Annotated in this window: 106 protein-coding genes and 1 pseudogene (1 of these 107 cut by a window edge); 46 read left to right on the top strand and 61 right to left on the bottom strand. The window is 66.5% G+C overall.

Annotation, left to right across the window (positions count from 1 at the left end; all coding sequences use genetic code 11):
* Nucleotides 1-202, top strand: partial view of a DNA mismatch repair protein MutS gene (gene mutS / locus AC1DEL_RS09985; RefSeq protein WP_092293299.1) — the 3' end only. The gene continues 2414 nt to the left of window position 1, outside the view; only the last 202 of its 2616 coding nucleotides appear in the window; its start codon lies beyond the left edge, outside the window; it ends in the stop codon at nt 200-202.
* On the top strand, nt 199-1245 hold the full coding sequence (locus AC1DEL_RS09980) for a hypothetical protein (RefSeq protein WP_369823388.1): 1047 nt from the start codon (nt 199-201) through the stop codon (nt 1243-1245). Before mutS ends, AC1DEL_RS09980 begins: the two co-directional genes overlap by 4 nt.
* 155 nt (nt 1246-1400) lie before the next feature.
* On the opposite strand, the gene AC1DEL_RS09975 is transcribed toward AC1DEL_RS09980, so the two are convergent.
* Nucleotides 1401-1931 carry an FKBP-type peptidyl-prolyl cis-trans isomerase gene (locus AC1DEL_RS09975; RefSeq protein ID WP_092292663.1) on the bottom strand — a complete coding sequence of 177 codons (531 nt, stop codon included), beginning with the start codon at nt 1929-1931 and terminating at the stop codon, nt 1401-1403.
* Between the two features lie 11 nt (nt 1932-1942).
* On the opposite strand from AC1DEL_RS09975, the gene AC1DEL_RS09970 reads away from it, so the two are divergent.
* Together AC1DEL_RS09970 and AC1DEL_RS09965 are read left to right on the top strand one after the other, a co-directional pair.
* Entirely contained in the window at nt 1943-3151 is a 1209-nt protein-coding gene (locus tag AC1DEL_RS09970) for a ribosomal protein uL16 3-hydroxylase (protein WP_177219877.1), read from the top strand.
* Between the two features lie 198 nt (nt 3152-3349).
* On the top strand, nt 3350-3592 hold the full coding sequence (locus tag AC1DEL_RS09965) for a hypothetical protein (RefSeq protein ID WP_092292661.1): 243 nt from the start codon (nt 3350-3352) through the stop codon (nt 3590-3592).
* Between the two features lie 131 nt (nt 3593-3723).
* Here the strand turns inward: AC1DEL_RS09965 and AC1DEL_RS09960 are convergent, their stop codons facing one another.
* The 7 genes and pseudogenes from AC1DEL_RS09960 to AC1DEL_RS09930 all read right to left on the bottom strand — a co-directional run bounded on the left by AC1DEL_RS09960 (nt 3724) and on the right by AC1DEL_RS09930 (nt 9465).
* Nucleotides 3724-4515 (bottom strand): MBL fold metallo-hydrolase, encoded by a 792-nt coding sequence (locus AC1DEL_RS09960; RefSeq protein ID WP_092292659.1) that lies wholly within the window; start codon nt 4513-4515, stop codon nt 3724-3726.
* Between the two features lie 70 nt (nt 4516-4585).
* Nucleotides 4586-5854: an outer membrane protein assembly factor BamC gene (gene bamC, locus AC1DEL_RS09955; RefSeq protein WP_092292657.1), complete on the bottom strand. Its 1269-nt coding sequence runs from the start codon at nt 5852-5854 to the stop codon at nt 4586-4588.
* Nucleotides 5855-5917: 63 nt separating this feature from the next.
* Entirely contained in the window at nt 5918-6802 is an 885-nt protein-coding gene (gene dapA, locus AC1DEL_RS09950; RefSeq protein WP_477125563.1) for a 4-hydroxy-tetrahydrodipicolinate synthase, read from the bottom strand.
* Nucleotides 6803-6957: 155 nt separating this feature from the next.
* A pseudogene (locus AC1DEL_RS09945) lies at nt 6958-7281 on the bottom strand (SAM-dependent methyltransferase); the annotation flags it as partial.
* Nucleotides 7262-7876, bottom strand: a complete 615-nt coding sequence (locus AC1DEL_RS09940) for a site-2 protease family protein (protein ID WP_477125564.1) — start codon at nt 7874-7876, stop codon at nt 7262-7264. The pseudogene AC1DEL_RS09945 and the gene AC1DEL_RS09940, both read right to left, overlap by 20 nt.
* A 67-nt stretch (nt 7877-7943) precedes the next feature.
* Nucleotides 7944-8579: an L-threonylcarbamoyladenylate synthase gene (locus AC1DEL_RS09935; protein WP_441592081.1), complete on the bottom strand. Its 636-nt coding sequence runs from the start codon at nt 8577-8579 to the stop codon at nt 7944-7946.
* Nucleotides 8580-8619: 40 nt separating this feature from the next.
* Nucleotides 8620-9465: a 3',5'-nucleoside bisphosphate phosphatase gene (locus AC1DEL_RS09930; protein ID WP_092293295.1), complete on the bottom strand. Its 846-nt coding sequence runs from the start codon at nt 9463-9465 to the stop codon at nt 8620-8622.
* 151 nt (nt 9466-9616) lie between these two features.
* Here AC1DEL_RS09930 and AC1DEL_RS09925 point away from each other — a divergent pair, with 151 nt between their 5' ends.
* Nucleotides 9617-10684 (top strand): NAD(P)/FAD-dependent oxidoreductase, encoded by a 1068-nt coding sequence (locus tag AC1DEL_RS09925; RefSeq protein WP_441643823.1) that lies wholly within the window; start codon nt 9617-9619, stop codon nt 10682-10684.
* A gap of 20 nt (nt 10685-10704) precedes the next feature.
* On the opposite strand, the gene AC1DEL_RS09920 is transcribed toward AC1DEL_RS09925, so the two are convergent.
* A complete protein-coding gene (locus AC1DEL_RS09920; RefSeq protein WP_092292645.1) occupies nt 10705-11598 on the bottom strand; it encodes an alpha/beta fold hydrolase in 894 nt (297 codons plus the stop codon).
* A gap of 159 nt (nt 11599-11757) precedes the next feature.
* Between AC1DEL_RS09920 and AC1DEL_RS09915 the strand changes: the two genes are divergently transcribed.
* On the top strand, nt 11758-13509 hold the full coding sequence (locus tag AC1DEL_RS09915) for an acetate--CoA ligase (RefSeq protein WP_441592077.1): 1752 nt from the start codon (nt 11758-11760) through the stop codon (nt 13507-13509).
* Here the strand turns inward: AC1DEL_RS09915 and AC1DEL_RS09910 are convergent.
* A complete protein-coding gene (locus AC1DEL_RS09910; protein WP_441592075.1) occupies nt 13498-14364 on the bottom strand; it encodes a ferritin-like domain-containing protein in 867 nt (288 codons plus the stop codon). The genes AC1DEL_RS09915 and AC1DEL_RS09910 overlap by 12 nt on opposite strands.
* Nucleotides 14365-14533: 169 nt before the next feature.
* On the opposite strand from AC1DEL_RS09910, the gene AC1DEL_RS09905 reads away from it, so the two are divergent.
* From AC1DEL_RS09905 to AC1DEL_RS09895, 3 genes are all read left to right on the top strand, one after another.
* Nucleotides 14534-15058, top strand: coding sequence for a gamma carbonic anhydrase family protein (locus AC1DEL_RS09905; RefSeq protein WP_092292639.1), 525 nt, complete (start codon nt 14534-14536; stop codon nt 15056-15058).
* Between the two features lie 60 nt (nt 15059-15118).
* Nucleotides 15119-16126 (top strand): Hsp33 family molecular chaperone HslO, encoded by a 1008-nt coding sequence (gene hslO, locus AC1DEL_RS09900; RefSeq protein WP_177219876.1) that lies wholly within the window; start codon nt 15119-15121, stop codon nt 16124-16126.
* 103 nt (nt 16127-16229) lie between these two features.
* On the top strand, nt 16230-16571 hold the full coding sequence (locus AC1DEL_RS09895; protein WP_369823395.1) for a hypothetical protein: 342 nt from the start codon (nt 16230-16232) through the stop codon (nt 16569-16571).
* Nucleotides 16572-16595: 24 nt separating this feature from the next.
* Here the strand turns inward: AC1DEL_RS09895 and ftsB are convergent, their stop codons facing one another.
* The 12 genes from ftsB to edd all read right to left on the bottom strand — a co-directional run bounded on the left by ftsB (nt 16596) and on the right by edd (nt 29796).
* Nucleotides 16596-16937, bottom strand: coding sequence for a cell division protein FtsB (gene ftsB / locus AC1DEL_RS09890; protein ID WP_092292635.1), 342 nt, complete (start codon nt 16935-16937; stop codon nt 16596-16598).
* Between the two features lie 165 nt (nt 16938-17102).
* Complete coding sequence (eno, locus tag AC1DEL_RS09885; protein ID WP_092292633.1) at nt 17103-18392, bottom strand: phosphopyruvate hydratase; 1290 nt, start codon at nt 18390-18392, stop codon at nt 17103-17105.
* A gap of 76 nt (nt 18393-18468) precedes the next feature.
* A complete protein-coding gene (locus tag AC1DEL_RS09880; RefSeq protein WP_092292631.1) occupies nt 18469-18759 on the bottom strand; it encodes a DUF1330 domain-containing protein in 291 nt (96 codons plus the stop codon).
* 125 nt (nt 18760-18884) lie between these two features.
* Nucleotides 18885-19754: a 3-deoxy-8-phosphooctulonate synthase gene (gene kdsA, locus AC1DEL_RS09875; protein WP_092292629.1), complete on the bottom strand. Its 870-nt coding sequence runs from the start codon at nt 19752-19754 to the stop codon at nt 18885-18887.
* A 23-nt stretch (nt 19755-19777) separates the two neighbouring features.
* The gene (locus tag AC1DEL_RS09870) at nt 19778-21436 is read right to left on the bottom strand and encodes a CTP synthase (RefSeq protein ID WP_092292627.1); all 1659 of its coding nucleotides are present in this window, start codon (nt 21434-21436) and stop codon (nt 19778-19780) included.
* Between the two features lie 175 nt (nt 21437-21611).
* Complete coding sequence (locus AC1DEL_RS09865) at nt 21612-22430, bottom strand: alpha/beta fold hydrolase (protein WP_477125565.1); 819 nt, start codon at nt 22428-22430, stop codon at nt 21612-21614.
* Between the two features lie 39 nt (nt 22431-22469).
* Entirely contained in the window at nt 22470-23273 is an 804-nt protein-coding gene (locus AC1DEL_RS09860; RefSeq protein WP_177219875.1) for a proteasome-type protease, read from the bottom strand.
* Between the two features lie 153 nt (nt 23274-23426).
* Nucleotides 23427-24293, bottom strand: a complete 867-nt coding sequence (locus AC1DEL_RS09855; protein WP_092292621.1) for a transglutaminase family protein — start codon at nt 24291-24293, stop codon at nt 23427-23429.
* 81 nt (nt 24294-24374) lie between these two features.
* Nucleotides 24375-25448 carry an alpha-E domain-containing protein gene (locus AC1DEL_RS09850; protein ID WP_092292619.1) on the bottom strand — a complete coding sequence of 358 codons (1074 nt, stop codon included), beginning with the start codon at nt 25446-25448 and terminating at the stop codon, nt 24375-24377.
* A gap of 35 nt (nt 25449-25483) precedes the next feature.
* Nucleotides 25484-26959, bottom strand: a complete 1476-nt coding sequence (locus tag AC1DEL_RS09845; protein WP_441643825.1) for a circularly permuted type 2 ATP-grasp protein — start codon at nt 26957-26959, stop codon at nt 25484-25486.
* Nucleotides 26960-27202: 243 nt separating this feature from the next.
* Nucleotides 27203-27721, bottom strand: coding sequence for a gluconokinase (locus AC1DEL_RS09840; RefSeq protein ID WP_092292614.1), 519 nt, complete (start codon nt 27719-27721; stop codon nt 27203-27205).
* Nucleotides 27722-27909: 188 nt separating this feature from the next.
* Nucleotides 27910-29796 carry a phosphogluconate dehydratase gene (edd, locus tag AC1DEL_RS09835; protein ID WP_477125566.1) on the bottom strand — a complete coding sequence of 629 codons (1887 nt, stop codon included), beginning with the start codon at nt 29794-29796 and terminating at the stop codon, nt 27910-27912.
* A 259-nt stretch (nt 29797-30055) separates the two neighbouring features.
* Between edd and AC1DEL_RS09830 the strand changes: the two genes are divergently transcribed.
* Nucleotides 30056-31012 carry a MurR/RpiR family transcriptional regulator gene (locus AC1DEL_RS09830; RefSeq protein WP_441643826.1) on the top strand — a complete coding sequence of 319 codons (957 nt, stop codon included), beginning with the start codon at nt 30056-30058 and terminating at the stop codon, nt 31010-31012.
* Nucleotides 31013-31054: 42 nt separating this feature from the next.
* Here the strand turns inward: AC1DEL_RS09830 and AC1DEL_RS09825 are convergent, their stop codons facing one another.
* From AC1DEL_RS09825 to AC1DEL_RS09810, 4 genes are all read right to left on the bottom strand, one after another.
* Nucleotides 31055-33610 (bottom strand): DNA internalization-related competence protein ComEC/Rec2, encoded by a 2556-nt coding sequence (locus AC1DEL_RS09825; RefSeq protein ID WP_477125567.1) that lies wholly within the window; start codon nt 33608-33610, stop codon nt 31055-31057.
* A 124-nt stretch (nt 33611-33734) separates the two neighbouring features.
* A complete protein-coding gene (locus tag AC1DEL_RS09820; RefSeq protein WP_092292608.1) occupies nt 33735-34577 on the bottom strand; it encodes a TatD family hydrolase in 843 nt (280 codons plus the stop codon).
* A gap of 49 nt (nt 34578-34626) precedes the next feature.
* Nucleotides 34627-35376 carry a lipoprotein-releasing ABC transporter ATP-binding protein LolD gene (gene lolD, locus AC1DEL_RS09815; RefSeq protein ID WP_092292606.1) on the bottom strand — a complete coding sequence of 250 codons (750 nt, stop codon included), beginning with the start codon at nt 35374-35376 and terminating at the stop codon, nt 34627-34629.
* Complete coding sequence (locus AC1DEL_RS09810; RefSeq protein WP_092292604.1) at nt 35369-36619, bottom strand: lipoprotein-releasing ABC transporter permease subunit; 1251 nt, start codon at nt 36617-36619, stop codon at nt 35369-35371. The genes lolD and AC1DEL_RS09810 overlap by 8 nt, the downstream gene beginning before the upstream one ends.
* Before the next feature lie 102 nt (nt 36620-36721).
* Here AC1DEL_RS09810 and AC1DEL_RS09805 point away from each other — a divergent pair, with 102 nt between their 5' ends.
* From AC1DEL_RS09805 to AC1DEL_RS09790, 4 genes are all read left to right on the top strand, one after another.
* Nucleotides 36722-37882, top strand: a complete 1161-nt coding sequence (locus AC1DEL_RS09805) for a hypothetical protein (protein ID WP_477106807.1) — start codon at nt 36722-36724, stop codon at nt 37880-37882.
* Between the two features lie 46 nt (nt 37883-37928).
* Nucleotides 37929-39629, top strand: coding sequence for a single-stranded-DNA-specific exonuclease RecJ (gene recJ, locus AC1DEL_RS09800; RefSeq protein WP_441592054.1), 1701 nt, complete (start codon nt 37929-37931; stop codon nt 39627-39629).
* 117 nt (nt 39630-39746) lie between these two features.
* Nucleotides 39747-40625: a hypothetical protein gene (locus AC1DEL_RS09795; RefSeq protein WP_477125568.1), complete on the top strand. Its 879-nt coding sequence runs from the start codon at nt 39747-39749 to the stop codon at nt 40623-40625.
* A complete protein-coding gene (locus AC1DEL_RS09790; RefSeq protein WP_255370742.1) occupies nt 40622-41131 on the top strand; it encodes a hypothetical protein in 510 nt (169 codons plus the stop codon). Before AC1DEL_RS09795 ends, AC1DEL_RS09790 begins: the two co-directional genes overlap by 4 nt.
* A 19-nt stretch (nt 41132-41150) precedes the next feature.
* Here the strand turns inward: AC1DEL_RS09790 and AC1DEL_RS09785 are convergent, their stop codons facing one another.
* Nucleotides 41151-41897, bottom strand: coding sequence for a M23 family metallopeptidase (locus tag AC1DEL_RS09785; RefSeq protein WP_092292596.1), 747 nt, complete (start codon nt 41895-41897; stop codon nt 41151-41153).
* Between the two features lie 176 nt (nt 41898-42073).
* On the opposite strand from AC1DEL_RS09785, the gene prfB reads away from it, so the two are divergent.
* The 5 genes from prfB to AC1DEL_RS09760 all read left to right on the top strand — a co-directional run bounded on the left by prfB (nt 42074) and on the right by AC1DEL_RS09760 (nt 47769).
* Nucleotides 42074-43178 (top strand): peptide chain release factor 2 gene (gene prfB / locus AC1DEL_RS09780; protein WP_143093866.1). Its coding sequence is split into 2 segments (ribosomal slippage): nt 42074-42154 and nt 42156-43178, totalling 1104 coding nucleotides; the frame shifts between segments, so codons are not numbered across the junction.
* A gap of 109 nt (nt 43179-43287) precedes the next feature.
* Entirely contained in the window at nt 43288-44046 is a 759-nt protein-coding gene (locus AC1DEL_RS09775; RefSeq protein WP_477125569.1) for an SDR family oxidoreductase, read from the top strand.
* Between the two features lie 55 nt (nt 44047-44101).
* On the top strand, nt 44102-45634 hold the full coding sequence (gene lysS, locus AC1DEL_RS09770) for a lysine--tRNA ligase (RefSeq protein WP_477125570.1): 1533 nt from the start codon (nt 44102-44104) through the stop codon (nt 45632-45634).
* Nucleotides 45635-45855: 221 nt separating this feature from the next.
* Nucleotides 45856-46446, top strand: coding sequence for a peptidoglycan recognition protein family protein (locus tag AC1DEL_RS09765; protein ID WP_477125571.1), 591 nt, complete (start codon nt 45856-45858; stop codon nt 46444-46446).
* Nucleotides 46447-47073: 627 nt separating this feature from the next.
* A complete protein-coding gene (locus tag AC1DEL_RS09760) occupies nt 47074-47769 on the top strand; it encodes a glycine zipper 2TM domain-containing protein (protein WP_477125572.1) in 696 nt (231 codons plus the stop codon).
* A gap of 92 nt (nt 47770-47861) precedes the next feature.
* Here AC1DEL_RS09760 and iscX read toward each other — a convergent pair whose 3' ends face one another.
* The 13 genes from iscX to uvrB form a co-directional block, all read right to left on the bottom strand.
* A complete protein-coding gene (gene iscX / locus AC1DEL_RS09755) occupies nt 47862-48056 on the bottom strand; it encodes a Fe-S cluster assembly protein IscX (RefSeq protein WP_092292583.1) in 195 nt (64 codons plus the stop codon).
* A 1-nt stretch (nt 48057) separates the two neighbouring features.
* Entirely contained in the window at nt 48058-48396 is a 339-nt protein-coding gene (gene fdx / locus AC1DEL_RS09750) for an ISC system 2Fe-2S type ferredoxin (RefSeq protein ID WP_092292581.1), read from the bottom strand.
* Between the two features lie 37 nt (nt 48397-48433).
* Nucleotides 48434-50299, bottom strand: coding sequence for a Fe-S protein assembly chaperone HscA (gene hscA, locus AC1DEL_RS09745; protein ID WP_092292579.1), 1866 nt, complete (start codon nt 50297-50299; stop codon nt 48434-48436).
* A gap of 78 nt (nt 50300-50377) precedes the next feature.
* Nucleotides 50378-50896, bottom strand: a complete 519-nt coding sequence (hscB, locus tag AC1DEL_RS09740) for a Fe-S protein assembly co-chaperone HscB (RefSeq protein WP_477105044.1) — start codon at nt 50894-50896, stop codon at nt 50378-50380.
* 86 nt (nt 50897-50982) lie between these two features.
* On the bottom strand, nt 50983-51303 hold the full coding sequence (iscA, locus tag AC1DEL_RS09735) for an iron-sulfur cluster assembly protein IscA (RefSeq protein WP_092292575.1): 321 nt from the start codon (nt 51301-51303) through the stop codon (nt 50983-50985).
* 78 nt (nt 51304-51381) lie between these two features.
* The gene (iscU, locus tag AC1DEL_RS09730; protein WP_092292573.1) at nt 51382-51786 is read right to left on the bottom strand and encodes a Fe-S cluster assembly scaffold IscU; all 405 of its coding nucleotides are present in this window, start codon (nt 51784-51786) and stop codon (nt 51382-51384) included.
* Nucleotides 51787-51840: 54 nt separating this feature from the next.
* Nucleotides 51841-53064: an IscS subfamily cysteine desulfurase gene (locus tag AC1DEL_RS09725; protein ID WP_304441456.1), complete on the bottom strand. Its 1224-nt coding sequence runs from the start codon at nt 53062-53064 to the stop codon at nt 51841-51843.
* A gap of 69 nt (nt 53065-53133) precedes the next feature.
* A complete protein-coding gene (gene iscR, locus AC1DEL_RS09720; RefSeq protein WP_144196102.1) occupies nt 53134-53685 on the bottom strand; it encodes a Fe-S cluster assembly transcriptional regulator IscR in 552 nt (183 codons plus the stop codon).
* A gap of 109 nt (nt 53686-53794) precedes the next feature.
* Complete coding sequence (locus AC1DEL_RS09715) at nt 53795-55891, bottom strand: site-specific recombinase (RefSeq protein ID WP_477125573.1); 2097 nt, start codon at nt 55889-55891, stop codon at nt 53795-53797.
* A gap of 59 nt (nt 55892-55950) precedes the next feature.
* Nucleotides 55951-56439 (bottom strand): low molecular weight protein-tyrosine-phosphatase, encoded by a 489-nt coding sequence (locus AC1DEL_RS09710; RefSeq protein ID WP_092293287.1) that lies wholly within the window; start codon nt 56437-56439, stop codon nt 55951-55953.
* 33 nt (nt 56440-56472) lie between these two features.
* The gene (locus tag AC1DEL_RS09705; protein ID WP_092292567.1) at nt 56473-56715 is read right to left on the bottom strand and encodes a hypothetical protein; all 243 of its coding nucleotides are present in this window, start codon (nt 56713-56715) and stop codon (nt 56473-56475) included.
* Nucleotides 56716-56753: 38 nt separating this feature from the next.
* Entirely contained in the window at nt 56754-56975 is a 222-nt protein-coding gene (locus tag AC1DEL_RS09700; RefSeq protein ID WP_092292565.1) for a hypothetical protein, read from the bottom strand.
* 61 nt (nt 56976-57036) lie between these two features.
* Nucleotides 57037-59112, bottom strand: coding sequence for an excinuclease ABC subunit UvrB (gene uvrB, locus AC1DEL_RS09695; protein WP_092292563.1), 2076 nt, complete (start codon nt 59110-59112; stop codon nt 57037-57039).
* Between the two features lie 191 nt (nt 59113-59303).
* Between uvrB and AC1DEL_RS09690 the strand changes: the two genes are divergently transcribed.
* The gene (locus AC1DEL_RS09690; RefSeq protein WP_092292561.1) at nt 59304-60500 is read left to right on the top strand and encodes an amino acid aminotransferase; all 1197 of its coding nucleotides are present in this window, start codon (nt 59304-59306) and stop codon (nt 60498-60500) included.
* A 276-nt stretch (nt 60501-60776) separates the two neighbouring features.
* Nucleotides 60777-62018: a polyhydroxyalkanoate depolymerase gene (locus tag AC1DEL_RS09685; protein ID WP_092292559.1), complete on the top strand. Its 1242-nt coding sequence runs from the start codon at nt 60777-60779 to the stop codon at nt 62016-62018.
* Between the two features lie 77 nt (nt 62019-62095).
* Here the strand turns inward: AC1DEL_RS09685 and AC1DEL_RS09680 are convergent, their stop codons facing one another.
* Nucleotides 62096-62731, bottom strand: a complete 636-nt coding sequence (locus AC1DEL_RS09680; protein ID WP_092292557.1) for a TetR/AcrR family transcriptional regulator — start codon at nt 62729-62731, stop codon at nt 62096-62098.
* Nucleotides 62732-62962: 231 nt separating this feature from the next.
* Here AC1DEL_RS09680 and rsxB point away from each other — a divergent pair, with 231 nt between their 5' ends.
* Both rsxB and nth read left to right on the top strand, forming a co-directional pair.
* Nucleotides 62963-63772 (top strand): electron transport complex subunit RsxB, encoded by an 810-nt coding sequence (rsxB, locus tag AC1DEL_RS09675; RefSeq protein ID WP_092292555.1) that lies wholly within the window; start codon nt 62963-62965, stop codon nt 63770-63772.
* A complete protein-coding gene (gene nth / locus AC1DEL_RS09670; protein WP_441592040.1) occupies nt 63769-64413 on the top strand; it encodes an endonuclease III in 645 nt (214 codons plus the stop codon). Before rsxB ends, nth begins: the two co-directional genes overlap by 4 nt.
* 19 nt (nt 64414-64432) lie before the next feature.
* On the opposite strand, the gene AC1DEL_RS09665 is transcribed toward nth, so the two are convergent.
* Together AC1DEL_RS09665 and AC1DEL_RS09660 are read right to left on the bottom strand one after the other, a co-directional pair.
* Nucleotides 64433-65020, bottom strand: coding sequence for a malonic semialdehyde reductase (locus AC1DEL_RS09665; protein ID WP_092292551.1), 588 nt, complete (start codon nt 65018-65020; stop codon nt 64433-64435).
* An 88-nt stretch (nt 65021-65108) separates the two neighbouring features.
* Entirely contained in the window at nt 65109-66044 is a 936-nt protein-coding gene (locus AC1DEL_RS09660) for a DMT family transporter (protein ID WP_092292549.1), read from the bottom strand.
* A 106-nt stretch (nt 66045-66150) separates the two neighbouring features.
* Between AC1DEL_RS09660 and AC1DEL_RS09655 the strand changes: the two genes are divergently transcribed.
* Both AC1DEL_RS09655 and AC1DEL_RS09650 read left to right on the top strand, forming a co-directional pair.
* Nucleotides 66151-66582: a DUF1841 family protein gene (locus AC1DEL_RS09655; protein ID WP_092292547.1), complete on the top strand. Its 432-nt coding sequence runs from the start codon at nt 66151-66153 to the stop codon at nt 66580-66582.
* Between the two features lie 128 nt (nt 66583-66710).
* Entirely contained in the window at nt 66711-68021 is a 1311-nt protein-coding gene (locus AC1DEL_RS09650; protein ID WP_477125574.1) for a phospholipase A, read from the top strand.
* Here AC1DEL_RS09650 and AC1DEL_RS09645 read toward each other — a convergent pair whose 3' ends face one another.
* On the bottom strand, nt 68022-68438 hold the full coding sequence (locus AC1DEL_RS09645) for a thioredoxin family protein (RefSeq protein ID WP_441592037.1): 417 nt from the start codon (nt 68436-68438) through the stop codon (nt 68022-68024).
* An 85-nt stretch (nt 68439-68523) separates the two neighbouring features.
* Nucleotides 68524-69096 (bottom strand): nucleotide exchange factor GrpE, encoded by a 573-nt coding sequence (gene grpE / locus AC1DEL_RS09640; protein ID WP_477125575.1) that lies wholly within the window; start codon nt 69094-69096, stop codon nt 68524-68526.
* 281 nt (nt 69097-69377) lie between these two features.
* Between grpE and AC1DEL_RS09635 the strand changes: the two genes are divergently transcribed.
* Complete coding sequence (locus AC1DEL_RS09635; protein WP_177219874.1) at nt 69378-69542, top strand: hypothetical protein; 165 nt, start codon at nt 69378-69380, stop codon at nt 69540-69542.
* A 4-nt stretch (nt 69543-69546) separates the two neighbouring features.
* Here the strand turns inward: AC1DEL_RS09635 and AC1DEL_RS09630 are convergent, their stop codons facing one another.
* From AC1DEL_RS09630 to hrcA, 3 genes are all read right to left on the bottom strand, one after another.
* On the bottom strand, nt 69547-69942 hold the full coding sequence (locus tag AC1DEL_RS09630) for an RNA-binding S4 domain-containing protein (protein ID WP_092292539.1): 396 nt from the start codon (nt 69940-69942) through the stop codon (nt 69547-69549).
* A 19-nt stretch (nt 69943-69961) separates the two neighbouring features.
* Nucleotides 69962-71077 (bottom strand): ferrochelatase, encoded by a 1116-nt coding sequence (gene hemH / locus AC1DEL_RS09625; RefSeq protein WP_477105091.1) that lies wholly within the window; start codon nt 71075-71077, stop codon nt 69962-69964.
* A 63-nt stretch (nt 71078-71140) separates the two neighbouring features.
* On the bottom strand, nt 71141-72190 hold the full coding sequence (gene hrcA, locus AC1DEL_RS09620; protein ID WP_092292535.1) for a heat-inducible transcriptional repressor HrcA: 1050 nt from the start codon (nt 72188-72190) through the stop codon (nt 71141-71143).
* A gap of 101 nt (nt 72191-72291) precedes the next feature.
* On the opposite strand from hrcA, the gene AC1DEL_RS09615 reads away from it, so the two are divergent.
* The 4 genes from AC1DEL_RS09615 (at nt 72292) to mprA (ending at nt 77263) form a co-directional block, all read left to right on the top strand.
* Entirely contained in the window at nt 72292-73224 is a 933-nt protein-coding gene (locus tag AC1DEL_RS09615; protein ID WP_092292533.1) for an NAD kinase, read from the top strand.
* A 28-nt stretch (nt 73225-73252) separates the two neighbouring features.
* Nucleotides 73253-75043 carry a DNA repair protein RecN gene (gene recN, locus AC1DEL_RS09610; RefSeq protein WP_092292531.1) on the top strand — a complete coding sequence of 597 codons (1791 nt, stop codon included), beginning with the start codon at nt 73253-73255 and terminating at the stop codon, nt 75041-75043.
* 66 nt (nt 75044-75109) lie between these two features.
* Nucleotides 75110-75550 (top strand): hypothetical protein, encoded by a 441-nt coding sequence (locus AC1DEL_RS09605; RefSeq protein WP_477105048.1) that lies wholly within the window; start codon nt 75110-75112, stop codon nt 75548-75550.
* 78 nt (nt 75551-75628) lie between these two features.
* Nucleotides 75629-77263 (top strand): MprA protease, GlyGly-CTERM protein-sorting domain-containing form, encoded by a 1635-nt coding sequence (mprA, locus tag AC1DEL_RS09600; RefSeq protein ID WP_092292527.1) that lies wholly within the window; start codon nt 75629-75631, stop codon nt 77261-77263.
* Here the strand turns inward: mprA and rrtA are convergent.
* Both rrtA and glnE read right to left on the bottom strand, forming a co-directional pair.
* Nucleotides 77260-77841: a rhombosortase gene (gene rrtA / locus AC1DEL_RS09595; protein WP_092292525.1), complete on the bottom strand. Its 582-nt coding sequence runs from the start codon at nt 77839-77841 to the stop codon at nt 77260-77262. The two genes, mprA and rrtA, sit on opposite strands and share 4 nt — an antisense overlap.
* Nucleotides 77842-77878: 37 nt before the next feature.
* Complete coding sequence (gene glnE, locus AC1DEL_RS09590; protein ID WP_477125612.1) at nt 77879-80746, bottom strand: bifunctional [glutamate--ammonia ligase]-adenylyl-L-tyrosine phosphorylase/[glutamate--ammonia-ligase] adenylyltransferase; 2868 nt, start codon at nt 80744-80746, stop codon at nt 77879-77881.
* Nucleotides 80747-80954: 208 nt separating this feature from the next.
* Here glnE and AC1DEL_RS09585 point away from each other — a divergent pair, with 208 nt between their 5' ends.
* From AC1DEL_RS09585 to aroG, 4 genes are all read left to right on the top strand, one after another.
* Complete coding sequence (locus AC1DEL_RS09585) at nt 80955-85337, top strand: YhdP family protein (RefSeq protein ID WP_477125576.1); 4383 nt, start codon at nt 80955-80957, stop codon at nt 85335-85337.
* Between the two features lie 36 nt (nt 85338-85373).
* On the top strand, nt 85374-86231 hold the full coding sequence (locus tag AC1DEL_RS09580) for a carbon-nitrogen hydrolase family protein (RefSeq protein ID WP_441592029.1): 858 nt from the start codon (nt 85374-85376) through the stop codon (nt 86229-86231).
* A 68-nt stretch (nt 86232-86299) separates the two neighbouring features.
* The gene (tldD, locus tag AC1DEL_RS09575) at nt 86300-87760 is read left to right on the top strand and encodes a metalloprotease TldD (RefSeq protein ID WP_092292517.1); all 1461 of its coding nucleotides are present in this window, start codon (nt 86300-86302) and stop codon (nt 87758-87760) included.
* Nucleotides 87761-88196: 436 nt separating this feature from the next.
* Nucleotides 88197-89276: a 3-deoxy-7-phosphoheptulonate synthase AroG gene (gene aroG / locus AC1DEL_RS09570; RefSeq protein ID WP_177219872.1), complete on the top strand. Its 1080-nt coding sequence runs from the start codon at nt 88197-88199 to the stop codon at nt 89274-89276.
* Between the two features lie 89 nt (nt 89277-89365).
* Here aroG and AC1DEL_RS09565 read toward each other — a convergent pair whose 3' ends face one another.
* Nucleotides 89366-89764: a c-type cytochrome gene (locus AC1DEL_RS09565; RefSeq protein WP_369823396.1), complete on the bottom strand. Its 399-nt coding sequence runs from the start codon at nt 89762-89764 to the stop codon at nt 89366-89368.
* 22 nt (nt 89765-89786) lie between these two features.
* The gene (locus AC1DEL_RS09560) at nt 89787-90134 is read right to left on the bottom strand and encodes a c-type cytochrome (protein ID WP_477125577.1); all 348 of its coding nucleotides are present in this window, start codon (nt 90132-90134) and stop codon (nt 89787-89789) included.
* Between the two features lie 352 nt (nt 90135-90486).
* Here AC1DEL_RS09560 and AC1DEL_RS09555 point away from each other — a divergent pair, with 352 nt between their 5' ends.
* From AC1DEL_RS09555 to AC1DEL_RS09545, 3 genes are read left to right on the top strand one after another with little or no spacing between them, the layout of a single operon-like run.
* Nucleotides 90487-91365, top strand: coding sequence for an AAA family ATPase (locus AC1DEL_RS09555; RefSeq protein WP_092292509.1), 879 nt, complete (start codon nt 90487-90489; stop codon nt 91363-91365).
* Between the two features lie 5 nt (nt 91366-91370).
* The gene (locus tag AC1DEL_RS09550; protein ID WP_092292507.1) at nt 91371-91961 is read left to right on the top strand and encodes a GNAT family N-acetyltransferase; all 591 of its coding nucleotides are present in this window, start codon (nt 91371-91373) and stop codon (nt 91959-91961) included.
* Between the two features lie 27 nt (nt 91962-91988).
* Nucleotides 91989-93164 (top strand): vWA domain-containing protein, encoded by a 1176-nt coding sequence (locus AC1DEL_RS09545; protein ID WP_441592025.1) that lies wholly within the window; start codon nt 91989-91991, stop codon nt 93162-93164.
* A 19-nt stretch (nt 93165-93183) separates the two neighbouring features.
* Here the strand turns inward: AC1DEL_RS09545 and AC1DEL_RS09540 are convergent, their stop codons facing one another.
* Complete coding sequence (locus AC1DEL_RS09540) at nt 93184-94086, bottom strand: LysR family transcriptional regulator (protein WP_092292503.1); 903 nt, start codon at nt 94084-94086, stop codon at nt 93184-93186.
* Nucleotides 94087-94246: 160 nt separating this feature from the next.
* Between AC1DEL_RS09540 and AC1DEL_RS09535 the strand changes: the two genes are divergently transcribed.
* The 3 genes from AC1DEL_RS09535 to AC1DEL_RS09525 all read left to right on the top strand — a co-directional run bounded on the left by AC1DEL_RS09535 (nt 94247) and on the right by AC1DEL_RS09525 (nt 97170).
* Nucleotides 94247-95233, top strand: coding sequence for a Bug family tripartite tricarboxylate transporter substrate binding protein (locus tag AC1DEL_RS09535; RefSeq protein ID WP_092292501.1), 987 nt, complete (start codon nt 94247-94249; stop codon nt 95231-95233).
* A gap of 25 nt (nt 95234-95258) precedes the next feature.
* Nucleotides 95259-96131 (top strand): N-formylglutamate amidohydrolase, encoded by an 873-nt coding sequence (locus tag AC1DEL_RS09530; RefSeq protein ID WP_092292499.1) that lies wholly within the window; start codon nt 95259-95261, stop codon nt 96129-96131.
* A 286-nt stretch (nt 96132-96417) separates the two neighbouring features.
* A complete protein-coding gene (locus tag AC1DEL_RS09525; RefSeq protein ID WP_369823390.1) occupies nt 96418-97170 on the top strand; it encodes a BspC domain-containing protein in 753 nt (250 codons plus the stop codon).
* A gap of 55 nt (nt 97171-97225) precedes the next feature.
* Here the strand turns inward: AC1DEL_RS09525 and AC1DEL_RS09520 are convergent, their stop codons facing one another.
* Both AC1DEL_RS09520 and yaaA read right to left on the bottom strand, forming a co-directional pair.
* Nucleotides 97226-98368 carry a M14 family metallopeptidase gene (locus AC1DEL_RS09520; protein WP_092292495.1) on the bottom strand — a complete coding sequence of 381 codons (1143 nt, stop codon included), beginning with the start codon at nt 98366-98368 and terminating at the stop codon, nt 97226-97228.
* 36 nt (nt 98369-98404) lie between these two features.
* On the bottom strand, nt 98405-99190 hold the full coding sequence (gene yaaA / locus AC1DEL_RS09515; protein WP_092292493.1) for a peroxide stress protein YaaA: 786 nt from the start codon (nt 99188-99190) through the stop codon (nt 98405-98407).
* 40 nt (nt 99191-99230) lie between these two features.
* On the opposite strand from yaaA, the gene AC1DEL_RS09510 reads away from it, so the two are divergent.
* Both AC1DEL_RS09510 and AC1DEL_RS09505 read left to right on the top strand, forming a co-directional pair.
* Complete coding sequence (locus AC1DEL_RS09510) at nt 99231-99758, top strand: putative toxin-antitoxin system toxin component, PIN family (protein ID WP_092292491.1); 528 nt, start codon at nt 99231-99233, stop codon at nt 99756-99758.
* 52 nt (nt 99759-99810) lie between these two features.
* On the top strand, nt 99811-100983 hold the full coding sequence (locus tag AC1DEL_RS09505) for a pyridoxal phosphate-dependent aminotransferase (RefSeq protein ID WP_092292489.1): 1173 nt from the start codon (nt 99811-99813) through the stop codon (nt 100981-100983).
* A gap of 763 nt (nt 100984-101746) precedes the next feature.
* Here AC1DEL_RS09505 and AC1DEL_RS09500 read toward each other — a convergent pair.
* The 3 genes from AC1DEL_RS09500 to AC1DEL_RS09490 form a co-directional block, all read right to left on the bottom strand.
* Nucleotides 101747-102358, bottom strand: a complete 612-nt coding sequence (locus tag AC1DEL_RS09500; RefSeq protein ID WP_092292485.1) for a hypothetical protein — start codon at nt 102356-102358, stop codon at nt 101747-101749.
* 3 nt (nt 102359-102361) lie between these two features.
* Nucleotides 102362-102862: a PAAR domain-containing protein gene (locus AC1DEL_RS09495; protein ID WP_477125578.1), complete on the bottom strand. Its 501-nt coding sequence runs from the start codon at nt 102860-102862 to the stop codon at nt 102362-102364.
* 208 nt (nt 102863-103070) lie between these two features.
* Nucleotides 103071-103712 carry a glutathione S-transferase gene (locus tag AC1DEL_RS09490; protein ID WP_092292481.1) on the bottom strand — a complete coding sequence of 214 codons (642 nt, stop codon included), beginning with the start codon at nt 103710-103712 and terminating at the stop codon, nt 103071-103073.
* 178 nt (nt 103713-103890) lie between these two features.
* Here AC1DEL_RS09490 and AC1DEL_RS09485 point away from each other — a divergent pair, with 178 nt between their 5' ends.
* The 4 genes from AC1DEL_RS09485 to AC1DEL_RS09470 all read left to right on the top strand — a co-directional run bounded on the left by AC1DEL_RS09485 (nt 103891) and on the right by AC1DEL_RS09470 (nt 108598).
* Nucleotides 103891-105414 (top strand): 3-hydroxyacyl-CoA dehydrogenase, encoded by a 1524-nt coding sequence (locus tag AC1DEL_RS09485; RefSeq protein ID WP_441592012.1) that lies wholly within the window; start codon nt 103891-103893, stop codon nt 105412-105414.
* Between the two features lie 67 nt (nt 105415-105481).
* Complete coding sequence (locus AC1DEL_RS09480; RefSeq protein ID WP_441592011.1) at nt 105482-106261, top strand: oxepin-CoA hydrolase, alternative type; 780 nt, start codon at nt 105482-105484, stop codon at nt 106259-106261.
* A 61-nt stretch (nt 106262-106322) separates the two neighbouring features.
* A complete protein-coding gene (locus AC1DEL_RS09475) occupies nt 106323-107399 on the top strand; it encodes a phosphotransferase (protein ID WP_477125579.1) in 1077 nt (358 codons plus the stop codon).
* Nucleotides 107400-107596: 197 nt separating this feature from the next.
* On the top strand, nt 107597-108598 hold the full coding sequence (locus tag AC1DEL_RS09470; protein WP_092292473.1) for a Bug family tripartite tricarboxylate transporter substrate binding protein: 1002 nt from the start codon (nt 107597-107599) through the stop codon (nt 108596-108598).
* 76 nt (nt 108599-108674) lie between these two features.
* Here AC1DEL_RS09470 and ggt read toward each other — a convergent pair whose 3' ends face one another.
* The 3 genes from ggt to AC1DEL_RS09455 form a co-directional block, all read right to left on the bottom strand.
* Complete coding sequence (gene ggt / locus AC1DEL_RS09465; RefSeq protein ID WP_477125580.1) at nt 108675-110591, bottom strand: gamma-glutamyltransferase; 1917 nt, start codon at nt 110589-110591, stop codon at nt 108675-108677.
* A 154-nt stretch (nt 110592-110745) separates the two neighbouring features.
* On the bottom strand, nt 110746-111912 hold the full coding sequence (locus AC1DEL_RS09460; RefSeq protein WP_477144971.1) for a CAP domain-containing protein: 1167 nt from the start codon (nt 111910-111912) through the stop codon (nt 110746-110748).
* Between the two features lie 230 nt (nt 111913-112142).
* A complete protein-coding gene (locus AC1DEL_RS09455) occupies nt 112143-113084 on the bottom strand; it encodes a LysR family transcriptional regulator (RefSeq protein ID WP_477125582.1) in 942 nt (313 codons plus the stop codon).
* Between the last annotated feature and the right edge of the window lie 42 nt (nt 113085-113126).

Here is a 113126-nt window from a genome sequence, read left to right as displayed (position 1 = left end):
GTTCGCCGCGCCCGCTGCGCCGCCGGACGAAGATGAGGAGGCGGACGGGGAAGGCGGGGCCGCAGCGTTGCCGGTCGATGCGGCCGCCCTGGAGGCGCTCGACGCGCTGGCTGACATCGACCCCGACAGCCTGACGCCGCGCGACGCGCTCGATGCGCTGTACCGGCTCAAGGCGCTGGCGGAGAGCAAGCCCTCCGTATGACGGCACATCGGCGGGTCTGGCGGCACATGGCGGTGGCCGCGGTTTGCTGGACGGCATGTGCCGGGCCCGGGCTCGCCCACGCGGCCCGGACCGGGCGCGTCGCGCCACCCCCGCCGGCAGCGGTGCAGCCCGTGCGCATTGCGCTGATCGCCGATGTGCCGCAATGGCCGGCGGCCGAGGCCGACACGGCCGCACTATTCGATCTGATGTCGACCCAGCAGGTGGCGCTGATCGTCCATGCCGGCGGCATCAAGGGCGATACCGAGTCGTGTGGCGATGCCGTGCTGAACGTGCGCCAGCGCGTGCTCGACGACGCGCCACTACCGCTGCTCTATGTGCCGGGCGAGAACGACTGGGCCGAATGCCAGAAGCCGGTGAACGGCGAGTTCGACGCGGTGGAACGGTTGAACCGGCTGCGCGAACTGTACTTCCCGGTGGACGCCACGCTGGGGCGCCGTACGCTGCCGGTTACGCGCCAGTCGGACCAGGCCACGTTCCGCAGCTACCGGGAAAACGCCCGCATGGTACTGGGCAACGTGCTGATCGTCGGCATGAACCTGCCGGGCGACAACAACCACTATCGTACCGAGGGCGGCCGCAACGGCGAGTTCGAGGACCGGCGCGAGGCCAATCGGCAGTGGCTCTCCCGCGCGTTCTCGGTGGCCGAGCAGCGTGACCTCGACGGCGTGGTGGTGGTCGGCCATGCCGATCCAATGTTCGGCAATGGCTGGGAGAAGCGTGGCAAGCCGACCCTGTTCGATGGCTTCCTGCGACGCGGCGCGCGTGATGGCTATCTGGAGTTCAAGCGCCAGTTGCGCGAACTGGCCGGCAAGTACAAGGGCCAGGTCCTACTCGTCCATGCGAGCGACAGCGGTTTCAGCGTGGACAAGCCGCTGCGGGACGCGGCGGGCAAGTCCATAGCCAATGTCACGCGCGTGGCCCTGCCGGTGGGATCGCCCTCCCGCTGGACCGAGTTGACGGTGTCGCCGGGCTCGCGGGCGGTGTTCCAGGTGAAGCTGCGCGACGGGGTGAAGGGCAACTAGCCGGAAACGGCGGGGAATTAAAGGAACTGCGAGCCCGAAAACCCAAAGAAAAAGCCGGCAATTGCCGGCTTCTTCGTTGTCCTGCGACGACCCCATCGCAGCACTGCGGCCCGCCTTGCGGACGGGCTCACGCATCGCTCAATTGTTTGGGAAGATCAGTGGAGCGTGCGAGGGCTGTCGTCGCCGTCCTCGTCCTCATCCACCACTTCGATGCCCGAGGCACCGTGGGCGTGGCCGTGCTCGACTTCATCGCTGGTCGCCTCGCGCACTTCCGACACTTTCAGCCAGAAACGCAGCGCCATGCCGGCGAGCGGATGGTTGCCGTCCAGCACCACCTTGTCTTCGGCCACGTCAGTGATCGTGTAGATGATGGAGTCTTCGTCGTCGCCGTCCTCGGGCACGCCCTCGAACTGCATGCCGACTTCCAGCGGCTCCGGAAAGCGATTGCGCGGCTCCACCTTCACGAGGTCGGCATCGTAGTCGCCGAAGGCCTCATCGGGTTCCAGCTGCAGCTGGGTCTCAAAGCCGGCGTCGTGGCCGTCCAGCGCTTCCTCGATCTTCGGGAACGTGCCATCATACCCGCCGTGCAAATAGACCATGGGCTCATCCGACTCTTCGATCAGATTGCCCTGCGTGTCCGACAGCTTGTACACCACGGACACCACCGTGTTCTTAGCGATTTTCAATTCTTGACTCCATGAGCGATTCCGCATTATACGCGCAGGCCTTGCCTGCGGGCCCCATCGATCCCGACGCGCCGCTCACGCTGCTTGGGGGCATGACACCCGCCGTGTTCATGCGCGAGATCTGGCACCGCAAACCTTTGCTGATTCGACAGGCAGTGCCCGGAATCGTGCCGCCTGTGTCGCGTGAAGCGCTTTTTGACCTGGCCGACCGCGAGGACGTGGAGTCGCGCCTGGTGTCGTACTTTCGCAACCGTTGGAAGCTCGAGCACGGCCCGTTTGCCGAGGACAACCTCCCTTCGCGCAAGGCCACCAAGTGGACGCTGCTGGTGCAGGGCGTCAACCTGCACGACCAGGCCGCGGCCGACCTGATGAGCCAGTTCCGCTTCGTGCCCGACGCGCGGCTCGACGATGTGATGATCAGCTACGCCACGGATGGCGGCGGCGTGGGTCCGCACTTCGATTCCTATGATGTCTTCCTGTTGCAAGTATCGGGCCGACGCCGCTGGCGCATTTCGTCACAAACCAAGCTCGACCTGATTCCCGACATGCCGCTGAAGATCCTGTCGGACTTCACGGCCGAGGAGGAGTGGGTGCTGGAACCCGGCGACATGCTGTACCTGCCGCCGCAGTACGCGCACGACGGGGTGGCCGAGGGCGAGTGCATGACCGCTTCTATCGGCTTCCGCGCCCCTGCCTACCGGGAGCTGGCCGGCCATTTCCTCGCGTGGCTATCGGAAACGGTGGAAGGCAACGAGGGCCTCGACGGCCGCTACGCCGACGCCGACGAGACCGCGACGGCGCATCCCGCGCAGATGCCGGCCGGGCTGGGCCGCGCAGTGGCCGAGCGGCTCCAGGCGATGAAATGGAACGGCGCGATGGTGTCCGAATTCCTCGGCTCGCACCTCTCCGAACCGAAGCAATCGGTGATGTTCGCCGAGGTCGAGGAGATTCCGCTGCGCAAGTACACGAAGCTGGCCCAGGCGCATGGCGTAGTCCTTGCTCCTGGTTCCATTGCGCTCTATGACCGTACGCATTTCTTCCTCAACGGCGAGGCCTACGAACCGCCAGCATCGCTGGCGAAATGGCTGCGTCGGCTGGCGGACCACCGTCATCTGACCGCTGCGGAGGTCACTGCGTGCGCCGCGCTGCCCGACTTGATGGATACCTTCCACGACTGGACGCTGGAAGGCTGGTTGCAGATTGCGCCTGTACGCGTGTAATAATGCGTAACAAAGAGAACCAGCAAATTTCGACTGTACACAAGCAGGGGAAACGCGGATATAATCGCCCGCTGGCTAGTACTGTGTACCACTGCATTGTCGGCACCCGGGAGAGCCTCAAATTTGCAGTTCAAGAGCGATAATTACCGGTAATTATTCATCGCCTGTTTTCAGTAATTAAAAGTTAAAGGACGAAAAATGAAGAAGTCTCTCCTGATCGCATCCCTGCTGGCAGCTGTTGCCCTGGCCGCTTGCGGCAAGAAGGAAGAAGCTGCCGCTCCGGCCGCTGACACGGCTGCTCCGGCTGCCACGGCTCCCGCCGCTGACGCATCGGCTCCGGCCGCTGCTCCGGCTGCTGACGCATCGGCTCCGGCCGCTGCCCCGGCTGCTGACGCATCGGCTCCGGCCGCTGACGCTTCGGCCCCGGCTGCCAAGCAGTAATCGGATTACTCCGATAAAAAAGCCGACCTTCGGGTCGGCTTTTTTATTGCCCGCGATTTACTCGCGGCGCGCCCGGTAGTCCGGCGCATCATCTCGACTTCAGCACCGTTCCGGCCTCAGATAATCTTGAATCACATGCCGCGGACCGGTTGCCATCCCAGCCCCTCCTCCTGATCTGCAATCAGGATCTCCTCCGGCGCCACCCCCAGCACGGCCGCAAGTGCCCCCGAGGCCAGCGCGCGCGTGTTGTTCTGTTGACTCAAATGAGCGGCCACCACGCGTGACAGCCCGCCATGCGCCACCCGCGACAGGATCGCCGCCGCCACTTCATTGGCCAGGTGCCCGAAATCCCCGCCGATACGCCGTTTCAACGAATACGGATAAGCCGAATTCCGCAGCATCTCGCGGTCATGGTTGCACTCCAGAACCAGCGCATCCACGCCAGCGAGCCGCGCTGTGACGTAGGGCGTCTCCATGCCGGCATCGGTTAGCACGCCAAGCCGCGCGTTGCCATCGGTCAGCACGAACTGAAGCGGCTCGCGGGCATCGTGCGGAACCGTGTACGGCAGAATCTGCAAGCCGCCCACCGAGAACGCGTGGTCGGCGCAGCACACGCGCACATCGGCCACATCGGCGCCGCGCATGTGCGCGGTGGCGAGCCAGGTGCCGTGACTGGTATGAACCGGAAGCTTGTGGCGCGCGGCGAACGCGTAGGCCGAACCCACGTGGTCGCCATGCTCATGCGTGACCAGTACCGCGTCGAGCTGGCCCGGCGTGACGCCGAGCCGCTCGAGCCGGCGCGCGGTCTCACGGATGCCGAACCCGCAGTCGAGCAGCACACGGGTCACCGTGGTGCCATCGACGGCCTCGATCAGCAGCGAGTTGCCTTCGCTGCCACTGCCCAAAAAAGCAAAGCGCATCATCGATGCGCTCGCTCGGGATGGCTCCCGACGGCAGGAGCCGTCGGGACCGTCTGACTGCGACAAAGACCCATCAGTGCAGTTGCTCGTCCAGCAGCGACAGGATCTTCTTGCCGATTTCGGTGTTCTCCGGCTGGCCGGCCTCGTTCAGCACGGTGACCGTGGTGCCCGTGCCGTTGCCCTTGAGCGCCACGCGGTACTTCTTGGCCGTCTTGCCGTCGTTCGCCTTCGTGAACAGCTTCGAGAAGAAGCCGCGATCGTCCACGCTGGTACGCGGATCCACATAGCGCACGTAGTACAGGCCCTGGGCACGGTCACGATCTTCCACCGTGAAGTTCACGCGATCCAGCGACAGGCCGACCGAGCGCCAGGCGCGATCGAACGGCTCCGGCAATTGCAGCGCCGGCGTGCCATTGACTTGCGACATAAACGACTTGCTGCCGTCGGCCGACGGTGCGCCGGTGGCTGCAGCGGCGCCGATGCCAGTGGCGGCGGCGGTGCCCACCGCTGGCGTGGCGGCATTGGCGGCCGCGTCATTCGTGCCGATGCCGGCCGGCGTCGGGTTCTTGGCCATGCGGTCGGCCTGCTCCTTCTGCACGCCCAGGCGCTGGGCCAGGCGGGACAGGAATTCGGCTTCCAGCTCAGGATCGGCCGGGCGCGGCGTCCAGACCGTGCTGGTCTTGTCCACACCGGTCAGCTGTTCCTGCGCACCGCGATGGCTGATGAACACCTCGAGCTGGCCGTTCTGCGACCGCTCCACGCGCGTGCGGAACTTGTCGCGCTCGGACGTCGAGTACAGGCCGTCGAACACCTTGCCAATGGTGTTGCGGATGATGTCCTGCGGGATCTTGGCGCGGTTCTCAGCCCAGTCCGTTTCCATGATGCCGGTCTCGGGCGAGTCCTGCACCAACAGGAAGCCGCTCTCCTGCCAGAAGCCGCGCAGGGTCTGCCAGAGCTGGTCGGCACGCATGCCGTTGCTGATCACGAGCCAGCGCTGGTTGCCGTCGCGTTCCATGCGCACGCCCTGGGCGCCCGGCAGCACGTTGTCGGTCGGGCTGGCCTCGCGGGCACGCCCGGCGTTGGCCTGGGTGTAGTTCGAGAGCGTGGACGTGCCAGAGGCATCGGGCACCGTGTAGCGGCGCTCGCCGTCGAGCTTGGTCAGGTCCGGCGGAATGTCCAGCGATGCCGTCTTCTTGCCCTGGGACTTGTAGTCGATCTTGTCCGGCTGCATGGCCTCATTGATGCTGCTGCAGCCGGCGATCAGGGTCAGGGCCAGCACGGGCGCGACCATGGCGGCACGGCGGACTTGCGTCGCGCCGCGACGGTTAAGCTTCTGTTTCATTGACACGTAATCCTGGTTTCAAGAAGGCGGCGATACGCCAAGGTTCAGCCGGTAAGGTTAAGGTCAGGCGAGCAGGCCGGCGTTGGCCAGCGCGCGGCGCACGGTCTCGTGCTGCGCTTCGGCCAGCGGGGTCAGCGGCAGGCGGATGCCGCCGGCCATCTTGCCCATCTGTTGCAGCGCCCACTTGACGGGAATCGGGTTGGCCTCGACGAACATCGCGCGGTTCAGCTCGATCATTTCCATATGCAGCCGGCGTGCGGTCACCACATCGCCGTTACGCGCCGCCACGCACATCTCGTGCATCTTGCGCGGCGCCACGTTGGCCGTCACGGAGATATTGCCGTGGCCGCCCAGCAGGATCAGCGCCACCGCGGTGGGGTCGTCGCCGCTGTAGATCGCGAAGTGTTCCGGCGCATCCTTGATCAGCTGCGCGGCCCGGTCGATGTTGCCCGTGGCCTCCTTCACGCCGACGATGCCCGGCACCTGCGCCAGGCGCAGGATGGTGTCGTTGGTCATATCGGCCACGGTACGGCCCGGCACGTTATACAGCAGCACCGGCAGCTCCACCGCTTCCGCGATCGTGCGGAAATGGCGGTAGATGCCTTCCTGCGTCGGCTTGTTGTAGTACGGCACCACCTGGAGCGACGCATCGGCGCCGACCTTCTTGGCGAAGGCGGTCAGCTCGATGGCTTCCTTGGTGGAATTGCCGCCCGTACCGGCGATGATCGGGACGCGCCTGTTGGACTGCTCCACGGCCACGCGGATCAGTTCGCAATGCTCTTCCACGTTGACGGTCGGAGACTCGCCCGTGGTGCCCACAATCACGATGCCATCGGTGCCTTCTGCCGCATGCCAGTCGATGAGGGCGCGCAGCGCGGGGTAATCCAGGCTGCCATCCTCATGCATCGGGGTGACGATGGCCACGATGCTGCCGGTAATCTGTGTCATAGCTTAAGGAAACTCGGGAAATCGAATATTCGGGATTGTACCGGAACCGTCAGCCGCTCCGGACTCCCCCGGGGTGAGGGGAAACATCAGGATTTTCAACGTGTGAAGCGCCCTGCGCGCTGACACGGGCCGGGCGCACCGCCCGACCGGCCAGCCTAGGGCCGCGCCGGCAGCCCGTAGCGCGGTGGCGCGGTGCCCGGCGCGCCGCCCGTGGACTCGCGCACGGCACAAATCCGCTGGACGAACGCCGTTTTCGGCACTTCTACCACCCCGTCCTCGTACCCCACCACGCGCAGGGTTCCGCGCGCCATGTCGAGCAATTCGCCCGATTTCAGCAGGAAGTCGGGCCGGGACGGCTTGCCGACGGTTTCGTTACCAATTGCAAATGTTTCATAGATCAGCACCCCGGCAGGCGCCAGCGCCGCCAGCAGGTGCGGCCAGAGGGGGCGGTGCAGGTAGTTAGTGACCACGATGGCGTCCAGCGGCGCCCCGTCCGCCCCGTCCCGCCGCCACCAGCGCCAGCACCACGAAGATGCCATACGGCTCGATGCGGCTGACGGCGGCCGCCACGCGCTGCGGCAGAAAGGCGGTCAGCACGCGTCCCCCGTCCAGCGGCGGGATCGGAAACAGGTTGAAGGCGGCCACGACCACGTTGACGATTACCCCGGCGCGCGCCATCTGGCCCCAGAACGGCTCCTGGACCTGCGCCCAGGCCAGCCCGATCACCACCAGCGCCCAGATGAACGCCTGCACGAGATTGCTGGCCGGGCCGGCCAGGGCCACCCACATGCCATGCCAGCGCGGGTTGCGCAGGTGGCCGAACACTACCGGAACCGGCTTGGCGAAGCCGAACACGAACTGCCCGGCGGTCAGGAAATACAGCAGCAGCGGCACCGCCACCGTGCCGATCGGGTCGATATGCCGGATCGGGTTCAGGCTGACGCGGCCGAGCCGGTAGGCCGTGTCGTCGCCGAAAAAGCGCGCCACATAGCCGTGGGCGGCCTCATGCAGCGTGATGGCGAACAAGACTGGCAGGGCGTAGACCGCAACGGTCTGGATGAGCGAGGAATCCATGTGCCCTATTCTATCCGTGCAATGGCGCCCGCAGGCTGTCCGGTTTGTGTCAAAGCGTGGCCGATTTTCAAAGCGTGGCGGACAGCCCGAAGCGTTCCACATCGCCCCGGCCCAGCCGCACCAGTTCCGGCTCGCCGCCGCTCAGGTCGATCACGGTGGTCGGCTGCGCCGGCGCCGGGCCGCCGTCCACCACCAGGTCGAGCTGTTTCTCCAGCCGGGCGCGGATTTCGGCCGGATCGTTCATGGGTTCGTCATCGCCGGGCATCTGGAGCGTGGCCGAGATCATCGGCTGGCCCAGTTCGGCCAGCAGCGCCAGCGGCACAGCATGGTCGGGCACGCGCACGCCGATGGTCTTGCGGGCCGGGTGCGACAGCCGGCGCGGCACTTCCTTGGTCGCCTCGAGGATGAACACGTACGGCCCCGGCGTGGCGCCCTTGATCCAGCGGTACTGGCGGTTATCCACGCGCGCGAAGTTGCCCAACTCGGACAGGTCGCTGCACATCAGGGTCAGATGGTGCTTGTCGTCGATGCCGCGCAGCCGGCGCAGGCGCTCCACGGCCGTCTTGTCGTCGAGCGGGCAGGCCAGCGCGTAGCTGGAGTCCGTCGGCAGCGCAATCAGCCCGCCCTGGCGCAGGATCTGCGCGGCTTGCTTGATCAGGCGCAGCTGCGGGTTGACCGGGTGAATCTCGAAGTACTGGGACATTCAGGGATCGTCGGGGGCGGAAGGCGGGGCGGGCGGACGGCTACCAGTCGTGCCAGACCGGGGTAACGTCCGATGGCAGCGGCGGCAGCGTGCCGATATCGACCCGGCCCTCGCCGGGGCCATGGAAATCCGACCCGCGCGAGGCCATCAGGCCGTAGTGGCGCGCCACATCGGCATAGCGGCGGAACTGGTCGGGCGTGTGGCTGCCGGTCACGACCTCCACGGCGCGGCCCCCCAGTTGGGTGAATTCGTCGAACAGCGCGTCGTGCTGGGTGGCCGTGTAGTTGTAGCGGCCCGGGTGGGCCATCACAGCGACGCCGCCGGCGTCACGGATCCAGCCGATCGCCTCGGACAGCTTCGACCAGCGGTGCGGCACGAAGCCGGGGCGGCCATCGGACAGATATTCGCTAAATACGTCGCTGATGGTCGCGCAATAGCCTTCATCCACCAGCCAACGCGCGAAATGGGTGCGCGAGATCAGGTCAGGATTGCCGACATGGCGCAGCGCGCCGGCGTAGGCATCGTGGATGCCGACCTTGGCCAGCGCTTCGCCGATATCCTGGGCGCGCCGGGCGCGGCCGTCGCGGGTTCGGGCCAGGCCGTCGATCAGGCCCGGATGGAAGGGATCGATCTGCAGGCCCACGATGTGCACGGTCTGGCCGGCCCAGGTGACCGAAATCTCCACGCCAGGCACATAGCGCATGCCGAGTGCCTCGGCGGCGTCGCGCGCCTCGCGCTGGCCGCCCACCTCGTCGTGGTCCGTCAACGCCCAGAAAGCCACGCCACCGGCATGGGCGCGCGCGGCCACGTCACGTGGCGCGAGCATCCCGTCGGACACGGTGGAGTGGCAGTGCAGATCGGCGTTGATGGCGTGCGGGTTTTGCATGGTTTTCATTCTACTCCTGGCAGGGTCTTTTAGCCCTGCCGCCAACGGTGGCGTGCCCGGATTCCCAAGGCACGCAAGGTATGATGGGGCCTTGTTCCGCTCCCCCATGCGCCGCGCGCCACCTGGCGCCCGCCGCGCACCTGCCTCGATCATGTCTTCCACGCCCTCCCCGCTCGCTCCCCAAGAAACCACGCAGACCGATGTGCTGATCGTCGGCGCCGGGCCGGTCGGCCTGTTCGCCGCGTTCCAGGCGGGCGTGCTGGGGCTCAAATGCGAGCTGATCGACGTGCTCGACCGGGCCGGCGGCCAGTGCACCGAGCTCTACCCCGAGAAGCCGATCTACGACATTCCGGCCGTGCCGGGCTGCCTGGCGCAGGACCTCGTGGACCGGCTGATGGAGCAATGCGCGCCGTTCGCGTTCCCGATGCACTTCAGCCAGCGCGCCGACAGCGTCAGCGAGCACGCCAGCGCCGACGGCCATCCGCGCCTGCTGGTGACCACCGACGCCGGCAAGCGTTTCGACGTGGCGGCAGTGCTGGTCTGCGCCGGCGCCGGGGCCTTCGCGCCGCAGCGCGTGGCGCTGCCCGAGGCCGCCGCGCTCGAGGACCGGCACCTGCACTACGCCGTGCGCGACACCTCGCGCTTTGCCGGCCGCCGTGTGATCGTGGCCGGAGGCGGCGATTCGGCGCTCGACTGGGCGCTCGCGCTGCGCAAGGTGGCCGGGCGCGTGACGCTGCTGCACCGGCGCGAGGGCTTCCGCGCCGCCGACCACACCGTGGCGTCGATGCGCGCGGCAGTGGCGGCCGGCGAGATGGACTTCGTCGTCGGTATGCTCGGCGGCCTGCAGACCGATGACGCCGACCGGCTGACCGCCGCGACGATCAAGACCCGCGACGGCGAGCAGACGCTGCCCGCCGACGAACTCGTGGCGCTGTACGGACTGGTGTCCGAGCCGGGGCCGATTGCCCAGTGGGACATGGACATGCGCGCGGGCCGCATCATGGTGGACACCACCACCTATGAAAGCTCGCGCCGCGGCATCTTCGCGGCCGGCGACATCTGCTTCTATCCGAACAAGCAAAAGCTGATCCTCTCCGGCTTCCATGAGGCCGCGCTCGCGCTGCGCAAGGCGTACCACTACGCCTTCCCGGAGAAGTCGCTGGTGCACGTGCACACCAGCAACAACGCCGCGCTCAAGGAGAAGCTCAAGCACGCGTGAGGCTTCATCCCGACTCGTCATCAAGCGAGAAATTCCTCGATCAGCTGCGCCACCACCTGCGGCTGGTCGTGGTGGAGCATGTGCCCGGCGTCATCCACCGTGACTTCGCGGAAGTCCGGGAAGGCGCGGAAGCGCTCTCGGAATTCGTCCAGCGGCTGCTTGTGGGCGATGTGCTGGAGCGTGGCGGAGTCCCGCGCCTCCACGTGTAGCACCGGGGCTTCCACCTTGGCCCAGATCGCCATGATTTCGTCGATCCGATACAGCATGGGATTGGTCATCTTGTGGGCCGCGTCGCCCAGGATCTCCCACCGGCCCTCGGCGTTGCGGCGCGACCAGTGCGCGGCCAGGAAGGCGGCGCGATCGTCGGGCAGGCGCGGATTGGTCTTCTGCAGGCGCGCCGCCACGGCGGCCTCGCTCTCGTAGGTGCGCAGCTCCGGCTGCGCGCGCAGTTCGTCCAGCCAGCGCACCAGCCGGCCCGGCGCCTGGTCCGGTCGGGTGCGGGTCAGGCCGAAGCCCTCCAGATCCACCACGCGCCGCACGCGCTGCGGACGCACTCCCGCATAGATACAGACCACGTTGGCGCCCATGCTGTGGCCCACCAGATCCACCTGCCCTTCGGGCTGGTAGTGATCGAGCAGCGCCTCGAGGTCGGCCACGTAGTCCGGGAACCAGTAGGACGTGGTGCCCGGGTAGCGCGTCGGCAGGTCGGTCTCGCCGAAGCCGCGCCAGTCCATGGCGATCACGTGCCAGTCGCGCGCCAGCGCATCGACGAGGAACTGGAACGAGGCGGCCACATCCATCCAGCCGTGCAGCATGAACAGCTTGGGCGCGCCGGGCGTGCCCCAGTGGCGAACGTGCGTGCGCAGGCCGCGCAGCGTGATAAATTCGGAACGCGAGGTTTCCGTGATGGTCATGGTGTCTCTACCCTTCTGTCTCTGTATTGCCAGGTCTTCTCGGGCGCGCGGCGGATGGGGGGCCGCGCGGCAGCCTGGATAAAAATAGAACGATCGTTCGCCTGGCCGATTATAGCGATCCGCCCGGCCTGACGCCGCAAAAACATCGGAGACAACCGGATGACCGCCTTGCCGGCTACGCGCCGCGATGACTATCGCGCGCTTCATGACGCGTTCCGCTGGAACGTGCCCGAGCACTTCAACCTGGCCGATGTCTGCTGCGGCCGCTGGGCCCGAGACCCGGCCACCATGGACCGCGTGGCGGTCTACACCGAGCACGAGGATGGGCGACGCGACGCCTACACCTACGCCCATATCCAGGCCGAGGCCAACCGGCTCTCCCGCGCGCTGCGCGCGCTGGGCGTGGGCCGGGGCGACCGCGTGGCCATCGTCATGCCCCAGCGCATCGAGACTGTGATCGCCGGCATGGCGGTCTACCAGCTGGGTGCCGTGGCCATGCCGCTGTCGATGCTGTTCGGCCCGGAGGCCCTCTCGTACCGCATCGACCACAGCGAAACCCGCGTGGCGATTGCCGACGAGACCGCCATCGACAACCTGCTCGCCGCCCGCCCGGACTGCCCCACCCTGCGCACCGTGATTGGCGCCGGCGCCGCCACGGGCCGGGGCGACCTGGACTGGGACGCCCTGCTGGCCGCCCAACTGCCTACCTTCACGGCCGAGCAGACCAAGGCCGACGAAGCCGCCGTGCTGATCTACACCAGCGGCACCACCGGGCCGCCCAAAGGCGCGCTGCTGCCACACCGGGCGCTGATCGGCAACCTGACCGGCTTCGTCTGCTCGCAGAACTGGTATCCGCAGGACGACGACGTGTTCTGGAGCCCGGCCGACTGGGCCTGGACCGGCGGCCTGTGGGATGCGCTGATGCCGGCGCTGTACTTCGGCAAGCCCATCGTCGGCTATCAGGGCCGGTTCTCCGCCGAACGTGCCTTCGAATTGCTCGAACGCTATGGCGTGACCAACACCTTCCTGTTCCCCACTGCGCTCAAGCAGATGATGAAGGCGTGCCCGGACCCGTCCACGCGCTACCGGCTGAAGCTGCGCGCGGTCATGAGTGCCGGCGAGGCCGTGGGCGAGACCGTGTTCTCGTGGTGCCGCGACGCCCTCGGGGTCATCGTCAACGAGATGTTCGGCCAGACCGAGATCAACTACATCGTCGGCAACTGCACCGCGCAGTATGACGACGACCGCCTCGGCTGGCCGGCGCGGCCGGGCTCGATGGGCCGCCCCTACCCGGGCCACCGCGTGGCCGTGATCGACGACGAGGGCCGCCCCTGCGCGCCGGACGAGGACGGCGAGGTGGCGGTCTGCGCTACCGACATCCACGGGCATCCGGACCCGGTCTTCTTCCTCGGTTACTGGAAGAACGAGGCCGCCACGGCGGGCAAGTACACCGAGCTGGACGGCCTGCGCTGGTGCCGCACAGGCGACCTTGCCCGCATGGATGCGGACGGTTATCTCTGGTATCAGGGCCGGGCGGACGACGTGTTCAAGTCGTCGGGCTATCGGATCGGGCCGAGCGAGATCGAAAACTGCCTGCTCAAGCACCCGGCGGTGTCGAACTGTGCGGTGGTGCCGTCGCCGGACCCCGAGCGCGGGGCCATCGTCAAGGCGTTCATCGTACTGACCCCGGCCGTGGCGCGCTCGTTCGACAACGACGCCGCGCTGATCGCCGAATTGCAGCAGCATGTTCGGGGACAGCTAGCCCCCTATGAGTATCCCAAGGCGATTGAATTCATCGATCAACTGCCGATGACGACCACCGGCAAGATCCAGCGGCGGGTGTTGCGACTGCAGGAGCAGGAGAAAGCGAAAGCAGCCGGGGGGGCGCCGGCGCCCACCTCAGCCGGCTGAGGCTTCCAGCCAGGCCAGTTCGTCCTCGTCGAAGCCCGCCGCGCGGCGGGCTTCGAGGTTGAACGGGCCGCGCAGCCGGGGCGCGCGGTACTGCTCGGACAGCACCGCGTAGGTCGGCACGGGGTCCAGCCCGCGCTGCGCGCACAGCCACCGATACCAGTGGTTGCCGATGGCCACGTGCCCCACTTCATCGCGCAGAATGATGTCGATGATGGCGGCGGCGGCCTCGTCGCCGGCCTCGGCCAGCTTCGCCCGCACCGGCGGCGAGGCGTCCAGCCCGCGTGCCTCGAGCGTGCGCGGCACCAGCGCCATGCGCGCCAGCACGTCGTCGGCGGTCTTGTCGCACATCTCCCACAAGCTGTTATGCGCCGGGAAGTCGCCATATTCGGCGCCCAGCGTGCTCAGATGGTCGGCCAGCAGCGTGAAATGCAGGGCCTCCTCGCTCGCCACCTGGAGCCAGTCGCGATAGAAACGCGGCGGCATGCCGGCAAAACGCCACGCGGCATCCAGCGCGAGGTTGATCGCGTTGAATTCGATATGGCACAGGGCATGAATCATCGCCGCCCGCCCCGCCGGGGTGCGCAGCGAGCGGCGGCGCTCCACCTTCTGGGGCGGCACCAGTTCCGGGCGCGCGGGCCGGCCCGGCAAGGCCAGGCCGGCAGCGGGAGCGAGTGCCGTATCCGTATCGCCGATGCCCTGCCCGGCCGTTTCTGCGGCCACCACGGCCTCGAACAGCGCCCGCGCCGCATCGGCCTTCGCCCTGGCATCGGTCATGCATAGCACTTCCAGCGCGCGGTGGCGTAGCAGGCGGGCATGCGGCAAATCGAGACCGGCGGCGGGTGCGGTGACTGGCATAGGCGTAAAATTCCGGGGAGTCGCCATTGTAGAGCGTCGCAGCGTGTCACCACGCCGGTTCGCCGGAGTGCGCGCGCCCTTCGGTGCTCTTTTAATCGCGGCGGCCATCCCCAATTACCTCAGATCGCATCATCAGCCCCACTGCCTCAGGCAGGACCCAGGAGACCCCATGGCGCTTTACCAGATCGGCGACCTCGCCCCGACCATCCACAGCGATGCCTACGTGGCCGTCGAAGCCACCATCATCGGCAACGTGACGCTCAAGGCGCGCGCAAGCGCCTGGCCCGGCGTGGTGATCCGTGGCGACAACGAACCGATCGTGGTGGGCGAAGACACCAACATCCAGGAAGGCTCCGTGCTCCATACCGATCCGGGCGCGCCGCTGACGCTGGGCGACAAGGTGTCCGTCGGCCATCAGGCCATGCTGCACGGCTGCACCGTGGGCGAAGGGTCGCTGATCGGCATCCAGGCCGTGGTACTGAACCGCGCCGTGATCGGCAAGGAATGCCTGGTTGGCGCCGGCGCCGTGGTGACCGAGGGCAAGGTGTTCCCGGACCGCTCGCTGATCCTGGGCGCGCCGGCCAAGGTCGTGCGCGAGCTGACCGATGCCGACGTGGCCAACCTCTACCGCAACGCCGAGACCTACGCGAAGCGCCAGGCGATGTACAAGACCGACCTGAAGCGCATCGACTGATGACATACCAGCGCGCGGCCCCGCCCGCGCGCCCGCAACCCGCGCCTTACCGCTAGATAGATGACGAACGTGACCGCAACCTCGAATCCCGACACCCTTCAGAAATTCCTGTTCGACGCCGCCCCGGTGCGCGGCGAACTGGTCCGCATGGAGGCCACCTGGCAAGAGGTGCTCAACCGCCATGCCTATCCGGCGCCGGTGCGGCGCCTGCTGGGCGAGATGATGGCGGCGGCGGCGCTGCTGTCAGCCAATCTCAAGTTCAACGGGGCACTCGTCATGCAGCTGCATGGCGACGGCCCGGTGCGGATGCTGGTGGTGGAATGCCTGTCGGACCTCTCGATGCGCGCCACGGCCAAGATCGCCGAAGACGTCGAGATCGCCGACGACGCCACGCTCAGGCAGATGGTGAACGTGCACGGCCAGGGCCGCTTTGCGATCACGCTCGACCCGCAGGACAAGCTGCCGGGCCAGCAGGCCTATCAGGGCATCGTCCCGCTGTCGGACGAGCACGGCCCGCTGTCGTCGATCGGCGCGGTGCTGGAGCATTACATGCAGGCGTCCGAGCAGCTCGACACGCGCCTGTGGCTCGCCTCGAACGACCAGGTGGCGGCCGGCATGCTACTGCAGAAGTTGCCGTCGTACGGCGGCACGATGGAAGTGGGCGAGACCGGCGCGGCACTTGACGAGGCTGGCCGCGCGCAGGACCTCGACACCTGGGACCGCGCCTGCCAGCTCGGCGCCACGCTCAAGGAGGAGGAGTTGCTGGTGGAGTCGCCGGACACGCTGCTGCGCCGCCTGTTCTGGGAAGACCTGCAGGCCACCGGGCTGCGCGTCTTCGAGCCGATGACGCCGCATTTCCAGTGCTCGTGTTCGCGCGCCAAGGTGGCGGGCATGCTCCAGTCGCTGGGCCAGGCCGAGGTGGAGAGCATCATCGCCGAGCGCGGCCACGTGGAGATCCACTGCGACTTCTGCGGCCAGCGCTATGAGTTCGACCCCGTGGACAGCGCCCAACTGTTCACCGCGCCCGTGGCCACCGGTGCCGGCGACGGCGCGCACCAGCAACACTGAGCCGCCCCCGCCCGGAATCCATGATTTGAGGACAACCGCCATGCAAGCCGACCATCGCCCCCGCTCCTCCTGTTCCCGCCTCGGGCCGGCGGGCGCTGTGGCGATGCTGGCCATGGCGCTGCTGGCAGGCTGCGCGTCTCCCGTGCCGCGCGATATCAACGGCTCGCCGGCCACGGCCCGGCTGATGCCCAACGGCGTGCCGCCAGCACCGATCACGCCCGAGGAAAGCCAGTCGCTGACGCAACTGAACCAGCAGATCCTGCGCGACCAGGAAGCGGCCATCGCCCGGCAGCAGCAGGCCGAGGCATGGGCGTACGCCTATCCGAACACGAACTGGAGTCTGTACTACGGTGGGTGGGGTGGCGGCCGCTGGGGCGGCGGCGTGGGCGTGAGCAGCCCGGGATACTGGGGTGGCGGCTGGGGTGGCTACCCGTATGGGTGGTAGGCCGATAAACGCGTCGAAGCCGACTCAGTGACCGCCCTTGCCGGCAACGGAATTCGGCGGCGGCGGTAGCGGCGGCGTGGCGCTGACCTTCGGGGCCGGGGCCACGAACTGCACGAACACCTCGCTCTCCTTCACCATGCCCAGCTCGTAGCGGGCACGTTCCTCGATCGCACCGGTGCCGTCCTGGAGGTCGCTGACTTCCCCTTCCAGCTTGGCATTGCGAAGCTTGAGCGCCTGATTGTGGGTGGTCTGTTCCTGCACCTGGCGGTTCAGGTCCCATACGCGCAGCCAGCCGCCCTTCCCCAGCCAGAGCGGATACTGGATGGCGAGCAGCAGCACGAACAGCAGCAGGGAAATCAGACGCATTGGGGCAAATTGGATATCGTCAGATTGACGACCGCCACAATGATCCCTTATGCGGCCGAAGAATGCAAAATTATCGGCCTGAAAAAACGCAACACTCTGCAACACGAACGTGTGGCGGCGGGGGAGATCTCCCCGCTCCCGGGGCGGGAGGGGGAGATTCGGGACTTAGCGCAGGTTGTAGAACGCGCTCTTGCCCGGGTACGTAGCGATGTCACCGAGGTCTTCCTCGATGCGCAGCAGTTGGTTGTACTTCGAGATACGGTCCGAACGCGACAGCGAGCCGGTCTTGATCTGGCCAGCGTTGGTGCCCACGGCGATGTCGGCAATCGTGCTGTCCTCGGTCTCGCCCGAGCGGTGCGAGATCACGGCCGTGTAACCGGCGCGCTTGGCCATCTCGATGGCGGCGAAGGTCTCGGTCAGCGTGCCGATCTGGTTGATCTTGATCAGGATCGAGTTGCCGATGCCCTTGTCGATGCCTTCCTTCAGGATCTTCGTGTTGGTCACGAACAGGTCGTCACCCACCAGCTGGATGCGCTCGCCCAGCTTCTCGGTCAGCGTCTTCCAGCCTTCCCAGTCGCCCTCGGCCATGCCGTCCTCGATCGAGACGATCGGGAACTTGTCGCACAGGTTGGCCAGGTAGTCGGCGAATTGCGTCGACGACAGCTTCAGGCCTTCGCCTTCCAGCTGGTAGACGTCCTCGGCCTCGTGGTAGAACTCGGTGGCGGCGCAGTCCAGCGCCAGCAGCACGTCTTCGCCGGCCTTGTAGCCAGCCTTCTCGATGGCCTGCACCACCGTGTTCAGGCATTCCTCGTTCGACGAGAAATTCGGCGCGAAGCCGCCTTCGTCGCCCACGGCCGTGGACATGCCTTTGTCGGCCAGGATCTTCTTGAGCGCGTGGAAGACTTCGGCGCCGCAGCGCAGGGCTTCACGGAAGCTGGTCTGCGAGACCGGCATGATCATGAATTCCTGGATATCCAGGCTGTTGTTGGCGTGCGCGCCACCGTTGACGATGTTCATCATCGGCACCGGCATCTGCATCGCGCCCGAACCGCCGAAGTAGCGGTACAGCGGCAGGCCGGCTTCCTCGGCAGCGGCCTTGGCCACGGCCATCGACACGGCCAGCATGGCGTTGGCGCCCAGGCGGCCCTTGTTCTCGGTGCCGTCCAGCTCGATCAGCGTGCGGTCCAGGAACGCCTGCTCGGAGGCGTCCAGGCCCATGATGGCTTCGGAGATCTCGGTGTTGATGTGCTCGACGGCCTTCAGCACGCCCTTGCCCAGGTAGCGCGACTTGTCGCCGTCACGCAGTTCGATGGCCTCCCGCGAGCCCGTGGACGCGCCCGACGGCACGGCCGCACGGCCCATCACGCCGGATTCCAGCAGCACGTCGCACTCGACCGTGGGGTTGCCACGCGAGTCGAGAACTTCGCGACCGATGATATCTACGATTGCACTCATATTTCCTCTCTGGACTGTTGAATCTGGTGACTGCGCAAGAATGCCCGCCAACCGTGACAAATCATGCCGACGATGGTCAGGCGCCCTCGACAACGATCATGTTCATCTTCGCCGCGTGCGCGCGCGACTCCCGCGCGGCCAGGTACTCCTCGCTCGCGTAGAAGGTCTTGGCGGCCTCATAGCTCGGGAATTTCAGCAGCACGACGCGCGTGGGCGCCCATTCCCCCTCGAGCGGCTCGGTCTTGCCGCCGCGCACGAGCACCTCGGCGCCGTGCGCCTGCATGGCGCGCGTGGAAAGCACCTTGTACTGCTCGTATTGCTGGGGGTCTGTCACGTCGACGTACGCGATGATAAAGCCGGCGGCCATGGGCGATCTCCGAATCTTTTGTATTGTCTTTCGATACGGCGCGTCACGGTCGGTGCAGGATGGACCATGCGGGCCGGAAACGATTCCGCCCGCGACAGGCGCGGGCGGTCATTGCCAACACTGGCTCAGGCGCAGGCCGGCCAACTGAAGTTGTCTTCGAGGAAGCCGGCGCGCTTGGTCAGCGCATCGAGATCCTTGAGGACCGACAGCAATTCCTTCATCCGCGACAGCGGCACGGCGTTAGGGCCGTCCGACATCGCCTTGCTCGGGTCCGGGTGCGTTTCCATGAACAGGCCGGCCACGCCGGTCGCCACGGCGGCACGCGACAGCACCGGCACGAACTCGCGCTGGCCGCCCGAACTCGTGCCCTGCCCGCCCGGCAACTGCACCGAGTGCGTGGCGTCGAACACCACCGGGGCGGCGGTCTCGCGCATGATCGCCAGCGAGCGCATGTCCGAGACCAGATTGTTGTAGCCGAAGGAGACACCACGCTCGCAGGCCATGAACACGTCGTCGGGCAGACCGGCCTCGCGAGCCGCCTCACGCGCCTTATCGATCACATTTTTCATGTCGTGCGGCGCCAGGAACTGGCCCTTCTTGATGTTCACCGGCTTGCCGCTCTGCGCGCAGGCACGGATGAAATCAGTCTGGCGGCACAGGAAGGCCGGCGTCTGGAGCACGTCCACCACGGCAGCGACGGGCTTGATCTCGTCGATCTCGTGGATGTCCGTGAGCACCGGCACGCCGATCTCGCGCTTCACGGTGGCCAGGATCTCCAGACCCTTTTCCATGCCGAGACCGCGGAACGACTTGCCCGACGACCGGTTGGCCTTGTCGAACGACGACTTGTAGATGAACGGAATGCCCAGCGCCGACGTGATTTCCTTGAGCTGGCCGGCCGTGTCCAGCGCCATCTGCTCGGACTCGATCACGCACGGCCCGGAAATCAGGAAGAACGGCTGGTCGAGGCCGACATCGAATCCACACAGTTTCATGGCTGCTCCTTCTCTAGGCGCGCTCAGGCGGACTTGCCCTTGCGCTGCTGGCTGGCCAGCGCGCCTTCCACGTAGGCCTTGAACAGCGGATGGCCGTCACGCGGCGTGGACGTGAATTCCGGGTGGAACTGCACGCCGACGAACCACGGGTGGAGGCTCTCGGGCAGCTCCATCATCTCCGGCAGGTTTTCCGTCGGGGTACGGGCCGAAATGACCATGCCCGCGCCCTCAAGCTGCGGCACGTAGTGATTGTTGACTTCGTAACGATGGCGATGGCGCTCGTTCACTTCTTCGCCATAGATCTGGGCGGCCTTGGTGCCGGGCTTCACCGGTACGCGCTGGGCGCCCAGGCGCATCGTGCCGCCGAGGTCGGAATCGGCCGAGCGCTGCTCGACCTTGCCTTCGCGGTCCAGCCATTCGGTGATCAGCGCGACCACCGGATGCTCGGTCTCGAGGTTGAACTCGGTCGAGTTGGCATCGGGCATGTTCGCCACGTGGCGGGCAAACTCGATCACGGCCAGCTGCATGCCCAGGCAGATGCCCAGGTACGGCACCTTGTTCTCGCGGGCGTACTGGATCGCGCGGATCTTGCCTTCCGTGCCGCGCTTGCCGAAGCCGCCCGGCACCAGGATGGCGTCCAGCGGCTGGAGCACTTCCAGATGGCCGGATTCCAGTTCCTCGGAATCGATGTACTCGATGTTCACACGCGTGGCGGTATGCATGCCGGCGTGGCGCAGTGCCTCGATCAGCGACTTGTACGACTCGGTCAGGTCGACGTACTTGCCGACCATGCCGATCGTGATTTCGTGCTCGGGGTTTTCTTGCGCGTTGACCAGCTTCTGCCACATCGACAGGTCGGCCGGCTTCGGATCCAGGCGCAGTTCCTCGCAGATCAGGCGGTCCAGGCCCTGCTCGTTGAGCATCTGCGGGATCTTGTAGATGCTGTCGGCATCCCAGACCGAGATCACGGCTTCCTGCGGAATGTTGGCGAACAGCGAGATCTTGGCGCGCTCGTCGTCCGGAATCGGGCGGTCGGCGCGGCACAGCAGCGCCGTCGGCGAAATGCCGATTTCGCGCAGCTTTTGCACCGAGTGCTGGGTCGGCTTGGTCTTCAGCTCGCCAGCGCTGGCGATGAACGGCACCAGCGTCAGGTGCACGAAGGCGCAGTGGTTGCGGCCCATGCGCAGGCTCATCTGGCGTGCGGCCTCGAGGAACGGCAGGGATTCGATATCCCCCACCGTGCCGCCGATTTCCACCAGCGCCACGTCAGCCTTGCCCTCGTGCGAGGCGGCCGCGCCGCGCTCCACGAATGCCTGGATTTCGTTGGTGATATGGGGGATGACCTGCACGGTCTTGCCGAGATACTCGCCCCGGCGTTCCTTGCGGATCACCGATTCGTAGATCTGACCAGTCGTGAAGTTGTTCGATTTCCGCATCTTGGCGGAAACGAAGCGCTCATAGTGGCCCAGGTCGAGGTCGGTTTCCGCGCCATCTTCGGTCACGAACACCTCGCCGTGCTGGAAGGGGCTCATCGTGCCGGGATCGACGTTGATGTAGGGATCGAGCTTGAGGAGGGTGACTTTGAGGCCGCGCGACTCGAGAATGGCCGCGAGCGAAGCAGCAGCGATGCCCTTGCCGAGAGAAGAGACGACGCCACCGGTGACGAAGACGAATTTGGTCATAAACCGAGCTTGCCGGGGAAATCGGGATTATACATGAGCGGCCGTCCCGCGCGGCCCCGGAAATTGTGACAGCCGGGGTGAAACCCCGCGGGGTGCTACCCGGTTGCGCCGCATTGCACCTCCTTGCGCCCAATGCGCCGCACGGGCGCCGCCCTGCCCGCCTGCTAACCGGCGTCTACTGCGATTCCTGCCGGATCTTGCCGATCAGGTCACGCACCAGCGCGGCGGTTTCGAGCGGCTTTTCCATCGGATAAAGATGGCCGCCCTCGATGAACCGCAGGTGCTCGCCCACCAGCCGGCGCGTGGCGCCCAGGCCGCACTGACGCACCTCGCGCGAGCGCGTGCCGGCGACGAAGCCCACCGGCACCGGCGCGCCCTGCGACACCTTGCGCCCCAGGCTGGTCGGCAGGGTCCGGTAGATCTTGTATTCCACCTCGCGGTCGAAGCGCAGCCGCCGCTCGCCAGCGTGGCCGGTCGGCTCGGTGCCATGCTCGGCGTAGTCGCTCAGGACCTCCGGATCCCATATCGCGAAATTCTTCTTGGAGAGGAAGTGATGACGCACTGCCTCGGCGTCTGGCCAATGGGTGCGGCGGTTCTTCGTCACGGCCGCCGGACCAGGCTTTTCGTCGAGGCCGAATATCTGCGAGAAACGCAGCAGCCCGGCGCGCCAGCCGGCAATCACCGGCGAGTCGAGCATGACCACCCCGCGCACCCGCGCGGGCCGGCGCAGCGCGGCCATCAGGGACAAGAAGCCGCCCAGCGAATGGCCGACCAGCCACACCGGGCGCTCGGTGCCATCACGCGTGGCGCGGTCCAGCTCGTCTAGCAATTCCTCCACGAGATGCGGCCACTCGCGCGTGACCGGGTACTTCGGGTCATGGCCGTAGCGCTCCACGGCGCGGATATCGAAATCGTCTTCCAGTGCACCGAACAGCTTCCGATACGTGCGCACCGGGAAGCCGTTGGCGTGCGAAAACAGCAGGATGTCGCGCATGCGGCGTCTTGGGAGGGTGGAATGCCGGGGAAGCGGCGATCAGTGTTCGCGGCGGGCCCGGACCGGCTGGCCCCAGCGGTCGGCGTCATCGCGCGCGAGCGGGAATTCCGCCGGCTCCGCCGCATCCCACTCGGGGTTGCAGATCTCGCCGAACACCTGGCGCAGGCGGTGGCCCCACGTGTCGCGAATCATGCGGAAGTAGGCGTTGCGTTCGTCGATACTGACGAAGCGAGTCACGCGCAGCGCGTCGGCCTCATAGACCAGCAGGTCCAGCGGCAGGCCCACGGAGATATTCGATTTCAGCGTCGAGTCCATCGAGATCAGCGCGCACTTGGCGGCCTCGCCCAGCGGCAGCGACGGCGACACCACGCGGTCGATGATCGGCTTGCCGTACTTGGCCTCGCCAATCTGGAAATAGCAATTTTCCGGTGTCGATTCGACGAAGTTGCCGGCCGCATAGATATTGAACAGGCGCGGCCGCTCGCCGCGAATCTGACCGCCGAAGACCAGACTCACGTTGAATTCGATGCCGGCATCGCGCAGCGCATGGGCATCGCGCTTGTGCACGGCGCGCACGGCGTCGCCGACGATGGTAGCGGCCTCGAACATGTCCCGCGCGGTCCACAGCGAGCGCTTCTCGTCGCGGCCCTCTGCCAGGCATTGGCGCACCGACTGACTGATCGCGAGGTTGCCGGCGGTCATCATCACCATCACGCGGTCGCCCGGCTCTTCGAACACGGTCATCTTGCGGGCCGTGGAAATGGCGTCCACGCCGGCGTTGGTGCGGGAATCTGACAGGAATACCAGGCCGGCATCCAGCCGCATGGCTACACAGTACGTCATGGGAATCTTGTTGGTTTTTGGCCGCGCGCCGGCTCGGCGGCGCGCTCAGGGGCAAGCTTGCATTCTAGCGCCCTAGCGCGGCGCGAGCCGCCTCGGCGGCATCGGTCGCTTCGAACGGCCGTCTGATGGAAAGGATTGCTGCCCGGGGTGGGGTCAGTCAGCGACCGGTACCGCTGGCATCGGCGGAATCGGGGTGATGGCGATCTCGACTTCCATCGTCTCGCCCGTCCCGCCCTCCAGAATGCCCCGAATTGGTGCAGCCGAGGCGTAGTCACGCCCCACGGCAAGGCGAACGTGGCGGCCATCGGTCAGGCAACGGTGCGTCACGTCGATGCTGCACCAGAGCGCGCTGGCGGCGTCCAGGCAGACATCCGCCCAGGCGTGGCTGGCCATCGACGTGGCGGCCGGGTCATAGAAGTAACCACTGACATAGCGCGCCGGAATGCCGAAGGCGCGGCACGCGGCCACCATCACCTGCGCCTGGTCCTGGCAGACGCCGCTGCCGAGCGCGAAGGCATCGGCGGCGCTGGTACCGACGTGGGTTGTGTTGGCGCTGTAGCGCACGCGGTCCGCGATGCCATCGGCCAGCGCCAGCAACGCCGGCACGTCGTGGCCGGCGGCCAGGAACGGCGCGGCGAACGCGCGCAGCGCGGCCGGGGCCTGCGTGAGCGGCGTGGCGGCGGCAAAGTACAGGGGCGACACGCGCGACTCGCCGGCGTCCGGCTGGTCGTGGAAGCCATGGTGGCCGGGCGCCCCCGCTTCTTTTAGCGGCGCAATCATCACTTCCACTTCGCCAGTCGCCGTGATCGAAATCGTCTGGGCGGGGCCGGACAGCGTGAAGTTATGGACGATGTTGCCAAAGCCGTCGCGGGCCTCGGACAGGTTGCCGGGTGCGGTCAGCGTCCAGCCCTGCACGGACTGAAGCGGCCCCGAACGCGGCGCGAGCCGCAGTTCGTGCACGCTGCGGCGCACTGGCTCGGTGTAACGGTAGACCGTCTTGTGGTGGATCTTGTATTTCACGATAAGGCACGCGCCGCGGCGACCGGTGCCCGGCCCGCCACCCGCCCGATCCGGCAACGGTGTGGCGTGCCCGGCACCTCGTCAGGCAGCCAGCGGGACGAGGAAGTCCCGGCTGATGCCGTTGCCGAGATCGCCAATGCGCTCCAGGAAGCTGGTCAGGTAGGCGTGCAGGCCAACGGCGAAGATGTCGTCGATGCGCGCGTATTTCAGGTCGGCGTGGAGTTTACCAGCCTGGCGCTCCGTCTCCGACGACTGCTGGTTGGCCACCAGCGCGAGAATGGCGACTACCTCGTCCATGCTCGACACCAGCGAGCGCGGCATGTCCGGCCGCAGGATCAACAGCTCCGCCACACGTTGCGGTGTGATCACGGCGCGATAGATCTTGCGATACACCTCGAAGCCGGACACCGAGCGCAACACGGCTGCCCAGTGATAGAAGTCGTTCTGCTCGCGGTTCAGGTCATCGTTCTGCAACTGGCTCTGGGACTGCCCGCTACCGTCCTGGGACTGGGATTGGGACTGACTCCGGAATCCCCCGCCCTGGCTCTGGCTCTGCGATTGGCCGCCCTGGAAAGCGAGATCGTCCTCGTCGCGCCGGCCGGAGGCCTGGAACTTGACATCGAGGATCCGCGCAGTGTTGTCCGCCCGCTCCAGGAAGGTGCCGAGCCGCATGAAGTGGAAGGCGTCGTCCTTGAGCATGGTGCCGAACTGCACGCCACGCGCCAGATGCGAGCGGAACTTGACCCATTCGAAGAAGCGGGACGGGTCGTCGCGCAGCTCACCCTCGGCAATGATGCGCTGCACATCCAGCCAGGTGGTGTTCAGCGTCTCCCAGACCTCGGTGGTCAGCGAGCCGCGCACCGCGCGGGCGTTCTCGCGCGCCGCGCGCAGGCAGCTCATGATCGACGACGGATTGGTCATGTCGCGAACCATGAAGTCGATCACGTCGTCGCGGTGCAGCAGCCCGTACTTGTGGTCGAAGGCGTGGGTCAGCTCGGAAATATCGAGCATCGCCCACCAGCCCTGCTCGGCCACTTCGGCGGACTGCGGCAGCAGCGAGGTCTGGTAATTGACATCGAGCATGCGCGCGGTGTTCTCGGCGCGCTCGGTATAGCGGGACATCCAGAACAGATGGTCGGCGGTGCGGCTCAACATGATGGGTTCTCCCGGCGATCGGCGTGTTCCATGGCTCAGCGCTCCAGCACCCAGGTGTCCTTGGTGCCGCCCCCCTGCGAGGAGTTGACCACCAATGACCCTTCGCGCAGCGCCACGCGGGTCAGCCCGCCCGGCACCATGCGCACCTCCTTGCCCGACAGCACGAACGGCCGCAGGTCGATATGGCGCGGCGCGATGCCCGACTCCACATAGGTCGGGCAGGTGGACAGCGCCAGCGTCGGTTGGGCGATGTACTGCTCGGGGCGCGATTTCACCACCTCGCGGAACTGGTCGATCTCGGCGCGCGTGGCCGCCGGTCCGACTAGCATGCCGTAGCCGCCCGCGCCGTGGGTTTCCTTGACCACGAGGTCGGCCATATGGTCGAGCACGAACTGGAGATCGTCCGGGCGCCGGCACATATAGGTCGGCACGTTGTTGAGGATGGCCTCCTCGCCCAGATAGAAGCGGATCATGTCCGGCACGTAGGGGTAAATCGACTTGTCGTCGGCCACGCCCGTGCCGATGGCGTTGCTGATCGTCACATTGCCGGCCCGGTAGACCGACAGCAGCCCGGCCGCACCGAGCGCCGAATCTGGACGAAATGCGAGGGGATCAAGGAAGTCGTCATCCACGCGCCGGTAGATCACGTCGATGCGCTGCGGCCCCTGCGTGGTCCGCATATATAGGTGCTCGTCCTCGACGAACAGGTCGCTGCCCTCCACCAGTTCCACGCCCATCTGTTGAGCCAGGAATGCATGCTCGAAGTACGCCGAGTTGTACATGCCCGGCGTGAGCACGACCACGGTGGGATCGGCGATGTTCTGGGGCGAGACACTGCGCAGCATGTCCAGCAGCAGGTCGGGATAGTGCGCCACCGGCGCCACCCGGTTGCGCGCGAACAGCTCCGGGAACAACCGCATCATCATCTTGCGGTTTTCCAGCATGTACGAAACGCCGGACGGCACCCGGAGGTTGTCCTCGAGCACGTAGAACTCGCCCTCGCCGGCCCGCACCACGTCGATGCCGGCCACATGGGCATAAATGTCGCGCGGCACATCCACGCCGAGCATCTCCGGCCGGTATTGGGCGTTGTTGTAGATCTGGTCGGGCGGAATCACGCCGGCGCGGATGATGTCCTGGCCGTGGTAGATATCGTGGATGAACCGGTTCAGCGCCGCCACGCGCTGCCGCAGGCCGCGCTCGAGCGTGGCCCACTCGCTGGCCGGGAAGATGCGCGGAATCACATCGAACGGAATCGTGCGCTCGGTGCCGCTGTTCGACTCGTCCTTGTCGCCGTAGACGGCAAAGGTAATGCCCACGCGCCGGAAGATAAGGTCCGCCTCGGCGCGTTTGTTGTCCATCGTCGAACCGGACTGCCGCCCGATCCAGTCCGCAAAATTGCGGTAGTGGGCCCTGACCGCCCCTGACGGCAGCGTCTGTCCGGCCTCGATGGCCGCCACTGCTCCGTCCTCCCGCCCTTCCAGCATCTCGTCGAAAAACCGCGCCGCCATGATGGCCGCTCCTTCGTGAAATGGGCGCCCGCGCCGGCCTCGTACTGACCGTGCCGTGCCGTCTCCCCGGTCGCCCGTTTGTCGATGCCTTGTCGAGTTGGCTCTTTCAGCATATCCGCACCGGCAAAACCCGCAAGGGTCACGCGCGCCGGCACGCGAATCGGTTTAGCAAGATGCTTGCCAGCCAGGCGCCGCCGAAGGCACGGCGCCAAGGGCTGGCTGGCGGCTTCAGGTCAGCTCAGATCAGGCGGCGGGCTTGCCGGAGCAGGCGGCCGACTCGGGCGGGCACTTGTCCAGGATGTCCTGGACCAGCGCCTCGGGCGTGCGGCGGATGTCCAGCACCAGCGCATCGCGTGGCTCCTCGAGGGTGTCGAACTGGCTTTGCAGCAGCGCCGGGTTGAAGAAATGGTCCGTGCGCGCCGACAGCCGGCTGCCGATGGTGCCGGCGTCGCCCTTCATGAAGACGAAGGTCACACCGCCGTCGGGCGGGGTCAGGCGGTCGCGGTAGGTCTGGCGCAGCGCCGAGCAGGTGAAAACGTGGGTGCGGCCCTCGGCCCGGGCGGTGTCGATGGCGGCGCGCATCGCGGCCAGCCAGGGCCAGCGGTCCTCATCGGTCAGCGGAATGCCGTTGTGCATCTTGGCCTTGTTGGCCTCGCTGTGGAAGGCGTCGGCATCGTGGAAGCCGCAATGCAGCTGGCTGGCCAGCAACTGGCCGACCGTGGTTTTCCCGCTGCCGGAAACGCCCATCAGGATATAGATCATGTCTGCTCCGTCGATCATGGTCGGATGGTCGGGCCATCCTTGTCGGTAGCCTTCGGGCGCGAAAGACGTGGCGCGAAGGTGCACCGCGGCATGGAGATACCTGGCCGCGGCGATTGCTGAAAATCGTAAAACGACTAAACGATGACTAAACGACGACTAAGTGCGTGCAGGGCAAGTTGGGCGCCCGCCTATTGTGCGACCACGCCGGCCGTTTGGACAGCGGGCGCGGCGTCGGCCTCGGACAAGTCCAGGGCGCTGCCGCCTTCTTCGGCGATCCGGGCATGGCGCCGGAACAGTCCGAACAGGCCGCGCCCCATGCTGAAGCGCGCAAAATCGTCGTCCGGCGCGGTCGCCGGGATGCGCGCGGCGAATTCGGCGTGCGCGGCGGCATCGCCGACCAGGGTCAATGTGCCGACTACGGCATCCACACGAATCCAGTCGCCATCGCGCACCCGCGCCAACGGGCCGCCTACAAGCGCCTCCGGACCCACATGAATCACCGCCGGTACCTTGCCGGACGCGCCCGACATGCGGCCATCGGTCACCAGCGCCACCTTGTGGCCAGCATCCTGCAGTGCGCCGAGTGCCGGCGTGAGGCGGTGCAACTCGGGCATGCCGTTGGCGTTCGGCCCCTGGAAGCGGACCACCGCCACCACGTCGCGATTCAGTTCGTCGGCCTCGAAGGCGGCTTGCAGCGCCTCCTGGGAGTCGAACACGCGGGCCGGGGCCTCCACGATCCGGTGCTCGTCGGCCACGGCCGACACCTTGATCACGCCCCGGCCGAGGTTGCCGGCCATCAGGCGCAGCCCGCCCTCCTTCGAGAACGGCGCCGACGCCGGTGCCAGCACGGCGGCATCGCCACTCGTGGTCGGACCGTCGCGCCAGCGCAGCGCGCCGTCGGTCATCACCGGCTCCTCGGTGTAGCGCGCCAGCCCTTGCCCCATCACGGTCTGGACGTCCTCGTGCAGCAACCCGGCTTCGAGCAGTTGGCCAATCACATAGGCCACGCCGCCGGCGGCGTGGAAGTGGTTCACATCGGCCGAGCCGTTCGGATAGACGCGCGCCAGCAGCGGCGTGACCGCCGACAGGCGGTCGAAGTCATTCCAGTCGATGACGATGCCGGCGGCACGCGCCATGGCGACAAGGTGGATGGTATGGTTCGTGGAACCGCCCGTGGCCAGCAGGCCGACCATGGCGTTGACGATGGCCCGCTCGTCCACGATCTGGGCGAGCGGCGTGTACGCGTTGCCGCGCGCGATCAGCGCCAGCGCGCGCTGTGCCGCGGCCGCCGTCAGCGCGTCGCGCAGTCCGCTGTCCGGGTGCACGAAGGCCGAGCCCGGCATGTGCAAGCCCATGATTTCCATCAGGAACTGGTTGCTGTTGGCCGTGCCGTAGAAGGTGCAGGTGCCGGCGCCGTGGTAGGCGGCGCATTCGGCCTCAAGCAAGACATCGCGACCAACCTGACCCGTGGCGTAGAGCTGGCGCACGCGCGCCTTTTCCTTGTTCGAGAGACCGGTCGCCATCGGCCCAGCGGGCACGAAGACGATGGGCAGGTGGCCGAACTGGAGCGCCCCCATCAGCAGGCCCGGCACGATCTTGTCGCACACGCCGAGCATCAGCGCGGCATCGAAGGTGTTGTGCGAGAGCGCGACCGCCGTACCCATGGCAATGGCGTCGCGCGAGAACAGCGACAGCTCCATGCCAGCGTTGCCTTGCGTGATGCCATCGCACATCGCCGGCACGCCGCCCGCCACCTGGGCCACGCCACCCACCGCTCGCGCCGCCTCGCGAATCACGTTCGGATACCGCTCGTACGGCTGGTGGGCCGACAGCATGTCGTTGTACGCGGTCACGATGCCGAGGTTCGGGGCGTGCTCGACGCGAAGCTTGAGCTTGTCGTCGGCCGGCAGCGCGGCGTAACCGTGCGCCAGATTCGCGCACGACATGCCGCGCAGCGGGCCGAGTTCCCGCTGTGCCCGCTCGCAGCGCGCCAGATAGGCGGCGCGGCTCGCGCGGCTGCGCTCGACAACGCGTTGCGTAACGGCCGACACCTTGGCGTGAACGGATTGGGTCATGGCGACAATGTTCCTCGTGGGGAGCGCCGGGCAAAGAACCGCCCGTCGATATGTAGATTTTCTACATTATAGCCTTGGCCTCCCGCCTGCCGGAAGCCGCTTTCTCGCGAAAATATGATGCTGTCGACGCAAATACGGGAAAGCCCTAAGGGGGCATGCCCACGATTACCGATCGATCCCCATGTCATTCTGTGTAGAATCTCTACATCTTCAATCCCCAGAATGGCCACGCCGATGGCCAACCGAGACCCGCACCGCCATGCGCGACCGAATCCTTGCCGTCTACGACACGCTCCGTCCGTCAGAACGCCGTCTGGCTGACTACGTCACCCGCCACGGCGCCAGCGTGATTCGCCTGTCGATGCCCGAACTGGCCGAACGCGCCGGCGTCTCGCAGCCGACCATCGCCCGCTTCTGCGCCGCGCTGGGCTACGACGGCTTCAAGGAGTTCAAACTCCAGTTCGCCCAGAACCTGGGCGGCGGCACGCCGTTCGTCCACCAGGACGTGGAGGCCGACGACCGCCCGGCCGACATCGCCGGCAAGGTCTTCGACCGCACCATCGCCACACTGATGGCGGTCCGCAACGCGCTGTCGGCCGACCAGATCGAGCACGGCATCCGCCTGCTGGCCAGCGCGCGCCGCATCGAGTTTTATGGCTGCGGCAACTCCGGCATCGTCGCGCTCGATATCCAGCACAAATTCTTCCGCCTAGGCATTCCCACCACGGCCTACTCGGACCCGCATGTCTTCAGCATGTCCGCCGCGTTGCTGCGCCCTGGCGACGTGGCGGTGCTGGTCTCCAACAGCGGCCGCACCTGGGACATGCTGACCGCCGCCACGCTCGCCCGCGCCAGCGGCGCAAGCGTGCTGGCGCTGACCCACAGCGGCTCGCCGCTGGCCCGGCTGGCCGACGTCTGCGTGTTCTCCGACGTCGAGGAAGACAGCGAGGTCTACACGCCAATGACCTCCCGCATCAGCCACCTCGTACTCGGCGACGTGCTCGCTGCCGGCGTGGCGCTGGAGCGCGCTGACACCGTCGCGGCCGGCCTGCAACGTGCCAAGGCGCACCTGCGCGAGCGCCGCATCGGCGGCGCCGCGCCTGAGGCGCCGGCGTCCCGCGAAGCGGTGGCGGCTGCCACCGGCGGCACCGGCGGCACGGCCAAAACCCCGGCGACCAAGACGCCGAAGACCGCGCGCGCTGGTTCGCGCAGCTGACGCCTCCCGCCCTCCCGAGACAACCCGGGCTGGCGCCGACGCCTAACGCGGCGCCGCCGGTGCATCGCGCCAGTACCGCCGCTCCCGCTGCCGGAATGACGAAATCGCCAGTCGCGGCCCCGCCGTGACGATCGACACCGCGCCCGTTTCATCCGTCCGATACCGCGCGATGCCTTGGCGCCCATACCGCCGCCAGACATCGTCGCGCGGATGCCGGTAGCGGTTGCCATATCCGAGCTGAAACACCGCCGCCTCTGGCTGCACCGCACGCAGGAACGCCGCGCCCGACGACGTGCCGCTGCCATGGTGCGGCACCAGCAGGACATCGGCACGCAGATCCTCCGGCGGCACCGCGGCAATCAACCCCTGTTCCTCGCGCACGCCAATGTCGCCAGTCAGCAGCAAGCTGCGGTGCGCCGTGGCCACGCGCAACACGCAACTGCGTGCATTGCTCGCCAGCCGCGCGCTGCCGAGGTCCGACACTGACGGATGCAGGATGACGAAGCGCACGCCATTCCACGTCCATGCCGCGCCAGCCTCGCATGGCTGCCATGGCGCAGCATTGCTCGCCACGCCGCCTTTTGTCGGCGCCGATCCGATCAGGAGCCCGTGATCGAGCGGCGCCCCCGTCAGCCGCCGCCCCACCGGCACCGCGGCCAGCACCTCGCGCACGCCGCCGGCATGGTCCGCATCTTCGTGACTGACCATCAGCGCATCGAGCCGCCGCACGCCCATCGCCCGCAGCCACGGCACGATAACTTGCCCGCCGGCACTGGCCCCTGACGGGTATCCCGGCCCCGTGTCATAGAGCAGCGCATGCGCCTTGGTTTCGACCAGCACCGCCGTGCCCTGCCCGACATCGAGCGCCGTGACACGGACCTCCCCTTCCGGTACGGGCGTCCGGCCCGCCAGTAGCATCGGCATCATCAGCAACGCCCCACACCAGCGTGGCGGTGCGCGCACCGCCGGACACGTACGCCGTGCGGGCCGAGCAGGCCGCGCGCCGCGCAAAGGCGTTGCCGCCCCAACATCCGGCGCCCGCTCGCGAGGCATCAACACGAACACCACCCCGGCAGACGCCAACGCCATCCAGACGGGTCCCGCCTGCGCCGCTTCCCAAACGGCCCACGCTGGCGCCGCAAGCCAGGCGAGCGCATCGGACAACCACGTCATCGTCGTATGGGCGACCGCCAGCAGCGGCCTGGCCACAATCACCGGCAGCACAGCACCCGCCAGCGCCAACGGCGTGACGAGCAAGCTCACCACCGGAATGGCGACAGCATTGGCAAGACAGGACACCACCGACACCTGCCCGAACAGCAGCAGCGTCAGCGGCACGAGCCCGACTGTCACCGCCCACTGCGTGCGTGCGGCGCCCGTCAGCGTTGCCCCCACAGCCGCCCTCGCCCTGTGCCACCGCCCCTCTGCCCTAGCCCGCTGCGGCGGTTCCCGCGTGGCAAGAAAGATCGCCGCCACCGCACCGAATGACAGCCAGAAACCGGGCGACATCACGGCCCATGGGTCAATCGCCACCGCCACGCCCGCCGCCCACGCGAGCACGACCGATGCCGGGGGCGCCCGGCCACTCCACAATGCCAGCGCCGCCACGGCGAGCATGCACACGGTTCGCATCGCCGGCACCTGCATCCCGGCGATCAGTCCATAACCCAAGGCGGTCAGTATCGCCACCACGAGCGCCGCCTGCTGCGCCGGCCAGATCAGCGGCAAGGGCCGGCGCAGCCGCCGCCCCAGCCCGAACGACCTCCGCCACAACCCCAGGGCCAAAGCGCCAGCTGCGCCCGAGATCATCGTGATGTGCAAACCGGAAATGCTGACCAGATGGGAGATGCCGGTCCGTCGAAACACCTCCCAGTCCTCGGTGGCGATACCGCGCTGGTCGCCGATCACCAGCGCCACGAGCACGGCCCCGAAGCGCGCATCCGGCGGCAGCGCCGCACGAAGCCGGTCCCGCAAGCCTGCCCGCCACGCCTGCACGTGAATCGCCCATGGCAACGGCCCCGCCTCCGCCTGCGGCTCGCCGTCCCGCACATAGCCCGTCGCACCGATGCCCTCGCCCAACAGCCAGTACGCGTAGTCGAAGCCATATGGATTGGCCAGCCCGCGTGGCCGCCGCAGCCTGACCGTCAGCCGATAGCGCTGCCCCGGCTGCAACGCCTCCGGCGGATCGCGCCAGGTGAGCAAAACCCGTGGCGGCAGGCGCGCCTCATGCGACCCGCTTACCGCGAACAGGAAGCGCGTGCCCTGGCTTGCCGCATCGGGCAGCCCGGCAACCATGCCCTGCAGCGCGATGTCACGCCCCGCCAGCGCGGGGTCCAGCCAGTCCACCATCCTGCTGTCGGCGCGCCATGCCGCCCACCCGAACCCCGCCGCGCACGCGAGCGCCACCACCGCCGCGCGCCACATCCACCGCCTGACAACAGGCGTATCCCCATGACGACAACGCACGACGTACGTCAGCGCCGCCACGCCGATGGCCCCCGTCAGCGCCTGCCACCACCACCGCCACGCCGACGGCAATACGGCCTGCTGCTGGAGCCACCAGCAACCAGCGACGAACGCCATCAGCACAGCTCGCATCACACCTCCAGGACAACGCTTTCCGATGGCGTATTTGTACTGTGCGCGATGGCGCCAAAACGTTAACGAATGATGTGTTTTTGTGGAAGTTTGTTAAAACGGCGGCCGGCGTCTTGCCACGCGTTCAGCGCGGCGCCATGATGTCTGCAAACGCCGCCAGACGCGGCAGCGCCGCCACCGAGTTGCGCCACATGGCCTGCGCCAGCTCAGCTTCCGGCACGCCACGCAGTTCGCCGAGTACTCGCGCCACGCCCACCACCTCGCCCGGTGTGTTGCGCGCTTTGTGCTGCTCGCCGAACTGGTCGTCGGAGAGCCAGGCCGGCGCGATGTCGGGCGCGTCGGTCTCGAGCACGATGGCCTCGAGCGGTAATTCCGCCGCAAGCCGGCGGATCTGTTTGGCGCGAGAGAAGGTCAGGTTGCCGCCGAAGCCGAGCTTCATGCCGTGCTCGACATAGCGGCGCGCCTGTTCGTGGCTGCCGTTGAAGGCGTGTGCAATGCCCTGCCGCACGCCCACGCGGCGCAGTTGCGCATAGACTTGGTCCTGCGACTTGCGCACGTGCAGCAGCACGGGAAGATCGAAGTCGCGCGCGATCTTCACCTGCTCGGTGTAGAGCCACGTCTGATGGGCGACGTCCAGACCCGGGACGAAGAAGTCGAGGCCGATTTCGCCGATGGCGACGAAGCGCGGATCGTCCATCGACGCGGCTACCTGGCGTCGCAATTCGTCCAGATCCTGCTGCCCGGCGCCAGGTGTGCAGAGGGGATGGATGCCGAGCGCGTAGACACAGGGGGCGCCGTCCGCCTCGGTGCCGGCATGGGCCAGCGCGCGCACGGCATCGAAGTTGGACACCGCCACGGCAGGCAGCACAATGCCCGAGACGCCAGCCTCGGCCGCCGCGCGCGTGACGCCCGCGCGGTCGCTATCGAACTCGCTGGCGTCGAGGTGGCAGTGGGTATCGATCCACATGGTGGGGGCGCGGGGCGGTGGGTCGGTTGGGGTGAGGACCGATGTCCGGTCAGCGTTCGCGGTGCAGGTGCCCGTCGCGCAGGCGCAACACGCGGTCGCAGCGGCCAGCGAGGTCCGTGTCGTGGGTGACGATGACGAAGCTCGTGCCGAGCGTACGCGACAGTTCGAGCATCAGGTCGTACACGCCGCCGGCCGTGTGGTCGTCGAGGTTGCCGGTGGGCTCGTCGGCCAGCACGCAGGCCGGCTGGCCGACCAGCGCGCGGGCGACGGCCACGCGCTGGCGCTCGCCGCCGGACAGCTCGCCGGGACGGTGCTTTGCCCGCCCGCCCAGGCCCACGCGCTCGAGCATGGCTTGCGCGGCGGCGCGCGCCTCGCGTTCCTTGAGGCCACGGATGCGCATCGGCATGGCGACGTTGTCCAGCGCGGTGAATTCGGGCAGCAGGTGGTGGAATTGGTAGACGAAGCCGAGCGCGCGGTTGCGGACGGTATTCCGCTCGCTCTCGCGCAGCGAGGTGAACGGCTTGCCGAGCAGTGCAACGCGGCCGGCGTCGGGGTTGTCCAGCCCTCCCAGCACGTGCAGCAGCGTGGACTTGCCGGAGCCGGACGCGCCGACGATGGCAACCTTCTCGCCAGCGTCAACGCGCACGTCTACGCCGCGCAGGACGTCCACGTCGAGGCCGCCCTGGCGGAAACGCTTGGACAGGCCCTCGGCCACAAGCACCGGCGTGCCGGACTGCACGGCGAGGCCGGGCACTGCCGGGAGGGTGGCGGCTTCCTGGAGCAGGGAGGTGTCACTCATAGCGCAGCGCCTCCGCCGGGTTCACGCGCGCGGCGCGCCAGCTGGGGTAGATCGTGGCCAGGGTGGCCAGCACGAAGGAGATGATGCCGATGGTGGCGATGTCGTTCACGCGAGGGTCCGAAGGCAGTTCGCTAATGAAATAGATGTCACGTGGCAGGAACTGCACATGCAGCACCCGTTCGATAAAGGGCACGATCACGTCGATATTGGTCGCGATCAGCGTGCCGCCGAGCACGCCGAGGACGGTGCCGATGAAGCCGATCGCCACGCCCTGGACGATGAAGATCTTCATGATCGAGCGCGGCTGGGCGCCCATTGTGCGCAGGATGGCGATGTCGGCCTGCTTGTCGGTCACGGTCATGACCAGCGTGGAGACGAGGTTGAACGCCGCCACGGCGATGATCAGCGTCAGGATGATGAACATCATGCGCTTCTCGGTCTGAACGGCGGCGAACCAGTTGCGGTTCTGCTTGGACCAGTCGCGCAGGTACAGCTCGCCGCTCATCGTGCCGGCCAGCTCCTGGGCCACCTGGGGGGCCCGCTGCATGTCGGACAGCTTGAGCCGCACACCGGTGGGGCCGGACTGGCGGAACAGTGTTTCGGCGTCCTCGATGTCGATCAGGGCCAGGGCGCTGTCGAACTCGTAGTGGCCGGACGAAAACACGCCAACTACGGTGAACTGCTTGAGCCGCGGCAGTACGCCGGCCGGCGTGATGGTGCCCTGCGGCGCCACCAGCGTCACCTTGTCGCCGACGCGCACGCCCATGGCGTTGGCCAGTTCATTGCCGAGCGCGATGCCAAAGCCGCCCGGCACCAGCGCGTTCATGCTGCCGGCGCGGAACTGGTTGCCCACGTCGGAGACCTTCGGCTCCTCGGCAGGATCCACACCACGCAGCAGCACGCCGCGCACCGCGTCTTCGCGGGTGAGCATGGCCTGGGCGGCCACGTAGGGCGCCGCCCCCACCACTTCCTTGTTCCGCATGGCCTCGGCGGCGGTCTTGTGCCAGTCGGGCAACGGTCCTGGGGCGATGACCTCGATATGGGCGAGGACCGACAGCATGCGGTCCCGCACTTCCTTCTGGAAGCCGTTCATGACCGACAGCACGACAATCAGCGCCGCCACACCGAGGGCGATGCCAAACATCGAGATCATGGAAATGAACGAAATGAACGTATTGCGGCTGGCGCGCTTGCTTGCGCGGGTGTATCGCCAGCCGATCTGCCACTCGTAGGGAAAGTTCAAGAGGAATCCTGTTGTTCGGAAGTCGCGCCGGCGGGCCATCCGCCCCCCTTGGGTGACGGAAAACTGGCGCCGGCCAGCCGGAAGTTTACAATCTCGGCAACCATGATGACGCACCTGACCCTGATTGTGCCCTTTTCCGTCCCGCCTGGCGCCGGCAACGACGCCGCGGACGACGTCGTCTCCAGCGCGCTGCTGCGGCAGTTGGAGTTGCCGGCGCTCGGAAAGTTGCTCACCCGCGCCGCCCCGGGCCCGCGCGAGACCCACGACGATCCGTTCCTGCGCACCCTGCCGCAGGAGCGCTGGCTGGCCGGCCGGGCCGGCCTGGACACCCGGCAGGTGCCGACTGCGCCTTTTATGCGCCTGGCCGACCTGCGGCAACGTGCCGCGGACCGCCTGCCGGACCCCGCCCAGGCGCCGCCTGCCGCCGCCCTGATCCGGGAAGAGAACGGCGATCAGGGCTGGGCCTGCCTCCAGCCGGTTCATATCCACGCGGCGCGGGATCACCTTGTGTTGATGCATCCGGACCAGCTTGAGATCCGCCCCGACGAGGCCGCTGCGCTGCGCGCCGCCATCGACGACCTGCTCCGTGAGTCCGGCATTGCGCTGGACGCGCCCCACCCCGCCCGCTGGTATGTGGCCGACGATGTATTCGGCGAGCTGGAAGCCACCACGCCGGTGCGCGCCACGGGCCGCAATATCGACATCTGGCTGCAAGCCGGCGCGCGGGCGCGCGACTGGCGACGCCTCCAGAACGAGATCCAGATGACCTGGCACGACCATCCGGTCAACCAGGCGCGCGAGGCCGAGGGCCGCCTGACCATCAATTCAGTGTGGCTCCACGGCGGGGGCAAGCTGAGCCTCGTCAACCGGCTGGCCGACGCCGTGCTGACGGACGACCCGTTCCTGGCTGGCCTGGCCCTCGCCAGCGATAGCCTGCTTGACCCGCAGCCAGCCAAATTCGAGGAAATTGCGAAAGCCGACGGCCATGTCATGGCGATGCTCGACACCGCCACCGAGGCCCATATCGCCCAGGACTGGGGCCTCTGGCTTGAGCGCATGCACGCACTCGACGCCGAGTGGTTCACCCCGGTACTGGCGGCCTTGGCCGATGGCCGCATCATGGGCGTCACCCTCGTGCTGGGCGGCGACAACCACTACGCCGAGTTCACCGTGCGGCGTGCCGACCTGCGCAAGTTCTGGCGTGGCATGGGCGCGCGCGGCGACTGGCGCGCCCTGCTTTCCGACTTGGCCATGGTGGCCTGATCCGCGCGTTTTCCGCTTTCGCGCCCGCTTTTCTGGACGAACGACCATGACCCGGATCGCCATCCGCTCTTATTCCGAACCCCACGCCGATGTGCTGGCCAAGTCGGGCCTGCACCCCACGCTGGCCCGCATCCTGTCGGCGCGCGGCGTGCTGCATCCGTCCGAACTGGCCACCGAACTGCCGGAACTGACACCGCCCACGACGATGAAGGGCATCGGCCACGCGGCCGAGTATCTGGCCGATGCCATCGCCGCCAACCGCAAGCTGCTGATCGTGGCCGACTACGACTGCGACGGCGCCACGGCCTGCGCCGTGGGCGTGCGCGGGCTGCGGATGCTCGGCGCGCGCGTGGATTTCATCGTACCAAACCGCTTCGAGTACGGCTACGGGCTGACGCCCGAGATCGTGGCGCTGGCCGCCCAGCAGCAGCCGGACGTCATCGTCACCGTCGACAACGGCATTGCATCGGTCGACGGCGTGGCGGCGGCCAATGCGCTCGGCATCGACGTGGTGGTGACCGACCACCACCTCCCCGGCGCGGAGCTGCCGGAGGCGGCGGTCATCGTCAACCCAAACCAGCCCGGCTGCGAGTTCCCGAGCAAGAACCTGGCGGGCGTGGGCGTGATGTTCTACGTGCTGCTGGCCCTGCGTGCGGAGCTGCGCCGGCGCGGCGCGTTCACCCAGGCGACCCAGCCGCCGCTGCAAACCCTGCTTGACCTCGTCGCGCTCGGTACCGTCGCGGACGTTGTGAAGCTGGACACCAACAACCGCATCCTCGTGGCCCAGGGGCTGCGCCGGATGCGCGCCGGGCGCATGCATCCGGGCGTGGCGGCGCTGTTCCGCGCGGCTGGGCGTGAGGCCACGCGGGCGAACACGTTCGACCTTGGTTTCGGCCTGGGTCCCCGGCTCAATGCGGCGGGACGGCTCGCCGACATGTCGCTCGGCATCGAATGCCTGCTGACCGACGACCCGAACCGCGCGTGGGAAATCGCCCAAGAACTGGACGGCATGAACCGCGAGCGGCGCGATATTGAGGCCGGCATGCAGCAGGAGGCCCTGCAGATCCTGGAACAGCCGCTGGCGGGACTGGATCCGGCATCGCGCTACACGCTCAGCGTGTTCAACGACACCTGGCACCAGGGGGTCATCGGCATCGTGGCGTCGCGGCTCAAGGAGAAATTCCACCGCCCGACCATCACTTTCGCACCGGGCGACGAGGAACACATCAAGGGCTCGGGCCGCTCGATCCCCGGGTTCCACCTGCGCGATGCGCTCGATCTGGTGTCGAAGCGGCACCCCGGCCTGCTCGTGAAATTTGGCGGACATGCGATGGCGGCTGGCCTGACCGTACGCTCGGCCGACTTCGACACCTTCATGTCGGCGTTCGAAGCCGTTGGCCGCGAATGGCTGACGGACGACCAGCTGGCGCGCGTGATCGAGACCGATGGCGACATCGAGGAATCGTGCTTCAGCCCGGAATTCGTCGCATTGCTAGAAGGTCAGGTCTGGGGCCAGGGCTTCCCGCCCCCCACGTTCTGCGGGGAATTCGATGTCCTGCGCCAGACCGTGCTCAAGGGCAAGCATCTGAAGCTGCAACTGGGGCGCGGCAGCCAACGCTTCGACGCGATCTGGTTCAACCACGCCGACGCCCTCGACGGCGCCAGCGCGACGGTGGCCTACCGGCTGGACAACAACACCTTCAACGGGGTCACGCGCGTGCAACTGGTGATCGAACACGCGCAGTAAATCGGCAGACGCTGGCGGGACTGCGGAAAACTGGTACACATTTCCGCTGTTCTACGATTTACGCGCGCAGTCGCGGGCCTGAACAATGGCCGCTTCCTCCCTCATGGTTGAAGCAATATGGCCAAACTCCTGCGCAGCAACGGCGCGCCACTCGGCGCGCAAATCACCCTCTTTCCGGGGAATCGACTCCAGTTCAAGGTTTCCGGACTCGGTCCAAATAGGAAACACCTCGTTCTCCGGAGTACTGACAGCGTCCTAAGCGTCGTGCCGCTAAGGGTCGATGACAGAAGAGCCGAGCAGGTGCTCCGACTGGAAGTGCAGGATCACAGCATCGTCAGCCGACGCGTCGTCCATCTGGACGCTTACGTAACAGACGCACAGGGGCGACTGCAACATAAGGACAGCAATACGGCACGGCTGACCGTGGAGCTTGAGCCGCGACTCAAGCTCCCGGAAGCGGATACCGAGGCAGGGATTCTCGCGCGGATGTTGATTGTCGAGAACGCCGCCCCGAGCCATCCCAAGTTTGTGAGCCTGGATGAGTCGCTGGAGAGCATGCAGTGGATGGTGCACGTACTTCGGAACCGTCTGAAGTTGGGGCCGCAACACTTCTCCGCTCGGGGCGCCTCCACTTTGACCACGCTGATCAAGGCTCAACGACAGGTCGAAGGCTTTGAGCAATATCCACAACTGCCTCCAGCGCAGAACGTCACACTGAACGCCATACTCAATCTGGCGCACGATGGTGCAGACAATCGTTACAGATCTCATCAGATCTTTGTGGAACATGCTATCGCCGTCTCCAAGGGCACGAAGGCCGGCGCCGACCCTTGCCCCAAGAAGCTATACGCATGGAAAACTGAAGGCTCGGATAGCCCAGGGCACAACTTCGTCAAGTTTCGCGCCAAGGGCGGCCAGGACTTCTATACCCTGACCGACGCATTCCTGGCTCAATTGACGCCGAACACCAGCGGAGCACTGGAGGCAAGGCGATGAAGCAACGATTCATCTTGCCCGTGATACTGGCCTTTGCCTGCCTCAGCACCCAGGCAGCAGGCCCGCTGCCGCCTGGCATTGCCGAAGTGGCGAGCAGCCGAATTAAGGTATCAACGAATCCCTATTATCGACAGCCACTCCACGCCATGAAGCATGTTCTATTGAGCTCCGGAAAGAATGGTCGAACCAATCGCTTCTGCGCCGTTGGCTACAAATGGCCAGACGGCACGTCCCAGGCTTGGGTGCTATGGGACGAGGAGCAAACCCTCATGCTATGGCGGGGAAATCTGTATCGGGATATGCGTGACATCGGGTTGACGGCTGCGAATCGCACCTTGAAATTGGGCCGGGACACCGTCCCTACCCCCGACGACATCAACGGCAGCACCTACCTCGTCACCGAAGCCTGGTGGCGCGCCGTCGCCAATGACTGCCGCAAGCATGGCGAGAAATACGTGATCAAGCCATTCAAGGCGCCCAAACCGAAAGATCCAGGCGCCCAATAGCCTGCCGCAGGCAATCTCCCTACCCGCGCGCCGGCAGGTAGGTGGCTGGATTCACCGGCTTGCCGTTGCCGCGCACCTCGAAGTGCAGCTCGGCCGCGCCGGCCATGCTGCCGATTTCCTGCCCCGTGGTGATGCGGGCGCCTTCCTTGACCAGCGGTTTGTCGAGGTTGCCGTACACGGTCAGCCAGTCGTCGCTGTGCTTCACGATCACCAGCATGCCGTAGCCGCGCAGGGTGCCGACGTGTATGGCCCAGCCGCTGGCGGCAGCGCGGACCTTGCCGTTGGCCGGCACCTCGATCCGCAGGCCCTTCTCGGCCGGCAGGGCGAAGCGGCCCGTCACGCGGCCGTCGGCCGGCCATTGCAGCTTGATGGCGTTGGCCGGCGGGCGCGACGGCGCGGTATCAGCCTGTTTGGCCGAATTTTCAGATTTTTCTGATGATTTGGACGGTGCCGATGCCGACGCTGCCGCCGCCGCGGCTGGCGGCCGCACCCGGATCAGTTGCCCGACCTCGATCTGGTTGGTGTCCGTCAGGTCGTTCCAGCGGGCCAGTTCGGCCACGGAGCGCCGGTTGCGCCGGGCGATCGAGTACATGGTGTCGCCGCGTTCCACGCGGTAGAAGCCGTCCGGCGCCGGTTCTGTCGGGGTCGTGCCACAGGCGGCGAGCAGCGTGGCCGTGAGCGTGGCCATCGTTGCCGCGCCAAGGCGGCCCAGCGCGCGGCGGCGGGCCGCGGACACGTCTGGTCTGGCGAAGTTGCTTGCTGTCATGCGTCCGAATTCACTCCTGTTATTCACCGATATTGTCGCCGAAGTGTTGCCAAGTGGCGCCGCGATCCCCTGGTAGACCGTTCGCATCGCGAACGGTTCGCCACACGCGACGATCCCTCCCGGGATTTACGGCGCCAATCCGCTATAATTCAAGGTTTTGGAAGCGCAGGAACATCATGGAAGCAGAACGCCTCAACGCCATCTCCGGTGCCATCTCCGATCTCCGTTCCCGGACGGAAGATCTACGGGGGTATCTTTGACTACGATGTCAAAGTAGGACGCCTGGACGAAGTCAACGGCGAGCTGGAAGACCCCGAGGTCTGGAACAACCCCAAGCGGGCCCAGGACCTGGGTAAGGAAAAGAAAGCGCTCGAGGCCGTGGTACAGGTCCTCGGCAAGCTGACGGACGACCTGACTGGCGCCGACGAGCTGTTCGAGCTCGCGCGCGAGGAAGGCGACGATGAAACGCTCGAATCCATCGAAACCGACGTCAAGGGCTTCGAGGAGATCGTGGCCGGCATGGAATTCCGCCGCATGTTCTCGGGCGAGATGGACCAGGCCAACGCCTTCATCGACATCCAGGCCGGCGCCGGCGGCACGGAAGCGTGCGACTGGGCGTCGATGCTGCTGCGCCAGTACCTGAAGTACTGCGAGCGCAAGGGCTTCAAGGCCGAGGTGCTCGAAGAGTCCGAGGGCGACGTGGCCGGCATCAAGAGCGCCACCATCAAGATCGAGGGCGACTACGCGTTCGGCTACCTGCGTACCGAGACCGGCGTGCACCGCCTGGTGCGCAAGTCGCCGTTCGATTCGTCGGGCGGCCGCCATACGTCGTTCTCGTCGGTGTTCGTTTACCCCGAGGTGGACGATTCGTTCGAGGTGGAAGTCAATCCGGCCGACCTGCGCGTGGATACCTACCGCGCATCGGGCGCGGGCGGGCAGCACATCAACAAGACCGATTCGGCGGTGCGGATTACCCACATCCCCACCGGCATCGTCGTGCAGTGCCAGAACGACCGTTCGCAGCACCGTAACCGTGCCGAGGCCATGTCGATGCTGAAGTCGCGCCTGTACGAGCATGAGATGCGCAAGCGTCAGGCCGAGGCCGACAAGCTCGAAGCCGGCAAGACCGATGTGGGCTGGGGCCACCAGATCCGCTCGTATGTGCTGGACCAGAGCCGGATCAAGGACCTGCGCACCAATGTGGAAATGTCCAACACCCAGAAGGTGCTGGACGGCGACCTCGATCCGTTCATCGAGGCCAGCCTGAAACAGGGCCTGTAAGCAGACCAGCGCGCCGCCCCCGGGGTGGCGCGCCGGTTTCCGCCGGCCAACTTCGACGCATTCCGCTTCAACTTCGAACCACCAAGACCACCAGGACATCCGGGGCACCATGAGCGCAGGTATCCATCTCTATATCGTCACGGGCGCATCGCGCGGCCTGGGCGCGGCACTGACCCGCGCGTTGCTGAAACCGGGCAACCGGGTGATCTGCGTGGCGCGCAGCCGCAGCCCCGAACTGGAGGCGGATATCGCCGCCAGCGGCGTGCCGGTGGCCTGGCACCTGCAGGACCTGTCCCAGCCCAGCGCGGCCGCCGGCTGGCTGGGCAGCGTGCTTGATGCCGTGGACGATACCCCGGCCAGCGTGACGCTGATCCTCAATGCCGGCGTGGTAGAGCCGATTGGCCCGATCACGGCGCTGCACGAGACCACGCTCATCCCCCATCTGCTGACCAACCTGGCCACGCCGATGACCATGACAGGCGCGTTCATCGAGCACACTGCCCGCTTTGACTGCGCGCGCAAGGTGCTGGCGATCTCGTCGGGCGCCGCGCGCAACCCGGTGCCGGGCTGGAGCGCCTATTGCGCCGGCAAGGCCGCGCTCGACATGTTCATCCGCTCGGTTAACGCCGAGTACGCGAGCGTGCCGGAGCCGCGCGCGGTGCGCGCCGTGGCGCTGGCGCCGGGCGTGGTCGATACCGACATGCAGGAAACCATCCGCGGTGCGGACTTCGCGGCCGTGCAGCGCTTCCGCGATCTCAAGGCCAACGACCAGCTCGCCTCGCCCGAAGACACGGCGCGGCGCATCGTGGCTTACCTGGAGCGTCCCGACTTCGGCAAGACCGAACTCGACGACATCCGCAATTACTGAACCGAACTGAACCGAACCGCGCCGGCGCCAAGCCGGAGCGATCCACCGACACATCATGAACGAACCGACCCGCGCCCCAGCCGCCGATACGCCTGCCGCCGACGAGAACAAGATCATCGCGGAGCGGCGCGAGAAACTGCAGGCCCTGCGCCAGCAAGGCGTGGCCTTCCCCAACGACTTCCGCCCGACGCATCAGGCCGCCGCGCTCCACGCCGAGCACGGCGAGACCGACCAGGCCACGCTGGAAGCGCAGCCCGTGGAAGTGGCCATCGCCGGCCGGATGATGCTCAAGCGCGTGATGGGCAAGGCCAGCTTTGCGACCGTGCAGGACGGCAGCGGCCAGATCCAGTTCTACGTCACGCGTGACAAGGTGGGCGAAGACGTCTACGCCGCGTTCAAGCACTGGGACCTGGGCGACATCATCAGCGCGCGCGGCGAGCTGTTCCGCACCAATAAGGGTGAGCTGTCGGTGCAGGTGCGCGAACTACGCCTGCTGTCGAAGTCGCTGCGCCCGCTGCCGGACAAGTTCCACGGCCTGGCCGACCAGGAGACCAAGTACCGCCAGCGCTATGTGGACCTGATCGTCTCGCCCGAGACACGCGCCACGTTCCGGGCTCGTACAAATGCCATTTCGTCGCTGCGCCGCCATATGGCCGACGCCGGCTTCATGGAAGTGGAAACGCCGATGCTGCACCCGATTCCGGGCGGTGCGGCGGCCAAGCCTTTCATTACGCACCACAACGCGCTGGACATGCAGATGTTCCTGCGCATCGCGCCCGAGCTGTATCTGAAGCGCCTGGTCGTCGGCGGCTTCGAGCGCGTGTTCGAAATCAATCGTAATTTCCGTAACGAAGGGGTGAGCCCGCGCCACAACCCCGAGTTCACGATGATGGAGTTCTACGCGGCCTACACGGACTACCGCTGGCTGATGGACTTCACCGAGAACCTGATCCGCCAGGCGGCCATCGATGCGCGCGGCAGCGCCACGGTGACCTACCAGGGCCGCGAGTTGGATCTCGCCAAGCCGTTCCATCGCCTGACGATCTGCCAGGCGATCCAGAAGTTCGCGCCCGAGTACACCGACGCGCAACTGACCGATGCCGATTTCCTGCGCACCGAACTGAAGAAATTTGGCGTGAATACGAGCGCGCCGCAGTTCCTGAACGCCGGCCTCGGCACGCTGCAGCTGGTGCTGTTTGAGGAAACGGCCGAGAGCCAACTGTGGGAGCCGACCTTTATCGTCGATTACCCCGTCGAAGTGTCACCGCTGGCGCGCGCCTCGGACACGTTGCCGGGCATCACCGAGCGTTTCGAGCTGTTCATCACGGGCCGCGAGATCGCTAACGGCTTCTCGGAATTGAACGATGCCGAGGATCAGGCTGACCGCTTCCGCAAGCAGGTGGAGCAGAAGGACGCCGGCGACGAGGAAGCGATGTACTTCGACGCCGACTACATCCGCGCGCTCGAGTACGGCATGCCTCCGACGGGTGGCTGCGGCATCGGCATCGACCGTCTGGTGATGCTGCTGACCGACAGCCCGAACATCCGCGACGTCATCCTGTTCCCGCACCTGCGCCGCGAGGACTGAACCGCAGGTACGCACCCAGACAACCCACCGCATGCGTGGCAGGTGGCAGACCACTGACAAACCCCACACTTTTTCGAGTGTGGGGTTTTTCTTTGTGGCGACCGAAATGCGAACGTCTCTGTACCCGCGGTTTAAGGAATCAGCGATTGTTTCCCTGTGTTCGCTCCTGCTAGGTTGATGGCCGCCCCCAGTTGATAAGGGCGACCTAACCAGGAGCGAGGATGCTATTTATTACGAAGCAAGGGCATGTCGACGCGGAGCGAGTGAGGGTGAAGATTTTCCCGAAGATCGAGCGCGGACCGATGGATACCGTAAATGGGATCGTTGTACACCAGACAAGCGCCCCGGAGTCGTCCCATACATTTAACAGCTATGGCGATGTTGCGGCCAATGGCGCTCACTTCTTGATAGACAAGGACGGCATCATCTATCAAACCGCATCCTTGCGGAGAGTGACGAATCACGTCGGACGACTCCGGTCGCGCTGCATTTTGACCAAACAGTGCTCTCCCATCGAGCTAGACAAGATATCCAAGCTCGGAACTGGTGCGCTACATCGACACGAAGTAAAGAAAAAATGGCCCAACCGATTTCCATCCAATCATGACTCGATAGGCATAGAGCTGGTAGGCATGGCCATCGGACCCAAGAACAAGGAAGTTTACGAGGATGGAACTGCCGCTCAAAACTCTTCATTGGACTGGCTGATCTCAGAGCTCATGGACACCTTTGCGGTGGCGGCGCGGGAAGTCTATCGGCACCCCGATATTTCCTACAAGAACCTGACCGAAGCGAGGACCGCAAAATGGTGAGATCAAGAACTCTTCCCCTCTTGAGATCCGCTGCCTTTGTTTTGCTGTGCATGACGGCCGCGCTTTGCTCAGCCAGAGATGTCAGAAAAGTGGTGATTGAAGAAGTCGGCCAATCGCTACCAGATGGAGATCCGCGGACAGCCGAGCTATGCAAGAGATTCCGGCCAACGGTGACGCAGGTAAAGAACTTCTTTTCCAAGATATACCCTGTCCAGGCGCGCATGGTGCTCCACGACTACTACTCCCCATGTTATGCCACGGGCACCGTCGTGTTCGGGGACAGCAGTACCGGGGCGTGGAGCCTATATTCCGGCGGGACGGCAACACTGGTATGGACGCACGGAGGCGATAAGGTCTACGTCTACTATGGAAAGAACAAATGGTACGACCCCTTCGCATGTACTTACGGGCTTGAGGATGAGGGAAAATGTTAGAGGGAGCGCCCGCTTCCATGAGCCAAATTTGTTACTGGAGCGCCTGTAGGACGCACTCCGATAGCGCGACAAACCCATGATTGACAAGGGTTTTCCGCGCTACGAATGCTTACAAAATCGAACGGCAATCGGGGCGCGATTCGGCCACACTTGGGGTATCGACCGGCAAGTCCGGTCACCCGGAGAACAACAAATGCAGCACCCCACTCCCGCTACCGCCCATCCGTCGAATTCGCCCACCCCGCCGCTGCCGCCCCAGCGCCGCCTGCACCCGCTGGTCGGCGCCGCGGCAGTCGCCGTAGTGGTGGCCAGCCTGACCGCGGTGGCGGCCGTGACCGGCGTGTTGCCGCTCACGAAGGCGAACCAGGGGCCAGCCGACTACCCGGCCCCGGTCGCCACCCAGCCCATTACCCCCCCGCCGGGTTCGACCACCCGCCCGCCGGCTTATGACGCCCAACAGGCTCAACAGGCCCAGCAATCCCAACAATCCCAGCAGGCGCGTAACGAGCCGCCCGCGCAGCAGGCTCAGGCCGAGGAGCGTCCCGCCACCCGGCCCAGCCATACGGCTGGCCGCGTCACGGCCGTGAGCGTCGTGGAATCGGAGAAGCCCACCAGCGGCGTGGGCGCGGTCGGCGGCGCCGTGGTGGGCGGCCTGCTCGGCAACCAGATCGGCAGCGGCAACGGCCGGATTCTCGGCACCGTAGCCGGTGCGGCGGCGGGCGGTTACGCCGGCAACGTGGTCGAGAAGCACGTGAACAAGGACAAGGCCTACCGCGTCAGCGTGCAGATGGACGATGGCACGCGCCGCACCTTCACCTACAAGAACCCGCCGGGGGTAGATGTGGGCCAGCGTGTCCACATGGAACGTGGCGTGCTGGTAACGGGGTAAGCGGGGGTAAGCGCTTCCCCTGGGAAAGCGAAACGGCCGCGCTGGTGGATGCCAGCGCGGCCGTTTTTCATCGATCTACGATAGGTGCAGCTTTACGCCGCTTCCTCGATCCACGCAGCCTGGATCGCCTCGAGAATCTTCTCACCCGAGCGCTCGGGCAGGTCGTCGAAGCCGTCCAGTTCAAGGACCCACTGGCGCAGTTGCGTGAAGCGGACCGTCACTGGGTCCACCTCGGGGTACTTGTCGTAGAGCGCCGCGGCGATGTCGAAGGTGTCAGTCCATTTCATCTCAGTGGCCTTCCTTGGCGTGGTTGATCGTGTATTTTGGAATTTCTACGGTCAGATCCGCGTCCGCCACCAGCGCCTGGCAAGACAGGCGCGAGTTCGGCTCCAGGCCCCAGGCCTTGTCGAGCAGGTCTTCTTCCTTTTCCTCGGCGTCTTCCAGCGAATTGAAGCCTTCGCGCACTACCACGTGGCACGTGGTGCAGGCGCAAGACTTCTCGCAGGCGTGCTCGATGTTGATGCCCTGGCTCAGCAGCGCGTCGCAAATGCTGGTGCCCTGGGGTGCCTCGAACACGGCCCCCTCGGGGCACAGTTCCACGTGAGGCAATACGATGATTTGTGCCATGTCTGTCCTGGTATGACTATTCTCAATTCGGTGCGGCTCAGCCGAGCTCCTGCACCTTGCGCCCCGCCAGCGCGCTCTTGATCGAGCGGTCCATGCGGCGTGCGGCAAATTCGTCCGTGCCATGCGACAACCGCTCCACGGCGGTCTTGATCGCGTGGTGGTCGTCGCCTGTTGCAATCTGTCGCACATTGGCCATCAGCACTTCCACGCTCGCGCGCTCCTCGGCGGTCAGCAGGTCGCCGTCCACCTCGAGCGCGCGCGTGGTGGCTTCCACCAGCCGTTCGGCTTCCACGCGCTCCTCGGCCAGCGCGCGGGTCTTCATGTCGTGCTCGGCCTCGCGGAAGCTGTCCTGCAGCATGCGCGCGATGTCGTCGTCAGCCAGGCCGTAGGACGGCTTGACCGAGACTGACGCCTCCACGCCCGAGTGCATCTCGCGCGCGGCCACCGACAGCAGGCCGTCGGCATCCACCTGATAGGTCACGCGGATCCGCGCGGCACCGGCCACCATCGGCGGAATGCCGCGCAGCTCGAAGCGCGCCAGCGAGCGGCAATCGCTCGCCAGTTCGCGCTCGCCCTGAAGCACGTGGATCGCGATCGCGGTCTGGCCGTCCTTGAACGTCGTGAATTCCTGGGCGCGTGCCACGGGAATCGTGCTGTTGCGCGGGATGATCTTCTCGACCAGTCCGCCCATCGTTTCCACGCCCAGCGAGAGCGGAATCACGTCGAGCAGCAGCCAGTCCTCGCCGGGCGCGTGGTTGCCGGCCAGCAGGTTGGCCTGCATGGCGGCGCCGAGGGCCACGACCTTGTCCGGATCGAGGTTGGTCAGCGGCGTCTGGCCGAAGTAGTCGCCCACAGCCTTGCGGATCGACGGCATGCGCGTGGCACCGCCCACCAGCACGACGCCCTTCACGTCCTGCGTCTCGACGCCGGCATCGCGCAGCGCCTTCCGCGCCGGCGCCAGCGTTTTCTGCACCAGATGCTTCGTAATATCGTTGAAAACCGAGGCGGACAGCGGCAGGTGAACGATCTCGCCACTGGCCAGCACCGCGTCGATCACCGTGCTGTCGCTCTCGGACAAGGCTTCCTTGGCGGCACGGGCGCGCACCATCAGCAGCCGGGTGTCTTCGGCGGACAGCGGCTGCAGGCCGGCCTGTTCCACGATCCAGCACAGCAGGCGCTGATCGAAATCGTCACCACCAAGCGCGGAGTCACCGCCGGTGGACATCACTTCGAACACGCCCTTGGTCAGCTTGAGCACGGAGATGTCGAAGGTGCCGCCGCCGAGATCGTAAACCGCGTAAATCCCTTCGGCCGCGTTGTCGAGGCCGTAGGCAATGGCCGCCGCGGTCGGCTCGTTGAGCAGGCGCAGCACCTCCAGGCCGGCCAGTTGGGCCGCGTCCTTGGTGGCCTGGCGCTGGGCGTCATCGAAATAGGCCGGCACCGTGATCACGGCGCCGACGAGATCGTCGCCAAGCGAATCCTCGGCGCGCTGACGCAGCGTCGCCAGGATCTCGGCCGACACCTCCACCGGGCTCTTCACCCCGGCGGCAGTCTTGATCTGCACCATGCCCGGCGCATCGACGAAGTCGTACGGGCTGTGCTCGATATTGGCCACGTCGCGCAGGCCACGGCCCATGAAACGCTTGACGGAGACGATGGTGTTCTTGGGATCGCGCACGGCTTCGTCCTGCGCGCGATAGCCGATGTGGGCCGTACGGTCCGGCAGGTAGCGCACGACCGAGGGCAGCAGCGGACGGCCGCGCTCGTCGGACAACACTTCGGGAATGCTGTTGCGCACGGCAGCCACCAGCGAGTTGGTGGTGCCAAGGTCGATACCGACTGCCAGGCGCCGCTGGTGCGGGGCCGGCGACATGCCGGGTTCGGAAATCTGGAGCAGTGCCATGATGATTCTTCGCGTGTTCTTGTGGGGCGATGTCCGGACTTCGCCGGGGAGGACCGTGCCGGGAGACTGGCGATTCGCCTAGTTTTCCAGCCGGTCGATCGCCTCGCTGGCGTCGTGTTCGATCTTCTCGATAAACATCAATTGCCGCGCCGCAGCGCCGGCTGCCTCATTGCTGCCGGCATCGAGCAGCGCGCCGAGCGCCTCCAGGCGCTCGCGCCGTTCCTGGCGCAGGTCGCGCAGCAGGCCGTCGAGCCGGTCCGTTGCGCGGTCTTCCACCGCTTCCTGCAGCGCCTCGCGCCATTCCATCTGCTGCATCAGGAAGGCCGGGGCCATGGCGGTATTGTTCTCCGCCTGGATGTCCACGCCGCGCAGCGTGAGCAGGTAGATGGCGCGCTTCAGCGGCTGGCGCAGCGTGCGATAGGCTTCGTTGGCGTGCGCGGCCCATTGCATCGCCACGCGCCGCTCGGCGTCGCCGGCGTTGGCAAAGCGGTCCGGATGGGCCTGAGACTGCACGGTGCGGTAGGCTTCATCGAGTGATGCCTGATCCACACCGAAGCGCACCGGCAAGCCGAACAGCGAGAAAAAATCGTCTTTCAAAACCTTCCCCAACAAAAAGGAGCGGCCACGCCGCCCCCCTTTCGCACTTCATTGCACTTCAGCGCACTTCAGCACGTCGCCGGATATCAGACCCGGAACGACTCGCCGCAGCCGCACTCGTCCTTGACGTTCGGGTTGTTGAAGCGGAAACCCTCGTTCAACCCTTCGCGTGCGAAGTCCAGTTCAGTGCCGTCGATGTACGGCAGACTTTTCGGGTCGACGATCACCTTGAGGCCCCGCGTCTCGAAGACCTGGTCCTCGGGTAGCACTTCGTCCACGTATTCAAGCTTGTAAGCCAGGCCGGAGCAGCCGGTGGTCTTCACACCCACGCGCAGGCCCACGCCCTTGCCGCGGCGTTCCAGGTAGCGGGCGACGTGCTTCGCCGCCTTTTCGGTCATTGTGATCATCGTTGCCTTGCTGTCAGACACCGCGTCCGGCCAATGCGCCGGGCGCGGCAGTTTCCAACGAAAAAGCCAGTCCGCCGATCAGGCAGCCTGCTGCGCGGCGGGAACGCCGTGCTTCTTCTTGTAGTCGTCGACCGCCGCCTTGATGGCGTCCTCGGCCAGGATCGAGCAGTGGATCTTCACCGGCGGCAGCGCCAGTTCCTCGGCGATGTGCGTGTTCTTGATCTCAAGGGCCTGGTCGACGGTCTTGCCCTTGACCCATTCGGTCACCAGCGACGACGACGCGATGGCCGAGCCGCAACCGTAGGTCTTGAACTTGGCGTCTTCGATCACGCCCGCCTCATTCACCTTGATCTGCAACTTCATCACGTCGCCGCAGGCCGGAGCGCCGACCATGCCGGTGCCCACCGCGTCGTCGTTCTTGTCGAACGAACCGACGTTGCGCGGATTTTCATAGTGGTCGAGAACCTTGTTGCTGTAAGACATTTTGGCTACCTCTGACGAATCTTGAATGGGGGTCGTTATTGTTTTGGGCGCTGCTCAGTGGGCGGCCCACTGGATCGAGTTCAGGTCGACACCGTCCTTGAACATTTCCCACAGCGGCGACAGGTCGCGCAGCTTGCCGATCTTGTTCTTCAGCAGTTCGATCGTGTAGTCGATCTCCTGCTCGGTGGTGAAGCGGCCCACCGTGAAACGGATGGAGCTGTGCGCCAGTTCGTCGTTGCGGCCCAGGGCGCGCAGTACGTACGACGGCTCCAGCGAGGCCGACGTGCAGGCCGAGCCCGACGACACGGCCACGTCCTTGATCGCCATGATCAGGGACTCGCCTTCCACGAAGTTGAAGCTCACGTTCAGGTTGTGCGGCACGCGGTGTTCCAGCGAGCCGTTCAGGTACACCTCTTCCATGCCCGACAGGCCGCGCCACAGGCGGTCACGCAGCATGCGGATCCGTTCGTTCTCGGTGGCCATTTCCTCGCGGGCCAGGCGGAACGCTTCGCCCATGCCGACGATCTGGTGCGTGGCCAGCGTGCCCGAACGCATGCCGCGCTCGTGACCACCGCCGTGCATTTGCGCCTCAATCCGCACACGCGGCTTGCGACGTACATACAGCGCGCCCACGCCCTTCGGGCCGTAGGTCTTGTGGGCCGAGAACGACATCAGGTCGCACTTCAGCGTGTTCAGGTCGATGGTGACCTTGCCGGTGGCCTGGGCCGCATCGCAATGGAAGATGATGCCCTTGGCGCGGCAAATTTCGCCGATCTGCGCCACGTCCTGGATCACGCCGATCTCGTTGTTCACCAGCATCACCGACACCAGGATCGTATCCGGGCGAATCGCCTGCTGGAACACGTCCATGTCGATCAGGCCGTCGTCCTTGACGTCGAGGTAGGTCACCTCGAAGCCCTGGCGTTCGAGCTCGCGGGTGGTGTCCAGCACCGCCTTGTGCTCGGTCTTCACCGTAATCAGATGCTTGCCCTTGCCCGAGTAGAAGTTCGCGGCACCCTTGATGGCCAGGTTGTTCGACTCGGTTGCGCCCGACGTCCACACGATCTCGCGCGGATCGGCGCCCACCAGCGCGGCCACCTGCTCACGCGCTTCTTCGACCGCGCGCTCGGCTTCCCAGCCATAGGCGTGGCTACGCGAGGCCGGATTGCCGAACTGCTCGCGCAGGTACGGAATCATCTTGTCGGCTACGCGCGGGTCCACCGGCGTCGTGGCCGAATAATCCATGTAGATGGGGAAATGTGGGGTGCTCATCGTTATGACTGCCTTATAGGGACCGCTAATCGCTTACTGTCTACCGATAGTTTAAACCAACTATCTGAAATCTGCTCAGGACTGCGCGAGGCTGAACACCGAGTTCACCACGCGGGGGCGCGCCGGCTTTTCCTGCTTCTCGGCCTTGCTGCGCGTCACCGGCACGGGCTGCGCGGCGTCTTCGCGCATGTCGTGCAGCACCGCCGGCTGGCGGGCGCGCTGCTGGTCAACGAGGTTCTTCAGGGAGACGGAGTCGAGGTACTCGACCATCTTCTGGTTCAGCGTGGCCCACAGCTCGTGTGTCATGCATCGCCCGGATCCGTCATCTCCGTTACAATTGCCCTTCCCGCCGCACTGCGTGGCGTCCAGTGGCTCGTCCACGGCGATGATGATGTCCGCCACGGTGACGTCCTCGGCCTTGCGGGCGAGGCTGTAGCCACCCCCCGGACCGCGCACGCTTTCCACGATCTCGTGCCGGCGCAGCTTGCCAAACAGCTGCTCCAGGTAGGACAGAGAGATTTTCTGGCGCTGGCTGATGCCAGCGAGCGTGACGGGCCCCTGATCCTGGCGCATGGCCAAGTCGATCATGGCGGTTACCGCAAAACGGCCTTTGGTGGTCAGTCTCATGATGCTCGGGGAGAAGGAAATACTTGATCGTTTCGCTCAAGTATAAATTTATCCGACCAAATCAGTCAAGTACCCCTGCTGCAGTGCACGGTATCCGGCACGACGCTTTTCAGGCCACATCGCCCGGCGCAGGCGCCGCCACGGGCACCGCGCGCGGCGGAATCAGCAGCGACATCGGGTGCCGCACAATGCGCCTGCGCACCGCCGCACTGAGTTCGCGCCGATCCACGCGAGGCAGGTTGCGCGACCGCATCGCCATATAGAATGCCAGCGCAAAGCTGACTGCCACGTTCAACACCCCCATCAGCGCGATACCGGCCACGGCCAGCCAGAGCGACGGCATGCGCAGTGCATCCATGCCGAGCACGCCGATGGCCGTGCCCACGGAACCGGTGGAAAGCGTCACATGGCGCACTTCCATATGCGGTCCAAAGAAGCTCAGGATCTCCGGCCCGAGCCCAAGCAGGAAGCCCAGCGACACATTGCCCGCGATGCCCGACAGATTGCGCTTCCAGAAATCCGCCAGCTTCATCGCCCCGCCCTGCCCCAGCACGTAGCGCAGCCGGCGGTGGTAGGCCATCACGTCGTGCACGCGGTGCAGCGCGAACCAGTTGTCCGCCCAGCCGGCGATCAGGCTCGACAGCCACAGCAGCACGCCGGTGAACGCGGCGTAGAGCGGCGTGGGGCCGAGAATCGAGAACGATTCGATCGTGGCAATGGCCTTGGCCGGCGTGATCAGATTGGCGCCGAGCAGCCTTCCGGCCAGCCACTGCACCAGCAGTGCCACCGGGAACACCACGGCCAGGTTGCCGAAAATCGCCGCCGCGTTCGAGCGGATCATCGCGATGGTGTCGTCGACGAAGGCCTCGCGCCCCTCTGGCCGCCCTACGCCATCGAGCCGGTGCGCCAGCGCCGGGCCGGTCATCGCCGGCTGCTTGGTGGCCAGCGTGAAATGCGCGAAATGGATCGCCAGGAAGCTGCCGGCATAGTTCAGCGAGGCCAGCAGGCCCTCCAGGAACTTGTCCAGATGCAGGCCGTAGATCAGAAATTTCAGATAGACCGTGACCACCGTGACCAGCCCGCCGCCGGCCGCCGCGCGCAGCAGCTCGCCGTACTCCTTACGGTCCCGCGTGATGTAGTGCTCGCCGGTCTCGGCGGACCGCTCCACCACCTTGCGCGCCAGTTGCGCGAACGATGAGCCGGCCAGATGCGCGATGCTGCGCCGGGCCTGCGTGGAGCGGATCAGCTCGGCCATCAGGTGCGCGTGGCGGCTGTGGCGGCCTGGGTCCACCCAGGCGTTGAGCAGCAGGTCGATCCGCGCCAGGCGGACCTTCATGCGCTCGATCTGGAACACCACCTCGACGGAGACGCCGTTCTCCTCGAGATCGGCATAGACATGCTGCGCGGCGGCCAGACAGCCATCGAGCAGCGCGCGGAAATAGTTGAGCCGATGGCCGAAGACCTCGTTGTCATGGGCCAGCCCCTCTTCGCACAACGCCGCGATGGCCATGTCGAGCCGGAAAAATGGCGTGTCCTGCACGCGGCCGGGCAGACGCGAACGAATTGACTGGCTCAGGCCGGTGGCGCGCACCTGACTGGCGAGCACCTGGATGCTTGCGGCCAGCGTGTCCTCGAGCTGGATGCGATCGCCCCCGGCGCCCGATTGCAGCGCTGACGCGATGCGCTCGATCAGGTCGGCATCGAGTCCATCGACCCAATCCGCATCAGCCTCATCGGCAAAGACCAGCGCGAACAGGCCGACCATGTCGTTGCGGTTGGGCGGCGGCGGCAGGAAGCGCGCCTGGAGCCGATCGACCATCTCGCCCCAGAAACCGGGGTGGGAGGCCACGCCGGTATCGCAGAACAGCGAGGTGGGATCGTTGTCACGGACGATCGAGCGGATGGTGCGCGCGAAGCGATCCGCCCAATCGGGGTGCCGCGCCAGCACCTGGAGCAGGTAACGCAGCCGCACGTGGGCGGGATAGCTGCGCGCCGGGGCGTTGGCCTGATCGGGGTGGGTATCCGGATCGGGATCGACGGCCAGGCTGCCGTCGCGCCGGAGCCAGTAGCCCAGCTCGACGAGCCAGGCGTTGCGGTCCGCGAGCAAGGCGTCGGGATTGGCCGAGGCCAGGATGGCGTCGAGCTGCAAGCTCGCATTGCGTGACTCGCGCCACTTGCGCCATTTGCGGAACAGGGAAAAAACCATGGATATCTCTGGAGGGCCGGCAACGTGCCGGCCTGGGGCTGCGGGGCTTGGCGGGGACCTCAGCGGGTGGGCGCCAACCGTTCGCGCAGCATGGCTACCACACCGTCGCAGGCGTCTTCGACGTAGTCGAGCACGGTTTCGAAGCCATCGCCCTCGCCGTAATAGGGATCGGGCACTTCCTCGGCAGGGTGCCGGGTGGCAAAGCTCATCAGCAGCCGGAGCTTGTCCGGGCTGACTTCGGGATGCAGTGTGCGTAGCGTGGACATATTGGCGTGGTCCATCGCCAGCACAAGGTCAAAGCGCTGGAAGTCCGCCACCCCCACCTTGCGCGCCCGCAGCGCGGACAGGTCATACCCGCGCTGCAGCGCGTAGCGCTGGCTGCGGGCATCGGGCGGGCGCCCGAGGTGATAGTCGTGGGTACCGGCGGAATCCAGTTCGACCTGCTCCGCAAGACCCGCGGCGATCAACTTGGCGCGCAGCACGCCTTCCGCCGTCGGCGAACGGCAGATATTGCCCATGCAGCACATCAGGATGGCGAATTTTTTCATCGGCATGATTTTACTTTGCCGATGATGTCGGCACTATGCCAACTGCACCGCCAGCTCCCGCCCTCTCTCCCAGCCGGCCGCTTCCGCCTCTTCCGGTGTCTTGAAGTGGTCCGTCGGTGGCGCGGTTTCCACCAGCGTGCCGGCCGCGCGGATATTGGTGCCGGGGCGGCAGACGCGCACCGTGTATTCCCACTCGATCGACGAACGGGGTTTCACCTGCACCTGGATCTCGTGCGTCTCGAAAACCCTCTTTTTCCATTCACTGCTATAGGCCATGTCTTGTCTCCTGTGCTGCCGGCGACCCTTGGCCCGGGTCAGTTCACCTCGCCGGCATCGATTGTGCGCATGGCGGCAGCTTCGGCCAATGCCAGGGCCGCCTCCGGGGTGGCCGCCGCGCCGGTCTCCGATTCGAATGTCGGACCGCTGACCTCGCCGAACGCGTCGGCGATCGTCACAACGCCCGAAAACCCGCCTCCGGCATGCGGAATTGCCCGCGCCACCACCGCGTAACCACCGTATTCGAACTGTGTCACCATGGCGCGCTCCTCGTTGTTGACCGGCTCCGTCCGGCGTGGATGCCCCCGGACACCCTAGACACTATAGGATGTGATCGCCGCTCGCCCCGAACACCTGGGCGCGCAGCTTGGCCAGTTGGTCGCGAACCTGGGCCGCCTTTTCGAACTCGAGATTCTTGGCATGGTCGAGCATCTGCTTCTCCAGCCGCTTGATCTCCTTCGCGACCTGCTTCTCGCTCATGTCCTCGTATTTTGCGCGCTCGGCGGCTGCGCTCAGTTCCGCCCGGACCTCGTTCGGGTCATAGACCCCGTCGATAATGTCCTTGATCCGCTTGACCACGCCGCGCGGCGTGATGCCATGGGCCTCGTTATGCGCGATCTGCTTGATGCGGCGCCGCTCGGTCTCGTCGATCGCGCGCTTCATCGAATCCGTCATGCGGTCGGCATAGAGGATGGCGGTACCGTTGACGTTCCGGGCGGCGCGGCCGATGGTCTGGATCAGCGAGCGCTCGGCGCGCAGGAAGCCCTCCTTGTCCGCATCGAGGATGGCCACCAGCGACACCTCGGGAATATCGAGGCCCTCGCGCAGCAGGTTGATCCCCACCAGCACGTCAAACGTGCCAAGACGCAGGTCGCGGATGATCTCCACGCGTTCCACGGTATCGATGTCCGAGTGCAGATAACGTACCTTGACGCCGTTCTCGGACAGGAATTCGGTCAGCTGCTCGGCCATCCGCTTGGTCAGCGTGGTCACCAGCACGCGATCGCCGGCCTGCACGCGGATGTTGATCTCGGATAGCAGGTCGTCCACCTGGGTCGTGGCCGGGCGCACCATGATGATCGGGTCGACCAGGCCGGTCGGCCGCACCACCTGCTCCACCACCTGCCCCGCATGGTCCTTCTCGAACTGCGCCGGCGTGGCCGAGACGAACATCACCTGGCGCATCTTGCGTTCGAATTCGTCGAATTTCAGCGGCCGGTTGTCCAGCGCGGACGGCATGCGGAAGCCGTACTCGACCAGCGTGGTCTTGCGCGCGCGGTCGCCGTTGTACATGCCGTTGAGCTGGCCGATCAGCACGTGAGACTCGTCGAGGAACATCAGCGCGTCCGGCGGCAGGTAATCGACCAGCGTCGGCGGCGGCTCGCCCGGCTTGGCGCCGGAAAGGTGCCGGGAATAGTTCTCGATGCCCTTGCAGAAGCCCAGTTCCGAGAGCATTTCCAGGTCGAAGCGCGTGCGCTGCTCCAGCCGTTGCGCCTCCACGAGACGATTCTCCTTGTAGAAGAAATCGAGCCGCTCGCGCAGTTCCACCTTGATGTCCTCGATCGCCCGCAGCACGGTATCGCGCGGCGTGACGTAGTGGCTCGACGGGTAGACCGTGAAACGCGGAATCTTCTGACGCACGCGCCCGGTCAGGGGGTCGAAGTACTGGAGCGAGTCGACCTCATCGTCGAACAGCTCCACGCGCACGGCCATCTCGGCGTGCTCGGCCGGGAAGATGTCGAGCGTGTCGCCGCGCACGCGGAACGTGCCGCGCTGGAAATCGGTCTCGTTGCGCGTGTACTGCATGGCGATCAGCCGCGCGATGATGTCGCGCTGGCTCAGCTTGTCGCCGGTGCGCAACGTCAGAATCATCTTATGGTATTCGCTCGGATTGCCGATCCCGTAGATCGCGGACACGGTCGCCACGATAATCGTGTCGCGCCGCTCGAGCAGGCTCTTGGTGGCCGACAGCCGCATCTGCTCGATATGCTCGTTGATCGACGAGTCCTTCTCGATGAACAGGTCGCGCTGCGGCACATAGGCCTCAGGCTGGTAGTAGTCGTAGTAGCTGACGAAGTACTCGACCGCGTTGCGCGGGAAAAACTCGCGGAATTCCGAGTACAACTGGGCCGCAAGTGTCTTGTTCGGCGCAAAGACGATGGCCGGCCGCCCCATGCGCGCGATGACGTTGGCCATGGTGAAGGTCTTGCCGGACCCGGTCACGCCCAGCAGGGTCTGGAACGACAGGCCATCCTCGACGCCCTCCACAAGCTGGCGGATGGCCTGGGGCTGGTCCCCCGCGGGCGGGAACGGCTGGTAGAGCTGGAACGGGGAGCCCGGAAAGGTGACGAATTTGTCTTCGTCCAGGACCGGGGCGACTTCGGCGAGATTCGTCATAGGGTAGGGAAAAACCTGAGGAAAAACTGGCGGATACGCTAGAATCTTGGGGTTGCGCGGACCCGCTTCAAGCATTGTGGCATCACGCTACTGTCAGTTCCTGTCAGTAGGGCCATCGACGCGATCCGCCAGCGCAGCCCGAAGCATTCTACGCCCTCCGTTTTGTTACACAGCTGACCACGAGAATCCAAATGAGTTTGTTTTCTGCCGTCGAGATGGCCCCGCGCGACCCGATCCTGGGCCTGAATGAAGCCTTCAATGCCGACACCCGCACCACCAAGGTGAACCTGGGCGTTGGCGTGTACTTCACCGACGAAGGGAAAATTCCCCTCCTGCGCGCCGTGCAGGAGGCCGAGAAGGCTCGCCTGGCCAGCGCCACGCCGCGTGGCTACCTGCCGATCGAAGGCATCGCCGCCTATGATCAGGCCGTGCAGACCCTGCTGTTCGGCAAGGAATCGGCCCTGATCACCGAAGGCCGCGTTGTGACGGCCCAGGCACTTGGTGGCACCGGCGCCCTGAAGATTGGCGCCGACTTCCTGAAGCGCCTGTACCCGGATGCCAAGGTCGCCATCAGCGACCCGAGCTGGGAAAACCACCGCGCGCTGTTTGAATCGGCCGGCTTCCCGGTCGTGAACTACGCCTATTACGATGCCGCCAGCCATGGCCTGAACTTCGCCGGCATGGTGGAATCGCTGAAGTCCTACGCGGCCAACACCATTGTCGTGCTGCACGCCTGCTGCCACAACCCGACCGGCGTGGACCTGTCGGAAGCCCAGTGGAAGCAGGTGGTGGAACTGGTCAAGGAACGCAACCTGATCCCGTTCCTGGACATGGCCTACCAGGGCTTTGCCGATGGCATCGACCCGGACGGCGCCGCCGTGCGCCTGTTCGCCAATTCCGGCCTGCCGTTCTTCGTCTCCAGCTCGTTCTCGAAGAGCTTCTCGCTGTACGGCGAGCGCGTGGGCGCGCTGTCGATCGTGACCACGAGCAAGGAAGAATCCCAGCGCGTGATGTCGCAGGTCAAGCGCGTGATCCGCACGAACTACTCCAACCCGCCCACGCACGGCGGCACGGTGGTGGCCACGGTGCTGAACAGCCCCGAGCTGCGCGCCATGTGGGAGCAGGAACTCGGCGAAATGCGGGATCGCATCAAGCTGATGCGCCATGCGCTGGTGGACAAGCTGGCCGCCAAGGGCGTGCCGGGTGACTTCTCGTTCGTGAAGGCCCAGCGCGGCATGTTCTCGTACTCGGGCCTGACCACTGACCAGGTGGACCGCCTGCGCAACGACCACGGTATCTACGCCGTGGGTACGGGCCGGATCTGCGTGGCGGCGCTGAACAGCCGCAACATCGACGCGGTGGTCAACGCCATCGCTGCAGTGTACTAAGCATCACAGCACGAAGGCTTCGGCGCATTGCACCAAAAAGCAACACGCCGATTGCACCAGTTCTGACGCAGTGCCACATAAAAGGCGACGGGGAGGTCACTCCCGGTCGCCTTTTTGTGTCTGTAGGTGTCTGTCACCACGAATTCAAGCCAATGTCCTATTGTCTTCCCCGCTTGGCGGCGTAACTTGGAAGCGTATGCTGCAAAGCACGACCGTTCGATTGCGGGCATAATCCATCGGGCACAAACGCCCGACAGAAAGGCAACAGGTACCGGCATGCTTTACCAACTGCACGAATTCCAGCGCTCCATGCTGAACCCGCTGACCGCCTGGGCTCAGGCGACGGCCAAGACCTTCACCAACCCGCTCAGTCCTCTTTCCCTGGTGCCGGGCGCACCTCGCCTCGCGGCCGGCTACGAACTGCTCTACCGGCTCGGCAAAGAATACGAGAAACCGTCGTTTGACATCAAGTCGGTGCGCTCCAACGGCCGGGACATCCCCATCGTCGAGCAAACCGTCTTCGAAAAGCCGTTCTGCAAGCTGGTGCGCTTCAAGCGCTACGCGGACGACCCCGAGACCATCAAGCTGCTCAAGGACGAACCCGTCGTCCTGGTCTGCGCCCCGCTCTCCGGCCACCACGCCACGCTGCTGCGCGACACCGTGCGCACCTTGCTGCAAGACCACAAGGTCTACGTGACCGACTGGGTCGATGCGCGCATGGTCCCGTCCGATGTCGGCCCGTTCCACCTGTCTGACTACATTTATTACATTCAGGAATTCATCCGCCATATCGGCGCGGATAACCTGCATGTGATCTCGGTCTGCCAGCCCACGGTGCCGGTGCTGGCCGCGATTTCGCTGATGGCGTCGAACAAGGAAACCACCCCTTGCACGATGACGATGATGGGCGGCCCGATCGACGCGCGCAAGAGTCCCACGGCGGTCAATTCGCTGGCGACCAACAAGTCGTACGAGTGGTTCGAGAACAACGTCATCTACACCGTGCCGGCGAACTATCCGGGCCACGGCCGCCGCGTCTACCCGGGCTTCCTGCAGCATGCCGGCTTCGTGGCGATGAACCCGGACCGCCACCTGTCCTCGCACTATGACTTTTACCTGAGCCTGGTAGAGGGCGATGCCGACGATGCCGAGGCGCACGTGCGCTTCTACGACGAGTACAACGCCGTGCTCGACATGGCCGCCGAGTACTACCTCGACACCATCAAGGAAGTGTTCCAGGAGTTCCGACTGGCCAACGGCACGTGGGAGATCGACGGCGCGCCGGTGCGTCCGCAGGACATCAAGACCACGGCCCTGCTGACCATCGAAGGCGAACTGGACGACATCTCAGGCGCCGGACAGACCGCCGCCGCGCACGACCTGTGCACCGGCATTCCCAAGGCCAAGCGGCATCACATCACCGCGCCGAAGGCCGGCCACTACGGGATTTTCTCGGGCCGCCGCTGGCGCGAGAATATTTATCCGGAACTGCGCGATTTCATCCGTAAATCGCGCTGAAGCCAGCCGGACGCCGAATGCAAAAATGCCCGCGATGATCTCGCGGGCATTTTTGTTTTTCCGACCGGGATAACCGCTCAGCGCTTCTGCAGGAAGGCCAGCAGCATGTCCGTATGCAACTCGGCAAAGCGCGCGTGCTCGTCTTCCGAAGCCACGTCGCGGCCAATTACCGCGCTGATGGTGTAGCGGTTGGACAGCACGTAGTACCCGAGCGCCGAAATGGTCAGGTAGAACTGAGGTACGTCCACGTTATCGCGGAACACGCCCTGCTGCTGGCCGCGCCGGATAATGTCTGCCAGCACGTTGACCACCGGATTGATCAGCTGGTGCAACTGGGCGGACTTCTTCAGGTGGCGCGCCTCGTGCAGGTTCTCGCTGTTGACCAGGCGGATGAACTCGGGGTGCTGGTAGTACCAGTCCCAAACGAAGCGGGCCAGCGTGCGGACAGCAGCGACCGGGTCTTCATCGGTCACGTGAAGCTGTTCCTCGGCGGCACGGAACTCGGCGTACTGCTTTTCGAGCACGGCCAGGAACAGACCTTCCTTGCTGCCGTAGTAGTAATAGAGCATCCGCTCGTTGGTCTCGGCCCGCCGGGCGATCTGGTCGACGCGTGCGCCGGCCAGTCCGCCCTTTGCGAATTCTTCAGTGGCGGCGGCCAGGATGCGCCGGCGCGTGCCTTCGGGATCCCGCTTGGTTTTTGGCTCGTTTGACATGGGTTCCGGAGTCGGTCGGTTGCGCGGGATTATATGGCACGGGCGAGCATATATTGCTCGTGCCTCGTCCAAAGATCCGCCACATATCGCCCAAACGGGTGAGGCGACGGCGTGGCGCGCCAATCATCGCCGGTTCTGCCGTTTCGGGAAATCGGGGATAATCCTTGCCGCGCACACGCCCGCAGAGGCGTGCAGAAGCGTTAGTCGTCCCTCACATCGTTCCTCGCAGTCGTGACCATCACCCTCAACGCCGCCGCCACGCTGGCGGACCGCCTAGAAGCCCTGCTGCCGCAAACCCAATGCACCAAATGCGGGTTCGATGGCTGCCGCCCGTACGCCGAGGCCATGGCCCGGGGCGAGGCCACACCCAACCGCTGCCCGCCGGGCGGCGCCGAGGGCATCGTGCGGCTGTCCGCCCTGCTCGGTGTGGCGCCGCGTGCGCTGGACCCGGAGCATGGCGTGGAGCAGTCGCGGGCCGTGGCGCGCATCGACGAATCGCGCTGCATCGGCTGCACGCTTTGTATACAGGCATGCCCGGTCGATGCCATCGCCGGCGCGGCCAAGCAGATGCACACCGTGCTGCCCGACTGGTGCACCGGCTGTGATCTCTGCGTGGCACCGTGCCCGGTGGACTGCATCGACATGATTCCGGTGACGGGCGACAAGACGGGCTGGGCTGCGTGGTCGCCCGCGCAGGCCGACGCCGCCCACACGCGCTACCTGGCGCGCCGCGCCCGGCTGGTGCGCGAGCGCGAGGAGAACGACGCGCGCCTGGCCGCCAAGGCCGCGGCCAAGCTGGAGGCGCTCCAGGCGGAACCCGTCATCTCCGATGCCGAGCGCGCCGCCCAGGACCGCAAGAAGGCGATCATCCAGGCCGCGATCGAGCGCGCGCGCCAGAAACAGGCGGCCGCCGCGCCGCGCAACACCGAGAATGTGTCGCCGGCCGTGCAGGCCCAGATCGATGCCGCCGAAGCCCGCCGCGCCAAGGCCGGCCTGACGCAGGCAACCCCCGACAACAACAAGAAGACTCCCGACGCATGAACGCCGCCAAGACCCGCGCGATCTTCGAAACGCTGCGAGACGTCAACCCGACCCCGACCACGGAACTCGAATACAGCTCGCCCTTCGAGCTGCTGATTGCCGTGCTGCTCTCCGCGCAGGCCACCGACGTTGGCGTGAACAAGGCCACGCGCCTGCTGTTCCCGGTGGCCCACTCGCCCCAGCAGATGCTGGCGCTCGGCGAGGCGGGGCTGATCGATTACATCAAGACCATTGGCCTCTACAAGACCAAGGCCAAGCATGTGATGGAGACCTGCCGGATTCTGGTGGAGCGGCATGGCGGACGCGTGCCGCCGGACCGCGAGGCGCTGGAGGCCCTGCCAGGGGTGGGCCGCAAGACAGCCAACGTGGTGCTCAACACCGCGTTTGGCCAGCCGACCATCGCCGTGGATACGCACATCTTCCGCGTCTCCAACCGCACGGGGCTGGCGCCGGGCAAGAATGTGGATATCGTCGAGCAGAAGCTGCTCAAGGTGGTGCCGAAGGAGTTCCTGCACGACGCGCACCACTGGCTGATCCTGCATGGGCGCTACGTCTGCAAGGCACGCAAGCCCGAATGCTGGCATTGCGCCATCGAGCCGCTGTGCGAGTTCCGCGAGAAAACCCCGGCGCCGAAGGCGTAAGCCCCGGCGCCGGCGGGGATCAGACGATCCGGCAGGCTTCGTCGAACGACAGGCGCGGGCCGCGCGGATGCAGCTGGGCAGCGTCGCCGTAGCCCAGGTTCACGAGGAAGTTCACCGACCACTTGCCGTCAGGGAAGAACGCCGCGTTGACCTTGGCGGCATCGAAACCACCCATCGGGCCGCAGTCCAGGCCCAGCGCGCGGGCGGCCAGGATGAAGTAGCCGCCTTGCAGCGAGCTGTTCATCAGCGCATCGCGCGCGATCTTTTCGGTGTTGCCGGCGTACCACGCGCGGGCGTCGGCATGCGGGAACAGCTTCGGCAGTTGGTCGTGGAAGTGGTTGTCGAAGGCGATGATCGCGGTGACAGGCGCCGAGCGGGTCTTCTCGACGTTACCGGCAGACACGCATTCCAGCAGCCGGGCCTTCTCGGCGGCCGACTTCACGAACACGATGCGGGCCGGGCTGCTGTTGGCGGCGGTCGGGCCGAACTTCATCGCTTCATAGATCTGCTGCAGCAGGGCGTCGTCCACGTGCTTGTCCTGCCACACGTTGTGCGTGCGGGCTTCGGTGAACAATTGTGCGACTGCTGCCTGATCGATCGATTTCATTGCGCGTCTTCCCGGTTTCTGGATGAAAGAAAGCGCGATTGTACCGATCGATGCGCGGAAAGCCGAACAACGGCTTTCACGATGTCCCTCAAATCCTTTCGTCGACGGCGGTGTCTGGCTGGGCGGTGCCGCTGGCGCGACGCGTGAGCCACAGCACCCCGGCCAGGATCAACCCACCGCCGATGGCCTGCGTGGCGCCAATGTGCTCGCCCAGCAACATCGCCGCCAGCAGCACCGTCACCACCGGCTCCAGCGTGGACAGCATCGACGCCTTGGAAGCGCCCAGCCGCTGCAAGCCCGCGAAGAAGGTCAGGATGGCCAGCACCGTGGAGACCAGCGCGATGGCGATCAAGGCGAGCCAGCCGCCGGCGTCGCCCGGAAACTGCGGCGGCACGCCGGCGCCAGTGCGCAGGATGCCGACCGTCACATAGACCACCGCTGCTGCGGTGCAGATGACCGTGGTGGTGGCGATGGCGTTGACGCCGGCCGTCACGCGCGCGCCCACCACGATATAGATCGAGTAGATCACCGCCGCCGCCACGCCCAGCGCGATGCCGAGCGGGCTGCCCTCGCCGCCGCCCACTGTCAGGCCGGCGCCGACCGAGCACAGCACCAGCGCAATCACCGCCGCGTTGGTCAGCTTTTCCTTGAGAAAGATCGCCGCGAGGATCGTCACGAACAGCGGGTAGAGATAGAGCAGCAGCGCCACGAGGCTGGCCTGCGCGTAGTTCAGCGCCGTGAAGAAGCAGTAGGACTGGCTGACGTAGCCGATGCCGCCCATCGCCGCCAGCGCCAGCACGCGCCGCCACGGCGGCAGACGGATGCCGCGCGTGCGCATGACCACGGCCATTGCCACGGCGGCGAGCACGAAGCGCACCGCCAGCAGGCCATAGACATCAGCGCCGGCGGCATAGGCGTAGCGCGCGAAGATCGCCATGGCCCCAAAGGCGCTGGCGGACAGCGCAATCATCAGCACGCCGGCGAGCGTGTGGCGGGCCTGGCCGAGGGTGGCGGAAGCGGTCATGGGCGGTGCGAAGAAGCGGGAAGGAGACACCAGGAAGCCCGCATTCTACTTGTGCGCGGCGGGCGGCCGGCAGCGTTCGGAGGGCTCGTTTACAATACCGCCCATCATGTTCAATCCTTCAAGAGAAGAAGTCCGCCGGTTCTTCTGCGACGCGTGGCAGAAACGGGTGGCGGGCAATGTCCTCACCCCGCTCGAAGTGATTGCCGTCGACTGGATCGACGAGCATCCCGAATACCACCCGCTGCTGACCGATACCGAAGGCGCGCTCACGCGCGACTACACGCCCGAAGGCGGCCAGACCAATCCGTTCCTGCATCTGGCGATGCACCTGTCGATTTCCGAACAGGTGTCGATCGATCAGCCGCCCGGCATTCGCGCGGCGTATGAGGCACTTTCGCGGCGACTCGATTCCCAGCACGAGGCCCAGCACCAGATCATGGAATGCCTCGGCGAAATGCTCTGGAATGCACAGCGCACCGGTATGCCGCCAGATGGGCAGGCCTACGTCGACAATATCCGCCGCCGCGCTGCCGGCTGACCGGCTTACCCCGCACTTTTCACACCAACAATTCGTCACAAGATGCCCGCGAGCCACGTGTTAGGCTGTCGGGCATTCCAAACTCTGACGTGTCCCCGGCCCCTGCGCCGACGCGACGCGCACGATCCATGTCTCTCTCCGTGCCTCGCCGCGCCGGCTTCGGCAGCGCGGCTCTCCTTTCGTTCGCCCTGTTGGGCCCGATTTCCGCGCACGCCGCCGTCTCGCTGCTGCAACCGCCGCGCGTGATCGACGGCACGCGCCCCTTCACGCTCACGCTGCTGGTCAGCGCCGACCAGTCGACGCGGCGCTACGCGGTGCCCGATACGCTCCAGGTGAGCGCCACCGGCGATCTCGCCGCGCCCGTGCGGATCGAGATGAAGCGCACCGGCGGCGGCCCGTCCGTGCTGAACCTGCGCCACGGCGACATCCGCACCATCACCTATACCGCCGACTGGCCGGCCGGCATGCGTGGCCAGGTGCGGCTCGACGTGGCCGGCATCGACGCCGCGCCGGTCGTCGTCTCGCTGAACCGCGCGCCGCTGCCGGGCGAAGTCCCCGCTGCACCCGCCGTAGCGGCCACGGCCCCGGGCACCGCCGCGACGGAGCACAAGGATCTGGCTTCCGCCCAAGGCACGCCGCAGCCGGATGGGGCAACCGTACCCGTCACGCCGATCGTCACCGCCGCCAACGGCGGCACGCCGGGGCCCTCGCCGGCCGACCTGCGCGACGCGCAGCGCCTCTCGTTCAACGAGCCGATGTACCTGATGTTCGGCGGCCACGACGGCGCCAACGCCAAGTTCCAGATCAGCTTCAAGTACCGCCTGTTCGAGGGCGAGAACCCGACCTCGAAGAGCGTGCTGGACAACCTGTACTTCGCCTACACGCAGTTCTCGCTATGGGACCTGCACGACGAATCGCGCCCGTTCCGCGACACCAACTACCGGCCCAGCCTCTATTACTACCTGTCCGATACGGGCGTGAAGAACAGCTTGATCAGCCGACTCTCGCTGGCCACCGGTTTCGAGCACGAGTCGAACGGGCGCGATGGCGACCAGTCGCGCAGCGTCAACACGCTGTTCCTGAAGCCGACCATGTATTTCGGCGACCAGACCGACTGGCACTGGCGCGTGGCGCCCAAGGTGTACGCCTACGTCGGCAAGAGCGACAACGAGGACATCGCCCACTATCGCGGCTACATGGACCTGCTGGTGGCCTATGGCCGGCCCGATTCGTGGGAGTTCGCCGCCACGCTGCGCAAGGGCACGCGCAAAGGCTATGGCAGCGTCGACGCGCAGCTCACCTACCCGCTCGCGCGGCTGCTGCCGGGCACGGCGGGATACCTGATGGCCGGCTACTTCTACGGCTACGGCGAGAGCCTGCTCGACTACAACCAGAAGACGCCGTGGCAGTTCCGTATCGGCTACGCGCTGTCGCGCTGATCAACCGGCCAGCGGCTTGCCCTCGGCCTTGAGCCGCGCGTTAGCCACGGCGGACGCAAACTGCCCGTGGCCGTGCCAGCCCGTGGCGCGGCCCAGCTTCTTGCCCCGCTGGAAGAACATGAACACCGGAATGCCGTGCAGGCCGAAACGCTTGCCCAGCTCGGGGTGTTCGTAGACGTTGGCGTGCAGCCAGCGCAGGTTCAGCGCCCGAATCGGGTCCGGGTTGGCGAGCATCGCCTTCTTGGCCATCTCGCAGTTGAAGCAGTCCACGCCCCAGAAGAACACGCAGACCAGGTCTTCGCCGGCGGCGGCGATGGCCGCGTCGATGGTGCTCCCGTCGACAGCCTGCATGGCGAAGGCGTCGAAGGCGCGGTGATCGAGATGATCGGGATGGGGGGATTGAGCGTCGTCTGACATCGCAGGGTTCCTGGAAACAACAACGCCCGGGCGTTCAGGCACCGGGCGTCGGGTCAGGCTTGGGGGTTTCCGGCTTGCGCGGGATTTAGCGCGGCGCCGAGACCGTCACCAGTGCCGGGCGCAGCACGCGCTCGGCAATCATGTAGCCGCGCTGGAGCACGTTCACCACGGTGTTGGGCTCCTGCTCGGACGGCACCATCGAAATCGCCTGATGACGATGCGGGTCGAACTTCTCGCCCACCGGGTTCAACTCGACGATCTTGCCGCGCTCGAAGGCGGCGGCCAGCTGGCGGGCGGTCAGCTCCACGCCTTCGCGCAGCTTCTTGAGGTCGCCGGTGTTGTCGGCCAGCGCAGCCTGCAGGCTGTCCATCACGGGCACGAGGTTGTCGGCGAAGTTCTCGATCGCGAACTTGTGTGCCTTGCTGACCTCGTCCTGCGACCGGCGGCGGATGTTCTCGCCCTCTGCCGTGGCGCGCAGGAACAGCTCGTAGTTTTCCTTGGCCTTGGCCTCCAGGTCGGCCACCTGTTGCGTGAGGCGGGCCACGTCATCGCCGGCCGGGGCGTCCGTGCCAGGCTGCTGGGCGCGCAGGGCATCGTCCGCCGCCTGCGGCGCGCTCGAAGCTGAGGATGGCGTCTGGGTCTGGTTCTGTTCTTCCATGTCGATCCGTATCAAATCTAAAACTCGGCCCGCCTGGCGCAGGCCGTCGGGTGGGTCGGGATGCCAAACCGGCAAGTCTAGCCGCAGTTGGCGCCACTCCCCGTTTTTTCAAGTGTGAAGGGGGCGAGACGCCGAAATACGCGGTTACAAAGCCGTGATTGATGCAATCTGGTGTTCATTGCTTTGCTGCAACGCAATGACTAAGATCTATCAATGAAAAATGACAAAAATAACGGGAGCACGCTGTGAATCATTTTGGTGCATCCTTCGGAAGGTTCGCCATGCACAAGCTGCCTGTTGTTACCGTGTGCCTACTCGCCGCGCTGTCGGTGATGACACTCTTCATCTGCGCCTCCGGCGCGTTCACGCCGCGTGAAACCGAGTATGGCAGCGGCAAGGCGGTGTTCAAGCACTACATCGTTCCGTACTTCCCGTACAACCGCTGAATCCCTAATTTCTGAAATCGTCGATCCGGCGCCGGTCGCGCTTGGTCGGGCGGCCCTGTAGCTGCGCCGTCGGCTCAGGCTGCATGCGCCGCCGTTCCGCCTCTTCCTGACGCCGGGCCTGGCTTGCCGGCGTTTCTGCATACAGCGTCTGCGCCACGGGCGCCGACCCGCGCGAGGCGGCCACGCCCTTCACCTCGATCTCCCAACGCTGCTGGTGCGCGTCGATCATCACGGCGTCGCCGGGCTTCACTTCGCGTGAATTCTTGACCGGCTGGCCGTTGACCTCCACCCGGCCCCGCTCCACGGCCTCGGCCGCCAGCGAGCGCGTCTTGAAGAACCGGGCGCACCACAGCCATTTGTCGATGCGTTGCCGGGCACCCGCCTCGAAGTCCACATCCATCGTCTAACTCCTTGATTCCTTACGCCGCGGCACCGCGGGTCTGCGCCCGCGAGCGCCGCGCTTCCAACTCGTGCGGATGCGGCTGGCGCAATGGCCAACCTTGCAGATGCTGCAGCGCGATCTCGGCCAGCCCGGCAATCCAGTAGTCCGCATCATTCAGGCAGGGAATGAAATGGAATTCCTGGCCGCCCGCCACGCGGAATTCGGACTGCCCTTCCATGGCGATTTCCTCGAGCGTCTCGATGCAATCGGCCGGGAAGCCGGGGCAGAACACGTCCACGCGATGCGTGCCGACCTTGCCGAGTTCGGTCAGCGTCGGCGCGGTATAGGGCTGGAGCCATTCCGCCTTGCCAAAACGCGACTGAAACGTCACTTGATACTGGCCCGCTTGCAGGCCGAGCGCCTCGCCCAGCATCCGCCCGGTCTTCAGGCATTCGCAATGGTAGGGGTCCCCCAGATCCAACAATCGGCGCGGCAGGCCGTGGAAGGACAGGATCAGCTTGTCGCCGCGGGCAAAGTCCGGCATGCCGTGCTGCGCCCAATAACCCCTCACCTGCTGCTGCAGGGCCGAAATATAGGCCGGATGATCGTTAAAGTGCTTTATCAGTCGCAATTCCGGCTGATTTCGCCAGCCGGCGAGCACGCGAAAGACCTCGTCGAACGCGGTGGCCGTGGTCGTCCCGGAATACTGCGGATAAAGTGGCAATAACAGCACTTGTTCCGTACCCTGCCGGCGCAGGGCCTCCATAACCGAAGCAATCGACGGATTGCCGTAGCGCATGGCGCAGGCCACGGTCACGTCGTGGCCGAGCCGGTGCATGTGCTGCTGGAGCGCGTGGGCCTGACGCTCGGTGTGCACCAGCAGCGGCGAGCCGGTCATGTGCGCCTCGCGCAGCCAGATCGATTCGTACTTCATGGCCGAAGCGCGCGAGCGGAACGGCAGGATCAGCCCGTGCAGGATCGGCAGCCAGGCCAGACGCGGGATCTCGACCACACGGGGGTCGGACAGGAACGCCTTCAAATACTGCCCCACCGCCTTGGGCGTGGGCGAATCCGGCGTGCCCAGGTTGATAAGCAGGATGGCCGTGCGGGGCGCCTGGCCATGCTGGTAAGCCGGTTCTGCCGAGAACGTCATAGGGTTTCCGGAAATGGCGGGCGCCACGCACGCGCTGTCACGTGGCGTGCCCGCAAGCTGCCATCAGTTCTGGGAGAGCGCGCTCGAGAGCAGCCGCGCGGTGATGTCGACGATCGGGATGACCCGTTCATAGGCCATCCGCGTCGGGCCGATCACGCCGAGCGTGCCGACGATCTGCCCATCGACACCATAGGGCGCGGTAATGACGGCCATGTCTTCGAGCGGCACGAGCTGGCTTTCGCCGCCGATGAAGATCTGCACGCCCTGCGCGTGGCTCGAGACATCGAGCAGCTGCAGCAGGTTGGTCTTGTGTTCGAAGACATCGAACAGCCGGCGCAGCTTGTCCATGCTGGACGACAGGTCTTCCACCTCGAGCAGCTTGCGCTCGCCGGAGATGAACACCTGGTCGTCATCCTCGGCCATGGCGCTGCTGCCCGCCTCCACGGCGGCCTGCATCAGCGCTGACATATCGCGGCGGATGTCCTGCAATTCCACGCGCAGATGGCTGCGCACGGCATCGAAACTCATGCCGGCGTAGTGGGAATTGAAGAAATTGGCCGCCTCGATCAGCTGGGCGGGGGTGTACGGCAGTTCGGTCTGGATGATGCGGTTCTGGACGTCGCCCTCGGGGCTGACGATGATCAGCAGGATGCGCTTCTCCGACAGGCGCATGAACTCCACCTGGCGGAACGACTGGCCCCGGCGCGGCGTCATGATCACGCCGGCAAAGCGGGAGAGGTTCGACAGCGTATGCGCGGCGGCCGTGATCATCCGCTGCGGCCCCAGCTGCTGTCCGCCCAGCTGGCCCTGGATCTGGCCGGTCAGCGCGGCCAGTTCGGCGGTCATTTCGATCGTGCCGCCCTCCAGCGGGCGCGCCGTGAGCATCGAATCGACAAACAGCCGGTATCCGCGCGGCGTGGGAATCCGGCCGGCCGACGTATGCGGGCTGGCGATGAACCCCATTTCCTCGAGGTCGGACATCACATTGCGGATGGTCGCCGGCGAGAGATCGAGACCCGAGTACTTGGACAGGGTGCGCGAGCCCACGGGCTGGCCTTCGGCGATGTAGCGCTCGATCAGGGTCTTGAGAAGCGTTTTCGAACGTTCGTCCATAGTGCCCCGATTTTAAACAACTTTCCCCGGTTCGGGCGGGCTTCGCACCGGTGCGTGCCCGCCTACTGACAATGGTCACGGCGGTATGGTCTAATCCCGGCATGTCTGCCCCCCAGAACCCAGCCATCGCCCCCGCCGCCGCGCCCCGCGCCGCGTTCCAGACCGTTGCCCTGGTCGGCCGGTACGCGACCGCCGGCATCGAGGGCCCGCTCGAGGAACTGGCCGCCGTCATCTCGCGCAACGGCCAGGACGTGGTGTTCGAGCGCGAAACCGCGCAGGCGACCGGCCTCTCCGGCTACCCCGTCTTCTCGGCCGACGAGATCGGGCGCGAGGCCGACGTGGCCGTGGTGCTCGGCGGCGACGGCACGCTGCTGGGCCTGGCCCGCCAGCTGGCCGGGCTGAATGTGCCGCTGATCGGCGTGAACCATGGCCGGCTGGGCTTCATGACCGACATCCCGCTCGAAGACGTGACGCGCGCCCTGCCCGAGATGCTGGCCGGCCGCTACGAGGCCGAGACCCGCATGCTGCTGGAATCCCGCGTGATCCGTGACGACGGCGTGATCTTCTCCGCGCTGGCGTTCAACGACGTGGTGGTCAACCGCTCGGGCATTTCCGGCATGGTCGAGCTGGCCGTCTCGGTGGACGGCTATTTCATGTACAACCAGCGTTCGGACGGCCTGATCGTCTCCACGCCCACCGGTTCCACCGCCTACGCGCTGGCCGCCGGCGGACCGATCCTGCATCCTACGCTGTCTGGGCTGGTACTGGTGCCAATTGCTCCGCACGCGCTGTCCAATCGCCCGATCGTGCTGCCGCACGACGCCGAAGTGACGATCGAGGTGGCCACCGCGCGCGACGCGAGCGCCAATTTCGACATGCAGTCTCTGACCTCGCTGCTGCAGGGCGACCGGATCGTCGTGCGCCGCTCCAGCAAGACCGTGACCCTGTTGCATCCGGTGGGCTACAACTACTACGCCACGCTGCGCAAGAAGCTGCACTGGCACGAATACCCGACCGAGGACAACCGGCTCTGAGCCGGCCCCCACTCCCCCCAAGGCCACGATGCTCCGCAGCCTGTCCATCCGCGATTTCGTCATCGTCGATACGCTCGACCTCGACTTCACCACCGGCTTCACCGTCTTCACCGGCGAGACCGGCGCCGGCAAGTCCATCCTGATCGATGCACTGGCCCTGGTGCTCGGCGAACGCGCCGACGCCGGCGTGGTGCGCGAAGGCAGCACCCGCGCAAGCATCAGCGCCACCTTCGGCACGCACGCGGCGCTGGACGCCTGGCTGGCCGAGCGCGAACTGTCCGGCGACGAAACCGGCCTGGACGGCGAAGGCACCGTGCTGCTGCGCCGCACCGTCGATGCGGGCGGGCGCAGCAAGGCGTTCATCAACGGCACGGCGGCCACGCTGACCCAGTTGCGCGAGGTGGGCGACCAGCTTGTCGACATCCACGGCCAGCACGCCCATCAGCTACTGCTCCGCCCGGACGCCCAGCGCCACCTGTTCGACGCCCACGCAGGCCTGACCGAACAGGCCGGCGCGGTGGCGGAGGCGTGGCGGGCCTGGCGCGCCTGCGTGCGCCAGCGCGAAGCCGTGGAGTCGCAATCGCGCGAAATGCAGCTCGAACGCGAGCGCCTGGAATGGCAGGTTGGCGAACTCGACAAGCTGGCGCCGCAGGCGGGCGAGTGGGAAGAGATCCAGGGCGAATACAACCGCCTCTCGCACGCGGCCGGCCTGATCGACGGCAGCCGCGCCGCGCTGGACGCGTTGTCCGAGGCCGATGGCGCCGTGCTGTCCGTGCTCAACAGCGTGGTGCACCGCATCCAGCAACTGGCCGATGTCGATCCCGCGCTACGCGACGTGCTCGCCGCGCTGGAACCGGCGCAGGTGCAGGTCGAGGAAGCCGCGCATTCGCTGACGCGCTACGTCGACCGGCTCGAACTCGATCCGGAACGCCTGCAGGCCGTGGAAGCGCGCATGCAGGCGCTGCACACGGCGGCGCGCAAGTATCGCCTGCCGCCGGAGCAACTGCCGGACGAGCTACTGGCCCGCCGCCAGCAGCTCGACGACCTGCAGTCCGCGCAGGACCTCAACAAGGTGCTGGCCCGCGAGGCCGCCGCGCGCGCCGCCTACCTGACGCTGGCGCGGCACCTGTCCGCCGCACGCAAGACCGCTGCCAAGGCGTTGTCCGGCGCGGTCACGGACGCCATGCAGGGCTTGTCGATGGCCGGCGGCACCTTCGTGGTGGCGCTGAACCCGCTCGACGAGGCCGAAGGCCAGAGCCACGGGCTGGAGCAGGTGGAATTCCTCGTCGCCGGCCATGCCGGCGTGACGGCCCGCCCGCTGGCCAAGGTGGCGTCCGGCGGCGAACTGGCGCGGATCAGCCTCGCCATCTCCGTCATCACGAGCGAAGCCGCGCCCACGCCCACGCTGATCTTCGACGAGGTGGATACCGGCATCGGCGGCGCCGTGGCCGAGGTGGTGGGCCGGCGCCTGCAGGAACTGGGCCGCGCGCGGCAGGTGCTCTGCGTGACCCACCTGCCGCAGGTGGCGGCGCAGGCTGGCACGCACCTGCTGGTCAGCAAGGAGACGGCCGACGCCACGAAGGCCCGGGCCGCCGTCACGCGGTCCAGGATCCGCGTGCTCGACACCGAGGGCCGTGTCAACGAGACCGCGCGCATGCTGGGCGGGGCCACGGTGACCGCCACGACGACGCAACACGCGCAGGAGATGCTGGCGCAAGGGGCACGCGCTGCGGAACTGGCCGCGAGTCCTGCGGCCAACCAGGCCAGCACCACCCCGCGCGAAGGGGGCTCGCGCCGCCCGCGCCGGGCTGCTGGCTAAAGCCGCACCGTCGCCACGTCCGCATCCCGCTATATATATAGATACAGATTTCAGGAGCTTCGCCCCATGACCGCTGGTCAGTCCCCGCAACACCCCCGCCGCAAGGTCCTGGCGATGGCGCTGGCCGCCGCTGCTTCGCTGGCATCGCTGGGCGCCGTCTCGGGCTGCGCGTCGGAGTCGAAATCGTTCGCCCCGCCGCGCGGCAGCATCACCGACGACCGCGCCATCGGCGACATCCTCGTCAAGTTCACGCCACCCGAGGTGACAGTGTCCGAGGATGCCGGCAAGCTGCTGGCGACGATCGAGGGCCCGGTGCGGTACGTGGTGAAGCGGCCGATGTCCGGTGGCGTGTGGCTGGTCACCGCCATCACGGCCGCGCCCGACATCACGCTCGAGCAGGCTGTGACCACGCTCCAGGCCGCGCCGCGCGTGGAATCGGCCACGTCGGACCGCACGCTCAAGCCGCATCGCACCATGCCCACCAGCCGGGACATGCCTGCGCAATAAAGCGCCCGTTTTCCTGTAGGTTGTAGCTCAGCAGTTCAGCAGTTCGCATCGCACTACCAACGCCCCCAGGAGTCGTAGATGCCACACCACACGCTGAAGCGCGGCCGTCGCGCCGCCCAAGGGCTGTCCGCCGCACTGCTGGCGGTAGCCGCCTGCTGGAGCCTGCCGGCGACCGCGCAGGGCGCCGCCGGAGCGCGGGCCGCGCCGGTCTACACGGGCAACTACATCGTGCGCTGGCGGGACGGCAGCCAGCCCGCCACCTCCACCCAGATGTCCACCCAGATGCGCAACGTGGAGGCCAACACGGGCCTGGCGCTCGGCGTGAAGCGGTCGATGGCGGGCACGCTGCAACTGATGAGCGTGACCGACACCAAGGGCGACAACCCCGAAACGGTGGCGAAGCGACTGCGCCAGGACCCGCGCATCGCCGATGCGGTGCCCGACCGCTGGCTGCGCCTGCACGACTCCATTCCCAACGACCCCGAATTCGCCAGCGCCCAGACCTATATGGCCCTGCCGAGCCAGGTCGTGGGCGCCGCCAACCTCACACGCGCCTGGGACCGCTCGCGCGGCAACGCCAGCATCGTGGTGGCCGTGGTCGACACCGGCTACCTGCCCCACCCGGACCTGATCGACCGGCTCGTGCCTGGCTACGACTTCATCAGCACCACCGCCGTCTCCAATGACGGCGATGGCCGCGACAGCGATCCGATCGATCCGGGCGATTTCGTGCCGGCCGGCCAGACGTGTCAGGACGGCAGCGGACAGGCCAACAGCACGTGGCACGGCACGCGCGTGGCCAGCGTGCTGGGCGCGCTGACCAACAACGGCGTGGGCATCGCCGGCGTGGACTGGGCCGCGCGGATCCAGCCGGTGCGCGTCTCGGGCCGCTGCGGCGCGCTGTTGTCCGATACGGTCGATGGCATGCGCTGGGCCGGCGGGCTCGCCGTGCCCGGCGTGCCGGCCAATCCGACGCCCGCCAAGGTCGTCAATATCAGCCTGGGCGGCGGCAGCTGCTCGTCCATCGAACAGCAGGCCGTCAACGACCTGAACGCCGCCGGCGTAGTGGTCGTGGCCGCAGCCGGCAATTCGGCCGGTGCCGTGGAAGCCCCCGCCGACTGCACCGGCGTCATCGCCGTCACCGCTCACGCGAACGATGGCGAGAACGCCAGCTTCGCCAACGTCGGCCCGCAGGTCGCCCTGAGCGCCCCGGGCGGCGGCTGCGGCAACTCGCGCGTGGTCATGGTCGGCAACACACCCACCTGCTCCACGCCCGGCGGCTCGTCGCTGATCCGCACGCTGAGCAATTCCGGCACGACCACCGCCGGCAACTTCGTCATCAGCAACTCGGCCGGCACCAGCTTCGCCGCGCCGATGGTCTCCGGCGTGGTATCGATGATGTTCGCGGTCAACGGCGCGCTGACGCCAGCCCAGGTCACCGCTGGCCTGAAAAGCTCCGCGCGCGCCCATCCCGCCAATACCTACTGCACGGCCAGTGCCAACGTCGGCAAATGCGGCGCAGGATTGCTGGACGCCGACGGCGCGCTGGTGGCCGCCGCGAACCCGGCCGCCACGGCAACCCCCGCCCCCGCGCCGGTGGCCTCGGATAGCGGAGGCGGTGGTGGTGGCGGTGGGGCCATCGCGCCCTGGAGCGCGGTGGTGTTGCTGGGAATTGGTGTGGTGGGATTTGGGATGCGGCGGCGGGTTCGCTAGCGCCCCGCGTCATTCCCGCGCCGCGTGCGCCACCATTCCTGCAGGACCCAGCACGCCAGCCCGGCGATTGCGCCGGCTGCGTGGGCCGCGCGGACGATGCTGAAGCCCCAGGAGGGGTCGAAGACGAGAGCGGCGAGCCAGGACTGCTCGGTCCAGACTTTGCCGATCACCACCAGGCAGGTGATGACGCCGATCACGCGCGAGACGCCTGGGGCTTGCAGCAGGCGCAGGCCGGTCCAGAGGGCCAGGCCGTGGAGCGCGCCGGAGAGCCCGCCGTACCAGCCGACCGAGGGGATTCTTAGCAAGGCCACCTGCACGGCCAGCCCGCTGATGACCAGCACGGCCAGCATCTCGCGGATGCGGGTGGCGCGGCCGGCCAGCAGCAGCAAGCCTGCGGCCGCGGCCAAGTCGACCAGATAGTGGCGCCAGTCCAGATGGACCCACATTGCCGTGGCCAGGCGCCACCACTGGCCGTCCAGCCGCACGGCATCGCGCAGGTACAGCCCGTGGGCGTGCAGCCAGGGGACGAAGGTGAACAGCGCGGCCACCCCGGCCACACCGGCGATGGTCGCCAGCATGGCCGGCCAGCCGTGGTCGGGCTGGGGCGGGGCCGAACTACTCACCGAAGACTGCGCTCCACAGGGCTCGCACCTGCGTGGCCTGCTCCGCCACGGACGCCGGCGGCACGCGCGCCTGGTCCTGGCCATCGAGCCGCAGCTTGTGCTGGCGTGCGCGGAATAGCCGGTAGGCATCGCCCACGGCCACAGCGACGGTCTTGTCGATCAAACCCAACTCGCCGGCCATGCGCAGCAGCGCGATATTGCCCTTGTTCCCGGTCAGCGACGGATGCGCGCCACTGTGCAGCAGCACGAGGTACTGCACCGTGAATTCGATGTCGACCATGCCGCCCCGGTCGTGCTTGAGGTCGAACAGCGGCATGGGGTTGGGATGGCCCTCGGCCACCTTGGCACGCATCTGCACGATTTCGTCGCGCAGCGCGGCGGCGTCGCGCGGCTGGCGCAGCACCTCTTCGCGCAGTGCTTCGAAGCGCGCGCCGATCTCGCTGTCGCCGGCGCACCAGCGCGCCCGCGTGAGCGCCTGATGCTCCCAGACCCAGGCCGTGTTGTCGCCCTCGCGCAGTTGGTAGCGCCGGAACGCGTCGAAGCTCGTCACGAGCAGCCCCGCCGCGCCGTTGGGCCGCAGCCGCATGTCCACGTCGAACAGCATCCCGGCCGCCGTGTGACTCGTGAGCCACGTGATCAGGCGGCGAGCGTAGGCTGCGTAGACGTCAGGCGCGCGCTCGTGGTCATCGTCATAAAGAAAGATGATGTCGAGGTCGGACGCATAGCCCAGCTCCTTGCCACCCAGCCGCCCGTAGGCGATGACCGCGAAGCGCGGTGTCTCGGTGTGGCGCGTGGCCAACTGGGCCCAGACCGCCCCGAGCGTGACTTCGAGCATCGCATCGGCCAGATCTGAGAGACGGTCGGCCACCTGCTCCACCGTTAGCAGGCCGTGCAGGTCCTGCAGCAGGATCCGGAAGGTTTCGGCATGGTGCTCGCGACGCAGGATGTCCATCTGCATCTCGATCTGCCCGTGCGCCACCTGCAGGCGCTCGGCCACGCGGGCACGGAAGGCGGGCCAGTCCGGCGCGCTCGCCAGGGCCTCGCTATCGAGCAGTTCGTCCAGAAGTTGCGGATGGCGCGTCAGGTAGGCCGCCGCCCAGCGCGAAGCATGCAGCGTCTGGGCGACGCGATCCATCGCCTGCGGGTACTCGGACAGCAGCGAAAGATACGAGGCTCGCCGACTGATCGCATCGAGAAAATCGAGGAAACGGGCGATGGTGCTGTCGGCATCGTCCTGCTTGTTGGCGAGGTCGAGCGCGCGGTTGACCAGTTGGTCGAAGCGCGCCCGGCTCGACTCGGACAACGCGCGGTAGCGCACCGAGGTGGCGATGGCGCGCAGGCGGTCGTAGAGGCCGGTGCAGTCGCTGAAGCCGGCCGCCTGGAGGCGCTGGCATGGCGAGGACTCGGGATCGGTCTCGTCCGGGCCGTCCTGCGTGGGCCGCGAGCCCTGCCCTTCCCGCACGATCTCGGGCCAGAGCGCCTCGCACTGCGGCGCGTCCGGGTCGCTGAACGGATCGGCGAAGGTGGCTTCGAACTGCTGCGCCACGGGCGCCATCAGCCCATCCATCTGGGCGACCAGCGCAGGCCAGTCCTCGTAGCCCATCATCCGCGCCACGGCCAGCTGTTCATCCTCGCTGGTCGGCAGGTGGTGGGTCTGGGCGTCGTCGCGGTATTGCAGGCGGTGTTCCAGCTGGCGCAGGAAGCGGTAGGCATCGGCCAACTGCTCGGCCTGCCCCGCCGGGAGGAGGTTGCGGGCCACGGCGACGTCGAGGACTTCGAGCGTCGGCCGCACGCGCAGCGCGGGGTCCTGGCCGCCGCGGATCAACTGGAACACCTGCGCCATGAACTCGATCTCGCGGATGCCGCCGCGCCCGAGCTTGATATTGAACGAGCGCTGGTTCACGCCGTGGCCGGCCAGCCCGCCGCTGCGCTTGGCCGCTTCCGCACGGATCTGGGCGTGCAGCGCGCGGATGGCGGCGATCACGCCATAGTCGAGGTAGCGCCGGAACACGAACGGCGTGGTCAGCCGGCCCAGCAGCGCGGCGGTGCGCGTGGCGTGCGGCGTGTCCAGCGCGGACACCACGCGGCCCTTGATCCACGCGTAGCGCTCCCACTCGCGGCCCTGCACGACGAGGTATTCCTCGAGCATGCCCAGGCTGCACACCAGCGGGCCGGCATCGCCATTGGGCCGCAGCCGCATGTCCACGCGGAACACGTAGCCGTCGGCGGTCACCTCGGACAGCAGGTTGATCAGGCGCCGCCCCACTCGGATGAAATATTCGTGGTTCGAGAGGCTGCGCGCCCCGCCCTGGGTATCGCCATCCTCGTCATAAAGAAAGATCAGGTCGATATCTGACGAGACGTTGAGTTCGCGCCCGCCCAGCTTGCCCATGCCCACCACCACCAGCTCCTGCACCTCGCCGCTCTGGGCGCCGGTGGGCCGGCCGTAGGTGGCGACCAGGTCGTCGCCGAGCACGCGCAGGCCGAACTGGATGCCGAGTTCGGCCAGGTCGGTCATCGCCCCCGTGATCTCGCCGAGCGGGGCCAGCCCGCGCAGGTCGCGCTCGATTACCACGCACATGACTTCGGCCCGCAGCCGGCGCAGCGCCTGGGCGGCGGCGGCTTCGGCATCGGCGGACGGGGCGTGGAGCGCCTGCAGCCGCGACTCCATCCACGCACGCGTCAGGGGCGCCCGGGCGGCATCGGCCACCACGGCGGCCAGTTCGGGGCGCGCCTGGAGCACGCGGCGGGCGTAATGGGAGGCCTGCCCCGAGTACAATACGTCGCCCTCGCCGGCGGCATTGGAATCCGTGGCGGGTAACTCCCTGGCCATCACCGTGGCATAGGCCCCTTCGACCATGTTGCCGATGGGTCCAGGCGGCGCATCCGGCGCCTCGGTGGGAAGGGGGTGAGCCGGGGCGGCGCCCGCGGCGGAACTCGTCGGATCAGGGACAGTCATTCCAGTAACTTTGCAATGCGGGCAGGCGCCGTGGCGATACGCGGTGGCGCAACAACGCACCCTTATCGACCACTTTGGAGAGCGGCTAGTATTGTCGGATAATCTGCGCATGTCCAGACGCCCCGCCGCCCCTGCCGCGCCCGCCGACGGTTCAACGTCCGCCAGCGCCGCTGCCGAGGCGTCCGCCGCCACCGCCGGGCAGGCTTCCCAGGCTTCTCAATCCTCCTCCGCACCCGCGCCCAGCGTGGCGTCCGGCGTGGGTGCGCGGCTGCGTGCGGCCGCCCGTAGCGGCTGGCGCGCGCTGTGTGCCGGCGTCGTGCATCCGGTCTGGCCCCGGCTCTGGCGAATGTTGGTGCGCATCGTGCTGGCGCTGGCCGCACTCGCCGTGATGGCGGTGCTGCTGATCCGCTTCGTGCTGTGGCCGCAGGCCCATACTGCGCGCCAGTGGCTGGAGCAGCAAGGCTCGGCGGCATTGACCGCCCAATTGACCATCGGCGAGCTGGATACATTCTGGGACGGTTGGCATCCGGCGTTCCGCGCGCGCAACGTGCGCGCCGTGGACAGCCAGCAGCGCGTGCTGCTCTCCGCCGGCATCCTCGACGGCAAGCTCTCCTGGCATTCCGTGCCGGCGCTGACCCTGCAGTTCGCCAGCCTGATGGCCGAGCGCACCGATGTGCTCGTGCGCCGCACGCCCGAGGGCCGCCTGCTGGTGGCCGGCGTGCCGATCGAGGCGCACCCGTCCACGACCAATGACGATCCGTTCCTGAACTGGCTGCTGGCCCAGGGCCATATCGAGCTGATGAGCGGCAACCTGCGCTGGCTCGACGAAAAGGCCCGCCTGCCGCAACTGGACGTGGCCGACATCCATTTCACCGCGCACCGCAACGGCGCCCAGCACACGGTCCGGCTGGAGGCACGCAGCGCCTCGCTGGCGCCCCAGCCACTGGTCTTCCAGGCCGCGCTGCGTCACGACTACCTGCGCGCCACCGGCGACTGGCGCCACTGGACCGGCCAGGCCAACTGGGACTTCAGCCAGATGCAGCTGCCGGTGGTGCAGCGCTACCTCGCCATCTTCGACCACGTGGACAGCGGCGTCTTCAGCACGTCCGGGTCGGTCGATTTCCGCGAAGGCCACCTGATCGGCAGCCAGATGCGGATGCGCGCCACGGGCGTGGACCTGCAGCTGGCCGGCGCCGCCGAGCCGCTGAAGCTGGCCAACGCGCAGGCGCTGCTGCTGCACAAGGGCGACCGTGCCGGCAACCACCAGTTGACCATCGACACCCTGCTCTGGCAGCCCGAGCCGCTGGCCGGGCCGCCTTCGAGCGCCGATACGTCCTGGCGCGAAGGCATGCGCAAGGTCACCGTGAACTGGACCCGCGACAACCAGGGCGAACTGCGCAAGTTCGCGCTCAAGGCGCCCACGTTCGACCTGAACACGGTGCGCGCGCTCGCCACCTCCCTGCCGCTGGACACCGCGCTGCTACGCCAACTGCGCGCGCTCCAGCCGGCCGGCCATATCGACAACCTCGACGTGGCGTGGTCGCGCGACCGTGCCGGGATGCTGTCACGCGCCCCGGGGGCATCCCACTACGCAGTGCAGGGCACGCTGCGCAAGGTTTCGGTGAACAGCCAGCCGGCCGTGCCGGCCATGGCTGCCGATGGCCTGCCCCGCGCCGGCACGCCCGGCTTCGCCCAGATTTCGGGCAATTTCAGTTTCGATGACCGCCAGGGCACCGCGCGCGTGGACAGCACCGATGCCGCGCTGATGTTCCCGGGCGTGTTCGAGGAGCCGCGCATCCCGTTCGACGAACTGCGCGGCGAGATCCGCTGGACGCAGGAGTCCGGCAAGCTCGCGGTGCACACGGATGGCGTGCGCTTTGCCAACGCCGACACGGCCGGCACGGTGCGCGGCGGCTGGCACGCCGGCGGCGACGGCCATGGCGGCATCGCCGATATTTCGGGCGAACTGGACCGCGCCCTGGCCAACCGCATCGTCCGCTACCTGCCGCTGACGCTGCCCAGCACGCGCCATTACCTGGGCGGCGCGCTGGTCGGCGGTGAGGCCACCGGCGCCAAGTTCCTGATCAAGGGCGACCTGGCCCACTTCCCGTTCCATCCCCCGTTCCAGAAGGCGGGCGACTTCCGCGCCGAGATTCCGGTGCAGAACGTGAGCTACCAGGTGGCCCCACACGAGACCGGGCCGAACGTGAATGGTGGCGTGACCGGCAACAGTAATGGCAACGGCCACGGCAAGACCAACGGCAACGGAAATAGCAATGCCAACGCCGGCACGGCCTGGCCCGACTTCACCGACATCCAGGGCAATGTGATGTTCGAGCGCGGCAGCCTGACCTTCCTGGCCAAGCGCGCGGCAGTGCGCGGCGTGCCGGGCGTGGTGCTGCAGAACGTCAACGGCCGCATCGACGATCTGAGCGACCACGGCCACCTGATGATCGATGGCATGGCCAACGGGCCGGTGCAGAGCTTCCTGCGCTTCATCGCCAATACCCCGGTCAAGGGCTGGACCGGAAACGTGACGGAAAACTCACACGCACCCGGTCAGGGCGACCTGAAGCTGAAACTCGACCTGCCGCTGCATCACGCAGCCGGCACCAAGGTCGACGGCCAGTTCCGCTTCCCCGGCAACGATGTGACGCTGTTCCCGGAACTGCCCACGCTCTACGGCGCGACCGGCGTGGTGGCCTTCAACGAGCACGGCTTCCGGCTCGATAACGTGCGCGGCCGCTTCCTTGGCGGCGAGACGCGGATCGGGGGCGGCACCCAGTCCGACGGCACCACGCGCGTGACCGTGGGCGGCACCGCCACGGCGGCCGGCCTGCGCGACGCGCTGGCCGCGGCGGGCAGCAGCGCGGGCACGCATATGGAAGGCGCCACCGCCTACAACGCCGAGATCGGCATCCGCGACAAGCATCTCCAGATCCAGGTGGGCTCCAGCCTCGTCGGCATGGCGCTGAACCTGCCGGCGCCGCTGGTCAAGACGGCTGCGCAGGAAATGCCGCTGCGTTTCGACCTGCGTCCCGCCACGGCGGCGGCCCGCGCCGGGCAGGACGATCTGACCGTGCAACTGGGCAACGCGGTGGCGGCGCGCTATGTCCTGCGGCGCGGCGCCGAGGGCCTGGAGGTCATCTCGGGCGGCATCGGCGTGGGCCAGCCGGCGCCTCAGCCGGCGACCGGCGTCACGGCCGCACTGACCGCCGAGCGGTTCGACGTCGATGCCTGGCGCAACGCGCTGGGCGGCACGGCGCCATCGCCGGCCGCGCCGGGCCGCGACAACCCGAACAACGTCGATCGCAACTCGCCCTTCCTGCCCGAGCGCGTGACCGTGCGCGCCAAGGCGCTCGATGCCTTCGGACGCAGCCTCGACGACGTCTCGCTCGACGCCACCCGCGAAGGCAGCGGCTGGAACGCGCAGATGACCTCGCGCCAGATCGCCGGCACGGCGCAATGGCGGCGCGATGCCAACACGCCGTCCGGCGCGCTGTCCGTGCGGCTGTCGCGGCTGGACATCCCCGAAGCCGCCGATGACGGCCATGCCGTCGACACCATGGCGCGCAATATCGAGGAACTGCCCGCCCTGGACCTCGTGGCGGACAAGTTCATCCTGCGCGGCAAGGACTTCGGCAAGCTGGAAGTCAAGGCGCACACCAGCCACGCCGGCAACGAGCCAGTCTGGACGCTGGACAACCTCACCATCGAACAGCCGGGCGCCACGCTGACCGGCAATGGCACCTGGCGCGTACCGCGCCGCCTGCGCGATGCCGTGGCGAGCGGCAACGCCTCTCCCACCGAGGGCCGCCGCACGCTGCTGAACTTCAAGCTCGACATCCGCGACGCCGGCGACGTGCTGGACCGCATGGGCATGGCGCACACGCTGCGCGACGGCAAGGGCGCGTTCGAAGGCCGCATCGCGTGGCGCGGCTCGCCGCTGTCGATCGACTACCCGTCGCTGTCCGGCCGGCTCTCGCTGAAACTGGAAAATGGCCAGATCCTCAGCGTGGAGCCGGGCGCCGCGCGCCTGCTGGGCGTGCTGAGCCTGCAAAGCCTGCTGAAGTTCGCGACGCTCGATTTCCGCAGCCTGTCCAACCGGGGCGTGGTCTTCGACGACCTGACCGGCAGCGGCACGATCGAGAACGGCGTCGGCAAGATCGACGAATTCCAGCTCAAGAGCAGCCAGATGATGGCGTCGATGAGCGGCACGGCCAACCTGCTGCGCGAGACCCAGGACCTCCAGGTCTCGGTGGTGCCGCGCATCAACGCCACGACTACCTCGGTGGCGGCCGCGTTCATCAATCCGGTGCTCGGCATCGGCACGCTGGCCGCCCAGTTGCTGTTCGCGGACGAGTTCTCCAAGGTGTTCACGCTGCACTATCACGTGTCCGGATCCTGGGCCGATCCCAAGATCACGAAAGTGGAGGACAATAAGCCCCGACAGCCGTCGATCCAGGACCGCGCGACCGAGTTCCTTCGCTAGGAACCGGCTGGCCGCCCAGACACAGGACGCCCCACGATGACCGCTTCCGCCCCGCCTTCAGCCACACCTTCCGCCACACCTTCGGCCCCGTTCCGCGTCGCCGCCGTGCAGACCGTGACGGGCACATCGCTCGATGCCAATCTCGTCCGCGCCGACGCGCTGATCGCCGAAGCCGTGCGCGGCGGTGCCGAACTGGTGCTGCTGCCCGAGTACTTCGGCATGATGGGCCGGCAGGAGACCGACAAGGTCGCGATTCGCGAGCAGGACGGCGACGGGCCGGTGCAGCAATTCCTGGCCGATGCCGCGCGGCGCCACCGGATCTGGCTGGTGGGCGGCACGCTGCCGCTGCACTGCGGCGACGCAGGCCGGGTCTACAACACCTCGCTCGCCTTCGACCCGCGCGGCGAGCGCGTGGCGCGCTACGACAAGATCCATCTGTTCGGCTTTACCAAGGGCACCGAAAGCTACGACGAGTCCCGCACCATCCTGGCCGGGACCGAGCCGGTGGCCTTCGAGGCGCCGTGCGGACGCGTGGCGATGTCGGTCTGCTACGACCTGCGCTTCCCCGAGCTGTACCGCCATCTGGCCGCCGGCGGCGGCACGAGCTTGATTCTGATGCCGGCCGCCTTCACCTACACCACGGGCCAGGCGCACTGGGAGATCCTGCTGCGCGCCCGGGCGATCGAAAACCAGTGCTATGTGCTGGCTGCCGCACAGGGCGGCAAGCACGAAAACGGCCGCCGCACGTGGGGCCACTCGATGCTGGTCGATCCGTGGGGCGAGGTGCTTGGCGTGCTGCCCGAGGGCGAAGGCGTGGTGGCCGGCGTGATCGACCCGGCGCGGCTGGCGGAAGTCCGCCAGAACCTGCCGGCGCTGCGCCATCGGGTGCTGTAGCATCTACCCCAACGACTACGATCTGAAGCCGGCCCGTGCCGGCTTCAATGAATGCTGAAAGGACAATCATGAACGCCGGTGATCTCGGAATCCGCAACCTGGCCACGGCGCAGCAACTGCTGCTGGCGCCGTATGGGCTCGACGAGGCCAAGCTCCAGCGCGTGCTGGCCGACATCTTCACGCACAAGGTCGACTATGCCGACCTGTACTTCCAGTACACGCGCAATGAGGCGTGGAGCCTGGAGGAAGGCATCGTCAAGTCGGGCAGCTTCAGCATCGACCAGGGCGTAGGCGTGCGCGCCGTATCCGGCGACAAGACCGCGTTCGCCTATTCGGACGACATCAGCCTGCCGGCGCTGTCGCAGGCTGCGGCGGCCACGCGCACCATCGGCAAGAGCGGCAGCGGCCGCGTGAAGGTGGCCGGCGCGCTGGCCTCCCAGACCGGGCGCAACCTCTATACGCCGAACGATCCGCTCGATTCGATGACCGCCACCGAGAAGGTGGCGCTGCTGGAGCGCATCGAGAAGATGGCGCGCGCCAAGGACCCGCGCGTGGTGCAGGTCATGGCCGGGCTGGCCGGCGAATATGACGTGGTGCTGGTGGCACGCAGCGACGGCGTGATCGCCGCCGACGTGCGTCCGCTGGTGCGCGTGTCGGTCACGGTGATCGCCGAGCAGAACGGGCGGCGCGAGGTGGGTTCCTCGGGCGGCGGTGGCCGCTACGCCTACGGCTACTTCACCGACGAACTGCTGGCCAAGTATGTGGATGAAGCCGTGGCGTCGGCGCTGGTGAACCTGGAGGCGCGCCCCGCCCCGGCCGGCGCGATGACCGTGGTACTCGGCCCGGGCTGGCCCGGCGTGCTGCTGCACGAGGCCGTCGGCCACGGGCTGGAGGGCGACTTCAACCGCAAGGGCTCGTCGGCCTTCGCTGGGCGCATGGGCGAGCGCGTGGCGGCCAAGGGCGTGACCGTCGTCGATGACGGCACGCTGGCCAACCGGCGCGGTTCGCTGAACCTCGACGACGAGGGCAACCCGACGCAATGCACGACGCTGATCGAGGACGGCATCCTGCGCGGCTACATCCAGGACACGCTCAATGCGCGCCTGATGAAGATGCCGGTCACCGGCAACGCCCGCCGCGAGAGCTACGCCGCCCTGCCGATGCCGCGCATGACCAACACCTACATGCTCAACGGCGACAAGGACCCGGCGGAGATCATCGCCAGCGTGAAGCGCGGCCTGTACGCGGTGAACTTCGGCGGCGGCCAGGTGGACATCACCAACGGCAAGTTCGTGTTCTCGGCCAGCGAGGCCTACCTGATCGAGGATGGCAAGATCACCACGCCGGTCAAGGGCGCCACGCTGGTCGGCAACGGCCCCGAATCGCTCAAGGACGTGACCATGATCGGCAACGACATGCGCCTGGACTCGGGCGTGGGCGTGTGCGGCAAGGAAGGCCAGAGCGTGCCGGTGGGCGTGGGCCAGCCGACGCTGCGGATCGAGAACATGACCGTGGGCGGCACCGCCTGAAGTCTGTGACGGACCGGGATCGATGGCGGCGGCCTGCCGTTTTTGGCGAAATCTGTTGCGATTCCACGCGATTGACGCTTGCCATCGATCTTGAAAAGCGATATAAAGATGCTTCGTTGTCGGGCGTGTGGCGATTGCGAGCCATGATTTGACCGATGGCCGCGCAATTAAATGCCTTTTCATCGCGCACCACAGCATAAATTCGACGCATCACCCAGATTCCGACACAAGCTGACCCGAAACACCGCCATGTCCGCCAAGTTTTACTTTTACTTTTTTAGCGATCTCGCACCGCTGGCGGATGGAGAGGGACAGTTGTAAGTAGCCCGAAATTCAGAAAAAGCCGCCAGCGAACCTGGCGGCTTTTTTTATCCCCGCCACGTCCGCGTCGCAACCCACCACCAGACTAACGACCTCACAAAGACCCGGAGCCATCATGTTGAAGAACACCGACGACCTGCGTATTCGCGAACTCAAGGAACTGTTGCCGCCCGCGCACCTGATCCGCGAGTTCGCCTGCTCGGAGGCAGCGTCCGACGTGATCTACGGTGCCCGCCAGGCCATGCATCGCATCCTGCACGGCATGGACGACCGCCTGATCGTCATCATCGGACCCTGCTCGATCCACGACACCCGTGCCGCGCTGGAATACGCCAAGATGCTCAAGGTGCAGCGCGACCGCTTCGCCAACGAGCTGGAAGTGGTGATGCGGGTCTATTTCGAGAAGCCGCGCACCACGGTGGGCTGGAAGGGGCTGATCAACGACCCGCACATGGACGGCAGCTTCAAGATCAACGACGGCCTGCGTACCGCGCGCGAAGTGCTGCTGAACATCAGCGAGCTGGGCGTGCCGACCGGCACCGAGTACCTCGACATGATCAGCCCGCAATACATTGCCGATCTGGTCAGCTGGGGCGCGATCGGCGCCCGGACCACGGAATCGCAGGTGCACCGCGAGCTGGCGTCGGGGCTGTCGTGCCCGGTGGGCTTCAAGAACGGCACCGATGGCAACGTCAAGATCGCCGTCGATGCGATCAAGGCCGCTTCGCAGCCGCACCATTTCCTGTCGGTGACCAAGGGCGGCCACTCGGCCATCGTGTCGACGTCCGGCAACGAGGACTGCCACATCATCCTGCGCGGCGGCAAGACGCCGAACTATGACGCCGCCAGCGTGCAGGAAGCGTGCGACGCCATCTCGAAGGCGGGTCTTGCCGCGCGGCTGATGGTCGATGCCTCGCACGCCAACAGCAGCAAGAAGCACGAGAACCAGATCCCGGTCTGCGAGGACATCGGCCGCCAGATCGGCGGGGGCGACCAGCGCATCGTCGGCGTGATGGTGGAGTCGCACCTCGTGGGCGGCCGCCAGGACCACGTGCAGGGCACCCCGGTGGAGAACCTGACCTACGGCCAGTCCGTGACCGATGCCTGCATCGGCTGGGACGACTCCGTGACCGTGCTCGAAACCCTGGCCAATGCGGTGAAGCAGCGCCGCCTGGTGACCGGCAGCGGCAACTGAAGCCTCTGCGGGCGCTCCAGCTTCAGCGCCGGCGCAACAAAAAAGCCGCTTCCTCGGAAGCGGCTTTTTTTACATCCCCGCGTGGGGACTTACTTCTTCAGTACCAGGTCGCCGGGCAGCGACTCGATATACGCGGCGATGTCCTTCAACTCCTTGCGCGTGAACGGGCGCGGCTTGCCGGCCTTGTCGGTCACGGCCGGGTTGGCGTTGACCTGGCCAGCCATGATCGCGTTGGTACGACCCACCTGCGGGTTGCCGCTGATCTGGTACGACACCAGCGCGTGGTAGAGGTAATCCGCATGCTGGCCAGCCAGCTTGGGATAGTCGGGCGTAATCGGGGCGTTCAGGCCCGCACCGTGGCAGGCCACACAGGCGCCCTTCTCCACCAGCGCCTTGCCGGCGGCGATGTCGGCGGCGGCGGCCGGGAGGGTGGCAGCGCCCAGCACGAGCGCGCCCACCGCAAATCGGAGCTTGTTCAGCGTCATCAGCGTCTTCATGTCTCTGAGCCTCTTACTTCAGCGTGTTGTTCTTGGTATCGGCCTTCTGCTGCGAGTAGTAGGCCGCCACGTCTGCAATGTCCTTGTCCGAGAGGCTCGCGGCAATCGCCCGCATCGTCGGATGCTTGCGATCGCCCTTCTGATAGCTCTTGAGCGCGTTTTCAATGTACTTGGCGGTCTGGCCGCCCAGCATCGGTACTTCGTATGTCTCCGGGAACGATGCACGGTAGCCCGGAATGCCGTGGCAACCAATGCACATTGCAACCTTGTCCTTGGCAGTGTCCGCATTGCCCTTTGCGTCCTGGGCCTGCGCAGCCGTTGCGGCCGCGCCCAACACCACCATCGTGAGGAGCTTTTTCATTGTCTTTAGATGATTGGGAAGTGTTAAACCGTGCGTGACCTGCCCTGCTGGCCGGAGACGGTTTAGGAACGGGGGTGGGGATGCAATCGCGGAAAAGCGTTGTGGATGTGCCGCGGGTGCTCTGACACCATTCTGCAACCATCTCGCGCTTGTTGCCGGCACCGGGGGATCTGCATGACAACGGGCAGACTGCCGGGCATGTGGGAACTTGACTTTGGGGGCGCGTCAAACCGGCGCATTGTACCGCAGGCGGCACGTGGCAGTCCAGACGACCAGCCCCGGGTGTCCCCCACTAAACGCGAATCGGTTTCTGCTTTTATACTGGCCCATTCCGCCTAAAACAGGTTGCCTCATGTCCACGCCCGCCAACGCCAATCCGTCCCCGTCCACGCGCTTCGAGGGTAGCGCCCAGTACGTTGCCACCGATGACCTGAAGCTGGCCGTCAACGCCGCCCGCACGCTGCAGCGGCCGTTGCTGATCAAGGGCGAGCCCGGCACCGGCAAGACCATGCTGGCCGAGGAAGTGGCCGCGGCGCTGGGCATGCCGTTGTTGCAATGGCACATCAAGTCGACCACCAAGGCCCAGCAGGGGCTGTACGAGTACGACGCGGTGTCGCGCCTGCGCGACTCCCAGCTCGGCGATGACAAGGTCCACGACATCCGCAACTACATCGTCAAGGGCGTGCTCTGGCAGGCTTTCGAGGCCGACGAGCCCGTGGTGCTGCTGATCGACGAGATCGACAAGGCCGACATCGAATTCCCGAACGACCTGCTGCGCGAACTGGACCGCATGGAGTTCTACGTCTACGAGACGCGCGAGCTGATCCGGGCCAGGCACCGGCCGATGGTCATCATCACCTCGAACAACGAGAAGGAGCTGCCGGACGCCTTCCTGCGCCGCTGCTTCTTCCACTACATCAAGTTCCCCGACGCGGACACCATGCAGCAGATCGTGGACGTCCACTACCCGGGCATCAAGCGCGAGATGGTGGCCGCCGCGCTGGACGCGTTCTACGAGATGCGCAACCTGCCGGGGCTGAAGAAGAAGCCGAGCACGTCCGAGCTGATCGACTGGCTCAAGCTGCTGATGGCCGAGGACATTCCCGCCGAGGCGCTGCGCAGCCCCGACCGCAAGGCCGCGATTCCGCCGCTGCACGGCGCGCTGCTGAAGAACGAGCAGGACGTGCACCTGTTCGAGCGCCTGGTGTTCATGAACCGCGCGAACCGCTGATCGGCATGGCTTTCGTCCAACCCGTCACGCTGACCGGGCGCCACGCCACGCTCGAGCCGCTCTCGCCCGACCACGCTGCCGGCCTGCGCGAAGCCGCCGCCGATGGCGAACTGCATCAGCTCTGGTACACCAGCGTGCCGACGCCCGAAGGCATGGAGGCCGAGATCCGGCGCCGCCTGGACCTCCAGGCGCGCGACCTGATGCAGCCGTTCGCCGTGCGCGACGCCGCCGGCCGGCTGGCCGGCATGACCACCTATATGAATGTCGACGGTGCCAACCGCCGCGTGGAAATCGGCTCGACCTGGTACGCGCGCCGCGTGCAGCGCACCGGGCTCAACACCGAATGCAAGCTGATGCTGCTGCGCCACGCGTTCGAGACGCTCGACTGCATCGCCGTGGAATTCCGCACGCACTGGATGAACCACCAGAGCCGCGCCGCCATCGCCCGGCTGGGCGCCAAGCAGGACGGCGTGCTGCGCAGTCACTCGCGCATGCCGGACGGCTCGCTGCGCGACACGGTGGTGTTCTCCATCATCGCCAGCGAATGGCCCACCGTGCGCGCGCATCTGCAGTTCCAGCTCGAGCGGCCGCGCTGATCGCAGCCAGAAATTAAGGGAAATGCGATGCTGATCGACTTCTTCTTCTCGCTGCGGCACGCCAAGCTGCCGGTCTCGGTCAAGGAATACCTGACCATGCTGGAGGCCCTGCGCGCGCAGGTCATCTCGCCGTCGATCGACGAGTTCTACTACCTGTCGCGCATGACGCTGGTCAAGGACGAGAAGCACTTCGACAAATTCGACCAGACCTTCGCCGCCTATTTCAAGGGCGTGGAGAGTCTGGTGGACTGGAAGAGCGACATTCCGCTCGACTGGCTCCAGAAGACGCTCGAGCGCGAACTGTCCGCCGAGGAAAAAGCCAAGATCGAGGCCATGGGCGGGCTGGACAAGCTCATGGAACGCCTGAAGCAGCTGCTGGAAGAGCAGAAGGAAAAGCACGAGGGCGGCAACAAGTGGATTGGCACGGGCGGCACCTCGCCGTTCGGCCATGGCGGCTATAACCCGGAGGGCATCCGCATCGGCGGGCCGTCCAAGGGCAACCGTACCGCGATCAAGGTCTGGGAGTCGCGCGCCTACAAGGACTACGACGACCAGGTCGAACTGGGCACGCGCAACATCAAGGTGGCGCTGCGCCGCCTCCGCCGCTTCGCGCGCGAGGGGGCCGATACCGAACTGGACCTCGACGACACCATCCACTCCACGGCCGCCAACGCCGGGCTGCTGGACATCAAGCTGCGGCCAGAGCGCCACAACAAGGTCAAGGTGCTGATGTTGATGGACGTCGGCGGCTCGATGGACGACCACATCAAGCGCGTGGAGGAGCTGTTCTCGGCCACCAAGACCGAGTTCAAGCACCTCGAGTACTACTACTTCCACAACTGCCTGTACGACTACGTGTGGAAGAACAACCGGCGCCGCCACGCCGAGAAGATCGCCACCTGGGACCTGATCCACAAGTACACGCCCGACTACAAGGTGATCTTCGTCGGCGATGCCACGATGAGCCCCTATGAGATTCTTCAGCCGGGCGGCTCGGTCGAGTACAACAACCCCGAGGCCGGGGCGGTGTGGCTGAATCGGATGATCGAGCAGTTCCCGCGCTTTGTTTGGCTCAATCCGGAGCCGGAGGGGCTGTGGCAGTACCGCCAGTCCATCACGGTGATCAACCAGATCATGAAGAACCGGATGTATCCGGTGACGCTGGCCGGGCTGGAACAGGCGATGAAGGTGCTGTCGAAGTAGTTCAGGCCCTCGTTTCCCCTCACGCCACCACGTCCACCCCTTCCATCACCCACGCCCGGAACGTCTGCAGCGCCGGCAGGTGCGCCTTCTGTTCCGGGTAGCACAGGTAGTAGCCTTTCCGCGCCAGCACGCGCGCGGGATGGGCGACCACCAGCGTGCCGGTGGCCAACTCCTCCTCGATCAGGCAGCGCGGAATCAGCGCGATGCCCAGCCCCGACATCGCCGCCTGCGTGAGCAGCGAGAACTGGTCGAAGCGGGCGCCGCTCCAAGCCTGGCGAGTGGAGACGCCCAGCTCGGACAGCCAGTCTGGCCACGCCTCGGGCACCGTGGTGTGGTGCAGCAGCGGGTAGCCCAGCAGCACCGCCGGCGTGCGCGCCACCCCGTCGGGCTCCTGGGCCAGCAGGCCGGGCCGGCAGACTGGCAGCACCTCGCGCCCGGTCATATAGTCGGCCAGGCTCCCCGGCCAGACCCCATCGCCGAAACGAATCGCCGCATCGAGATCGGGCTGGGAAAAATCGTAGCCCTGGGCATGGGGCACGAACTCCAGCGTGACTTCCGGATACCGGGCGAAGAACTGCGGCAGGCGCGGTATCAGCCACTTGGCGCCGAGCGTAGGCATGCTGGCGATGTGGAGGATGCCGCCGCGGCCCTGTCGCGCGATCAACTCCACACTGGCCGCCTCGATCTCGTTGAGGCTGGGGCGGATGCGCTCCAGATAGCGCTCGCCCGCGTCGGTCAGCATCAGGCGCTGGCGGACACGCTCGAACAATTCCACGCCCAGAAACGCCTCCAGGCTGCGCACCTGCTTGCTCACGGCCCCCTGTGTGACATGTAGTTCACGTGCGGCGACGGTAAAGCTGTTGTGGCGCGCCGCCGCTTCGAAGGCCTGCAACTCCGTCATTGACGGACATAAGCGGCGCATGCTTCACCTCCCAAATCTAACCCCTTCAATACCAATTGGAATGATCCGGGGATTTTATTTCGTTTGCCAGTCCCTTGCACGCACGCGCAGAATCGGAAAAACCGTTCTTTTCGAATCTCTTCCCTCTCTTCCCCCTCTTTCCCTCCTCGGAATCGACCTGATGCAACGCCGTCCCCTGCTCCAAGCCATCGCCGCCGCCACTGCCTTCGCGGCCGCTGGCCTGACCCTGCCCGCCTTTGCCCAGGGCACGTATCCGACCAAGCCGATCACGCTGGTCGTGCCGTTCCCGGCCGGTGGCACCACCGACATCGTGGCCCGCATCGTGGCCGACAAGCTGGGCCAGCAACTGGGCCAGGCCGTAGTCGTGGATAACCGCGGCGGCGCCGGCGGCAGCATCGGCACGGGCTACCTCGCCAAGGCCGCGCCGGACGGCTACACGCTCGGCATCGCCACCGCCTCGACCCACGGCATCAACCCGGCCGTGTACCCGCGCCTGCAATACGACGCCACCAAGGACTTCACCCCCATCACAAACCTGGCTTCGGTGCCGAACGTGATGAGCATCCACCCGGGTGTGAAGGCCACCGACATGAAGTCGTTCATCGCGCTGGCCAAGGCCGAGCCGAACAAGATGGCCTATGGCTCGGCCGGCAACGGCAGCGTCTCGCACATGATGGGCGAACTGTTCAAGATGAGCAGCCACACCGAACTGCTGCACGTGCCGTACAAGGGCGTGGGCCCGGCGCTGAACGACGCGCTGGCCGGCCAGGTCCAGGTGCTGTTCGACAACCTGCCCTCCTCGCTGCCGTTCATCGAAGGCGGCAAGCTCCGCGCGCTGGCCGTAGCCGCGCCGAAGCGCGTGGCTGCCCTGCCGAACGTGCCGACCTTCGCCGAACTGGGTCTGGGCGAAGTGAACGACTCGGCATGGTTCGGCCTGATCGCCCCGGCCAAGCTGCCCGCCGACATCCAGGCCAAGCTGAACGCCGCCGCCGTGAAGGTGCTGGCGATGCCGGAAGTGAAGGCCAAGCTGGAAAAGCTCGGCGCCACCCCGGTGGGCGACACCCCGGCGCAGTTCGCCAAGCAGATTTCCACCGAAGTGGCCAAGAACAAGCGCGTGGCAGCCGCCGCCAAGATCTCCCTGGACTAATCCACGGAACAAACCCAGGCACAGCATGACTGAAGCAGACCGAAAGACCGCGGAAAGCCCGTACTTCCTGCACATGCCGGAAGGCGAGAGCAGCCCGCTCTTTCTCGATTCCCCGCACAGCTGCACCACGTATCCGGCGGACTTCCGCTACGCCGGCAACCTGCCCCTGCCGCTGCTGCGGCAGGCGGAAGACACCTTCGTGGATGCGCTCTATGCCGACGCCCCCGGGCGCGGCATCCCACTGCTCTGCGCCGGCTTCCCGCGCAGCTACCTCGACGCCAACCGCGGCCTGGGGGAGATCGACGAAGTCCTGCTGGACGCGCCGTGGCCCGGCGCCAAGCAGGAAACTTCCAAGACCCGCCTCGGCAAGGGCCTGGTCTGGCGCGTGCTGGACACCGGCGAGCCGATCTACGACCGCAAGCTCGGCGTGGCCGAACTCCAGTCCCGCATCGACCGCTACTACGTGCCCTACTACGCCCAGCTGCAACGGCTGGCGGACGAAGGCGTGGCGCGCCACGGCAAGGTCTGGCACATCAACTGCCATTCCATGCCGAGCGAGGCCGCCCAGTACGCGACCGAGCACCCCGGCCTGCAACACCCGGATTTCGTGGTGGGCGACCGTGACGGCACCACCTGCGACACGCGTTTCACCGACCGGGTGGAAGGCGTGCTCAAGGAGATGGGCTACGACGTCTGGCGCAACCACCCCTACAAGGGCGTGGAGATCGTGCGGGTGCTGGGCCAGCCCCAGGCCAACCGCAACAGCCTGCAGCTTGAGATCAACCGCAAGCTGTACATGGATGAAGTCGGCCTCGCGCCCAACGCCGGCTTCGACAAGCTCAAGCGCGACCTCAACGCGCTGATGGACGACCTGCTGCGCTTCACGCGCACCGCCTGAGGTCTTCCCCAAGGTCATCCCTGACCGTTCCCGCCCGCGCTCGCGGGCGGGGATCATTCCATCGCGTGCACTGCATCGGGGTTCGCCTGACTTGCGCCGCGTGCGCCTTTTCTGATATTGGAACGGAGCCGATCCCGCATGAACGCAGCGTGATCACGGCGGTTGCGCTGCCGTTACGCGCAATTCGAACGGAACGTAACAACATTTCGGAACTTTGGCGCGGGGCTTTCCTCTATCATGGCAATCCTTCGCCAACCCTCCTTGCTGAACAAGCAAAGACGATCCCGTGATCCGACGAATTTCCGAACTGTTTGGTGGCCGGCTGTGCATGCTGACCGCCGCAGTGGCAGGCGCGCTGGCCCTCGCCGGGTGCGCCACCGCACCGGGCGATGAGGCCACCGACACCGCCGCCGCCCCGGGCACCACGCCCGCCGCTACCGCTCCCGCTTCTGCCACACCGACTGTCAAGCCCCCGCCAGTCGTCAATACCAACCCACCGATCAAGACCGTGACGTTGCCCGACAAGGGCCGCGTGAGCCTGGCCGAGTATCGGACCCGGATGCGCGAACAGCTGATGAAGACCGAGAACGCGACGGCCAGCGTGGCCGATTGCGCCGCGCATGCCAGCTGGGTGGTGCCGCGCTCGGCCACCTACGACGCGCTCAAGATTCCCACCGGCGCGCTGAGCAATGGGCAGGCCACGGTGGAGCCGTGGAGCGGCCGGTTCTCGCAGGGCAAGCAGGCTGTGCCGGTGAATTCGGTGGTGACGTTCGCGGCCTCGGCCCACAAGCGTGTCGGCGAGGCGCAATGGCAACCCGTGCGGGTGCGTTGTGGGTATGACGAGGGGATGATGCTGGCCTACGAACTGCTCGACAGCAACGGCGACGTCATCGCCGAGCCAGCCGCCGCGCCGGCCGTGGCCACGCCGACGACGACGTCGAAGAAGAAGGGCAAGAGCAGCGCCAAGGCGTCGACATCGTCGTCGAAGTCGACAAAATCGACGACGAAGACGTCAACCAAGACGAAGAAGAAGCAGTAAGCGCTGGAGGTTCTCCCCTCGCCCGCTTGCGGGGAGGGGAGGAACACCTTGAGCCTTATTCCAGATACTCCAGCACCGCTTGGAGCATCGCCGTGCCCAGCAGGCCGCTTTTCGCACCATTCCATCCCACCGCGGGATCGGGCAGGTCGGCGTTGTCCTTGAACGGCATTTCCAGCGTCAGCGCCAGGCACCCGAAGGTGTGGCCGATGTATTTCGACGCCAGCTTCAGGGCGTCCGCGTTGTACTTGCTGGCCGCGTAGCCGTGCACGTCCTGGAAGTCCGGCGTGGCGCGCTTGAAGGCGTCGATAAAGCGCGTCTGCTGCTCGCGCTGCGCATCGGTGAAGCCCGGCAGCATCTCGCTCCCGGCCACGAAGTTATAGGGCAGCCCTTCGTCGCCGTGGATGTCGAAAAACAGGTCCACGCCCGTGGCCTCGATGGCGCGGCGCACGTGCCATACCTCGGGGCTGGTTTCCAGGCTCGGCTGCATCCACTCACGGTTCAGGTTCGCGCCCGCGGCATTGGTACGCAGGTTGCCGCGCGCAGAACCGTCCGGATTCATGTTCGGCACGATGTGGAACACCGCCCGGTCCAGCAGCTTGCGGGCCACCGGGTCGCCGGCCCACATGCCGGTGCCGGTCAGCCGCTGCAGCACGCCTTCGCAGAACCATTCGGCCATGCTCTCGCCCGGATGCTGGCGGGCGATCATCCACACTGTCTTCTTGCCTGGCCCCGGCTGGCCCACGGTCACGCAGGTCAGGTCGCGGCCATCGACGGTACTGCCCAGATGCGACAGCCGTGCCAGCGGCGAGCGCTGGCACGAGGCCAGCAGCGACAGGTGGCGCTCCTCGGGATACGGCTCGAAATAGGCCAACCACACGCTGTCGTGCTCGGGCGTGAATTCGACGGTCAGCGTGCCGCCCTCATAGCGCGTGGGCACGCGGAACCAGTGCGCGCGGTCGTAGGACGCCACCGCGCGGTAGTCGCGCCAGCCATCGGGATAGGTGCACTCGCCGGCGTTCACGAATTGGAGCCGGCACGCCTGCCCCGCCGCCCCTTGCAGCCGGAAATGGAACCACTGGCGGAAATCGGCGTGGGAGTCGGCGCGGATGCGCAGGCGGATATCGTCGGCACGGTCCAGCGCCTCGACTTCGATCGCGCCGGAATCGAACAGCGTGGAGATATGCAGGGCTGAGGTCATGGGAATCGGGTTCTCCAGTCAGCGATCAGTCTTTTATCAGTCTTCCAGGCGGCGGCGGAACACCCAGCGGGTGTCGTCCGACGCGGCCTTGTCGTAGGCGTAGCCGTCTTCGGCAAACCGCTTGAGCTTGCTGGCCTCGGTCACGCGGTGCGTCACCGCATAGCGCGCCATCGTGCCCCGGGCGCGCTTGGCGTGGAACGAGATGATCTTGTAGCGCCCGCCCTTCCAGTCCTCGAACACTGGCGTGATCACGCGCGCGGCAAGCACCTTGGGTCGCACAACCTTGAAATATTCCTCCGAGGCGAGGTTCACGAGCGTGGCCGCGCCCTCGTGCTTGAGGTCGGCCATGTCCTTGTTCAGGAGGGTCGTGACGTCGTCGCCCCAGAACGCATAGAGGTCCTTGCCGGCCACGTTGTCCAGGCGCGTGCCCATTTCCAGCCGGTACGGCTGCATCCAATCCATCGGGCGCAGCACGCCATACAGGCCGGACAGGATGCGAATGTGCTTCTGGGCGAACCCGAGGTCATCGGTGGACAGCGATTTCGCGTCCAGCCCATCGTAAACATCGCCATTGAAGGCCAGCACCGCCTGCTTGCTGTTGGCCGCCGTGAACTCGGGGCTCCAGTCCGCAAAGCGGGTGACGTTGAGCACGGCGAGCTTGTCGGAGATGTCCATCAGCGCGGCTACGTCCTGCGGCGCCAGCCGGCGCAGGCGCTCGATCAGCGTGGTGGAACGGTCGATAAAACGCGGCATCGTGTGGGTCTTGATGCGCGGGGGCGTCTCGTAATCCAACGACTTGGCAGGAGACAGAACGATGAGCATGGCAAAATCGCGGGCAGGAACAAAGACCAGATTGTAGCGAATGCCCACAGACACCACCGCCGGCGCCCCTTGCGTCGCTTTTGCCGCCCCGCCGCCCCGCGTGGTCCTCGACTCCAATATCTGGGTCGATTTGCTCGTATTCCAGGACCCCCACGTGGCGCCGATCCGCGCCGCGCTTGACGCCGGAACCATCGCCCCGGTGATCCGCGCCGACTGCCGGGAGGAGCTGCGCCGGGTACTGGCCTACCCGCAATTCGCGCGGTTTTCGGTCGATATCGATGCCGCGCTGGCCCAGGTGGACCGGCTCGCCACGCTCGAACCCGCCCCGGACCAGACCGACTTCGACGCCGTGCGGCTGCCCAAGTGCCGCGACACCGACGACCAGAAGTTCATCGAACTGGCGCATTTCTCGCGCGCCGCGCTGCTGGTCTCCAAGGACAAGGCCGTGCTGAAGCTCAGGAGCCGCCTGCGCCGCATGAGCGGCGTGGAGATCCTGCCGCCGCCGGCTTTCGCCGCCTGGCTGGCCGCCGCGACCGAGGCATCCACTGCCGGCGCCGATCCCCGCTAAAATGACCCGCTTGTCCTGAACCCGCCGCCCTAACCTGCCTCCTTCCCGCGCCATGTCCGCAGAATCCTCGCTCGCACCCCTGACCCCGCCGCTGTCGCGCCTGCCCAAGGTCGGCACGACCATCTTCACCGTGATGTCGGCGCTGGCCGCCGAGAAGAACGCCGTCAATCTCGGCCAGGGTTTCCCGGATTTCGACTGCGACGCGCGCATCGTCGATGCCGTGGCCCACGCCATGCGCACCGGCCACAACCAGTACCCGCCGATGGCCGGCGTGCCCGCGCTGCGCCAGGCCATCGCCGGCAAGATCGCCACGCTGTACGACCACACGTACGACTGGAATACGGAAATTACGATCACGGCCGGCGCCACGCAGGGCCTCCTGACGGCGATCCTGTGCGCAGTGCATCCGGGCGATGAAGTGATCGTGCTCGAGCCCTGCTACGACAGCTACCTGCCCGCCATCGAAATGGCCGGCGGCGTCGCAGTGCCCGTCACGCTTGAAGCGCCGGCGTTCCGCATCCCGTTCGACAAGCTCGCCGCCGCCATCACCCCCAAGACGCGGATGATCCTCATCAACACGCCGCACAACCCCACGGGGACCATCTGGCGTGCCGATGACATGCAGAAACTGGCCGATCTGCTAGCCGGCACGGACATCCTGCTGCTCTCGGACGAGGTGTACGAGCACATGGTCTACGACGGCCAGCGGCACGAGTCGGTCTCGCGCCATCCGGAGCTGGCGCGGCGCAGCTTCGTGGTGTCGAGCTTCGGCAAGACCTATCACGTCACGGGCTGGAAGATCGGCTACGTGGCCGCGCCGGCTGCGCTGTCGAACGAATTCCGCAAGGTCCACCAGTTCAACGTGTTCACGGTGAACACGCCGGTGCAGTTCGGGCTGGCCGACTACATGGCCGACCCGGCGCCCTACCTGGACCTCGCCGGCTTCTACCAGGCCAAGCGCGACTACTTCCGCACCGGGCTGGCCTCGACGCGCTTCAAGCTGCTGCCTTCGGACGGGACGTACTTCCAGTGCGTCGATTATTCGGCGATTTCCGATATGAGCGAAGCCGATTTCTCGATGTGGCTCACGCGCGAGATCGGCGTGGCCGCGATTCCGGTGTCGGCGTTCTATTCGCAACCGCGCGAATCGGGCGTGGTGCGGTTTTGCTTCGCGAAGAAGGAAGAGACGCTGAAGTTGGCGCTGGATCGGCTGGCGAAGATTTGAGGGATTCCGGCGGCCCGGGAACGTGGTCGGCTCCCGGGCTGCATGGGTTAGTTGCCGACGTGCCACCTTCCCTCCATTCTTCCTGTTGAACTGGCTCATAGGAATTCAGAGCCGGCTCGAATGCAAACGCCTCCTCGGTCCAACCATCCAGTTCCCCGCATATCACGCGGTAGGTGTACATCATTTCCGCTGCAACGCCGATTTGCACAAACCTGCATCGCGCACCGGGTGCGACTTCCCCAACCAAGGGGGCAACTGGAGGCACCATTCCTTCGGGATTCCCGTAGAGGGGGACGGGTTTCGTCGCCACATGCGTTCTGATCGGTACTTGGTAGCCGCTGCAATATCCCAGAGCCAAGACGATGCAGAACAATGCTGCGACGAACCATGGCCACGCCTTACCAGTTTGCCAACGCGCCACCTTCCCCCCCCCCTTTATTTCAGTGAGAACAGTTCGTACGGATCTAGCCGCGGCGCAAATGCACCACCGGCGTCAGTCCATCCGTCCAAATCCCCACACTTCACCCGGTAGGAGAACATCATTTCCTCCGCAATGGTCACCTGAATAAACCTGCAGCGTTCACCGGCCTGCACCTTACCTATGACGGATTCAACGGGCTCAACCATCCCAGCGGCATCTCCGTATAGCTCGATGGGTATTGTCGCAACGTGAGTGCTAAGAGGGATGCGATAGCCCGCCCAGTATCCATAGAGCATTCCGCCAACAATGCAGGCAAGCCCCACGGCGCACCAGTGACGGGCTTTACCAGTTTGCCGACGCGCCACCTTCCCACCCCTTTTTATAGTTTCGCGTCTCGACGAGACGATTCGACTTCTTCAATACGCCGAGTAATTCAGCGGGCATGACCGGTGTCAGCTCGCCAAACGCTCGCGGATCGCGCGCCATGATGCCGGCCAACTCAAGCACATCGGCAACGTTGGAGCTGCATGAATTATCGAATAATGAGTATTTCGCATTGACCGCCACACGTCTTTCCAGTTCGTCTCTAATGAGGGCCTTCTCTCGTAGAGATACCCACATCAGCAGCCCGACGGCATCGCGATATACGCCCTTTCCGATTGTGCCGTCTGGCTTGGTTCTCCATCGCCTCGTGTTACCAATCAGATATTTTCTGTACCCGCCCTTGAAGAATAATATTGGGGCACGGCTGTAGACGGTGCCGTCAATTTCGATGGCAGCGTGCCCCCACTGCGAGCCACGGCTAAGCAACCTCGAATCAAACACCACCACCTCAATAAACTCCCGCTGCACGGGAATCGGCTTCGCTTCATCAAACCTTGTCAAAGTAGTCGCCCGGACGCCGGCGCGCACCAGCGTCTTGCCCGTGGTCGGAGAGGTCAGCGTTTCGGTCATCGCTCACCCCTCGACGTAGATCGTCACGTTGTCGGCGCGTTGCTGGGCTGCCAGCAGATGGGTGCGGCCTTGTGCGTCGGTTGTGCCGAATTCGGGCGCGGCGCCGGCCCGGACCGCCGCGTATTCCGTGTTGGGCAGCGGCTCGCCGGTGGCGCTGTCGCGCAGGATGTAGCGGTCGTCGTAGCGGTCCTCTTCATCGGGCGCCGGGTCGGCCGAGGTTCCGCTCACCGGGTGCCGGACCGTCGCCTGGGCGCCTATCGAGGAAATCAGCCGGGCGCCGCACGCGGTCAGCATGCCGTCGAGCGCCATGGCGCGGCCCATGGCCTGGAAGGTGGGATCGCCCTCGATGATCGGGAAGGTGCCCTTGCATTGCGGACACCAGCCCATGTGTCCGACGCCGGCCGCCGGTTCCCCGTAGAAGACGAACGTGGGCTCGCCCTCCAATACCTTGCCGCCGTGTGTCGTCGTATCGCCCCGGCGAACGATGCCTTTTTGACCCGCCATACGTGCCCCTTCGTTGTTAGATGAGCCGCCATCTAACCGACGAAAAAATCGGCCGTATATAGAAGAATCCTGATTAATTTGCACCAAATGGTGAGTACTCGGAAAATCCCGAGCCGCGCATTTCCCATCGGCCCTGCCAATGCAAAGCGCCCCGCAAGCGGGGCGCCAGAAAATGCTGATCAAAGCCTATCCGGTGAATCGCGGCGATTTACCGGTTGCGGCTCAGCATCAGCTCGGTGTTGGCCTTGCGGTCCGCGTTGACCTTCTGCACGCTCGCCCGCTCGGACATGGCCTTGAGGTAGGCCTTGACCGGCAGGTCCGCCAGCAAATCTTCGCCGTAGATGATTTTCGTGCAGGACGACACCAGCGGCAGGTGGCAGATGGCGGCGCAGTCGGCCAGCGTGAAGGTGTCGCCAGCCACGAAGGGCGAGAATTTCGCCAGCTTGGCGAAACCGGGGATATAACGGTCCAGCAGGCGGCGCTGGCGCTCCTTGAGGTTATCGCTGACCTTGCCGCCGAAAAACGCCTCCGGATACAGCTCGCGCACCGTCAGCTCCAGATATACCTCCATGAAGGTGACGAGTTCGCGCACCTTGCCCGCCTGGTAGGCGTCATGCGGCAGCAGCGGCGCCTGGAGATAAGTCGCCTCGATGTATTCCGCGATGGTTTCCGATTCGCACAGCGGCCCGGAATCGGTGATGATGTAGGGCACCTTGCCGAGGGGCGTCGCCGCGAGGTCGGTTTCGCCGATCCAGGCCAGCACTTCCTCGAATGGCAGGTTCTTTTCCAGCAGCGCCAGCTTGACCTTGTTGTAGTAATTGCTGGCGGCAAAGCCGCAGAGCTTCAGCATGTCGTCTCTCTCCGTTATTGAAATGGATCGTCCGGGTCGCGTCCATGTAGACCCGAGGACGCTTGAGGCGCCCCCGCCTGGCCGATCTTCGCACGCCACGTAAGCCTACCCGCTGTCGCGGAAGATGCAGAAATCGTACGATCGTGCTAATTTAACCACAACTTTTTTTGGACGAACGATGAGCCAACCCACTATTCAAACGCTCGGCATCGTCGGCACGGGCGCCATGGGCCGCGGTATTGCCCAGATTGCCGCACAGGCGGGCCTGACGGTCAACCTGTTCGACGTCAACGCCCAAGCCGTGGCCGCCGCGCGCCAGTACCTGCAGGACACGTTCGCCAAGCTGGCCGACAAGGGCAAGATCAGCGCCGCCGACAGCGAGGCCGCGCTGGCCCGCGTGAAGCCGTGCAACGCGCTGGAAGACCTAGCCGGCTGCGACATGGTGCTGGAAGCCATCGTGGAGAAGCTCGAGGTCAAGCGCGACCTGATCGCCAAGCTGGAAGCCATCGTCCGGGAAGACGCGGTGATCGCGTCGAACACCTCGTCGCTGTCGATCACGGCCATCGCCGTGGGCGCCAGGCACCCGGGCCGCGTGGTGGGCTACCACTTCTTCAACCCGGTGCCGCTGATGAAGGTGGTGGAGGTCATCGACGGCCTGTCGGGCAACCCCGCCATCGGCGATCAACTCATGGAACTGTCGCGCCGCATGGGTCACACGCCGGTGCGTTGCAAGGACATGCCCGGCTTCATCGTCAACCACGCCGGCCGTGGCATGAATATCGAAGGGCTGAAGATCGCCCAGGAAGGCGTGGCCGAATTCGTCGATATCGACAACATCATGCGCGAGCAAGCCGGTTTCCGCATGGGCCCGTTCGAGCTGATGGACCTGACCGGGCTCGATGTGTCGCACCCGGTGATGGAATCGATCTACAACCAGTTCTATCAGGAAGCGCGCTACCGCCCGTCGCCGATCACGGCGCTGCGCTACACGGGCGGGCTGCTGGGCCGCAAGACCGGCGCGGGCTTCTACGCCTACCCGGACGGCCAGAAGCAGGTGCCTGCCGCCAAGCCGGTGCCCGATGCGCGCCCGGCCAGCGTGTGGGTGAGCCGCGCCAATGAGCGTGGTCATGCGATGACCGTGAAGCTGCTGACCGCGCTCGGCGTCACGCCGGAAGGCGGCAACGCCCCGTCCGCCGACGCACTGATCGTGGTCACCCCGCTGGGTCTCGACGCCACCACGACTGCCCTGCAGCAAGGGCTCGATGCCAGCCGCGTGGTCGCCATCGACACGCTGCTGCCGTTCGAAGCCACCAAGCGCCGCACGCTGATGACCACGCCGGCCACCAGCGCCGCCGCCCGCGACGCCGCGCACGGCCTGTTCGCCAGCGATGGCGTGCCCGTCACCGTGATCCGCGACTCGGCCGGCTTCGTGGCCCAGCGCATCATCGGCTGCATCGTCAATATCGCCAGCGACATCGCCCAGCAACGCATCGCCACGCCGACCGACATCGACCTCGCCGTGAACCTCGGCCTGGGCTACCCCAAGGGCCCGCTGGCGCTGGGCGATGCGATTGGCGCCGCGCAGATCCTCGAAGTGCTGAGCAACCTGGACCGCCTGACTGGCGACATGCGCTACCGCCCGAGCCCGTGGCTGTGGCGTAGGGCCGGCCTGGGCCTGTCGCTGCTGACCGAAGAAGCCTGATCCTCCCGGGCGCCCCGCCGAGACACGGGGCGCTTTTTTCTCCCGCATTGCCCATCAAGAGGCCGCCATGACCGCTCAGCTGCTTTCCCAACGCGTGGACGCCACGCTCGTCCTGACCATCTCGAACCCCGAGGCGCGCAACGCGCTGCATCCGGACATCTACGCGGCAAGCCAGGAGGCGCTGGAAGTGGCGGCGCGCGACAACACCATCCGCGCGGTGGTGCTGACCGGCGCCGACGGCGTGTTCTGCGCCGGCGGCAACCTGAACCGGCTGCTCGGCAACCGCTCCCAGCCGGCCGAGGTACAGGCCAAAAGCATCGAAATCCTCAATCACTGGATCGAAACGCTGCACGCGTTCCCCAAGCCGATCATCGCCGCCGTGGAAGGCCCCGCCGCCGGCGCGGGCTTCTCGCTGGTGCTGGCGTGCGATTTCGTGGTGGCGGCCAGCGACGCCAAGTTCGTCATGGCCTATGTGAAGGTGGGCCTGACGCCGGACGGCGGCGGCTCCTACGAACTGGCCCGCATGCTGCCGCGCCAGCTCGCCAGTGAAATGATGATGGATGGCAAGCCGGTCGATCCGGCACGACTGGCCCATTTCGGCATCGTGAACCGCGTGGTGCCGCCGGGGCAGGCCGTGACCGAGGCGCTGCGCATTGCCGAGAACCTGGCCAAGGAATCGCCGAACGCGGTCCAGGGCATCAAGGCGCTGATCAACCACGCCGGCAGCGCCTCGCTGACCGAGCACTTGGCCGCCGAGCGCGACAGCTTCGTGAAAGCGCTGCACCACCCGGACGCGGGCGAAGGCATCAGCGCCTTCCTGGAGAAGCGCAAGCCGAACTACCGCTGAAGTCCCCCCCGCGCCACGCACCGACGCCATCGCCACATAAAAAAGACAGACCGGAGACAGCATGAGCAGCAACGTTTCGCATTTTGAAGGGACCCGCCCCGTGGCCGACCAGCAGCGCTTCGACATGGGCGCGCTCGAGACCTGGATGCGCCAGCATGTGGAGGGCTTTGCCGGCCCGCTGACCATCGAGCAATTCAAGGGCGGCCAGTCGAACCCCACGTTCAAGCTGATCACGCCCGGCCAGACCTATGTGATGCGCGCCAAGCCGGGGCCGAAGGCGAAGCTGCTGCCGTCGGCGCATGCCATCGAGCGCGAATACCGCGTGATGGCCGCCCTCGCCCAGACCGACGTGCCCGTAGCCCGCATGTTCGCGCTCTGCGAGGACGAGTCGGTGATCGGCCGCGCGTTCTACATCATGGAGTTCGTCAGCGGCCGCGTGCTGTGGGACCAGGCGCTGCCGGACATGACCCCGGCCCAGCGCGGCGCGATCTACGACGAGATGAACCGCGTCATCGCTGCGCTGCATTCGGTGGACTACAAGGCGATCGGGCTGGCCGACTACGGCAAGCCGGGCAACTACTTCCAGCGCCAGATCGAGCGCTGGAGCAAGCAGTACAAGCTGTCCGAGACCGAATCGATCCCGGCGATGGACCAGCTCATCGCATGGCTCCCGAATCACATTCCGGCCGATGCCGACGAACTGACCACCATCGTCCATGGCGACTACCGGCTCGACAACCTGATGTTCCACCCCACCGAGCCGCGCGTGCTGGCCGTGCTCGACTGGGAGCTGTCCACGCTGGGCCATCCGATGGCTGACTTCGGCTATCACTGCATGAGCTGGCATATCCAGCCGGGCCAGTTCCGGGGCATCGCCGGGCTCGACCATCAGGCGCTGGGCATTCCCGATGAAGCCGCCTATCGTCGCCTGTATGAGCAGCGCACCGGCAGCCAGATCACGGGCGACTGGAATTTCTACCTCGCCTTCAGCATGTTCCGCATCGCGGGCATCCTGCAGGGGATCATGAAGCGCGTGGTCGATGGCACGGCGTCGTCGGCGCAGGCCACCGACGCCGGCAAGCGCGCCCGCCCGATGGCCGAAATGGGCTGGGCCTACGCGCAGAAATCAGGCGCCTGATCCTGCATCTTCCTGCCCGACATCGCCCCGCACCGCCGGGGCGATGTGCCTTCTGGGGGGCAATTGTCTGCATGTCATCAGACAACTGAGTACTATCCCTAGCCATAACCCTGATGACCAAAGGCTAAATCGCGTCTACACTGCTGCCATGTTGTACGACAACAGACGATAAGCAGATAAGCATTAGGAGACACAGCATGAGCAATCGCCGCCAATTCCTTGGCCAGGCATCGGGCCTGGCCGCACTGGGCGCCTTCGGCACCTCTGGCATCCTCGCCCCGGCGTCGGCCTGGGCTGCCGACAAGTGGCCGACCAAGCCGATCCGGCTGGTGGTGCCCTACCCCGCCGGCGGTTCGTCGGACATCATCGCCCGCCTGATCAGCAAGCCGCTCGGCGAAGCGCTGGGCCAGGCCGTGGTGGTGGACAACCGTCCGGGCGCCAACGGCAACATCGGCGCCGCCATGGTGGCGCAGGCCGGCACGGACAACCACACGCTGCTGCTGTGCGATGTGGGCGCGCTGGCCATCAGCCCGTCCGTCTACACCAAGCTGAGCTTCAGCCCTGAGAAAGATCTCAAGGGCGTGTCGATGCTGGCCTACTCGCCCCACCTGCTGGTGGTGCATCCGTCGGTGCCCGCCAACAACCTCAAGGAACTGGTGGCGCTGTCGCACAAGCAGACGCTGAACTTCGCCGTGACGGCCATCGGCAGCGCGCCGCATCTGGCGGGCGTGGCGGTGCAGCAGGCCACCGGCGCGGCATGGCAGTACGTGCCGTACAAGGGCGGCGCGCAGGCGATTGCCGACACCGTGGGCGGTACCGCGCAGGTGCTGATGAACGGGATGCTGGCGACCTATCCGCAGGTGCAGGCCGGCAAGCTCAAGCTGCTGGCCGTGTCCAAGCGCACGCGCATGGCGCTGGTCGGACAGGTGCCGACGATTGCCGAGCAAGGCGTGGCGAACTTCGAATCGGGTACGTGGCAGGGCGTGATGGCGCCGTCCGGCATGCCGGATGCGCTCGTGGCCCGCCTCTCGAGCGAGCTGATCCGCATCATCCGCACCCCGGAAATCCGCGCGCAACTGGCCGGCCAGGGCGCCGAAGTGGTGACCATGACGCCGCCCGAAACCAGCAAGTTCTTCTCGACCGAGGAAAAGCGCTGGGCCCAGGTGGTGAAGGCCGCAGGCGTGAAGCTGGACGGCTGACCGGAAGAAGGACCCCTTGTTGTCTCCCCTCTCCCTCAGGGAGAGAGGAGCAAACCCTCAGCGTTTCAATATCCCGTCACTCCCCCAGCGCCACCCCTTCACGGCGCGGGTCCGCGCCGCCGGCCCAGCCCGGCTTGCCGTTCGGCAGGGTCTTGCGCACGATGGCCTGCGTGCCGCTCGTCATCTCGATCTCGGCCACCTGATGGCCCATGCCGCGCAGCGATTCCACCAGTTGCGGCGTCACCAGACCCTTCTCCACTTCGGTCGGGCCATTGCGGCTGCCGAAGTTGCCCATGCCCACGGCGGTCTGCACGTCCATGTCCCAGTCCAGCAGGCCGACCAACGTCTTCGACACGTACTCGATGATCTGCGAGCCACCCGGCGAGCCCAGCGCCGCCACCAGCTTGCCGCTCTGGCGGTCGAACACCAGCGTCGGCGCCATCGACGAGCGCGGGCGCTTGCCCGGCTGCACGCGGTTGGCCACCGGCTTGCCGTTCTCGCTCGGCGTGAACGAGAAATCGGTCATCTCGTTGTTCAGCATGAAGCCGCGCACCATGATGTGCGAGCCGAAGTACGACTCGATGGTCGTCGTCATCGACAACGCCCCGCCCCGGTTGTCCACGGCCACGATCTGCGACGTGGAGATGCGCGGCGGCGAGCGGTCCGGCGCGAACGCCACCTTCACCCCCGGCGGCGTGCCCGGCTGGGCGCGGCCCATGCTCTTGTCGCCGATCAGCGCGGCGCGCTCGGTCAGGTAGGCCGGGCTGACCATCGCGGCCACATCCACGGGCACGAAGTCGGCATCGGCCACGTAGAGGCCACGGTCGGCGTAGGCCAGGCGGTCGGCCTCGGAGATGGCGTGCACGGCCAGCGGCGCGGCTTCCACACGCGCCGGGGTGTTCACCGGCTGCGGCTTCAGGCTGGCCAGCGCGTAGCGTGGGTCGCGCTTCTCAAGGGCCTCCAGCGTGCCCAGGATCTGGGCGATGGCGATGCCGCCCGACGACGGCGGCGGCATGCCGCACACCTTCCAGCGCTTGTAGTCCGTGCAGACCGGCACGCGCTCCTTGGCGCGATAGCCCTTCAGGTCGGCCGTGCTCAGGCTGCCCGGATTGGCATGGCTGTTGACCTTGGCAGCGATGTCCTGCGCAATCGGCCCGTTATAGAACACGTTCGGGCCGCCCTTGGCGATCTCGCGCAGCGTCTTGGCCAGTTGCGGATTCTTGACGAGGGTGCCGACCGGCTTGGCCTTGCCCTGCGTATCGAGGAAGTAGCCGGCCATCTCCGACGAGCCCATCATGAACTTGTCGGCCGCCACCTGGGTGTAGAGCCGCTGGGACATCGGGAAACCGTTCTCGGCCAGCGTGATGGCGCGCTGGAACAGTCGCGCCCAGGGTAGCCGGCCATGCTGGCGGTGCGCCATCTCCAGCGCGCGCAGCACGCCGGGCACGCCCACCGAGCGGCCGCCGATCTGGCCTTCGGAGAATTCCATCGGCTTGCCGTCCGCGCGCATGAATAGGTTCTCGGTGGCGCCGGCCGGGGCCGTCTCGCGCCCATCGAAGGCCTGCACGCGTTTGCCGTCCCAGTACATGATGAAGGCGCCACCGCCGATGCCGGTGGCCTGCGGCTCCACCAGCGTCAGCACGGCCTGCATGGCGACGGCGGCGTCGATGGCCGAGCCGCCCGCGCGCAGGATCTCGCGCCCGGCCTCGGTGGCCAGCGGATTGGCCGCGGCGGCCATGTGCTTCTGCCCGTAGCTGGTGGTCATGTCGGGCCGGTAGCCCGACGAGACCTCCGGCGCGGGCGGCATGGCAGCCGCCCGCGCCTGGGCCGGCGCGGCCGTGGCCGTGCCCGATGCCGATGGCGTGCCCGCATCCTTGGCGGTGGTGCCGCAGCCAGCCAGCACGGCGGCCAGCGCCACGGCCAGCGTGCCGCGCCACAGCAAGGAGGGGGTTGACGGGGAAACTGCCGGTGTCTTCGTCACTGCGCGAGCCATGCCATCTCTCCTGGGGGGAAGCTGAGGCGATTGTAGACGCAGATGACCGGTAATGCGCTTGTAAACGGCTGATTGGCCGATCGGGGATGACCGGCGCGGAGGCACGGGAACGAGGCGGCGGGCGCCGCCCCGTATACATAGTGTCAGTTCGCCATCACAGCGTGGTGAACGACCAGTTCAGGTTCACGCCCTGCCCGTTCAGCGTGCCGCCGACGGTGACGTTGTAGCGCGTGTGGGCGGCCAGCGGCGCGCGCGGCGTGCAGATGGCCAGCCCGCGCGCGTAGCTCGACATGCCCGACGTGCGCGCATCCACCTTCTCGCAGGGCACGTTGGTGCCGGCGGCGTCGGTGATGGTGAACGTATCGGCATTGAACACCAGCGACGTGTTGATGGCCTGCACCGTCACCGGGTAGCCCATGGTCTGGCCCGTGTACGAAGGCGCCGGGTTGGGGCTCTCATTGTTGACCCAGCTCGCCGGCACATCCGCCTGGCCGCTGTACGGGTACGCCACCACCTGGTTGTCCGCGCCGCCCTTGCTGGCATCGGCGAGGTCGATGGTCTGGTAGTAGCTGGCAGAGGTGCCGCCGCTGCTGCCGGCGCCCACGCTTTCCGCAAACCCGCTGCCGGCCGAGCCGTAGCTGCCCAGCAGCGCGGCGCGGTGGAACGGCGCGTTGACGAGGTCCGCCACGAGCGCGTCCTTCGGCGCCATCGACAGGTTGGCGCCCGCCGCGCTGGTCCACTTGTTGCCAGCCGCCACGACTTCCGCCGTGGCATTGGTCGGATAGGCGGCCTGGATGCGGTCGTTCGGCGCGGCGCCCGTGTAGCCGGACTTGCCCGACTGCTCGTCGTGCGTGAGCAGGTTGTTGGCCAGCATGTAGGCGGTGTGGTTCTGGGCGACGGTATTGAGCGCGTCGCGCGCGGTCAGCGGCGGCAGGCCCACCTGCTCGCGCCGATAGTTGGCGTAGCAGAGGCCGGCGCTGCGCGCGTCGTCCAGCACGCGATAGCCCGAGACGCCGGTGCCGCGCGCCGGCAGCAGGCTCACGCTGCCCGTGACCGGCGCCGGCGCGCTGCCGGTCACCGTGTAGCAGGCGCGGTCGGCGCCGGCCGGGAGCGTCGCCGTCTGGCTGCCGTTGGCGGGGGCCTGCCCGGACGCCGCCTGGCTCGCATTGGCCGCGCCGGCTGCCGGGGCGGCGCTGGTGCCCGCGCTGGGGGCGCTATCGCCGCCACCGCCACCGCCACAGGCGCTGAGCGCGAAGGCAGCGCAGGCTGCCAGGATCGTCATCGGGATCGGTCGCGCGAAGGCGTTCGCGCGGGAGGGCATGAAATCGTTAGACAAGTGTTTCCCTGGCATCGGAATGCGGCTCTGTCGTCGTGGATGGAGGGGGCTGCCTGGGTGTGGACGCGCGCGCGGCGGCGCGGTGTCATGCGTGGCATGAGGCGTCCGGGGCAGATGGAACGGGACGATGTTAGGGAGCGCCTCCCGCACCGTCCAGCCTGCTAACAATGGCTTACGTTGTGACCCGCGCGCGCGGCACGCGGGGGAAATGCGCGTTACGGGTCGGCGGGGGGACCGTCGCCCATGCCATTGCCGAGCGACGTCATCACCGCCATCAGCTGCTCGCGCAGCCAGCGGTTGGCGCCGTCGTTCTCGCCGCCGGCATGCCAATAAAGATGCAGTTCGAGCGCCGGCACCTTGAACGGCAACGCCAGCAGCCGGTTGGCGTACGGTTCGTTGGCGATGCGGGCGTAGCGCATCGGCAAGGTGGCGAGCAGGTCCGTGCAACTGACCACGCGGCACGCCGCCGCATAGTGCTGGCAGCGCAGCCGCACGCGGCGGGTCAGGCCCATTCGGTGCAGCGCCTGGTCCTCCAGGCCCGCCCCGCGCCGGCGTGACGACACGTGCACATGTTCGGCAGCCAGATAGCGCTCCAGCGTCAGCTCCTTCTTCACCAGCGGATGGTCGCGCCGGGCCAGCACCACCATCGGATCGGACATGAACGCGGCATGGTGAATCGCCGGGGACACCGGCAGCAGGATGTCGATGGCCGCATCGAGCGTGCCGGCGAGCAGTTCGGACTCCATCTCGCGACGGTCGAAGCGGATCGCCGCGATCTCCACGTGCGGTGCCATGGCCGTCACACGCGCCATCAGCGGCGGCAGCAGCGTGGACTCCAGCGCATCACGCATGCCGATAGTGAAGCGGCGCGTGGTGGCGGTGGGGTCGAAGTGCGGCGTATCCTGCAGCGTGCGCGCGAACGACTGCAGCGCGCCGCGCACCTCGCCCGCCAGCGAGCGCGCCAGCGGCGTGGGCGCCATGCCCTGCCCCCGCCGCTCGAACAGCGGATCGTCGAACAGCGTACGAAGCCGCCCCAGCGCGTGGCTGACGGCGGGCTGCGTCAGGTTGAGCTGACGCGCGGCTGCGGTGATGCTGCCTTCGCTGTAGATGGCATCGAACACCACGAAGAGGTTCAGGTCGATCCGGGATAGCTGCATGGCCGGCATTCTGGCATGAAAATGCAGGACATTGATACTGTC

It is taken from the genome of Cupriavidus sp. 10L43_2, from assembly GCF_056395265.1.
This window is presented reverse-complemented; position numbering and strand designations above follow the sequence as displayed.

Excerpts from the sequence above, each read along its gene's own strand:
- AC1DEL_RS09980 (WP_369823388.1), top strand. The coding sequence starts at position 199 with ATGACGGCACATCGGCGGGTCTGGCGGCACATGGCGGTGGCCGCGGTT.
- AC1DEL_RS09970 (WP_177219877.1), top strand. The coding sequence starts at position 1,943 with ATGAGCGATTCCGCATTATACGCGCAGGCCTTGCCTGCGGGCCCCATC.
- AC1DEL_RS09965 (WP_092292661.1), top strand. The coding sequence starts at position 3,350 with ATGAAGAAGTCTCTCCTGATCGCATCCCTGCTGGCAGCTGTTGCCCTG.
- AC1DEL_RS09960 (WP_092292659.1), bottom strand. The coding sequence starts at position 4,515 with ATGATGCGCTTTGCTTTTTTGGGCAGTGGCAGCGAAGGCAACTCGCTG.
- bamC (WP_092292657.1), bottom strand. The coding sequence starts at position 5,854 with ATGAAACAGAAGCTTAACCGTCGCGGCGCGACGCAAGTCCGCCGTGCC.
- dapA (WP_477125563.1), bottom strand. The coding sequence starts at position 6,802 with ATGACACAGATTACCGGCAGCATCGTGGCCATCGTCACCCCGATGCAT.
- AC1DEL_RS09940 (WP_477125564.1), bottom strand. The coding sequence starts at position 7,876 with ATGGATTCCTCGCTCATCCAGACCGTTGCGGTCTACGCCCTGCCAGTC.
- AC1DEL_RS09935 (WP_441592081.1), bottom strand. The coding sequence starts at position 8,579 with ATGTCCCAGTACTTCGAGATTCACCCGGTCAACCCGCAGCTGCGCCTG.
- AC1DEL_RS09930 (WP_092293295.1), bottom strand. The coding sequence starts at position 9,465 with ATGCAAAACCCGCACGCCATCAACGCCGATCTGCACTGCCACTCCACC.
- AC1DEL_RS09925 (WP_441643823.1), top strand. The coding sequence starts at position 9,617 with ATGTCTTCCACGCCCTCCCCGCTCGCTCCCCAAGAAACCACGCAGACC.
- AC1DEL_RS09920 (WP_092292645.1), bottom strand. The coding sequence starts at position 11,598 with ATGACCATCACGGAAACCTCGCGTTCCGAATTTATCACGCTGCGCGGC.
- AC1DEL_RS09915 (WP_441592077.1), top strand. The coding sequence starts at position 11,758 with ATGACCGCCTTGCCGGCTACGCGCCGCGATGACTATCGCGCGCTTCAT.
- AC1DEL_RS09910 (WP_441592075.1), bottom strand. The coding sequence starts at position 14,364 with ATGCCAGTCACCGCACCCGCCGCCGGTCTCGATTTGCCGCATGCCCGC.
- AC1DEL_RS09905 (WP_092292639.1), top strand. The coding sequence starts at position 14,534 with ATGGCGCTTTACCAGATCGGCGACCTCGCCCCGACCATCCACAGCGAT.
- hslO (WP_177219876.1), top strand. The coding sequence starts at position 15,119 with ATGACGAACGTGACCGCAACCTCGAATCCCGACACCCTTCAGAAATTC.
- AC1DEL_RS09895 (WP_369823395.1), top strand. The coding sequence starts at position 16,230 with ATGCTGGCCATGGCGCTGCTGGCAGGCTGCGCGTCTCCCGTGCCGCGC.
- ftsB (WP_092292635.1), bottom strand. The coding sequence starts at position 16,937 with ATGCGTCTGATTTCCCTGCTGCTGTTCGTGCTGCTGCTCGCCATCCAG.
- eno (WP_092292633.1), bottom strand. The coding sequence starts at position 18,392 with ATGAGTGCAATCGTAGATATCATCGGTCGCGAAGTTCTCGACTCGCGT.
- AC1DEL_RS09880 (WP_092292631.1), bottom strand. The coding sequence starts at position 18,759 with ATGGCCGCCGGCTTTATCATCGCGTACGTCGACGTGACAGACCCCCAG.
- kdsA (WP_092292629.1), bottom strand. The coding sequence starts at position 19,754 with ATGAAACTGTGTGGATTCGATGTCGGCCTCGACCAGCCGTTCTTCCTG.
- AC1DEL_RS09870 (WP_092292627.1), bottom strand. The coding sequence starts at position 21,436 with ATGACCAAATTCGTCTTCGTCACCGGTGGCGTCGTCTCTTCTCTCGGC.
- AC1DEL_RS09865 (WP_477125565.1), bottom strand. The coding sequence starts at position 22,430 with ATGCGCGACATCCTGCTGTTTTCGCACGCCAACGGCTTCCCGGTGCGC.
- AC1DEL_RS09860 (WP_177219875.1), bottom strand. The coding sequence starts at position 23,273 with ATGACGTACTGTGTAGCCATGCGGCTGGATGCCGGCCTGGTATTCCTG.
- AC1DEL_RS09850 (WP_092292619.1), bottom strand. The coding sequence starts at position 25,448 with ATGTTGAGCCGCACCGCCGACCATCTGTTCTGGATGTCCCGCTATACC.
- AC1DEL_RS09845 (WP_441643825.1), bottom strand. The coding sequence starts at position 26,959 with ATGGCGGCGCGGTTTTTCGACGAGATGCTGGAAGGGCGGGAGGACGGA.
- AC1DEL_RS09840 (WP_092292614.1), bottom strand. The coding sequence starts at position 27,721 with ATGATCTATATCCTGATGGGCGTTTCCGGCAGCGGGAAAACCACGGTC.
- edd (WP_477125566.1), bottom strand. The coding sequence starts at position 29,796 with ATGACCCAATCCGTTCACGCCAAGGTGTCGGCCGTTACGCAACGCGTT.
- AC1DEL_RS09830 (WP_441643826.1), top strand. The coding sequence starts at position 30,056 with ATGCGCGACCGAATCCTTGCCGTCTACGACACGCTCCGTCCGTCAGAA.
- AC1DEL_RS09825 (WP_477125567.1), bottom strand. The coding sequence starts at position 33,610 with ATGCGAGCTGTGCTGATGGCGTTCGTCGCTGGTTGCTGGTGGCTCCAG.
- AC1DEL_RS09820 (WP_092292608.1), bottom strand. The coding sequence starts at position 34,577 with ATGTGGATCGATACCCACTGCCACCTCGACGCCAGCGAGTTCGATAGC.
- lolD (WP_092292606.1), bottom strand. The coding sequence starts at position 35,376 with ATGAGTGACACCTCCCTGCTCCAGGAAGCCGCCACCCTCCCGGCAGTG.
- AC1DEL_RS09805 (WP_477106807.1), top strand. The coding sequence starts at position 36,722 with ATGATGACGCACCTGACCCTGATTGTGCCCTTTTCCGTCCCGCCTGGC.
- recJ (WP_441592054.1), top strand. The coding sequence starts at position 37,929 with ATGACCCGGATCGCCATCCGCTCTTATTCCGAACCCCACGCCGATGTG.
- AC1DEL_RS09795 (WP_477125568.1), top strand. The coding sequence starts at position 39,747 with ATGGCCAAACTCCTGCGCAGCAACGGCGCGCCACTCGGCGCGCAAATC.
- AC1DEL_RS09790 (WP_255370742.1), top strand. The coding sequence starts at position 40,622 with ATGAAGCAACGATTCATCTTGCCCGTGATACTGGCCTTTGCCTGCCTC.
- AC1DEL_RS09785 (WP_092292596.1), bottom strand. The coding sequence starts at position 41,897 with ATGACAGCAAGCAACTTCGCCAGACCAGACGTGTCCGCGGCCCGCCGC.
- AC1DEL_RS09775 (WP_477125569.1), top strand. The coding sequence starts at position 43,288 with ATGAGCGCAGGTATCCATCTCTATATCGTCACGGGCGCATCGCGCGGC.
- lysS (WP_477125570.1), top strand. The coding sequence starts at position 44,102 with ATGAACGAACCGACCCGCGCCCCAGCCGCCGATACGCCTGCCGCCGAC.
- AC1DEL_RS09765 (WP_477125571.1), top strand. The coding sequence starts at position 45,856 with ATGCTATTTATTACGAAGCAAGGGCATGTCGACGCGGAGCGAGTGAGG.
- AC1DEL_RS09760 (WP_477125572.1), top strand. The coding sequence starts at position 47,074 with ATGCAGCACCCCACTCCCGCTACCGCCCATCCGTCGAATTCGCCCACC.
- iscX (WP_092292583.1), bottom strand. The coding sequence starts at position 48,056 with ATGAAATGGACTGACACCTTCGACATCGCCGCGGCGCTCTACGACAAG.
- fdx (WP_092292581.1), bottom strand. The coding sequence starts at position 48,396 with ATGGCACAAATCATCGTATTGCCTCACGTGGAACTGTGCCCCGAGGGG.
- hscA (WP_092292579.1), bottom strand. The coding sequence starts at position 50,299 with ATGGCACTGCTCCAGATTTCCGAACCCGGCATGTCGCCGGCCCCGCAC.
- iscA (WP_092292575.1), bottom strand. The coding sequence starts at position 51,303 with ATGATCACAATGACCGAAAAGGCGGCGAAGCACGTCGCCCGCTACCTG.
- iscU (WP_092292573.1), bottom strand. The coding sequence starts at position 51,786 with ATGTCTTACAGCAACAAGGTTCTCGACCACTATGAAAATCCGCGCAAC.
- iscR (WP_144196102.1), bottom strand. The coding sequence starts at position 53,685 with ATGAGACTGACCACCAAAGGCCGTTTTGCGGTAACCGCCATGATCGAC.
- AC1DEL_RS09715 (WP_477125573.1), bottom strand. The coding sequence starts at position 55,891 with ATGGTTTTTTCCCTGTTCCGCAAATGGCGCAAGTGGCGCGAGTCACGC.
- AC1DEL_RS09710 (WP_092293287.1), bottom strand. The coding sequence starts at position 56,439 with ATGAAAAAATTCGCCATCCTGATGTGCTGCATGGGCAATATCTGCCGT.
- AC1DEL_RS09705 (WP_092292567.1), bottom strand. The coding sequence starts at position 56,715 with ATGGCCTATAGCAGTGAATGGAAAAAGAGGGTTTTCGAGACGCACGAG.
- AC1DEL_RS09700 (WP_092292565.1), bottom strand. The coding sequence starts at position 56,975 with ATGGTGACACAGTTCGAATACGGTGGTTACGCGGTGGTGGCGCGGGCA.
- uvrB (WP_092292563.1), bottom strand. The coding sequence starts at position 59,112 with ATGACGAATCTCGCCGAAGTCGCCCCGGTCCTGGACGAAGACAAATTC.
- AC1DEL_RS09690 (WP_092292561.1), top strand. The coding sequence starts at position 59,304 with ATGAGTTTGTTTTCTGCCGTCGAGATGGCCCCGCGCGACCCGATCCTG.
- AC1DEL_RS09685 (WP_092292559.1), top strand. The coding sequence starts at position 60,777 with ATGCTTTACCAACTGCACGAATTCCAGCGCTCCATGCTGAACCCGCTG.
- AC1DEL_RS09680 (WP_092292557.1), bottom strand. The coding sequence starts at position 62,731 with ATGTCAAACGAGCCAAAAACCAAGCGGGATCCCGAAGGCACGCGCCGG.
- nth (WP_441592040.1), top strand. The coding sequence starts at position 63,769 with ATGAACGCCGCCAAGACCCGCGCGATCTTCGAAACGCTGCGAGACGTC.
- AC1DEL_RS09665 (WP_092292551.1), bottom strand. The coding sequence starts at position 65,020 with ATGAAATCGATCGATCAGGCAGCAGTCGCACAATTGTTCACCGAAGCC.
- AC1DEL_RS09660 (WP_092292549.1), bottom strand. The coding sequence starts at position 66,044 with ATGACCGCTTCCGCCACCCTCGGCCAGGCCCGCCACACGCTCGCCGGC.
- AC1DEL_RS09655 (WP_092292547.1), top strand. The coding sequence starts at position 66,151 with ATGTTCAATCCTTCAAGAGAAGAAGTCCGCCGGTTCTTCTGCGACGCG.
- AC1DEL_RS09650 (WP_477125574.1), top strand. The coding sequence starts at position 66,711 with ATGTCTCTCTCCGTGCCTCGCCGCGCCGGCTTCGGCAGCGCGGCTCTC.
- AC1DEL_RS09645 (WP_441592037.1), bottom strand. The coding sequence starts at position 68,438 with ATGTCAGACGACGCTCAATCCCCCCATCCCGATCATCTCGATCACCGC.
- grpE (WP_477125575.1), bottom strand. The coding sequence starts at position 69,096 with ATGGAAGAACAGAACCAGACCCAGACGCCATCCTCAGCTTCGAGCGCG.
- AC1DEL_RS09635 (WP_177219874.1), top strand. The coding sequence starts at position 69,378 with ATGCACAAGCTGCCTGTTGTTACCGTGTGCCTACTCGCCGCGCTGTCG.
- AC1DEL_RS09630 (WP_092292539.1), bottom strand. The coding sequence starts at position 69,942 with ATGGATGTGGACTTCGAGGCGGGTGCCCGGCAACGCATCGACAAATGG.
- hemH (WP_477105091.1), bottom strand. The coding sequence starts at position 71,077 with ATGACGTTCTCGGCAGAACCGGCTTACCAGCATGGCCAGGCGCCCCGC.
- hrcA (WP_092292535.1), bottom strand. The coding sequence starts at position 72,190 with ATGGACGAACGTTCGAAAACGCTTCTCAAGACCCTGATCGAGCGCTAC.
- AC1DEL_RS09615 (WP_092292533.1), top strand. The coding sequence starts at position 72,292 with ATGTCTGCCCCCCAGAACCCAGCCATCGCCCCCGCCGCCGCGCCCCGC.
- recN (WP_092292531.1), top strand. The coding sequence starts at position 73,253 with ATGCTCCGCAGCCTGTCCATCCGCGATTTCGTCATCGTCGATACGCTC.
- AC1DEL_RS09605 (WP_477105048.1), top strand. The coding sequence starts at position 75,110 with ATGACCGCTGGTCAGTCCCCGCAACACCCCCGCCGCAAGGTCCTGGCG.
- mprA (WP_092292527.1), top strand. The coding sequence starts at position 75,629 with ATGCCACACCACACGCTGAAGCGCGGCCGTCGCGCCGCCCAAGGGCTG.
- rrtA (WP_092292525.1), bottom strand. The coding sequence starts at position 77,841 with ATGCTGGCGACCATCGCCGGTGTGGCCGGGGTGGCCGCGCTGTTCACC.
- glnE (WP_477125612.1), bottom strand. The coding sequence starts at position 80,746 with ATGGTCGAAGGGGCCTATGCCACGGTGATGGCCAGGGAGTTACCCGCC.
- AC1DEL_RS09585 (WP_477125576.1), top strand. The coding sequence starts at position 80,955 with ATGTCCAGACGCCCCGCCGCCCCTGCCGCGCCCGCCGACGGTTCAACG.
- AC1DEL_RS09580 (WP_441592029.1), top strand. The coding sequence starts at position 85,374 with ATGACCGCTTCCGCCCCGCCTTCAGCCACACCTTCCGCCACACCTTCG.
- tldD (WP_092292517.1), top strand. The coding sequence starts at position 86,300 with ATGAACGCCGGTGATCTCGGAATCCGCAACCTGGCCACGGCGCAGCAA.
- aroG (WP_177219872.1), top strand. The coding sequence starts at position 88,197 with ATGTTGAAGAACACCGACGACCTGCGTATTCGCGAACTCAAGGAACTG.
- AC1DEL_RS09560 (WP_477125577.1), bottom strand. The coding sequence starts at position 90,134 with ATGAAAAAGCTCCTCACGATGGTGGTGTTGGGCGCGGCCGCAACGGCT.
- AC1DEL_RS09555 (WP_092292509.1), top strand. The coding sequence starts at position 90,487 with ATGTCCACGCCCGCCAACGCCAATCCGTCCCCGTCCACGCGCTTCGAG.
- AC1DEL_RS09550 (WP_092292507.1), top strand. The coding sequence starts at position 91,371 with ATGGCTTTCGTCCAACCCGTCACGCTGACCGGGCGCCACGCCACGCTC.
- AC1DEL_RS09545 (WP_441592025.1), top strand. The coding sequence starts at position 91,989 with ATGCTGATCGACTTCTTCTTCTCGCTGCGGCACGCCAAGCTGCCGGTC.
- AC1DEL_RS09540 (WP_092292503.1), bottom strand. The coding sequence starts at position 94,086 with ATGCGCCGCTTATGTCCGTCAATGACGGAGTTGCAGGCCTTCGAAGCG.
- AC1DEL_RS09535 (WP_092292501.1), top strand. The coding sequence starts at position 94,247 with ATGCAACGCCGTCCCCTGCTCCAAGCCATCGCCGCCGCCACTGCCTTC.
- AC1DEL_RS09530 (WP_092292499.1), top strand. The coding sequence starts at position 95,259 with ATGACTGAAGCAGACCGAAAGACCGCGGAAAGCCCGTACTTCCTGCAC.
- AC1DEL_RS09520 (WP_092292495.1), bottom strand. The coding sequence starts at position 98,368 with ATGACCTCAGCCCTGCATATCTCCACGCTGTTCGATTCCGGCGCGATC.
- yaaA (WP_092292493.1), bottom strand. The coding sequence starts at position 99,190 with ATGCTCATCGTTCTGTCTCCTGCCAAGTCGTTGGATTACGAGACGCCC.
- AC1DEL_RS09510 (WP_092292491.1), top strand. The coding sequence starts at position 99,231 with ATGCCCACAGACACCACCGCCGGCGCCCCTTGCGTCGCTTTTGCCGCC.
- AC1DEL_RS09505 (WP_092292489.1), top strand. The coding sequence starts at position 99,811 with ATGTCCGCAGAATCCTCGCTCGCACCCCTGACCCCGCCGCTGTCGCGC.
- AC1DEL_RS09500 (WP_092292485.1), bottom strand. The coding sequence starts at position 102,358 with ATGACCGAAACGCTGACCTCTCCGACCACGGGCAAGACGCTGGTGCGC.
- AC1DEL_RS09495 (WP_477125578.1), bottom strand. The coding sequence starts at position 102,862 with ATGGCGGGTCAAAAAGGCATCGTTCGCCGGGGCGATACGACGACACAC.
- AC1DEL_RS09490 (WP_092292481.1), bottom strand. The coding sequence starts at position 103,712 with ATGCTGAAGCTCTGCGGCTTTGCCGCCAGCAATTACTACAACAAGGTC.
- AC1DEL_RS09485 (WP_441592012.1), top strand. The coding sequence starts at position 103,891 with ATGAGCCAACCCACTATTCAAACGCTCGGCATCGTCGGCACGGGCGCC.
- AC1DEL_RS09480 (WP_441592011.1), top strand. The coding sequence starts at position 105,482 with ATGACCGCTCAGCTGCTTTCCCAACGCGTGGACGCCACGCTCGTCCTG.
- AC1DEL_RS09475 (WP_477125579.1), top strand. The coding sequence starts at position 106,323 with ATGAGCAGCAACGTTTCGCATTTTGAAGGGACCCGCCCCGTGGCCGAC.
- AC1DEL_RS09470 (WP_092292473.1), top strand. The coding sequence starts at position 107,597 with ATGAGCAATCGCCGCCAATTCCTTGGCCAGGCATCGGGCCTGGCCGCA.
- ggt (WP_477125580.1), bottom strand. The coding sequence starts at position 110,591 with ATGGCTCGCGCAGTGACGAAGACACCGGCAGTTTCCCCGTCAACCCCC.
- AC1DEL_RS09460 (WP_477144971.1), bottom strand. The coding sequence starts at position 111,912 with ATGCCCTCCCGCGCGAACGCCTTCGCGCGACCGATCCCGATGACGATC.
- AC1DEL_RS09455 (WP_477125582.1), bottom strand. The coding sequence starts at position 113,084 with ATGCAGCTATCCCGGATCGACCTGAACCTCTTCGTGGTGTTCGATGCC.